Here is an 86,755-nt window from a genome sequence, read left to right as displayed (position 1 = left end):
CGCCGCTCCGCCTCCCGCCCCGCCGCCACGCGCCCTTCCAGCTCCCCTCGCCACGCGGCGATCCACTCCCGCTCGACCCGCCCGGCAAAGGGCTCCACTGCGGCAGCGGGCCGCGCCTCGTGGCGCCCGTCGCCGGCCCTCTCCCCCGGCGCTTCGGCGCCCTCCTCGGGCATCAGCTCCTTGCGCAGGGTGGTGGCGCGGGTGGTGAGGTCGTCGACCGTGCGGTCGAGGTGGCGGAGTTCGGTGAGGGCTTCCGTGTGTGCGCGGCCGGCCTGATCGGCTGCACTGCGTGCGGTTTCGAGGTGCTGCCCGGCGGCGTGCAGGTCCGCTGTGGCCGGGTGGTGGGGCAGGGTGGTGACGGTTTGCAGGCAGGTGGGGCAGGGGTCGCCGACGACGAGGCGGCGGGCCAGGTCGGCGCCCGCGTGGGCGTCGCGGAGGCGGTCGCGGGCCTGCTCGGCTTCGGTCGCCGCGGCGTCGAGCGTGCGGGAGCGGGCGGCCAGCGGTTCGAGGGCGGCGCGGGTCTCCGCGGCCTGCGCCTCGGCGGCGTCCAGGTCGGCGAGCAGGCGTTCGTACGTGTCCAGCGCCTGGAGGCGCTCCAGGAGCGCGGCGGGGTCGTCGTGGGCGGCGAGCTCGTCCTCGGCCCGCTGCTCGGCGGCCTCGGCGGCGGTCACGGTCTCGGTGAGCGCGGCGACCTCGCCGGCGGCGGCGCGGGCACTGGAGGCGAGGGTGGGGACGTCGGCGGGCAGGGCCAGCGCGGTCAGCGCGGCGAGCCGGTCGCGCAGCGCGTCGCGTTCGGCGGCGAGGCGGCGCAGCTCCTCGTCGTGGCCGCGCAGCGCCTCCAGGTCCGTCCTGATCCGCGCGTCGAGGGCATGCAGGGCGGCGAGCCGGTCGGCGGCGGCGCGTTCGGCCGGCTCGTCGGCGTCGGTGAGCCTGGCCAGCCGCTCGCGGGCGAAGCCGGCGGCCTGCGCGGCGGCCTGCTCCTCCTGGACGGCGCGCCGGCGGACGCGTTCGTAGACGTCGGCGTCGAGGAGCTGGACGAGCAGGTCCTGGCGCTCGCGCGGCTGGGCGTGCAGGAACTCGGCGAACCTGCCCTGCGGCAGCACCACGCACTGGGTGAAGAACCGGTACTCCAGCCCCGTGATGCGCTGCACCTCGCCGGTGACCGCGGCCCCCTCGGCGACCGGACGGACGACGGCGGCCAGCAGGTCCTCCAGCTCGGCCGACGCGGGCACGGACGGGTCGAGCTCGTCCAATCGGGCCTCGGCGGTGTGCACCCTGCCCTTGGCGTCGCGCCGGAGCGCCCGCACCACGGCGAGCCTGCGTCCCCCGCTCTCGAAGACGAGCGCGACCTTGGCGGAGACGGCGGACGGCGCGAGGGCGTGGGCGATGACGTTCTCCTTGCCCCAGCGCGGCACGGTGCCGTAGAGGGCGAAGCAGATGGCGTCGATGAGCGTGCTCTTGCCCGCACCGGTGGGACCGACCAGGACGAAGTAGTCGACACCGGAGAAGTCAACGGTGACGGGCTCGCGGAAGCTGCCGAAGTCGTCGAGGTGCAGCCGCAGCGGGCGCATCAGCCGGTCACCTCCTCGTGCAGGCGGTCGAACAGGGCGGCGACGCGGTCGTCGTGGCGGCCGGAGGCGGCGAGGTAGTCGCGGAAGAGGTCACGGGGGCTGCGGGCCGGGCCGTCCGCGGAGCTGCGGCGGGCGTCGCGTACGGGACGGAAGCGCTCGTGGACGGTCACCTCCAGCGCGGTGGGCAGGATCTCGCGCACGGTCTCGGCCAGCCCCGGCCTGGGCGGCTCGGTGACGACGACCCGCAGCCACGTCTCCGCCAGGTCGGGCGCCATGGCCGCCAGCTCCTCCAGCGTGCCCGTCCTGGTGGCCAGCGCGCGTGCCGAGGTGATGGGCGCCTCGCGCACCTGGGCGGGCCGCCCCGGCTCGACGGTGACCAGCAGCGCGCCGGGCGTGTTGTCCTCCTCGCCGAAGTCGACGGCGAGGGGCGAGCCGCTGTACCAGATGGGGCAGGGGCCGGGGATCTGCTGGCGGCGGTGCAGATGGCCGAGCGCGGCGTACTGGGTGGCGGGCGGGAACGCGGTGGGCTCGAAGTAGTAGGAGAAGATCGACTGGGCGCGCCGCTCGCCGCCGCCGAACCGGCCGCTCGGCAGCGTGCCGTGGGTGGTGACGAGGTTGACGGTGTCGGCGGCGAAGCCGTCGGTGAGCGCCCCGACCAGCTCGGCGATGCGGGCGGCGTAGTCGCGGTTGTGCTGGGCGGGCGTGCCGGCGAGCACTTCGGCGGCGCGTACGACGTACCGATGCGACAGGAACGGCAGCACGGCCAGCCGCACGGGCTCTCCCGAGCGGGCGGTGAAGGCCAGGGTGCCGCCCTCGTCGGGACGCCGGAACGCGCCGACGACGTGGATGCCGAGCTTGCCGAGCACCGGCCGGTAGACCTCCAGCAGGTGCGGGTTGTCGTGGTTGCCGGCCAGGACCACCACGTCACGCCCGCCCTCGTGCAGCGCCATCAGGGCGTTGAGCACCAGGGCCTGCGCCTCGGGGGTGGGGGCGCTGGTGTCGAAGAGGTCGCCTGCCACGAGCACCGCGTCGACGTCCTCGTTGCGGGCCAGGCGGACGAGGTCGCCCAGGACGGCGCGGTGCTCGTCCATGCGGTGGCGGCCCTTGAGTACCTTGCCGACGTGCCAGTCGGCGGTGTGCAGGATCTTCATGCGCTCGCCTGACCTAGAAGGGCGGGATGTCGTCGTCGGCGCCCGGCAGCCCGGCGAACGGATCGGCTTCCCGGCGCGGCGCGGGCCGCTGGGCCGCCTCGGCGGGGCGGGTGGCCCAGGCGGGGAAGGGGAAGGTGACGGCGAGCGGCACGGGGATCTCGGGCTGGGTGACGAACATGGTGCCGGGCCTCGCGATCGTGGCGCGGTCGCGGGTGGTGGCGGGCAGCCAGCCGTACTCGGGGCGGGTGGCCTCGGCCGGGTCGAGGCGGCCCGCGACGCGGACCGAGCAGTTGGCCACGATGCGCCGCTCGACCTCGGAGGCGGTCTGCTGCGCGCCGATGAGGATCACGCCGAGCGACCGGCCGCGCTCGGCGACGTCGAGCAGGATCTCCTTGATGGGCGACTCGCCCTCGCGGGGCGCGTACTTGTTGAACTCGTCCAGCACCACGAACAGCAGGGGCTTCGCGGTGCCGGCGCTCTCCTTGCGGGCGAACTCGCCGCGCAGCGTCACGCCGACCACGAACCGCTGTGCCCGCTCGGGCAGGTTGTGCAGGTCGACGATGGAGACCTGGGCGTCGGAGGTGCCGATCGCATGCGGCCGGCCGCCGGCCAGGTCGCCGCGGACGATCGGCGACAGCGCCCTGACCGCGCCGCGCAGCCTGCGCAGGAACGCGTTGACGGTGCCCAGCGGGGTGGGCGCGCCGGTCCAGGCGGCGCGGGTGCCCTCGTCGGCGAGCTGCGCGCCGACGACGTCCACCAGGTCGCCGAACGTGCGGCAGATCGGGCCGCTCTCCTCGCCCGGGCGGCGGATCCGTACGGCGCCGCCCTCGCCCACCGGCTCGGCCCACGCCTGCAGCCTGGCCGCGACCTGGCCGACGAGCAGCGAGTACTGGGCCCGCTCGTCGTCGGCGTCGCTGAAGACGAACCGCAGCAGCTCATCGGCGCAGAACTCGGCCAGCGTCCAGTAGTAGGCGCTGACGTCGCGGGTCCTGGCCGAGACGTCGGGCACGCCGTTGGGGTCGCGGGGGCGCGGGGGCGCGAACACGTGGACGCTGCCGAACGGCCCGGCGGGCAGGCCGAGCCGGGCGTACTGAGCCGTGGCGGGGGCGTCGAGGCGGGTGTTGGCGTGGTCGAGGAAGAGCAGGTCCTCGCCTTTCACGGAGAAGATCAGGGCTTTGGTGTTGGCGGCCTCCGCGCCGAGCACGCCGGAATTGAAAATCGAATAGATGAGGAATGTGGCGAATGACGTCTTCGTCGCCACGCCGGAAACGCCGGAGATCGACACGTGGGCGCCGCGCGTGCCGTCGAGGAAATCGAAATTGACGTACATCGGTTGCCCGTCGCGGCCCAGCCCCATGGGGACGCGCCGGTCCATGACGTCGAAGTAGAGCGCCTGGTCGCGGTCGCCGCTCTCGGCGCGGTAGACGGGCGCGCCGGGCAGCGGCGGGACGAAGATCTCCGGCTCGACCCGGGTGACGCGCACCTCGGCGCACTCGACCACGGCCGCAGGGAGCGCGCCGTCGGCGATGAGGAAGACGTCGGAGTCGAAGCCGGCGCCCTCGTGACGCGCCTCGACGGCCGACACCACGCCCGCGACCAGCACCGGGCCGTAGTCGGGCGTGTCGCGCCTGGTCACCACCACGTCGTCGAGCTGCACGACGCGGCCGGGCTCCAGCCCGACCCAGAACGACAGCGGGGAGGCGGCATGCGTGCCGAGCACCCTGCCGACCGCGTCACCCGACCCGGCGGTCCCGCCCGTTGGACGGTCAGCAGGCGCGTTGGCGACTGCGATGCTGTGAGCCGCGGGGCCGCCGGCTCCTCCGGTGTGGCCGGCGGGGCCGTGGGCGCCTTCTGTGGCGGGGCCGTTGGTGAGGCCGTTGGCGGCGCTCGCCTCCGTCTTCTCACTCACCGATGCTCTCCCGCCCCGGACGTTCACGTTCTCCCCGCAGAATCCTAACGACCGCTCTGCCATCTCTTGGCACGGTCGCGGGGGAAATGCGGCACGTATCAACCGGCGACCTGGCCTTTGCCCTCTTTCGTCAAATGACGGTAAAGGAAATGCGATCAGCGGGCGTGCGGGCGGTGCTCGCCGTAGCGACCCGCTCGGCGAGCCGGCCGAGCGTCGTGACGGCGTCACCGGACGCCACGGTGTGCACGTGACAGTCCACCCTCCTCGGGAGCCACCCGCGACAGAGCCCGCTCGCCGGGGTCGTGCGGCGCCGGTTGTCCCGGCTCGCTCATGGGAACGTGACGAGCGACCGGATCACGTCCCCCGAGCCCATGGCGGTGAATGCCTCGGCCACGCCGTCGAGCGTGATGCGCCTGCTGATCAGCCCGTCCAGGTCGAGCCGCCCGGCCCGCCACAGCCGCAGCAGGCGGGCGAAGTCGGTGCGCACGTCGCCGGAGCCGTACAGGCAGCCCAGCAGCCGGCGCTCGGTGGCGAACAGCTCGGCGGCGCTGAAGGTGACGGGGTCGTCGGCGCTGCCGGCGCCGACCACGACGGTGGTGCCGCCGCGCCGGGTCGATTTGTACGCCTGCCTGATGGTCTGGGAGCGGCCGACGACCTCGAAGGCGTAGTCGAAGCCGAGCCCGCCGGTCAGCTCGCCGGCGCCGGCCCGCAACTCGTCGGGGGTGAAGGTGTGGGTGGCGCCGAAGGCGCGGGCGGCGGCCAGCTTCTCCGGCACGCGGTCCACCGCCACGATGGGTGCCGCGGCGGCCAGCACGGCCCCTTGGATGACGTTGATCCCGACGCCGCCGCAGCCGATCACCAGCACCGACGAGCCGGGCCGCACCTGGGCGGTGTTGACCACGGCGCCGACGCCGGTGAGCACCGCGCAGCCGACCACGGCGGCCACGTCGAACGGCACGTCCGAGGGGATGGGGACGGCGGCGCGGGCGTCCACGACCGTCTCCTCGGCGAAGCAGCCGACGCCGAGCCCGGCGTGCGCGGGCTCGCCGGCGATGCTCAGCGTGGGCTCGGCGGGCGGGCGGACGGAGGTGCACAGGTTGGGCTGCCCGCCCAGGCAGTACGCGCACCCGCCGCACGGCGGGATCCACGACAGGATGACGTGGCTGCCGACGGGCGGCCCCGACACGCCGGGGCCGAGCTCGACCACCTCGCCCGCGCCCTCGTGACCGGGCACCAGCGGCAGCCGGGCGGGCAGCCGCCCCTCACACATCGACAGGTCGGAGTGGCAGACGCCGGCGGCCCGCAGCCGCACGCGCACCTCCCCGGGGCCGGGCGGCCGGATCGTCAGGTCGTCGCTGACCTCGACCGGCTTGCCGGTTTCGCGCAGGATGACGCCTCGCATCGGTTTCGTTCTCCCCCGGGGCTTCAGAGCTGGATGGACGTGGTGGTGAGGAACTCCTCCAAGCCGAAGCGGCCGTACTCGCGGCCGTACCCGGACTGCTTGTAGCCGCCGAAGGGGGCCAGGCCGTTGTGGGCGCCGTCGTTGACGCGGATCTGCCCGGCGCGCAGCCGCCGGGCGACGCGGTAGGCGCGCTCGGGGTCGGCGCCGCGCACGCCGGCGGCCAGCCCGTACGCGGTGCCGTTGGCGATCCCCACCGCCTGGTCCTCCCCGTCGTAGGGCAGGATGACCAGGACCGGCCCGAAGATCTCCTCCTGGGCGACGCGCGAGTCGGGTGCGACGCCGGTGAGCACGGTCGGCCGCACGTAGAAGCCGCGTTCCAGGCCGCCGGGCGCGCCGGGGCCGCCGGTGAGCACGGCCGCGCCGTCCTCGATGGCGGAGCGCAGGTGGTCGCGTACGCGCTCGCGCTGCAGCCCCGACACCAGCGGGCCGAGCCTGGTGGCGGGGTCGCGCGGGTCGCCCACGGTGTACGTGGCCGCCTCGTCGGCGGCGATCCGCTCGGCCTCGGCCAGCCGGTCGCGCGGGACGAGCAGCCGGGTCAGCGCCGAGCAGGTCTGTCCTGAGTTGAGGTAGCAGGCGGCGACGCCCTTGCGTACGGCGTCCTCGAAGGCGGCGTCGTCGAGGTCGTCGAGCAGCACGTTGGCGGACTTGCCGCCGAGCTCCAGCGCGGTGCGCTTGACCCCGGCGGCGGCGAGCTCGGCGACCCGCCGCCCTGCCCTGGTGGAGCCGGTGAAGGAGACCATGTCGATCTGCGGATGCCCGGCCAGCGCCTCACCCGCCTCAGGCCCGGTGCCGGAGACCAGGTTGAACACGCCCGCCGGGAACCCGGCCTCGTGCAGCACGTCCGCGAGCACGAACGCGTTCAGCGGCGTGACCTCGCTGGGCTTGAGCACCACCGTGCAGCCGGCCGTCAGGGCGGGGGCGACCTTCGCGGCGATCTGGTGCAGCGGGTAGTTCCACGGGGTGATGGCGCCGACGACCCCGATGGGGTCGCGGTGCACGACCGAGCCGCCGAGCCGTTCCTCCACCGCGATCTCCCCGGCGACCTGCGGCATCGAGGCGAACGTGCGGATCGGGGCACCCACCTGGATGGCCTTGGTGAGCTTCAGCGGCATGCCCAGCTCGTCCACGATCATCTCGGTCAGCTCGCCGGCGCGTTCCTGCAGGGCGGCGGCCACCCTCGCGCACAGGGCGGCCCGCTCCTCCATCGGCCTGGCCGACCAGGAGGGCAGGGCGGCGGCAGCGGCCTCCACCGCGCGGGCCACGTCCTTGACGCCGCCGCGCGGCACCTCGTCGAAGACCTCCTCGGTCGCGGGGTTCACCACCGGTATCGCGGTGCCGCCGCTCGCCTGTACCCACTCGCCGTCGACATAGATCCGATGCGGCATGACCCCACCTCAAAGAACGGACGCTTAATTCTAGATTCGGATTCTAGATTCGCTCTCCGTCCCCGTCCAGGGCGTCGGGCGGTCAGCCGACGCGTACCGGCACCGTGCGCGGGCCGCGTACCTGGCTGGCCGCCCACGTCACCGCCGCAGGATCGGCCAGCTCGAACACCGGGATCCGCTCCAGCCACACCTCCAGCGCCACCCGCAGCTCCATCCGCGCGAGATGCGAGCCCACGCACCGGTGGATGCCCAGCCCGAACGCCGCGTGCCGGTTCTCCTCGCGGTCGATCATCACCTCACCGGCCCGCTCGAACTGCGCCGGGTCCCGGTTGGCCGCGGGAAACGACAGCAGCACCCAGTCGTCGGCCTTCATCTCCACGCCGTTCCAGGCCATGTCCTCCTTGACCAGGCGAGCCATCGTCACCGGCGCGTACGCCCGCAGGAACTCCTCCATCGCCGTCGGCAGCAGCCCGGGCTCGGCCACCAGCCGCTCCCGGTCGGCCGGCGTCTTGGCCAGATGCCACAGCGACGCCCCGATCGCGCTCCATGTCGTGTCGATGCCCGCGATGAGCAGCAACGTCATCGTGCCCACCACGTGGATCGGGTCGAGCTTCCTGCCGTACAGCTCCGCGTTCATCAGGTACGTGGTCAGGTCGTCGCGCGGATGCTCGATGTGGTCGTGGATCTGCGCCACCAGGTAGTCCGTCAGCCGGGTGAATCCCTCGATGCGCTCGTCCTGCGGCCGGTTGATGCTCTCCAGCGCGCTCTCCACGAACTCGGCGAACTTCGGCCCGTCCTCCGGCGGGAAACCCAGCATGTCGGCGATCACCCGCATCGGGATGTGCTGGGCGTAGTCGCCGGCCGCGTCCACCACCTCTTTGCCCTCCATCGCGTCGATGAGCGCGTGGCAGTACGCCCTGGTCGCCGCCTCCCGCTTGGCCACCGCCGACTTGGTGAACGCGGGCAGCAGCAGCTTGCGGGCGTCGTGGTGGAACGGCGGATCGGAGGAGATCGGCGGCACCGCCCCCACCGGCGCCAGCTCCTTCGGCGGGCGGACGTTGCTGACGATGATGGCCCGTGAGGAGAAACGGTCGGTGTCGTACGCGATCGACGCGACGTCCTCGTACCGGGTGGGCAGCCAGACCCCGCCGAACCGTTCGGTGCGCGCGATCGGGCAGCGCCGGCGCAGGTCGTCCTGGATGGGGTAGGGGTCGGCGGCCCACACGGGATCGACGTGGGAGAAGTCGGTCGCCCAGTCGCCGACCGGGTCGGTGACCGGGTCGGTGACCGTGCCGATGGGCCGGTTCTTGCGCGCCTGCTCAAGCTCCTCGCCGAAGCGATCGTCGACGGTCATCGTCCGGCTCCGCTCTGTACCTGCATGGCCTCGTTCCCGTCTGTGCTGGGGATCTCGGTTCCGGTTACGTCCTTGAGCGAATTAAAAAATCGTTCATTTGCCCCGTCAAGCCCCTGGCCCAGCCGAAGAGGTTGTCTGAGGGCCTCGCAGATGTCAGTACGGCACGGGAACCGATGGGCCACAATGACCCGCATGTCCGCGATGCCCGAGGAGCACATCGAGGCCTCATCGTCGTCCCGCTGCAACGACTACGACCGGATCGCCGAGGGGTACACGGCCGAGAACGAGACCAGCCTCATGCACGCGTACTACGCGCGGCCCGCGATGCTGGAGCTCGCCGGGGATGTGACCGGAAGGCGCATCCTCGACGCCGGCTGCGGCTCGGGTCCGCTGTTCTCCGCGTTGCGCGATCGAGGCGCTCTCGCAACCGGCGTCGACGCGAGCGCCGGGATGCTGGAGATGCCCCGACAGCGGCTGGGCGCCGACGCAGACCTGAGGGTCGTCGACCTGGCCGGCCCCCTGCCTTTCCCCGACGACGCGTTCGACGACGTCATCGCGTCTCTGGTGCTGCACTACCTGGAAGACTGGGGACCGCCACTGGCCGAACTGCGACGCGTCCTCACGCCCGGCGGCCGGCTCCTCATCTCGGTCTACCATCCGCTCGTGGGCGCCCTCCTGCAGTACATGGCCGGGGAGAAGCCCACGTACTTCGAGATCCGTAGCCGGACCCAAGAATGGGCCATGGGAGGGCGGACCGCCCAGATGAGTTTCTGGGACCGGCCGCTGCACGCGATGACCGATGCCTTCAGCGCGGCCGGCTTTCGCATCCGCGTCATCAGCGAACCGCCGTTTGTGCCGGAAGCCCGCGAACTGTTCCCCGAGGAGCTTCGCGAGATCACCGGCACGAGATTCCTGAGCTTCTTGTTCTTCGTTCTTGAAGCCGGCTGAAGACACCGTCGAGCCCTGCTGTCAGTCCCAGGTGGGGAGCAGGGGGCCGGGGTAGCGGGCGCCGAAGCCGCCGGTCGGGAGGATCTCGGCGATGCGCTTCAGGTCGGTGTCGTCGAGGGCGAGGGGGGCGGCGGCCACGTTCTCCTCCAGCCGCTGGGGGCTGCGGGTGCCGGGGATGGGGACGATGTCGTCGCCCTGGGCCAGGAGCCAGGCCAGGGCGAGCTGGGCGACGGTGGCGTCCTTGGCCGCGGCCAGGTCGGCGAGCCGCTGGGTGGCCTCCAGGTTCTTCTCGTAGTTGCCGGGCTGGAAGCGGGCGTCCCAGCTGCGCATGTCGGTGGGGTCGTACTCGGCGCCGGGCTTGGCCTGGCCGGTGAGGAAGCCCCGGCCGAGCGGCGAGTAGGCGACGAACCCGATCCCGAGCTCGCGCAGGACGGGGAAGAGGCTCTCGACGTCCCGCTCGAACAGGGAGTATTCGGTCTGCAGGACCGAGACGGGCTGTACGGCGTGCGCGCGGCGGATGGTGTTGGCCCCCGCCTCGCTCAGCCCGAAGTAGCGGACCTTGCCGGCGTCGACGAACTCCTTGACCGTCCCCGCCACGTCCTCGATGGGCACGTTGGGGTCGACGCGGTGCTGGTACAGCACGTCGATGACGTCGACGCCGAGGCGGCGCAGGCCGGCGTCGACGACCTCGCGGATGTGCTCGGGACGGCTGTCGACACCGCCCTCTCTGGTGCCGGTGAAGTCGAAGCCGAACTTGGTCGCGATGACGACCTCGTCGCGTATCGGGGCGAGCGCGGCGCCGACGATCCGCTCGTTCTCGCCCTGCCCGTACAGCTCGGCCGTGTCGAAGAACGTCACGCCCAGCTCGTGTGCCCGGCGGATCGTCGCGATCCCCGCGTTCTCGTCCGACGGGCCATAGGCCAGGGAGATGCCCATCGCGCCGTATCCCAGCGCCGACACCGTCAGCCCCTGCCGTCCGAGTGTCCGTTGCTCCATGATGCGTTCTCATCTCCATCGATGTAAGAGGTCTCTAACATTAAGTAAGAGTACTCTAACATCGGAAAGGGAGGAGAATCGTTCGCCGTGAGCAGACCCACGCCGAAGAAACGCGGCTACCACCACGGCGACCTGCGTCAAGAGCTGATCCGCGAGAGTCTCGCGCTCCTGGCCGAATCGGGCGTCAGCGGTTTCTCCGTGGCGAAGGTCGCCGCCCGCGCCGGCGTGTCATCGGCCGCGCCGTACCGCCACTTCCCCGACCGGGAGGCGCTGCTCGCCGCCTGCGCGGCCGCCATCATCGGCGACATCACCGGCGTTCTCGTCGAGGCGGCCGAGCGGGCGGGGCCCGATCCCGTGGACCGGCTCGCCGCCACCGCGGGCGCCTACACCCGCTTCGTCCTGGGGCACCGCACCGGCCTCGACCTCGTCTACTCCTACGACTTCGCCGAGCCCCACCGTCCGACCGTCCAGGAGCAGAGCCGCCGGCTCACGGCCGCCCTCATGCGCCTGGCCGCGGACGTGCTGCCCGCCGACACCTCCTGGGCCGACACCGCCGAGTTCGTGTACGTGCACCTGTCCACCACGCACGGCTACGCCACGCTGCTGTTCAAGGGCACCCGCCCGCCGCAGGGCATCGACGATCACGCGGCTCGCGCCGTCACCGCGGCCCGTGACCACATCACCGGGCACCTCCTGCGCCTGCGCGACGCCCGCTGACGAACTGCTCGTTGCCGGGGTGCGGAGCCGCCGTTATCGTGATCGAACTGCTCTCACCCCGCGGAGGCCACGTGAACGTGCAGCAGGTCCACACCATGCCCGGCACGGTGCGAGCGGCCCGGGTGCTCATGTGCGTGCAGGTGCTCATGGAGGTCGTGCTGAGCGCCCTCGTCCTGCTTCCGCTCGCCCTCAACGGGTTCCTGGTGCTCAACTTCGTGCTCGGCGTCGCCGTGGCGGTGCTCGCCGGGGCGATGGTCGTCCTCATGCGGACCCGCCGCAGGTGGGTGCAGTGGGTGGGCCTGGCGATCGAGGGACTGCTGGCGGCCAACGCGCTCGTGGGGCTGATGGGCACCGGCAGCGTCGGCGCGGTCGCCGGGCTCGCGCTGGCCGTGGGCGTCATCGCGCTCCTGCTGACCCCGTCGAGCAACGGCTGGTTCACCGCCTGAACTCATTCCGAAGGGTGGGCCAGGATCAGGACGAGCGCGTCGAGCGGGCGTTGCCAGTCGTCCTCGCGCAGGTCCCGCTGGAGTGTGGCGGCGACGGCCGCCAGCATGCCGACGAGCTTGGCGCGTACCGTCCGCTGATCCTCCCCGATGACGGCGGCCAGCCGCCCTGCCTCCCGAGTGCAGCGGCGGCTCTTCGAGAAGTCCACCAGTGACGGCGGCGGCGCCTCGGTCGCCGGTTCCGCCGACGGGACGCGCCACGCCCAAAGAGCTGCTCGGCCGGGTCAGCTCGGCCTTCGTCACCGTCGAAGCCGCCGCGAACATGGCCGGAGCCCTCGCAGGCCCGGCGCTGAGCACCCTGACCGGCCTCATCCCGGCGCTCAACGCGGCCTGCGCCCTCACTTTCGTCTCCGCCCTCATCACGCTCGCGCTGATCCCAGGGATGTCACACCCGGGGAGTAGCTTGCGACCATGACCGCCGACTTCACCCCGCACCGCGTGCCCTACCTCAAGCACCGTCCCGACACCTTCCGCATCCGGGAGTGGGCGGCGGCCAACGGCCACCCGGTCAGCGAGCGGGGCCGGCTCGCCCGGCATCTTGTCGAGGCCTTCTTCGCCGCACACCCGGAGGTCTACGAGCAGGCGGAGAAGGTCGAGATGGTCCACGCCACCGCGCGCACGCCCGGCCCCTCACCGGAGGATTACGGCTGGGTGGAGGGCAGCCGCCTGCGCGACATCTACACCGTCGCGTTCGTCCGGGGCCTCGACGAACGCGAGGTCTTACGCCGCATCGGGGCCGCCGACGCGGACATCCGTATGATCACGGATGACGACTGCTCGCAGCCGGAAAGCCTGGAGATCGTCACCGTGCGGCGGGTGGGCGAGTGGACGGTCGCCGTCGAGCACTGCGGGTGGCGGGCCTCCCACTTGGAGGGTCTGTGCCCCCTGTCGAGGGACGGCGGTGAGGCGGTGGCGGTGATGCGTCACGACTACGCCGCCCGGCATCGCCTCGCCTACGCCCTCGACGGCGCGTACGTCACCGACATCGATCCGAGCTTCCCCCTCGACAGGCACGGCACGGATCCCGACCGGCTCAACCGCCACCTACGCGAGCTGGGCATCGACCCGGCCGCCGCCGACCACCTCGACAACCCCGTCCCGGCCGCCCTCGCCGTCACCGGCCGCATCACCGGCGTCGTCCTCAGGCCGGAGCACCTCCGCCGCCCCGTCTTGGGCGCCGCCATCCCCGGCGCCTACTGACAGCGAAGGGCCCGGGTGAGCGCGCCCCCCGCTTCCAGGCCGGTGCCGCACCAGGCCACGAACCTGTCCGGCCTGACCAGCACCGCGCCGCCGGGGCCGAGGCCGCGGGCGGTGCCGATCCGCGTGGAATTCGCCCGCGCCGTCACCAGACTCCGCCTGGACGACCAGCAGTACGGCGCCATCGGCAACGGCCTCACCCGGACAACGGCCGACGACGCCGGGCCGGCCTACGACCTGATCGTGGCAGGCGCCACCGACACCGTCACGGTGACCACCACGTGACGCCGCCGGGCTCGCGTCCGAATCGCGCGGGCCGTTGCACGACGCCGAGCCGGCCGCCCTTCATCTCCCGCCACGAACGCCGCCCGGCCCGACGCCCTTAGGGCCGGGCCGACGCTTCTTGGCCTTCCGCCCTCCTTGCGACGCGTCGATGATGTTGTTGTCGCCGTTGATGACCATTCCGCAACCGATCATGGTGACCGATGGCCGCGCGGGCTCCTGGGACGGGGACGTCGCCGTGCTCTCAGGTGCGGATCTCCTTGACGTCCACGCACCGATTGCGGCTCCCACCATGCCGACGACCCCCACGATGAAACCACCGACGCTCGCGATCTGATCGGCGCTCTGCAACGTGTGGTCGTACAGGAAAACGCCCACCCCCGCCAGAGCTCCGGACGCGATCAGAATGGCCACACAAACGGCGATGCGGCGGACTTCCGTCATGCCCTTCCTCCTCGGCTATCGTCAGGGGCCGTCGAAGGGCCCGTCCATTCTGCCGATGTCTCTTCGTATTCCGTGGATCTCGCGAGTGCGGTCAGCGAGCTCTTCAGCCGGTCCGACGGTCTTTCCCACAGTCAGGCTCGACCTGTCGATGATCTTGTTATCGCGCCCGTGGACGGCCGTCGCGCGCGACTTGGCGTGCGCGGCCACCATCCCTTCTGACCGGTCGACGCGCGTAGGAGTATCGCCGTAATCCGCGACGCGCAGCACCATGTCCGGGTGGATGGCCCGCAGGGCTTCGTCTGCCTCCCGGTTGAACCGTTGTGCGTTGTCGCGATCAGCGGGATTCCGCAGCAGGTGGGCGAGGCTCTCGACCAGATGCGGATTATCCCGCAGCAGCACCGACAGAGGCATCCGGCCGCGCTCGATGGTATGGCGATGTTGCGTCCGGACGGTGTTCCGATTTCCGTGCACGACGGTGTCACCGTCGATCACCTCCGTCCTGGCATCGGCGGCCGCCTCGAAGGTCACCCTGCTTCTGAGGCGCTCCTCCGGCTCGCCGGCCGTCGTGAGCAAGCGACGGAACCGCTTGTTGGCCTGGTGGTCGCCCGGTTCGCCGACCACGCGGATCAACGCCTTGCGGATGTCACCACGCTCGAGTTTCCTCGCCAGCTCTTCGGTGTCGAACGTCATCTTCCTGATGCGGTAGCCGGTCTTCCTCTCGACCCTGTTGTGGTCACCGATGGCCACGGCGGAGAAGTTGTGGAAGGTCATCTTGCGAACGGGCACGGACCCCTTGCCGCGCTGGTCAAGGCGGGCATGTGGCTCCACGGCGATCGTGACCACGATCTTCCGGCGCGGGCCGGGCCGTTCAGGCTCGGAACGATCGGCCGGCGCATCGATGCGCACCGCAGGTCCCGTCCGCGCCTGGCGGTCGGACCGCCGGAAGACCTCTTCAGCAGGCGGCTTCACAGCGTCGCCCGCCGGCGCCTGCCACAATTCCCTCCTACGCCTGGCCGCTCCAGAAAGGTCCTCGAAGGAAGGGACCTCCGCACTTCCCGAGAGCCGCCCTGCTGATCCCTCCTGGCCGGCCGACGGCCTTCCTGCCGCCGAGAACCCGGAAGCGGCAGGTGAGCGCTCGGCAGGGGAAGGCCGACCCCGCATGCCGCTCTCCGGTTTTTCAGATCGATACTCGTTATCCCTTCTCTCGAAGGAGACGGGCACCGATGAGGGCGCCGGGCGCGAGGGCGTCGGGGTCCGCCTTGTCAGCGGCGGCGGTTCGGGCTCTGCCGGGAGGACCGGCTCGGCGAGATCCCGCCGCCGGTTGCGTTCCAGTCGGTACGCGAGGCCGAGCAGTACGCCGGCGGAAAGGAAACAGCTGAGGGAGACCAGCGTGCTCATGACACCTGCCTGGGTCTACCGCCGGAGGAAAGCCCGCCGGTCCGTGGTGAACCCATAGTGGCCGGGCGAGCCCTGACCTGGGTGTAGCGGTGCCGATCGAGTATGGTTTCCCGGCCCTGTCACGTACGGGCGTTCTTGCGGGAGCGGTAGTTCGCCACCTCGGCCACCTGGCCGGCGCGCTGACGCACTGCCGGGGTCCCGGAGGACACCATCGCGACGATCGCCGGCGCCCTCGCCCCACTCCGCGACCAGGTGGTGAACGGGGCGGTGTCCGTGGCCTGACCACCACGGGGACCGCGCCGTTCGCGCTCGTGGCGCCGTTCGCCGGCTGGAGCGTCTGGGCGTCGATGGCCGACGCGGAGTGTCCTGTGCCGTACTCCCGTCCGGTTCAGCCCGCTGCACCGCGAGCGCCGGCCCTGGGCGCGAATCGACACGGCTTCCACCATAGTGCTATGAATATAGATAAATGGAGGAAGTTGTGATCGAGTTCTATCTGGACGGCCGCTCGGGGCTGTCGCCGTACCTGCAGCTCGTCCAGCAGGTACGTCATGCGCTGCGCCTCGGCCTGCTCCGCGAGGGCGACCAGTTGCCCACGGTCAAGGACGTGGTGGCGCGCCTGGCGATCAACCCCAACACCGTGCTCAAGGCCTACCGCGAGCTCGAACACGACGGGCTGGTCACCGCCCGTCCCGGTGTGGGGACGTTCGTGACCAGGACGCTGGCCGACACCACGCTGGCCGCGCACGGCCCCCTGCGGCAGGAGTTGCGGCGCTGGCTGGCCCGCGCCAGGAAGGCCGGGCTGGACGACGAGAGCATCGAGGCGCTGTTCATGACCACCTTTCGCAGCGTCGCTCAGGAGGACATAGCGTGAGCGCGCCACATGTGACGGCGCCGAGGCGGCCCACATGAGCGCGAGCGTGCGGGCGCGGGCGCTGACCAAGAGGTTCGGACGTCGGACGGCGCTGACCGGCTGCACTCTCGACATCCCGGCCGGGCACGTGACCGGCCTCGTCGGCCCCAACGGCGCGGGCAAGTCGACCCTGCTGAGCCTGGCCGCCGGGATGCTGACCCCCACCTCGGGCACGATCGAGGTGTGCGGCGGCCGTCCGGGCAGCGGCCCCGAGCAGCTCACCAAGGTCGGGTACGTCGCGCAGGACGCCCCCGTCTACGCCGGCCTCACCGTGGCCGACCATCTCGAGCTGGGCGCCCGGCTCAACACCGGCTGGGACGACGCCTTCGCCCGCGCCCGGGTCGAGCGGCTCGGGCTCGACCCACGGCAGCGGGCCGGGAAGCTGTCGGGCGGCGAGCGCGCCCAGCTCGCCCTGACGATGGGCCTGGCCAAGCGGCCCGAGCTGCTGCTGCTCGACGAGCCGGTGGCGACGCTCGATCCGCTCGCCCGCCGCGAGTTCCTCCAGGACCTCATGGAGGCGGTCGTCGAGCAGGGGCTCGGCGTCGTGCTCTCCTCCCATCTGGTCGCCGACCTGGAACGCGTCTGCGACCGGGTGGTCGTCCTGGCCCGCGGCGAGCTCAGGCTCGACGGGGACGTCGATGAGCTGCTGGCGGTGCACCACCGGCTCAGCGGGCCCCGCCGCGACAGCCTTCCTGCCGACCAGCACGTGGTCACCGCCGCGCACACCGAGCGGCAGAGCACGCTGATCGTCCGTACGGAGGCGCCGATCCTCGACCCCGCCTGGGCCGTCGGCGCCCTCACCCTGGAGGACCTCGTCCTCGCCTACATGAGCCCGCCCACCGAACCCCCCGGATCCGGCAGGCACGGGCCCGGCGCGGAAGGGCCCGGGGAGCGGCCGGCGCTGGAGATCGTCCGATGATCTGGTTGACCTGGCGTCAGTTCCGTTCCCATGCCCTGATCGCGGTCGCCCTCCTGGTCGCCGTCGCCGTCACCCTGGCGGTCACCGGCCCGCCGCTGCGGCACCTCTCCCGGGTGGCCCCCACCGACGAGACCCTGTTCTACGCCGGCGCGACGCTCGTCCACCTCCTGCCCGCCCTCATCGGCGCCTTCTGGGGCGCGCCGCTGATCGCCCGCGAGCTGGAGACGGGCACCCACCGCCTGGCGTGGAACCAGGGCGTCACCCGCACCCGCTGGCTGGCCGTCAAGCTGGCGGTCGTCGGATCGGCGGCCGTGGCCGCGTCGGGGCTGCTCAGCCTGGCGGTCACCTGGTGGGCCGGCCCGCTCGACACGGTCGCCGGCACGGCCGTGCCCACCACCTGGTGGGCCGACGTCACCGTGCTCCCCGTCGGCGTGGAGGGCCCTGGCCTCCTCCCGCGGGTCGATCCCCGGCTGTTCGGCGCTCGCGGCGTGGCGCCGATCGGGTACGCCGCGTTCGCCTTCATGCTCGGCGTCGCCGCGGGAGCGGTCATCCGCAGGACCGTGCCGGCGATGGCGGTCACGCTCGCCGTCTTCGCGCTGGTCCAGCTCGCCGTGCCCCTGGCGGTCCGTCCGCACCTGCTGCCGGCCGAGCGGCGCACGGCCCCGATCACGGCGACGAACGTCCGCTCGTTCGACCCCACCGTCCCCCGCCTGACCGTCGCGGGACCGCCGGGAGCGTGGCTGCTGGCCAACGACACCCTGGACGCCCGCGGCCGCACGGTCACCGCCCTGCCCGCATGGACCCGTGAGTGCTCGCCACCGCCGCCCACGTCGGGACAGCCCGCGCCCTCGCGGATCGGCCTGCCGGCCGTGCAGGCGTGCTTCGCCAAGCTCACTGATCTCGGCTACCGGCAGCGGTTCGCGTACCACCCGCTCGGCTCCTTCTGGCCGCTCCAATGGGTGGAGACCGCGCTGTTCCTGGCCCTGTCGGCGCTGCTCGCCGGCTTCTGCCTCTGGTGGACCCGCCACCGCCTGCCCTAGGGCACTGACGCTCACCCCGGCCACGGGGTCACTCAACCCTGCCAGAAAACAAGAAGGGACACTGTCATGAGTCATGCCCGCACACGGTTCAAGCGCGGAATGGCCGTCGCCGCGAGCCTGCTCGCCCTGGCTACGCCGGCCGTGACCGCGACGCCCGCATCAGCGGCGGCGCCCCCCGTGCCCGCCCTGCCCAGGCCGACCGGCTCCAGCCCGGTCGGCGTCACGTCCCTGCACCTGAAGGACACCTCACGCGCCGACCCGTGGGTGCCCTCGGTGACGTTCAGGGAGCTCATGGTGTCGGTGTGGTACCCGGCGAAGTCGCCGGGCCGCGAGCGGGCGCAGTACATGACGCCCAAGGAGTCCGAGCTGCTCCTGAAGGACGGGAAGATCACCACCGTCCCCGCCGACATCCTCAGCAAGACCAGGACCAACGCCTTCACCGACGCCGAGCCGGCCGGGCGCAAGCGCGGCCTGCCGCTCGTCGTGCTCTCCCCCGGCCACGGCAAGCCCCGCTCGGAGCTCACCGGGCTGGCGGAGGAGCTGGCGAGCAGGGGGTACGTGGTGGCCGCGATCGAGCACACCTATGAGAGCGTCGCGACGACCTTCCCCGGCGGGCGCGTCACCGAGTGCGTCACCTGCGAGATCGACAAGAACCCCGGCTGGTGGGTGGGGCTGGTCAAGAGCCGGGCGCGCGACGTGTCCTTCGTCCTCGACCGGCTGACCGGGCCGCGACCGGCGTGGAACGGCTCCCGCCTCATCGACCCGTCCAAGATCGCGATGGCGGGGCACTCCGTCGGAGGCGCCAGCACCATCCCGACCCTGTTGAGCGACTCCCGCGTCCGCGCCGGCATCGACATCGACGGCACCACCGACATGGCGATCCCGGACAGCGGGCTGAAGCGGCCGTTCCTGTTCCTGGGCAAGCCGGCCACCTACACCCCCGGCCAGGGTGAGGCCGCCGCCACCTGGGAGCGCGACTGGAAGCGGCTCACCGGATGGAAGCGCTGGCTGCTGCTGACCGGGGCCGAGCACCTGTCGTTCACCGACCTCGGCCTGCTGGTCGACCAGCTCGGCATCGACGCCGGCGCCGACATCGCCGGGGCCCGCGCCATGACGATCACCCGCAGCTACGTGACGGCCTTCCTCGACCAGCACCTGCGCAAGAGGCACCGCCCGCAGCTGGACAAGCCGTCCCCCCGCTTCCCCGAGATCAAGCACTGCGCCCCTGAGAGCAAGACCTGCAGGTAGGAGCACGGCGGCGCGCGCATTTCCAAGATCCAGTAGAGGTCTTGAGCATTTCCGCGCGCCGCCCCTAGCGTCGTGGTCATGCGACAGATCGACGACCTGGACATGCTCAGGGTGCTGACGAACCGGTTCAGGATGAAGATGTTCGGGCTGCTGTTCCGGATCGGTCCCGTCACGGTGAGCGAGCTGGCCAGGCGGATGGACGCCGACCCCGGCCAGGTGAGCTACCACCTGCGGCAGCTGCAGCGCTACGACATGATCGAGGACGTGCCCGAGCTGGCCAGGGACAGCAGGGAGCGCTGGGTGCGGACGGCCATGCGCGGCTGGCGGTTCGACACCGACCTCGAAGGTCCTGACGCCGAGGCCGTGATCAGAGCATGATCCCGCCCCGCCCGGACGGGTGCGCGCCCGGCTCGCGGACGTCTTACGCCGCGTGGCCGACCGCCTCGAACCCGTCCTGCCGCCCGTCCTGCCGCCCGTCCGCGCCGGTCAGGACTGGCGCGGGTCGTAGCCTCTGAAGCTGCTCAGCACCACGGCGCTGTCCGGCAGGAGGGGCACCCCGCTGCTGGAGTCGAGCACAGCTCGGCCGGGCCTTGGTCGTACATCCTGACCTCCTGGACATCGTCGGCGACCGGCCGGGGCGGCCCTCCCATGGCGGCCGGGTCCACCGCGACCCGCCGGAACCGCCCGGGGACGCCGTGCACGGTGAAGTCCCACGTGGGCACCCGGAGATCGGGAAAGGCCCGCCCCCTGAAGCGACCCTCCCGCCATGAGCGACACCCCCCGGACAACCCCCGCGCTCCTCGTCATCGGCGCGACCGGCCGCACCGGAGAGCACGTCCCGGCCTACCATCCGGGCACTTCCCCCACACTCCACCCAGGCGGTGACATCGTTAGTTATGCGAATATAATCGTTGTATGCCTATAACCGATCAGTCCACCGCCGCCGCGGCGGCTCCCCCCGCGCTCGGCCGGCGGCGGCGGATGCTCGTCCTGGCCATCTGCTGCATGAGCCTGTTCATCGTCGGCCTGGACAACACGATCGTGAACATCGCGCTGCCCGCCATCCGGCGCGACCTGAACGCCTCCGTCTCCGGCCTGCAGTGGATCATCGACGCCTACACGGTGGTGCTGGCCAGCCTGCTCATGCTGGCCGGCTCCACCGGCGACAGGATCGGCCGGCGCCGCACGTTCCAGACCGGCCTGACGCTGTTCACGCTGGGCTCGCTCATGTGCTCACTGGCACCGAGCCTCGGCTGGCTGATCGGGGCGCGGGCGCTGCAGGCGGTCGGCGGTTCGATGCTGAACCCGGTCGCCATGTCGATCATCACGAACACCTTCACCGAGCCGCGCGAGCGGGCCAGGGCGATCGGCGTGTGGGGCGGGGTGAGCGGCGTCAGCATGGCGCTGGGCCCGCTGGTGGGCGGCGCGCTGGTGGGCGCGGTCGGCTGGCAGTCGATCTTCTGGATCAACATCCCGGTGGGGGTGGCCGCGTTCGTGCTGTGCGCGCTGTTCGTGCCCGAGTCGCGCGCGCCGCGCCCGCGCAGGGTGGACCCGGTGGGTCAGGTGCTGGTCATCGTGGCGCTGGCGACGCTGACGTTCGGGCTGATCGAGGCGCCGGCCGCCGGATGGGGGTCGCCGCGTACGCTGGCCTGCTTCGCGGTGGCGGCGCTGGCGCTGGCCGGGCTGATCCGTTACGAGCTGCGCACCGAGGAGCCGCTGATCGAGCTGCGCTTCTTCCGCAGCGTGCCGTTCGCGGGCGCGACCGTGACGGCGGTGTGCGGGTTCGCCGCGCTCGGCGGCTTCCTGTTCGTCAACACCCTCTACCTGCAGGACGTGCTGGGCCTGTCCGCGCTGCACGCCGGCCTCTACACGCTGCCCATGGCGGGGCTGACCGTGCTGTGCTCGCCGCTGGCGGGCCGGATCGTGGCCAACGCGGGCACCCGCGTGCCGCTGCTGCTGGCCGGCGCCTCGATCGGGGCGAGCGGCCTGATCATGACGGGGCTGGCGACGGACACGCCGATCTGGCGGCTGATGGCCGCGTACGTGCTGTTCGGCCTCGGCTTCGGCATGCTGAACGCGCCGATCACCAACACCGCCGTGTCCGGCATGCCGCGCGCGCAGGCCGGGGTGGCGGCGGCGGTGACCTCGACCAGCCGGCAGATCGGGCAGACGCTCGGCGTCGCGGTCATCGGCGCGCTGGTCACCTCGGCGGTGGCGGGCCCGTTCGCCACCGGGTTCCCGGCGGCCAGCCACGTCGGCTACTGGATCGTGACCGGCTGCGGCGTGGCGATCGTGCTGCTCGCTATCCTGACCACCACCGGCTGGGCCCGCCGCAGCGCCGCGCGCACCGCCGAACGGCTGGCCCACCCGCAGGAGACGACATGAGCGAGACCCACGAGCAGGAGGCGGTGGCCCGGGTGTGGGCCGCCATGTACGACTTGGTCCTGCGCCAGGAGAACCGCCGCAAGGAGGTGGCCGACGCGCTGGGCATGAGCTTCTTCCGCGTCAAGGCGCTGCGCTACCTGCTGGCCGGGCCGATGACCATGCGGGAGCTGACGGCCGAGCTGGCCACCGACAAGCCGTACACCTCGCTGATGGTGGACGACCTGGAGCGGCGCGGCTACGTCACCCGCAGCGTCTCCCCCGGCGACCGCCGCAGCAAGATCGTCACGCTGACGCCGTCGGGCACGGCGGTCGCCGAGGAGGCCCAGCGCATCCTGGCCAGGCCGCCGCGCTCCCTGCTGGCCCTCGGCCCCGACGACCTGGCCGCGCTCGACCGCATCATGACCAAGCTGCGCACCCCTGAGGCGCAGGCCGCGCGTTAGAGGGCGGCGTCGGCGTCGAGCGGGAAGATGGGCCGCTTGAGGTTGCGGTAGGGCAGCCGGTGCAGGTCCTGGTCCACGCCGCCGGGCGTGAGCGCCAGCATCCAGCCGGCGGCGGCCTCGAACAGCTCGGGCTCCAGGTACCCGATCTTCACGGTGACGACGTCCACCTCGGCGACCTCCACTCCCAGCCGCCGGTACGACTCCAGCAGCCGGTACTGCATGCGCCGCGAGGTGAGGAAGACGCTCAGCCCGCCGATGCGCACGCTGACCACCCGGCCACCGTCGGGGTCGTCGGCCACGGCCTCCAGCGTGCCCTCCAGCAGGAGCGGCCCCGGTGCGCGGGTGTCGATCCGGCCGCCGGCGCGCACGCTGACGGGCGAGCCGACCGGCAGGTGCCCGACGCGCGCCACCGCCTCGGGGTCGACGAGGGAGGCGAAGACGGCGCGTACGGAGCCGTCGCGGATCTGGGGCCTGGCCAGCAGCCGCTCCAGGGCGTAGGTGACGTCGTCGGCTCCGCCCGCGCCCGGGTTGTCGCCGGAGTCGCTGATGAAGTACGGCCGGGCCGCGCCCTCCTTCAGCGCCGCGTCGAGGCATTCGTCCATGGTGCCGGTGGGGGCGACGAAGGCGAAGTCGTCGCGGGCGTCCCAGAACGCCTGGCCCAGCTCGCGGGCGGCCTGCTCGGTGGCGTCCCGGTCGGTGCCGGTGGCCACGACGGCGCCGGTGCAGCGCGGCTCGTCGGCCCAGGCGAAGCCGATCCAGATGGCCGCGTCGATCACGCCGGGCCTGGACTCGACCTCGGGGATGCGGGCGTACAGGCCGCGGGCGGGCTCGACGCGGGTGCTGGTCATCTCGCCGGGCAGCAGGATCGGCACGTGCACGAGCGCCTTGTGCGGCCGGCCGCCGGCGTGGAGCGCCTCGACGAGGTTGCGGGCGGCGCGCTCGCGGGTCTCCCAGACGTCCACGTGAGGCGCGGTGCGGTAGCAGGTCAGCAGGTCGCAGCCGTCGAACAGGACGTGGGAGACGTTGCCGTGCAGGTCCATCGCGGCCGACACGAGCGGCTCGGGCCCCGTCACGGAGCGGATCGCGGTGATGAGGTCGCCTTCGGCGTCCTCGCGGCCGACGACGCTCATGGCGCCGTGGATGTCGAGCAGCACCCCGTCGAAGCCTCCCTGGCCGAGGCCCTGGACGATCTCCGCGCGCCAGGCGTCGTACGCGGCGGGCTCGACGGCGCCGCCGGGCAGGGCGCGGGCGTGCACGAGCGGCACCCACTCGACCCCGGCCGCCCACGGGCTGCCCAGCCAGTCGTAGCGGTCGAGCAAGGCTTGGCCGCGGGTGACGTCGAAATCGGCGGTGCCGCTCAGGTGCGGCGAGAAGGTGCTGGACTCGATGTGGATGCCGCAGACGGCGATGCGCAGAGGCGCGGTGCTGGACTCGGTGGTGGACTCGGTGGGTGACACGGCGGTGGACTCGGTGGGTGACACGGTGGTGCTTCCTAGGTGGTGGCGTCGGTGGCGGAGTGCAGGTCGGTCGTCTCGCGCAGCAGCCGGCCGAGCCCGATGAGGGCGGCGTCGGGGCCTGCCGCGCTCGCCTCGATGGACAGTGACTGGGTCAGGGGCGGCAGGCAGCGCTCGTACAGCATGCCTTTGACGGCCGCGACGTAGACGTCGAGGCTGGACAGCGCGCCGCCGATGACGACGCTGTCGGGGTTGAGGAAGTTGACCAGGCCCGACAGGGCGACGCCGAGCAGCCGGCCGGCCTGGCGCACGAGCGTCACGACGGCGGGGTCGGCGTCCACGGTGGCGGCGACGACGTCGCGCAGCCCGGTGACGGGCCGGCCGCGGCGGGCCAGCTCGCGCACGAGCGCGGCGCCGCTGGCGACGGTCTCCAGGCAGCCGCGGCTGCCGCAGGAGCATTCGCGCTCGCCGCTGTCGGCCACCCGCACGTGGGTGAGGTCGCCGGACAGGCCGCGCCCGCCACGGTAGATGCGGCCGCCGGTGACCAGGCAGCCGCCGATGCCGCTGCCGGCCTTGACGTAGATCATGTCGCCGGTGGCGCGGCGGGTGACGTACTCGCCGATGGCGGCGGCCTTGGCGTCGTTGTCGGCGAGGGCGCCGGCCTGGAAGCGCTCGCGCAGGTCGGCCTGGACGTCGTAGCCGCTCCAGCCGGGCATGCGGGCCGGGCCGACGAGCCGGCCGTGCGGGAAGTCGACGGGCCCGGGCAGCGCCATGCCGACGGCCAGCAGGCGGCGGCCGGGCGCGTGGGCGGTCCTGACGCGGTCGAAGGCCTCGCTGATCTCGTCGAAGATCGCCTGCGGGCCTGCGCTTATGTCGACGGCGAGCTCCTCGGCGACCTGGAGTGCTCCTGAGGGGGCGCACAGGCCGACGCGGGCGTGCCGGCCGCCGAGCTCGGCCACGGCGAGCACGCCGCCGTCCTCGCGCAGCCGCAGGATCCTGGGCCGGCGGCCGCCGGTCGAGGCGCCGACGCCCTCCTCCAGAATCGTGCCCTCCTCCAGCAGGCGGCGTACCACGCTGGAGACCGTCGAGGGAGCCACCTCCAGGAGCTCCACCAGGTCCGCACGGGAGGTGGCCTTGCCGCTGGCCAGCAGGTTCAGCGCCTGCTCGCGCAGCTTGGCGGGCGGCTCCGGCATGTCTCTCCTCCCCCCTGGCGCAGCGCAGGCGAGCACGGGGGCCCGCGAGCGAGCCCGACCCCTGGGCCCAGGCGGGCCATCACAGCAGACGCCCATCATCGGGCACGAAGACGATCACCGAAAGATGTCGCATGCGTTCCACGCGGATCTCGCCCGGCGGATCTCCTCGCGGCGGACTCTATCCCGAAATAAGTGGTCCGAACAAAGCGGATTTTTCACATTGACTTAGTACTTGTACCTCTATACATTCTCCGGACTGAAGGCCCCCTGGAGGGCCCGCGCACGTCTCGACGAGGAGAAACATGGGGACGAGAACCCGCATCGTGAGCGGCGTGGTGGCCATCGGGCTCGGTTTGACCGCCTGCAGCGCGGGCGCCGGCGGCGGTACGCCGCAAGGCGGAGCGGCGCAGAGCAAGGACACCGTGACCGTGGCCCTCCGCACGCCGAACTGGATCCTGCCGATCTCGGCCCCCGGATTCACCCAGGGCGAGAACGACATCTTCTCCACCGCCCTGTACCGCAAGCTCTACAGCTTCCAGCTCGACGGCACGACCGAGGACAACGTCAACCCGACGCGGTCGCTCGCCGAGCCGCCCGTGGTCAGCGACAAGGGCAGGACGCTGACCATCACACTCAAGGACAACACCTGGTCCGACGGCAAGCCGATCACCACCAAGGACGTCGAGTTCTGGTGGGACCTGGTGACCACCAACAAGGACAAGTGGGCCTCCTACCGGCCCGGCGGCTTCCCCGACAACGTCGCCGACTTCAAGGTCAAGGACGACAAGACCTTCTCGATCACCACCAAGAAGGCCTACAACGCCGCCTGGTTCGTCGGCAACCAGCTCAACCGCATCGTCCCGCTCCCTCAGCACGCCTGGGACAAGGGCGACCCCAAGAAGACGTTCGAAGAGCTGACCGCCGCCTCCAAGGACCCCAAGACCTACGCCACCAACCCGCTGTGGAAGACCACCAGCGGCCCCTGGAAGCTGGAGAGCTACGTCCCCAGCGGCGAGGTGGTCCTGGCCAAGCAGGACGCCTACTCCGGCCCCGACAAGCCGAAGATCGGCAAGATCGTGCTGCGCCCGTTCACCGGCGACGACGCCGAGTTCAACGTGCTGCGCGCCGGCGACATCGACTACGGCTACATCCCGCCGGCCAACCTGTCGCAGAAGTCGTACCTGGAGTCCAAGGGCTACAAGGTCGCCCCCTGGTACGGGTGGTCGATCACGTACCTGCAGCTGAACTTCAACAACCCCAAGACCGGGGCGCTGTTCAAGCAGCCGTACCTGCGCCAGGCGCTGCAGCACCTCATCGACCAGCCCACGATCAGCAAGGTCATCTGGGCCGGCATGGCCGCCCCCACCTGCGGCCCCGTCCCCGCCAAGCAGGGCTCGCCGGCCGGCGAGGGCTGCGTCTACCCGTTCGACCCGGCCAAGGCCAAGCAGCTGCTGGAGAGCCACGGCTGGAAGGTCACCCCCGACGGGACCACCACCTGCGCCGACCCCGCGCTGTGCGGTGCGGGCATCGCCAAGGACACCCCGCTGAACTTCACCGTCACCAGCCAGTCCGGCTTCGCCGCGACCACCAAGATGTTCGCCGAGATCAAGTCCCAGATGGCCAAGCTCGGCGTGCAGCTGACCATCAAGGAGGTGCCCGACTCCGTCGCGGTCACCCCCGCCTGCAAGCCGGAGGAGTCCAAGTGCGACTGGGACATGTCGTTCTTCGGCTCCCAGGGCAGCTGGTACTACCCCGCCTTCGCCTCCGGTGAGCGGCTCTTCCAGACCGACGCCCCCGTCAACCTCGGCAGCTACAGCAGCCCTGAGGCCGACGAGCTGATCGAGAAGGCGCAGTTCTCCGACGACGCCGGCGCCCTTCAGGAGTACAACGACTTCCTGGCCAAGGACCTGCCGGTGCTGTGGATGCCCAACCCCGTCTACCAGATCTCGGCGTACAGGTCGGGCCTGCAGGGCGTCGAGCCGCAGGACCCGATGAACCTCATGTACTTCCAAGACTGGTCCTGGAAGAGCTGACCCTTGCCCCGGTACCTCCTCACCCGTCTGGGCCAGGCCCTGGTCATCGTGATCCTGGTGACGCTGATCACCTTCGTGATCCTGCACCTGCTGCCGGGAGGCGCGGCCAGGGCCATCCTGGGCAAGGAAGCGACGCTCGAGCAGATCGCCGCCTTCAACCACGAGATGGGGTACGACCGGCCGCTGTGGCAGCAGTACGCGATGTACCTGCAGCGGCTGGTCACCGGCGACCTGGGCTACTCCTTCCAGCTCAACCAGTCGGTGTCGGAGGCCATCACGCAGCGGCTGCCCAAGACCATGCTGCTGTCGCTGGCCTCGACCCTGCTGGCGGTCGTGGTGGCCGTCCCGCTCGGCGTGGTGCAGGCCGTACGGCGTAACCGCTGGCCCGACTACACCATCAACGGGCTGTCGCTGCTGGCCTACGCCACCCCGATCTTCTTCATGGGCCTCATGATGATCATCCTGTTCTCGCAGGTGTGGCCGCTGCTGCCGCCCGAGGCGCCGCAGGGCTTCACGCTGGCCGAGGTGCTGGCCGACCCGGCCGGGCTGGTGCTGCCCACGGTCACGCTGGCCATCCTCACCGTCGCCGTCTACTCCCGCTACGTACGCTCGTCCATGGTCGACAACCTCAACGAGAACTACGTGCGCACGGCCCGCGGCAAGGGCCTGTCGGAGAGCCGCGTGATCGTCGGCCACACCCTGCGCAACGGCCTGTTCCCCGTCATCACGCTGCTCGGCATGTACCTGCCGGCGCTGTTCAGCGGCGCCCTGGTGGTCGAGCGGCTGTTCAACTACCCCGGCATGGGGCTGCTGTTCTGGCAGGCGGCGCTCAAGCGGGACTACCCGATCCTGCTCGGCGTCACCCTGCTGATCTCCGTGGCCACCGTGCTGGGCGCGCTGGTCGCCGACGTGCTCTACGCCGCCGTCGACCCGCGCGTACGACTCAAGGCAGGCCGCTCATGACCGCGACCCCGCACGAGGACGAGGCGCCCGTCCGCGGCATGTGGCGCCAGGGCCTGGAGGTGTTCTGCGAGAACCGGCTGGCCCTGGTGGGCGTCGGCCTGTTCGTGCTGCTGGCCGCCTTCAGCTTCCTCGGGCCGCTGTTCTACCAGACCGACCAGGTGCACACCGACCTGACGAAGGTGTTCCTCACCCCCGGCGACGGGCATCCGCTCGGCACCGACGGCGTCGGCTACGACCAGCTCGGCCGGCTCATGCTGGGCGGGCAGACCTCCATCGTGGTCGGCCTGGCGGCCGGCCTGCTGGCCACGGTCGTCGGCACCGTCTGGGGCGCCGTCGCGGGCTTCGCCGGCGGCTGGCTGGATGCGGTGATGATGCGCGTGGTCGACGCGTTCATGTCGATCCCGGCGCTGTTCCTGTTCATGCTCATGGCCTCGATCGTCACGCCGACGGTGCCGATGCTCATCGTCATCATCGGCGCCTTCGCCTGGCTCGGCCCCGCCCGGCTGGTCCGCGGCGAGGCGCTGACGCTGCGCACCCGCGAGTACGTCATGGCGATGCGCGGCATGGGCGGCACCGGCGGGCGCGCGGTACGCCGGCACATCATCCCCAACGCCATCGGCACGGTGATCGTCAACGCCACCTTCCAGGTGGCCGACGCCATCCTGTACGTGGCCTACCTGTCCTTCCTCGGGCTGGGCGTGCCGCCACCCGCCGCGAACTGGGGCGGCATGCTGTCGGACGGCCTGTCGGACACCTTCAGCGGCCACTGGTGGCTGCTCTACCCGCCGGGCATCGCCATCATCCTCATCGTCCTCGCCTTCAACTTCATCGGCGACGGGCTGAGGGACGTCTTCGAGGTCCGCCTCCGGCGGCGTTGACAGGAGTTTTTCGCACCATGGGGAACCCCACCAGCGAGCCGCTGCTGCGGCTGCGCGACCTCAGCACCGACATCGCGCTGCGGCGCGGCACCGTGCACGCGCTCGACCGCGTCACCCTCGACGTCCACCAGGGCGAGACGCTCGGCATCGTCGGCGAGTCGGGCAGCGGCAAGACCATGACCGTGCTGTCGATCATGGGGCTGCTGCCTGCCGGCGGGTCCGTCGTCGGCGGGGAGATCCTCTTCGACGGCCGCGACCTGCGCACCATGCAGGCCCCCGAGCTGCGCCGGGTGCGCGGCGTCGAGATGGGCATGGTCTTCCAGGACCCGCTCACCTCGCTCAACCCCACCATGCGCATCGGCGCCCAGGTGGCCGAGCCGCTGCGGGTGCACCAGAAGGTCGGCAAGTCCGAGGCGCGCGAGCGGGCGATCGAGATCCTGCGCAGGGTCGGCATGCCCCGCCCCGACAAGATCGTCGACGACCATCCGCACCAGCTCTCGGGCGGCATGCGCCAGCGCGTCGTCATCGCCATGGCGCTCATCCGCTCCCCGCGCCTGCTCATCGCCGACGAGCCCACCACGGCCCTGGACGTCACCACCCAGCGCCAGATCCTGGAGCTCATCGACGACCTGCGCGAAGAGTTCAAGATGGCGGTCATCCTGGTCACCCACGACCTCGGCGTGATCGCCGGCCGCGCCGACCGCGTCGCCGTCATGTACGCCGGCCGCGTCGTCGAGACCGCCACCACCCCCGAGCTGTTCCGCGCGCCCCGGCACCGCTACACCGAGGCGCTCATGCGCGCCCTGCCCGAGTCGGCCACCGACGGCGACGGCCGCCTCTACAGCATCCCCGGCCTGCCGCCCGACCTGTCGCGCCCGCTGACCGGCTGCCGCTTCGCGCCGCGCTGCCGCTTCGCCACCGACGAGTGCCGCACCGGCGACATCGCGCTCACTCCGGCTGGGAACGGGGCCGGGAACGGGCACGCCTTCGCCTGCCTGCACCCCGTCACCGAGCCCGTCGTGCTCGCCCCGCCCACCGGCCGCGAGCAGGCCGCCACGGCCGCCGCCGAGCCGATCCTGAGCGTGCGCGACCTGGTGAAGGAGTACGACGCGGGCGGCGCCGGGCTCAAGCGCTCCAGCGGCAGGGTCAGCGCCGTGGCCGGGGTGTCGTTCGAGGTCGCGCCCGGTGAGACGCTCGGCATCGTGGGCGAGTCGGGCTGCGGCAAGTCCACCGTCGGCCGGCTCGTGGCCGGGCTCGAGCCCGCCACCGGCGGCAGCATCGTCGTGGACGGCACCGACATCGCCGGCCTCGACCGGCGCGCCCGCCACCGCATGCACCGGCAGGTGCAGCTGATGTTCCAGGACAGCTACGCGGCGATGAACCCGCGCATGCGCATCGACTCCATCCTCACCGAGCCGCTGGAGATCCAGCAGGTCGGCGACGCGGCGCAGCGGCGCGCCCGGGTCACCGAGCTGCTCGACCAGGTCGGCCTGCCCAGGACGGCGCTGGAGCGCTACCCGCACGAGTTCTCCGGCGGCCAGCTGCAGCGCATCGGCCTGGCCAGGTCGCTGGCGCTGCGGCCCCGGCTCATCGTCGCCGACGAGCCGGTCAGCGCGCTGGACGTCTCGGTGCAGGCCCAGGTGCTCAACCTGATGCGGGACCTGCAGGGCGAGCTGGGCCTGTCGTACGTGTTCATCAGCCACGACCTGTCCGTGGTCGACTACATGGCCGACAGGATCGGCGTGATGTACCTCGGCAAGATGGTCGAGATCGGGCCCGCCCACGAGGTCGTCCGCGCCCCGCGCCACCCCTACACGCAGGCGCTGCTGGACGCCGTCCCCTCGCCGGACCCCGATCACGTGCCCAGCCCGGACACCACGATCAAGGGCGAGCTGCCCAGCGCGCTCAACCCGCCGACCGGCTGCCGCTTCCGTACCCGCTGCCCGCTCGCGCAGGACATATGCGCTGCCGAGCCGCCCCTTCAGGGCGGGGCGCACCAGGTGGCCTGCCACTTCCCGCTGCGTCAGGAGGAGCCGGCCGCGCCCCTGGCGTAGCCCTGATCAGCCGTCCACGATGAAGGTGAACCGGTGCGCGCCCGACGCCACCCTGGCCGACAGGCGCACCCGGTGCACGGTTTCCTGCTCGCCGTCGTGGCCGCGTACCGCCAGCTCGTCGGCCTCGGCCCGCCACCCGGCCGGAACCGCCAGCGCGACCGGGCCCCACGCGACCCGGCCATCGCCCAGCACCGGGCGGCGGCGCGACACGAACACCTCGGTCACCCGCGCGTCCCGCGTGGTGAAGCCGAAGGCGTCGGTCAGCTCCAGCCCGCCGGGCCGCCACCGGAACGTCCGGGTGAGCCGCTCCAGGCAGGGCACCGCGTAGGCGGCGGTGAGGTCGAGCGCGAACGTCACCGCGTCCCCGTCGACGGCGTGCTCCAGCACCTCGGCCCGCCGCTCGGGCCCCGGCACCTGCCCTCGCCCCTCGACCAGCGGGATCGAGTGCCACTCCGCCGACGCCTGCGGCACCAGGTAGCGGCCCTCGCGGAAGTAGTCACGGGTGTACTCCGGCGCGCCCAGATCGTCCAGCACCGTCTCACCCCGCACGTGCAGCACGAACGTTCCGACGTCGAGGTGGTTGTGCGGCTCGTCGTTGTGCCCGCCCTTGGCCGCGAACGCCGCCCCGCCGGACCGCGCCACCACGATGCCCGCGTCCGGCAGGTACGCATGCGGCTCCGGCTCCGGCACCGGAATCTCCCGCGCCCACCACAACGTCCGCGACAGATGCCCCCACCGGTAACAGGCGTCGTCATGGAACGACGGCTCCCCCGCGGCCACCGGCACCGGAACGCCCAGCCGCTCCGACAGCCGCGACAGCAGCCCCGCCGGATAGACGCCGCGCGCCTGCGCGTCCGCGAAGGCCGGCCTGGTGCCGTCACCCAGATCCACCCGCGCCGGGTAGGCGGCCATCTCCCGCACGTGCGGATCGTCCAGCAGGTCCTCGCCGGTGTGCTCGCGCAGCGCCTCGGCGAAGTACACGAAGTACCCGAACCCGTACGCCCAATAGTCAGGCCCCTCCAGGCAGGCGCCGTCGGCGCCCGTACCCGACAGGAACGCCTCCATCGCGCCCTTCAGCCGCGCCACCACCCGATCGGCGCCCAGAGCCAGCGCCGCCGCGCCCACCGCGCCCGCGCACACCGCCGACCAGTTGTGCCGGGCCGACTCCCACCACATCGTCCCCGTCCCCAGCGGGGCGAAGACCCGCCGCTCCACCTCCGCGCGCACCCGAGCCCGCACCCGCGCGTCCACGTGCCCGCCCAGCAACCGCACGCCCTCCGCCAGCGTCTGCGCCGTCTCGGCGGCGAACAGGTCCACGAACGCGTTGGGGTCACCGCCCTCCGGCTCGTGCGCCGGCAGCACCCAGGAGTACTCGTCGCACACCGACCACAGCAGGTCGTCCAGCGCCGGATCGGGCCGGTCGTCCAGGTGCGCGGCCAGCAGCAGCGCGGCCAGCCTGCGGCGGCGCTCGAAGTAGGCGCCCTCGTACGCCAGCCGGTCCCCGCCGTCGGCGAAACGCCGCCACAGGGAGAACGTCAGCTCGGGAGCCGGCGACGTACGGGCGCGCTCCGCCTCCTCGTGAATCTCGCGGACCAGACGGGTCAAGACATCGGCGGACATACGGTCCTTCCACCTCCAGCGGGGTCACGTGATTCTTCCAGCCCCCGGCCCGCGGAATATCGCCTCGCGGCACGACCACCCGCCCGGCTAGATTCATGAACGTGGCGCAACCCCTCGAAATCGCGTGCGACGAATCCGGCGCGGAGGGCGAGAAGCTCGTCGGCGGCAACAGCGACGTCTTCGCCCACGCCAGCGTGCTCATGGACGCCGAGGCGGCCGCCGCCGTCATCGACGAGCTGCGCGTGCGGGCGCCCACCCCCGCCGACGAATACCGCGCCAACCACGTCCTGCGCGAGAAGCACCGCGCCGCCCTGCTCTGGCTGCTCGGCCCCAGCGGCCCCGTGCTCGGCCACGTCCGCGTCTTCGTCGCCGACAAGACCTTCTGGCTCACCGGCAAGGTCACCGGCCTGCTCCAGGACGACCACACCCCGCGCCTCGGCCTCGACCCGCTCGCCAGAGCCGACGCCCTGGCCCTCTACCGCGAGGGCCGCCGCACCTTCGGCCCCGGCCGCTGGGCCGCCTTCCTCGACTCCTTCAACTACCTGCTGCGCGCCAAGAACGGCCAGGGCATCACCACCTCCGTCGCCGACACGTACCTGCTGATCGGCGAGCTGCGCACGGCGAAAGGCCCGGCCGGCGACGTCATGCGCGCGCTGTGGGAGGTCCGCGACCGCGTCGAGGAGTTCCGCGAGCGCCTGCTGAGCGACCCCCACGTCTTCCCCGCGCTCGACCCGCTCATCCCCGCCATCGTCCAGGCCGTCACCTCCTGGGGCGACGGCCGCGGCCCCGTCTCCGTCGTGCACGACCGCCAGACCACGCTGACCGACGAGCGCATCGCCCAGATGCGGCAGGCACTCGGCGGCCGGATGGCCGGGCTCCGGCTCGTCGTCTCCGAGCTGGACGAGCGCGTGCAGGTCGCCGACGTGCTGGCCGGCATCGCCCGCAAGGCCGCCTCCGACGAGCTCAACGGCCGCCCCGACCCCGAGCTGACCCCCCTCCTGCGGCCCTACGTCGATCCCGCCTCCATCTGGGCCGACGAACGCGGCCCTTTCGCATAAGCCCAGGTCATGCCCCGGTAAACACCGCCACCCCCACACGATCGCCACCAAACGTAACGTTAGAGTGACGTAGTGTGAACGAGACGAAGCAACTGGAAATCTCCTGGCCCGGCCTCGGCATCACCGTGGCCGCCGAACTCGACCAGCGCAACCCCTCACTGGCCCAGGCCCTGTGGGACGCGCTGCCCTACCGCAGCCTCCAAGGGCACGCCCTGGTCGCCGGGTACCACCTGTACCACCTCGCCCCGGTCCACGCCCTGCTGCACACCGCCGCCGAATACAAGGTGGACCGCCGCACCGTGCCCGACGGCACCCTGTTCTGCTCCCGCCTGCAACACCTCGGCATCAAGTACGGCGAACTCACCGAACCCATGACCGCCACCCCGATCGGCCAGGTCGCCGAAGAGGACCTCGACGCCCTCATCCACGCCGGCCGCGAAGTGTGGAACTCCGTCTACACCACCAAGGAACCGGTCATCGCCGAAGTCCGCCGCGCCGGCCAGACCGGCGGCCACGTGCTGCCCCGCCTGCCCGTCGGCGACCCCGAGCTCAACCAGCTCGCCAAAGAGGTGCACGCCGAGACCGAGCGCATCTGGCTCGACCCGCCCAGAGAGCTGCTCGACCTGCACGAAGGCCGCATCCCGTCCGGCGCGGGCAGCTACGAGACCGTCCTGACCACCCTGCTGTTCGTCAACGGCGAGACCCGCCCGCTCGGCTACAGCTGCTACGGCGGCCTCGTCCGCGCCGCACTCGACGGCATGCCCATGCCCTGGCTGCGCCAGATGACCCGCCAGCTCGCCCACACACCCGCCGAGTTCCTCGGCTACTGCGGCCTCGACCGCCTCTGGGACTTCACCCAGCGCCTCCTGGACGGCCTCGAACGCCTCGACAGCCACGAGGACTACATCGCGATCATGGCCCACATGGCCCTCTACTGCAACTGCCTCGGCGGCTGGAACCTGCACCTGTTCCCCTGGGAGGCCGGAGCCCACCTGCGCAGACTGCAGGTCCAGGCATGAGCGCCGGATCCCGCGTGGTGGTGATCGGCGGCGGCGTCATCGGGCTGTCGATCGCCTACCACCTCGCCGAAGCAGGAACCGACGTCGTCCTGCTCGAACGCGGCACGCTCGGCTCCGGCGCCTCCCGCGCCACCGCCGACGTCGTGCGCTCCTACTTCGCCGGCAACCCGGTCAGCTCCGCGCTCGCCGTCCGCAGCCTCGCCGCCTACCACGCCTTCCCCGAAAGGCCCGGCATCGACCTGCCGCTACGCCAGGTCGGCTACCTCGTGCTGTTCACCGAAGCCGAGCAGGTCACCGCCTTCGAAGCCGACCTGCCCGCCCAGCACGCCGCCGGCGTCGACGTCGGCCTCATCGGCGCCAAGGAGGCCAGGCGCCGCAACCCGCTCATCGGCGACCTGCCGCTGCTGGCCGCCGCCTACTCGCCCGACGCCTACATCTCCGACACCACCGCCATCGTCACCGCCTACGCCATGGCCGCCGAGAAAGCCGGCGCCACCCTGCGCACCGGCTGCCCGGTCACCGCCATCGACGCCGAAGCAGGCCGCGTCCAGACCGCCGACGGCGAACTGTCCGCCGACGCCATCGTCTGCGCCGCCGGCGCCTGGTCGGCCTCGCTCGTCCGCTGCGCCGGCGTGGACCTGCCGCTCACCGAGCCCATCGAGCAGGAACTGCTCACCACCGACCCGCTCCCGCCCGGCACGCCCGACATCCCGGTCACCCTGCACGCCGCCAGCGGCCTGCTGATGCGGCGGCGCGACGACCGCATGCTCATCGGCATGGGCTACCCGGGACCCGACCGCGAGTCCTGGCGCCGCGACGTCGCCGCCCGGCTCGCCGAGACGTACCCGAGCCTGGCCGGCCTCGCCCTGCACACCGCCGTCACCGGACTGCGCGACGCCAGCCCCGACAAGACCGCCTTCATCGGCCACCAGCCAGGCCCACCGGCCTTCCTGTACGCGACCGGCTTCTCCGGCCACGGCCTGTGCAACGCGCCCGCCGCCGGCGAACTCGTCCGCGACCTCTACCTCGACCAGGACCCCGGCATGGACGTGACCGCCCTGGCGGTCAGCCCACGACGGACGGGATGACCATGACCGACGACCGCTTCATCCTCGACCCGGCCACCCGCGACATCCACGCCGACAACGAACGCCTGCGCGCCGCGGGACCGCTCGTGCCGGTGACCGCGGAAGGCGTACCGGCCTGGGCCGCCACCCGGTACGCCACGCTCATGACCGTCCTCACCCACCCCGACCTGTCCAGGGAGCTGCGCCACTGGTCAGGCCGCGACACCCTGCCACCGGGCACCGCCATCGACCGCATCGTCACCGACACCTCCATGCTCAACGCCGAAGGCGAACGCCACCGGCGGCTGCGCATGCCGCTCACCGCCGCGTTCTCCCAACGCCGCCTCAACGGCCTGCGCCCGCGCATCGAGGAACTCACCGCCCGGCTCATCGACCACCTCGCGGAGCAGCCGCCCGACCAGCCCGTGGACCTGCGGCTCGAATTCGCCTACCCGCTGCCGCGCGAGGTCATCTCCGAGCTCATCGGCATCCCGCCCGAGCACCAGGACGAGCTGCACCGCCTCACCGACGCCGTCGCCCAGGTCGGCGACCTCGAAGACTCGCCCGGCCTGCGCAAAGAGCTGCACGAACTGCTCGACCAGATCATCGACGAGCGCCGCGGCACACCGGGCGAAGACCTCATCACCGACCTGTTCCGGCTGCACGAGAAGGACGGCGGGCGGCTGTCGGAGGACGAGCTGTTCGCCACCATCGAGCTGCTGTTCATCGCCGGGCACGTCACCACCGTCAACCTCATCACCAACGCCATCGGCGCCCTGCTCGGCCAGCCAGGCCAGCTGGGGATGCTGCTGTCCGGGCAGTGCCCGTACAGCGCGGCCGTCGAGGAGACCCTGCGGTGGGACTCGCCCATCGCGTACTTCCCGATGCGCTACGCCGTACGCGACGTCGAACTCGACGGCGTCCGCGTACGCGCGGGCGAGCCCGTCCTGGCCTGCTTCGCCTCCACCGGACGCGACCCCGACCAGTACGGACCCGACGCCGACCGCTTCGACATCACCCGCACGCAGACCCAGCACCTCGCCTTCGGCCACGGCCCGCACTTCTGCCTGGGCGCGCCACTGGCCAGGCTGGAAGGCGAGATCGCGCTGCGCGCGCTGTTCACCGCCTTCCCCGGCATGCGGCTCGCCACGCCCGCCGAGGACCTGCCGCCGCTGGACACCCTGCTCGGCAACAGCACCCGCGCCATGCCCGTCCTGCTGGGCCTGCGCACCCGCTGACCACATGGGCCGCCCCGCGCGGCCCATCCCGGGTACGCACTCCCCCCGCACGCGTTCTACGCTCCATGAACGACGATTGGAGCCAACGCCGTGCCACACCCCGACCTGCCACCGGCCACCGCCCCCATGCGCCTGGCCACCACCATCCGCCCCTACGACTGGGGCTCGGTCACCGCCCTGCCGCGCCTGTTCGGCACGGAGCCGACCGGCGAACCGCAGGCCGAACTCTGGATGGGCGCCCACCCCGGCGCACCCTCGACCGTGGGCGGCGTCCCGCTGAACGAGCTCATCGCCCACGACCCCGCCGCCACCCTCGGCGCCTCCGCCGCCGACCGCTTCGGCCCCGAGCTGCCCTACCTGCTCAAGGTCCTCGCCATCGAACGCCCGCTCTCCCTCCAGGTCCACCCCACCACCGAGCAGGCCAAGGCCGGCTACGCCGCCGAGAACGCCCGCGGCATCCCGCTCGGCGACCGCACCCGCACGTACAAGGACGCCTCCCACAAGCCCGAGATGGTGTGCGCCCTCACCCCCTTCCACGGCCTGTGCGGCTTCCGCGCCCCCGCCGCCACCGCCGCCCTCCTCGGCCGGCTCGGCCTGCCCGGCCTGCGCCCCTGGATCGGCGCCCTCACCACCGGCGAGCCGGGAGCCGCGCTGCGCCGGGTGTTCGCCGAGATGCTGGACGACGCCGCCCGCCCGTTGCGCGCCGACGTCGAGCGCGCCCTGCTGGAAGCCACGGAGGACGACGAGCTGGCCGTCCACGCCGGCATCGCCCGCGCCTACCCCGGCGACCCGGGCATCGCCGCCGCCCTCCTGCTCAACCACGTCGACCTGGCCCCCGGCGAGGCCCTCTACCTCGGAGCCGGAGTCCCCCACGCCTACCTCGGCGGCATCGGCGTCGAGATCATGGCCAACTCCGACAACGTGCTGCGCTGCGGGCTCACCTCCAAGCACGTGGACGTGCCCGAGCTGATGCGTGTCGTGGACTTCACCCCGACCGCCCCGCACCGGGTCGAGCCGGCCGAGGACCCTCGGGGGGCGTACGCCTACCGGCCGCCCGCCCCCGAGTTCGCCCTCACCCGCCACGAGCTGACCGGCGAGCACACCCATCGGCTGCCCGGCGGGGTGCCGCAGATCGTGCTGTGCGTGGAGGGCGAGGCCCGCCTCGGCGACGATCTGACGCTGCGTCCCGGCGAGTCGGCATTCGTCCCGGCCGCAGTCCCGTCGGTGAGGCTGGTAGGCAAGGGGACGGTCTATCGTGCCGAGCCCGGCGCCTTTACAACGTAGATCACAGACGGCGGAGCGTCAGGACGTTGTCCTTGCGGATGGTGGGGGAGCCGTCGGGGGCGGTCTGGGGGCGTTCGAACTCGGCGTCCTTCAGCACCTCCCACTCCCCCTCTGCCAGGTCCAGCGACTCGTACACCTCGCGGGGCGTCGGGAGGTGCACGTCGGGGTGGGGGTTCTGCTCCCAGGACGGCCCGGCGGCATGCCCGGCCACCAGCAGCACCCCGCCGGGCGCGACGGCCGCGGCGGCGGCCCGCAGGATCTTCTCACGGGGCAGGTCGTGCGGTGAGTGCAGGTAGCAGGCGGTGACCAGGTCGTACGTGCCCTCGGGGAAGGACCGGCCGAGGTCGTGCTGCTGCCAGTCGATCCGATCGGCCACGCCCATGCGCTCGGCGAGTTCGGCCGCCCGGCGCAGCGCCACCCCCGACACATCGGCCGCGGTGACCCGCCAGCCCCGCTTCGCCAGCCACACCGCGTCGCCGCCCTCGCCGCTGCCCAGGTCGAGCGCCCGGCCCGGCGGCAGGTCGCTCAGCTCGCGGACGAGCACCACGTTCGGCTCGCCGGTCCAGAGCCGCTCGCGCTCGGAGTAGCGGCCGTCCCACAGCTCCTCAGGAGAGACCTCGGCCTGGGTGGCCCGGCGGGCGGTGACGGCGGCTCTGGTCTCCTCCTCGATCAGGTCGGCGTTGATGGCGGCGCCGGCCTTGACGCCCGCCGCCGCCGAGCCGATGACCTGCTCGAACAGGCTGGAGACGTTCCCCGCCACCCACACGCCTGGCACGGGCGTGCGGCCCGTGGGGTCGGCGGGGATGTGGGTGCCCACCACGTGGCCGCCCATCTCCATCTCGGCGGTCTCCAGGCCGAGCCGCGCCAGCGGTCCGACCCGCGCGGTCAGCCGCGTGCCCAGGGCCAGCGCCTGGCGGGCGTGCTCGCGGCCGTCGGCCGTCCGCACGCCGTGGAGCCGCCCGTCCTTGAGGACCAGCTCCGTCACCTCGCCCTCGACCACCGCGACGCCCCGGGCGTCGAGCTGCTCGCGCTGCTCGCCGGACGGCTTGTCCATGGTGTGCAGGAACAGGGTCACGTCGTCGCTCCACTGCCGCCACAGCAGCGCCTGGTGCACGGCGAGCGGGCCGGTGCCGAGCACGCCGATGGCCTGATCGCGGACCTCCCAGCCGTGGCAGTACGGGCAGTGCAGCACGTCCTTGCCCCACAGCTCGGCCAGTCCCGGCAGCGGGGGCAGCTCGTCGGTCAGGCCGGTGGCGACCAGCAGCCTGGCCGCCTCGGCGGCGGTGCCGTCGTCCAGCGTGAGGCGGAAGCGCCCGTCCCCGAGCCGCTCCGCTCCCGTCACGGCGGCGTTCTCGACGCGCACGCCGTACGCGGCCACCTCCTCGCGCCCGGCGGCCAGCAGCTCCGCCGGCGGGGTGCCCTCGCGGCCGAGGTAGACGTGCACCCCCTCGGCGGGGGCGTTGCGCGGCCGGCCCGAGTCGACCACCAGCACGCTGCGGCGGGCCCGGCCCAGCGTGAGCGCCCCGCTCAGCCCGGCCGCGCCGCCGCCGATCACTACCACGTCGTACGTCTTCATGTCGCGGTCTCCCTTCCGTATGCCAGGCAACTGTGCGCGAGCCGCTGACGAGTTGACAAACTTCGTTGCTGAAATGGCAAGGTAGGATCCATGGAACTCGACGAGGTGCTCCAGGCGGTGGGTCCCCGGCTGCGGGCCCTGCGCCTGGAGCGCGGCATCACGCTCACGCAGCTCGGCAAGAGCACCGGCATCTCGGTCAGCACCCTGTCCCGGCTGGAGTCCGGCGGCCGCAAGCCGACGCTGGAGCTCCTGCTGCTCCTGGCCAGGGCCTACCAGGTGCAGCTCGACGAGCTGATCGACGCGCCGGTGACGGGCGACCCGCGCGTGCACATGCGGCCGGTCAAGCGGCACGGCATGACCTACATCCCGCTCACCCGGCGGCCCGGCGGGCTGCAGGCGTTCAAGCAGATCTATCCGCCGCACTACCCCGGCTACCTGCCCGAGCAGCAGGTGCACGAAGGCTACGAATGGCTGTACGTGCTGTCGGGCCGGCTGCGCCTGCTGCTCGGGCCGCACGACACGACGCTGGTGGCCGGGGAGGTGGCCGAGTTCGACACGCGGACGCCGCACGCGTTCATCAACCCGGGCGACGAGCCGTGCGAGGTGCTGGCGCTGTTCGGCAAGCAGGGCGAGCGCATGCACGTACGCGCTCGTCCCGCCGCCCGCAAGCAGGACTGAACTCCGAGGTCAGCGTCCTTTTAGAGAGGGATGTCGGAGTTCGTCATCACGCTGACGTTCAGGGCGGCGGGGCGGGATCGCGGACTCCCGGCGAGGTGGCGGCGAAGGGCTTAAAGTCCGTGCTGGGGGGTGCTCGATGAAGCTGGTGATCGACGGCGTGAGGCGGCTCGTACGGCGCTACCGCCCTGACGGCAACCCGCTGCGCCGGCGTACCGACCGGTGGGAGAGCGCGGGGCTGGTGGTGGCGGTGCTGCTGATCCTGCTCTCCCTGTGGCCGGCGACGGCCGCCGCCCGGCAGGCGTACGCGGGCGCGCTGGCCACCGGCGCGGGCCGCCAGCAGGTCCGGGCGACGCTGCTGGCCGACACGCCGGTGACGACGCTGTCGTTCGGCGAGGTGGGCGGCGGCGGGCTGGTCCCGGCGGGCTGGACGACGGCGTCCGGCCGCCGGCACACCGGGAAGGTGTCCGTGCTCTCCCCCGCCAAGGCCGGCGCGCAGCTCACCATCTGGGTCGACTGGTCAGGCCGCCCGGCTCCGCCGCCGCCCAGCGAGGCCGAGCTGCGCATCACGGCGGCGGCGACGGCCCTCATGATCCTCGGCGTGGCCGCCTGCCTCGTGCTGACCCTGTTCGCCGCCTTCCGCCACGCCCTCGACCGCGTCCGCTACCGCGACTGGACCGTCGCCTGGGCGCTCGCCGACGACCACTGGCGCCAAAGCCCCTCGTGACCGTCACGAGCACCGTTCCATGACCACGCCGACGTCACCGCAGGGCCGAGTGGCGGCGGCTGTAGGTGAAGTAGATGATCAGGCCGATGACGAACCAGACGGCGAAGCGCAGCCAGGTCTGCGGGTCCAGGAACGTGATGAGCCAGATCGAGAAGACCACCCCGATCGCGGGCACCACCGGCATCCACGGCGTGCGGAAGGTGCGCGGCAGGTCGGGCTGCCGGTAACGCAGCACGATCACGGCCGCGCACACCACCACGAACGCCAGCAGGATCCCGATGTTGGTCAGCTCGGCCGCCTCCCTGATGGGCAGGAACCCGGCGATCACCGCGGAGGCCGCCCCGACGATCCAGGTGACGCGGGTGGGCACCCGCCGTACGGGGTGCAGCTTGGCGAACCAGGCCGGCAGCAGCCCGTCGCGGCTCATCGCGAACCACACCCGCGTCACGCCCAGCATGAACGTGAACATCACGGTCAGGATGCCGATGATCGCGCCGGCCGCGATGAGCGAGGCCAGCCCGGACAGCCCGACGGAGGCGAACGCCGAGGAGAAGCCGCTCTCCGGGTCGATCTCGCGGTAGTTCTGCATGCCGGTGAGCACGAGCGTGGCCAGCACGTACAGGACCATCGCGATGATCAGCGAGTAGATGATCGCCTTGGGCATGTGGCGCTGGGCGTCGCGCGACTCCTCGGCGGCGGTGCTCATGGCGTCGTAGCCGAACACCGCGAAGAACACGGTCGCCGCGCCGGTGATGGCGCCGCCGATGCCGAACGGGAAGAACGGCGAGTAGTTGGCGGTGTTGATGTGGAAGAACCCGACGACGATGACGAGCAGCACGACGGCGACCTTGATGGCCACCACGAACGTCTCGAACCTGGCGGCGGCGCGGATGCCGAGGTTCAGCAGGTAGGCGATGAGCAGGCACAGCAGGGCCGCGAACAGGTCGACCACGCGCCCCTCGCCGGTGCCGGGCGCGCCCAGCATCCAGGGCGGCAGCGTGAGGCCGAGGTTCTGGACGAGGAAGCCGAAGTAGCCGGAGATGCCGATGGCGACGACCGCGACGATGGCGGTGTACTCCAGCAGCAGGTCCCAGCCGATGAACCAGCCGACGATCTCGCCGAGCACCGCGTAGCCGTAGGTGTAGGCGGAGCCGGCCTTCGGGATGAGGCCGGCGAACTCGGCGTACGAGAGCGCGGCGGCGGCGCTGGCCACCCCCGCGATGAGGAACGACACCAGCACCGCGGGCCCGGCCGTCTCGTGGGCGACGGCGCCGGCCAGCGCGAAGATGCCGGCCCCGATGATGCCGCCCACGCCGATGGCGGTGAGCTGCCACAGGCCGAGGGTCCTGGCCAGCTCCCCCTCGTGCTCGGTGGCGATCTGCTCCACCGGCTTGCGCCGGAAGACGCCACGGGAATCGACCATGACACCCCCACTGCCGATCGTCGCATCCGTGGGGGCGACCTTCCCCGCTGGTAGCGGCCTAACCTGCGGCGCGCCGCCTCAGCACGGTCTTCTGAATCTTGCCGGTGGAGGTCTTGGGGAGATCGCAGAAGTGGACGGACCTGGGGGCCTTGAAGGGGGGCGAGGCGGGCGCGCACGTGCTCGATCAACTCGCTCTCGGTGGCGGCGGCGCCGGGGGCGAGCGTGACGAAGGCGACGGGGACCTCACCGGCGGCTGTGGTGGCTGCACGACAACGGCGGCGTCCCGCTGCTGGCCGCCCACAGCCAGGGCTCGGTCATCGCCGCCGCCGAGCTCGCCCAGCCCTGCTCCAGGCCGCGCGACGACCGGGTGACGCTGGTGACGTTCGGCTCGCCGCTGTGCACCCTGTACGCCTGGGGCTTTCCCGCCTACTTCGACACGGCCGGCCGCCGCCCGCCGTCGGCGCCCACACCGGCTTCTGGGAGGACCCGCGGCTGCACCGCCGCATCGCCGAGCTAGCCTCCGGTTTCCCCTCCCCACCAGGGGCAGGGAACGGCTCATGAACGACACCTACGACAAAGTCGCGATTGTGACGGGTGCCGACTCCGGCATCGGCAAGGCCACCGCGGTGGCGCTGGCGGAGCAGGGCTTCGAGGTGGGCATCACCTATCACCGTGACAAGGACGGCGCGGAGGAGACGGCCCGCCTCGTGCGCGCGACCGGCCGCGCCCCCGCCGTCCGTCAGCACGACCTGACCGATCCCGAACGCGCGGCGGCGGTGGTGGACGAGCTGGCCGACGAGCTGGGCGGGCTCGGCGTGCTGGTGAACAACGCGGGCACCGGCAGCCACGAGCCGCTGCTGGAGATGGGCTACGACCGCTGGCGGTCGGTGCTGGCGGTCGACCTGGACGGGCCGTTCCTGTGCGCGCAGCGGGCGGCCCGCCGCATGGTCGCCTCGGGGCGGGGCGGCCGGGTGGTGAACATCACCAGCGTGCACGAGGAGTATCCGAAGATGGGCTCGGGGCCGTACTGCGCGGCCAAGGGCGGGCTGCGCATGCTGAGCCGGGTGCTCGCGCTGGAGCTGGCCGAGCACGGCATCACGGTCAACGCCGTCGCGCCCGGCGAGATCGCGACGCCGATGACCGGGCAGGAGGACATGCCGCCGCAGACCGGCAGCAGGCCCGGCAACCCGATCCCGCGGCCGGGCGACGCCCGCGAGGTGGCGGCCGTGGTGGCGTTCCTGGCGGGGCCCGCGGCGTCGTACGTGACGGGGGCGACGGTGTTCGTGGACGGCGGGATGACGATGATGGGCCCTCAGGGCGCGTCGGCGCTGGGATCGAGTGACTGGCGATCCCTTCAGTCCTTCGCCTAGCCCTTCGCCTAGTCCTTCGCCTAGTCCTTCGCCGCGAGGCGGGGTTTCACACCAGGTCGGACGGTTCCCATCACGGGCTCGTCCAAGGGTGGCGGGCCCGTGACATCGACCTTCCGCGATCGCCAGCATTCCTGTCCGCGCAGAGACTCCTACGCTCCGTATCAATATCACTACTTTTAGTGGCGACTGCCCTGCCGACCCCGCCCGGAGGAAAGATGCCCACGGAGCCGACGGAGACGCGGCTGAGCCTCGACACGAGGGCCGCGCGCAACCTGGCCACCACCACCAAGACCGTCCCGCAGATGCAGGCGATCAGCTCCCGCTGGCTGCTGCGCATGTTGCCCTGGGTGGACGTGCGCGGCGGTACGTACCGGGTGAACCGCCGGCTGACCCATCGCATCGGGCGCGGGCGGGTGGCGGTGACCAACAACGGGGCCGACGACGTCCGCGTCGTGCCCGAGACGCTGACGGAGATCCCGGCCCTGCGCGGCTTCGGCGACAGCGCGGTGCTGGCGGAGATCGCCTCCACGTTCACCGCCCGCGAGGTGCGGCCGGGCGAGATCGTCGCCGAGGCGGGCCGCCCGGTGAACCAGACCTGCGTGATCGCCCACGGCCGGCTGGAGCGCCTGGGCACCGGCCCCTATGGCGACCGCCAGTTCCTCGGCATCATCGCCGGCGGCGACCAGTTCGGCGACGAGGCGCTGACCGAGGACGACCCGCACTGGCCGTGCACCTACCGCGCGGCGACGGCCTGCACGGTGCTGGTGGCGCCGCGCTGGGAGCTGCGCCGCATCGCCGACCGCTCCCCCGAGCTGCGCGACCACCTGGCCCGCTACCTGGAGGTGCTGGGCCGGCCCGCCAACCGCCGCGGTGAGGCGGCGGTGGAGGTCGCGGCCGGGCACAGCGGCGAGCCGGCCATCGGCGGCACGTTCGTCGACTACGACCTGCACCCCCGCGAATACGAGCTGAGCGTCGCCCAGACCATCCTGCGCGTGCACACCCGGGTGGCCGACCTCTTCAACCAGCCGATGAACCAGATCGAGCAGCAGCTCCGCCTGACCATCCACGAGCTGCGGGAGCGCGAGGAGTGGGAGCTGCTCAACAACCGCGAGTTCGGGCTGCTCCACAACACCGACTACGACCAGCGCATCTACACCTGGTCGGGCCCGCCCACCCCCGACGACCTCGACGAGCTGATCAGCATGCGCCGCAAGACGAAGCTGCTGCTCGCCCATCCGAAGGCGATCGCGGCGTTCTTCCGCGAGTGCAACAAGCGGGGGCTGGTGGTCGGCAGCACCGACGTGGGCGGTCACGAGGTGCCGGCCTGGCGGGGCATCCCCATCTTCCCCTGCGGCAAGATCCCGATCTCCGGCGCGCGGACGACGTCGATCCTGGCGCTGCGGACGGGCGAGGAGGACCAGGGTGTGGTGGGCCTCTACCAGACGGGCATCCCCGAGGAGTACGAGCCGGGGCTGAACGTGCGCTTCATGGGGATCAACGAGCGGGCCGTGATGTCGTACCTGGTCAGTGCCTACTTCTCGGTGGCGATCCTGGTGCCGGACGCGATCGGGATCTTGGAGGACGTCGACATCGCCGCCCCGCGCTCGTGACCGGCCGACCCCAGGAAGAGGCATGACATGCCGGACATCTCCCCCCATGGCGCTCCGGTGGCGCGGCTCCTGGCCGGGCCCGCCGGGCTGGGCTCGTCCTCGCTGAGCCTTCGGGCCGCGCTGCTGCCGCACCGGCGCGCGTACGAGGAGGGGGACGGGCACGAGCCCCCCGGGTCGCCGGCGGGGCCCGAGCCCGGGTCCGACCTGACGCCCCTCCCCTACCGCGAGCGTGAGTGGGGCGACGGCACGTACCCGCCGCTGCTCTGCCCCGAGACCGTCCGCGTGGACGACGCGCTCGCCGCGGAGGTGGACCGGCGGCTGACGGCCTGGGCCGCGCGCATCGGCCTGCATGAGGGGCGGATGGAGGAGTTCGCCGCCACCGGGTTCGGCCGGCTGGCCACGCTCGCCCACCCCGACACCGGCGACCCCGACCGGCTGCTGATCGCCGCCCAGATGAACGCCGCCTGGTGGGCCGCCGACGACTACTACGCCGACGAGACCGACCTCGGCGCCACCCCGACCGAGCTGCCGCCCCGGCTGGCGCTGGTGACCTCCGCCATGGACCCGCCGCCCGACGCCGGCCACTACACCGGGCAGCTCGAGGCGGCCATCGCCGCCGACCCCGTGCTCGTGGCGCTGCGCTCGGCGCTCAGCCACGTCGCCCGCCACGCCACCGACTCGCAGATCCTGCGGGTCCGCAACATCACGAGCCAGATGTACGTCAGCTGGGCCGCCTACGCCGCCTGGCGCTACCTGGAGACGCCGCCGCCCGTCTGGCGCTACCTGGCCGCCCGCCAGCACGACAGCTTCTACACCTCGATGACGCTCATCGACGTCGTGGGCGGCTACCGGCTGCCCGCCGAGCTGTTCGCCGAGCCGCGCTTCCACACCGCGCTCATGCAGGCGGGCACCGCGAGCGTGCTGGTCAACGACCTGTACTCGGCGGCCAAGGAGGCGGCCGACGAGCTGCCGGACTCCAACGTCGTCCTGCTCATGGCCGCCGAGGACGGCTGCTCGGCCCGCGAGGCCACCGAGCGCGCCGTGCACCTGCACAACGACTTCGTCCGCGGCTTCGAGCAGAGCAGGCAGGCGCTGTCGGCCGTCCCCTCGCCCGAGCTCAAGCGGTTCCTGCGCGGCGCGCAGGCGTGGATGGCCGGGTGCCTCGAATGGCACGGCAGCAGCAGCCGCTACCAGTCCTGACCGTCACCCCCGTCCCGTAACTGAGAAGGAGCCGTTGATGACCATGACGCCGCATGCCCCCGTGCTGAACAGCCTCTACCAGCAGTCGGTCGCCGACTACTGGAACACCGAGGAGAACCCGGTCAACCTGCGCCTCGGCGAGGTGGACGGCCTCTACCACCACCACTACGGGGTGGGCGAGGTGGACTGGTCGGTGCTGGAGGGCCCCGCCTCGACGCGGGAGAGCCGGGTGGTCAAGGAGCTGCACCGGCTGGAGACCGCGCAGGCCGAGATGCTCATGGCGCACCTCGGGCCGCCGCGCCCCGACTACCGCGTGTTCGACGCCGGGTGCGGCCGTGGCGGCTCCAGCCTGCTCGCCCACCTGCGCTTCGGCTGCGAGGCCGACGGCGTGTCCATCTCGGAGTCGCAGGTGGCCTTCGCCAACCGGCAGGCCGAGGAGCGCGGCGTCGGCGACAAGGTGCGCTTCCACTTCCGCAACATGCTCGACACCGGCTTTCCCACCGGCGCGTTCCACGCCTCGTGGAACAACGAGAGCACCATGTACGTCGAACTGTCCCTGCTGTTCGCCGAGCACGCCAGGCTGCTGGCCCGGGGCGGCCGGTACGTCTGCATCACCGGCTGCTACAACGACGCCTACGGCCTGCCGTCCCGGGCCATCAGCCAGATCAACGCCCACTACATCTGCGACATCCACTCCCGCAGCACGTACTTCAAGGAGATGGCGGCCAACCGGCTCGTCCCGGTCAGCGTCATCGACCTCACCGCGGCCACCATCCCCTACTGGGAGTTGCGGGCCAGGACGCACCTCGCCACGGGGATCGAGGACGCGTTCCTGGAGGCGTACAAGAGCGGCAGCTTCCAGTACCTGCTGATCGCCGCCGACCGCGTCTGATCACGCGCGTGCTGCGCGCCGGTCGGCTCCGGCGCGCAGCACGCGCGTCCAGGACAGGAGCGGCGCCGCGACCGGACCGCCAGGTGGACTGGGGTGAGGACGCCTCACCTCAGCGGGTCGGAGTCACCCGGTCGATCTTGCAGGCCAGGCCGCCAGGCGAAGGCCCCGCCTCGCCGCTCGATGCGTCCCAGCCCGGGGAACGGCAGGTGGTAGGCGTGCACCGGCACCCTCTCGTCGGCGGCCCACGCGAGCAGCCTGCGGCGCGCTGCCACCGACCGCACCTGGTCGTGGTCCCACGGCGTGCGCCAGTCGGGGTGGGCGAGCTGGAGCGGGTCGTAGAAGGTGTCGCCGAGGCAGAGCAGCCGCTCGCCGCGCGAGCGCAGCAGGATCGCGGTGTGTCCGGGGGTGTGGCCGGAGGCGTCCACGGTGTGCACGCCGGGCAGCAGCTCGGCGCCGTAGCTCGCCGGACGCAGCCGCTCGCCGAAGAGCCTGATCGCCTCCAGCGCGGGCCCGCGCTGGACGTCGGGGATCCGCTGGGCGCGGTCGGACCAGTAGGCCACCTCGGCGGCGTGCGCGTACGCCACCGCGCCGGGGAAGGCCGGCTCGCCGTCGGCCCCGGCGCCTCTGACGTGGTCCTCGTGCAGGTGGGTGAAGACGACGGCGGACACGTCGGACGTCGTCAGTCCGGCCTCGCCCAGGCCGGCGCCGAGCTTGCCGACGTAGGGCGTGAAGGCGGGCCCGTAGCCGAGGAAGCCGGGCCCGAGCCCGGTGTCCACGATCGCGATCCCGTCGGGGGTGCGCACGCACAGGCAGTTGTACGCGCACGTCAGCGTGGTGCGGCCGCTGCCCTCTTCGGCCACCGCGTCCCGGAGCTCGGACTCGGGCACGCCGGTCGCGGGCTGGTAGAAGGAGCTCAGCGGCGGCTCCAGCGGCGGCTCTGACTGACCGTCACTGACGACGGCGCACTCGAGATCACCGACCGTGAACCGATGGAACATGCGCGGCCCCCTGCCCTGCGGACGTCCGGGCCACCTTATCGAGGGCGCCGCCCCAAGAACGTCTCGATCGTCCGCACGAAGCGGGGCGGGTCGTCGCGCCAGGGGAAGTGGGCGGCGGCGGGCTGGACGACCGTCTCGGCGGACGGCAGCAGCGCGGCCAGCTTCTCCGCGGCCGACGGCGGGGTGTTGAGGTCCACCTCGCCGGCCAGCACCAGCGCGGGCACGTCGAGGGCGGCCAGCGCCTTTCTGGTGGCGTCGGGGTCGAAGGCGGAGCCGAAGACGGCGGCGGCGTCGGTGTTGCGGGCGGGGGCCTGGGCGGCGTGGTAGCGGCGGGTCTCGTCGTCCCAGCGGCCGTAGAGGAAGGGGTCGAGGGCGTCCCAGTCGGCGCCGGTGCCCGCGACGACGGCTTCGAGCGCGGCGTACGCCCGCGGGTACCAGGGCTCGGCGGCGCGCAGCCGGGCGACGTCGAGCCGGTCGTGGCCGGTGACCTCGATGCCGGCGCCCATGGGGCTGGGGGTGACGAGGACGAGGGCGGCCACGCGGCCGGGGTGGCTGATGGCGTACTGGAGGGCGAGGTTCGTGCCGGCGGAGTGGCCGAGCAGGGTCATGCGGTCGAGCCCGAGGTGGGTGCGCAGGGCTTCGACGTCGTCCACCTGCCGGTCGCACCGGTACGTCTCGGGGTCCGCAGGCGTGGCCGAGCCGCCCGTGCCGCGCGGGTCGAGCTTGACCAGCCGCCGGTGCGCGTCGAGGCCGCCGAGGTCTGCGAGGTAGGCGGAGTCCTGCATCGGCCCGCCGGGCAGGCAGATGAGCGGGCTGCCTGAGCCGGACTCGTGATAGGCGATGGTGGTGCCGTCGAAGGCGGTGAAGGCGGGCATGGCGAAGAGCCTTTCAGCGCCGTGATGTGCAGGCAACGGGATATTTCGCGCCGCCTTCTTGCGCCGTACGCAAGACAGCCGGTCGCCAGACGCAAGGCAGCTTAGAGTCGAGCCATGGCATACCACCACGCGCACGATTCCGAACATCAGGCCGCCCACGGCTCCGACGAGCACGACCACCGGCATGGCGCCGAGCACACCTCAGGGCACGGGCACGGGCACGGGCACGGGCACGGGCACGGGCACGGGCACCACGACCCGCGCGCGTCGGCGGCGATGGCCGAGTTGCTCGATCTCGACGCCGAGGTGCTGCGACCGCACCTGGCCGAGGTGACCGCCTGGATCGGCGAGCTGACCGCCGACCGGCCGCCCCTCCGCCTGCTCGACCTGGGCAGCGGCACGGGCGCGGGCACGTTCGCGCTGCTGGGGCGGTTCGCGGACGCGGAGGTGACGGCCGTGGACATGTCGGAGGACATGCTGCGCCACCTGGAGGCCAAGGCCCGCGAGCGCGGCGTGGACAAGCGCGTCCGTACGCTCCAGGCGGACCTCGACAGCGCATGGCCCGAGGTCGGCACCCTCGATCTGGTGTGGGCGGCGGCGTCGCTGCACCACCTGGCCGACCCCGATCGCGTCCTCGGCGACGTGCTCGCCGCGCTGCGTCCCGGCGGGCTGCTGGTGGCGGTCGAGATGGACTCCTTCCCCCGCTTCCTCCCCGAAGACCTCGGCTTCGGCCGGCCAGGGCTGGAGGGGCGCGGTCACGCGGTGCTGGACGAGCGCCGGGCCGCCGCGTTGCCGACGTTCGGCTCCGACTGGGGGCCGCGGCTCGCGGCGAACGGCTTCACGGTCGAGGCGGAGCGGGAGTTCGTCGTCGACCTGCGGCCCCCGCTCCCGCCGGCCGCCACCCGCTACGCGGAGGTGGCGCTGCGCCGGATGCGCGGCAGCCTGGAGGGCGTGCTGGCCGCCGACGACCTGGCCGCGCTCGACGACCTGCTGGCCCCGGACGGCCCGCGCAGCCTGTCGCGCCGCGACGACCTGTCCGTACGCACCCGCCGGACGATCTGGATCGCCCGCCGCCCCCACACCGGCTTTTGACCACTTTTTGCCAGCCGCTGATACGGGCTGGAGCTCCTTTTGCGGACACACGGGAAGGTTCGAGGACGGACCGGCTCAATAACCGCTCGGGAGATGATCGTGCCCGCCAAAGGCAGCAGCAAAGCGTCCAGGAAAACGAGCAGCCAGCCATGGCTGCACGTGGACGGCACCGAGATCCAGGAATACGGCACAGTGCGGACGTGGCCGCTGGCCCTGTCCGATGAGGCCCGCAACTACTCCTGCGGCCGGCTGAACCAGATCCTGGCCGACACGCAGATCCTCTACGCCCTGTACAAGAAGCATCACTGGCTGATGCGCGGCCCGACGTTCTACCAGCTCCACCTGCTGCTCGACAAGCACGCCAAGGAGCAGCTCGAACTGGTGGACGAGATCGCGGAGCGGGTGCAGACGCTGGGCGGCATCGCGGTCGGCGACCCGCGGCACGTCGCCGAGATCACCGTGGTCCCGCGCCCGCCGAACGGCGCCGAGGAGGTGCCGGCCATGCTCTCGCGCCTGGTCGAGGCGCACGAGACCATCCTGCTCGCCTCGCGGGACGCGGCGTCACGGGCCGCCGAGCTGGGCGACGACGGCACCAACGACCTGCTGGTCTCCCAGGTGATCAGGACCGGTGAACTGCAGGTCTGGTTCCTGGTCGAGCACCTCGTGGACACGCCGCTGGTCGAGACGCCGAGCGACGGGGAGACCAGGGCGCCGCGCAAGACGACGACCCGCTCCGGCAAGTGACGGTCCGCACGGGCGGATGAGGCGCCCGGCTCGCTCCTGCGGGCCGGGCGTCCGCCGCCCTAGCCGCGCCCGTAGCGGTCCTCGGCCCGCCAGAAGTACCAGGATCCGAGGACGAGCGCGAGGACCGCCCACACCAGGCACGCCAGCCAGACCATCGGCGGCGGGCTGTGGCTGCCGATGAGGATGTCGCGCATCCACTCGATGTACGACGCCGCCGGGTTCAGGTACATCACGGTCGCCACCCATTCGGGCAGCCCTGCCCTGTTGACCACCTTGTCGTGGATGGCGAAGAACACGCCGGAGGCGTACAGCCAGGTCCGCATGATGAACGGCAGCAGCTGCCCGAGGTCGCGCAGCTGGGAGCCGAGCCTGGCGAGGATCAGCCCCGCCCCGATGTTGAACGTCGTCTGCAGCACCAGCACGACCGGGATCATCAGCCAGAACCAGTTGGGCAGCTCGCCGGTGAGCACCACGATGAGCAGCAGCACGCCCATGGAGATGGCGAGCTGCTGCAGCTCCTGGATCGTGTACGCCAGCGGCAGCGAGGCGCGCGGGAAGTGCAGGGCGCGGATGAGGGAGAGGTTGCCCGAGATGGACTTGGCTCCCGCGGTGGCCGTGCGCTGGGTGTAGGTGAAGACGAACATGCCGGTCAGCAGGAACGCGGGATAGTTCGGCACCCGGTCGCTGCCGCCCAGGATGAGGCCGAACATCACGTAGTAGATGGCGGCGTTGAGCAGCGGGGTGATGACCTGCCAGAGCTGCCCGAGCGCCGAGCCCGAGTATCTGGAGACGTTGCGTGAGGTGGCGTAGGTCAGCACGAAGTGCCGCCGCTCCCACAGCCGGCGCAGGTAGACGGGGAACCGGGGACGCGCGATGGCGGGGCGCAGGCCGTGGCGGCGGGCCAGCTCGGCCAGCGAGCCCGGCGCCGGTTCTGCGGTCTCTTCCACGTGACTCATGAGCACCTCGCGCTGGTGACCGGAGTGTCGTGCCACGATCATCCCTCGCGACAGGGCCGGCGGTCCCGTTATCCGCCGGTGCGTCGCGAGTGCTTTCGCTCGGCGGTCCTTCAGCCGGACAGGTAGGGCCGCAGGGTCCGGTCGACGGCTTCGGTCAGGCACCAGAGCCGCGCGCAGCGCCGCCAGCGGCGTGGCGTGCTCCTTCCCGGCCCGCTCGAACGGCCGCCCTGCGGTCTCGGCGCTGTGCGCGGCGAGCGCCAGCAGCAGCCCCCGCTTGGACCCGAACCGCTGCACGAGCGTGGCGGGCGCGAGCCCGGCCTCGCCGGCCACGGCCGCCAGCGTGAGGCCCGCGGGGCCGTGCCGGCCGAGCGCGCGGGCGGTGGCCTGGAGGATCGCCTCGTCGCTGGTGGTGCGGGGCCTGCCCATGCGTCGTGCCTCCGGGAACGCGTTACCGAATGTGCGTTCACCTGCTGTCGCAGTCACAGGGGCGGGGTCACGCCCGTCACGGCGAAGCGCTCGACCTCGGCGACGTGGCCGCCGGTCGAGGCGACGACGGTCAGCGTACGGCCGTCGCGTGGGGTGAAGGAGAGCTTGCCGGACCACGGCGACCTGCGGCCGCCGGCGCTCACGCAGCAGCGCTCGCCGAGCGGCTTGTCCGAGCCGGGGTGCAGGACCTGGATCCTGATGCTCTCGTCCACACCGGTGATGCGGCCGCCGACGGTCAGCGGCGAGGTGACGGAGGCGCCGTACGCCGGCTCGGTCAGGGAGAGCGTGGTGTCGTCGGTGCCGACGACCTCCCAGGGCGCGTGCTCGCCCGAGCCGTACCGCATGAGGTGCACCACCGCCGCCACCATCGGCTTCGGCCCCTCCTCCGCCTGCAGGCCGACGTGCACGCGGGCGTGCTCGCCGTCCACGACCGTCTTGACGGCCTGGTCGATCTCGGTGAAGCCGAGGTAGTCGCGGGAGAAGCCGATCGCGGTCGCGGCGGGGTCGAGATGCCACGGCTGGTGGCCGTTCGCCTGGTAGGCGCGCTGCCAGGCGGCCACCTCGTCGGGCCCGGAGAACGGCCACAGCGGCTGGTAGCGGCCGGCGATGAGCAGCCGCGCGGGCGCGGAGGCGCCGGACGTGCGCGGGGCGGGCGCGGGCGTGCCGGACGTAGGCACCTCGCCAGGGCCGGGCGTGACGGTGGAATCAGGCTCAGGTGCGGTAGTGGCGGGGGTGAGCGTGGCGGGGGTGAGTGTGGTGGTGGTCCCGCCGCCAGGGGCGCCGCCGCAGCCCGCCGCGCCCAGGGCGAGCGCGGCCAGCAGAGGCAGCACGCGTACGGTCATCGCTCTCATGCGGTACCTCCTGCCGGCAGGGCCGTCTGTTGAGGTAGACGTACCCAGGACGGCCTTGGTTCGCGTGCTTCCCGGAGGTCCCGGCGGGCGAGGTCTTCGGTCCATGGCTGAGCCGGGCCTGCGCGGGTAGCGTCCGGGCATGACCACCTTCGATCTCACCGCCCTGCGGGCCGTCGTCTTCGACACCGACGGCGTGGTCACCGACACGGCCCGGGTGCACGCGGCGGCGTGGAAGCACGTGTTCGACGGCTTCCTGCGCGGCCGTTCCGCGCCGTTCGACGTACGCGCCGACTACCTGACCTACGTGGACGGGCGCCCGCGGCTCGACGGCGTGCGCACGTTCCTGGCCTCGCGCGGCGTCTCGCTGCCCGAGGGCGGGCCGGACGACGAGCCGGGCGCGCCGACCGTCCACGGGCTGGGCCGGGCCAAGGACGAGCTGTTCGTCCAGGAGATCGCGCAGCACGGCGTGGCCGCGTTCCCCTCGACGGTCGAGCTGCTGCACGAGCTGCGCAGGCGGGGCTGCCGCACCGCGGTGGTCTCGGCCAGCAGGCACTGCCGCTCGATGGTGGCGTCGGCGGGCGTGCTGCACCTGTTCGACGTGCTGGTGGACGGCACGGACGCGGCCAGGCTGGGCCTGCCGGGCAAGCCGGACCCCGCGCTGTTCCTGGAGGCCGCGCGGCGGCTCGACACGCCCGCCGGGCCGGTGGGCGTGGTGGAGGACGCCGTGCCCGGCGTCGAGGCGGCCCGCAGGGGCGGTTTCGGGCGGATCGTCGCCGTGGACAGGAGCGGCACGCGGGCCGCCGCGATGCTGGCCGCGGGCGCCGACGCGGTGGTGTCCGACCTGGCGGAGGCCGACGTCACGGGACGGGTGCCGGTGGGGCGGCGATGAGCGCGTGGACGCTCACGTACAACGGGTTCGATCCGGAGGGTGAGGGGCTGCGCGAGGCGCTGTGCACGCTGGGCAACGGCCGGTTCGCGACGCGGGGGGCGACGCCGGACGGGGAACCGCGGACGCCGGGAACATACCTGGCGGGGTGTTACGACCGGCTCGACTCGGTCGTGGCCGGGCACACCGTCACCAACGAGGACATCGTCACCCTGCCCGACTGGCTGCCGCTGTGGTTCGCCACGCCCGGCACGGACTGGTTCCGTCCGCAGGCGGCCGACCTGCTGCTCTACCGGCACGAGCTGGACCTGCGGCACGGCGTGCTCGTGCGGCTGCTGCGCTGGCGCGACGCGGAGGGCCGCGTCACCCGGGTACGCCAGCGCCGCCTGGTGTCGATGGCGGATCCGTACCTCGCGGCGCAGGAGTGCACGTTCACCGCCGAGAACTGGTCGGGCCCGCTGCGGGTGCGGGCCGCCCTGGAGGGGCGGGTCGCCAACGAGGGTGTGGCCCGCTACCGCGACCTGCGCGGCGACCACCTGACCTGCCACGAGACCGGCTCCGAGGACGATCTGGCCTGGCTGACGGCCCTCACCCGCTCCGCCCACGTCGTCGTGGCGCTGGCCGCCAGGATCGACGCGGAGACCGGCACGAGAGCACGTCCGGTCCTGGCGGGCGACCACATCACCTCCGACCACGTGCTCGACCTCGCGGAGGGACGCCCGTCCCGGCTCGTCAAGACCGTGGCGCTGACGTCGTCGCGCGACCCCGCCAGTCACGACCCGCGCTCGTCGGCGCTGCGGCACGTACGCGGGGCGCCGCCCTTCCCCGAGCTGCTGGCCCGGCACATGGCGGCATGGGAGCGGCTGTGGCGCAGGGCCAGGATGGACGTGGACGGCTCCGAGCTGTCGCAGCTCGTCCACGTGAACATCTTCCACCTGCTGCAGACGCTCTCCCCGCACACCGCCGGCCTCGACGCGGGGGTACCCGCGCGGGGGCTGCACGGCGAGGCGTACCGGGGGCACGTGTTCTGGGACGAGCTGTTCGTCCTGCCGTGGCTCGCGCTGCGCTTCCCCGAGATCTCCGAGGGGCTGCTGCGGTATCGGTGGCGGCGGCTGCCCGAGGCCATGGACGCGGCCCGGCGAACCGGGCACGACGGCGCCATGTTCCCCTGGCAGAGCGGCAGCGACGGCCGCGAGGAGACCCAGGTCCTGCACCTCAACCCCACGTCGGGCCGCTGGCTGCCGGACAACTCCCGGCTGCAGCGGCACGTCGGCCTGGCGGTCGCGTACGACGTGTGGCGGCACTTCCTCGCCACCGGCTCGATGCCGGCGTGGTGCGCCGAGATGCTGCTGGAGATCGCCCGCTTCTTCGCCTCGCTCGCCGTCGAGATCGACGGCCGGTACGAGATCCGCGGCGTCATGGGCCCCGACGAGTACCACGACGCCTACCCCGGCGCGGACTCCCCCGGCCTGGACAACAACGCCTACACCAACGTGATGACCGCCTGGCTGATGCGCCGCGCCCGCGAGGCCGCCGCGCTCTGCCCCGACGTCACGCCGCGGCCCGGCGAGCTCGACCGCTGGGACGACGTGGGCCGCCGCCTGCGGGTCGACTTCCACGACGGCGTCATCAGCCAGTTCACCGGGTACGCCGGGCTGGAGGAGCTCGCCTGGGGCCGCTACCGCGGCGTGCGCCGGCTGGACCGGGCGCTGGAGGCCGACGGCGACGACGTCAACCGCTACAAAGCGTCCAAGCAGGCCGACACGCTGATGCTCTGCTACCTGCTGACCGGCGACGAGCTGGCCGGGCTGCTCGAACACCTGGGCTACGAGGTGGACGACGGCCTCATCCCCCGGACGATCGCGTACTACCTGCGGCGCACCAGCCACGGCTCCACGCTCAGCGCCGTCGTGCACGCCTGGGCGCTGGCCAGGCTCGATCGGGAACGGTCGTGGGAGTTCTTCATCGAGGCGCTGCAGAGCGACCTGAAGGACGTCCAGGGCGGGACCACCGCGGAAGGCATCCATCTGGGCGCCATGGGCGGCACGCTCGACCTGCTGCAACGCTGCTACCTCGGGGTGGAGCCGCGGCGCGACGGGCTGTGGCTCGACCCGCTGCTGCCCGACCGGCTCGGCGAGGCGTCGATGCCGATCTGCTACCGGGGGCGGCGGCTGTTCATCGACGCCGATGACCACGAGGCGCGCGTCAACGGGGTCGCGTGCCGCACCTTCAAGCTAGGAGAGGCCATCATGCCCGGCACCGGCGACCTCGGACGACGCATCATCCACCACCGCGAGCGCCGCGGCCTGACCCGCGAGCAGGTGGCCGAGCACGCGGGCATGTCGGCGGGCTATCTCAAATACCTGGAGGAGCACGCCGACACGCCTGACGGCGGCACGCTCTACCGGCTCGCCGACGCGCTGGGGACCACGGTGGACGAGCTGCTCGGCGGCGGCCACGACCGGCCGCCCGGCCATGGCCCCGCCGCCGCGCACCCGAGTCTGGAGACGCTGGACGAGGCCGAGTCGCTGCGGCTGATCGCGCCGGGCGGCATCGGGCGGGTCGCGTTCAGCGGCTCGCACGGGCCGACCGTGCTGCCGGTCAACTACAAGCTGCACGACGGGAACATCATCTTCCGTACGGCGGCGGGCGGGCCGATGGACAAGGACCTGCGTACCGGGCTGGAAGGCGTGGACATCGTCATCGCCTTCCAGATCGACCACTTCGACGAGGCCACCAGGGAGGGGTGGAGCGTGCTGGTGCAGGGGCCCGCGCACCACATGCCGCCCGAGGACACGGCCGATCTCGCCCGTTCCGGGGTCACGCCGTGGGCGGGCGGCGACCGGCCGCTCTACATCCGGATCACGCCGCAGCGCGTCACCGGCCGCCGCATCCACGGCATCTGACGGGGACTATTCGCAGCCCGTGGCGGCGAAGGCCATGAAGCGGGTCGTCTCGCGTTCGTCGAAGTTGTCGTCCGAGCCGATCACCAGCGTGCACTCGCCGCCGGCCAGGCGCGGGCCCCACGACAGGCTCTCCAGGTTCTGCACCGGAGGCCGGAAGGTGCCGAGGTCGTAGACCAGGCGCTTGGCGACCGGGCGGTAGCCGCCGCGGGCCAGCGAGTCGCGGCCGAGCACGTCGGAGGCGCCGCGCAGGTCGATCTCGTACAGCTTGACGCGGTAGTTCACGCCCTGGATCCAGGAACGTTCCAGCGCCAGGTAGCGGTGGTCGTCGATGGCCAGGATCTCCGACACGCCGGTGTCGGCGTCGCCGGTGGGCGGGTTCGGGGGCTCGGGCAGGTGGTCGAGGCGGTAGGCGTACTGGCCGCGCGGCCTGCCCTGGCGGTCCCAGACGGTGATCCTGGCGACCGAGCCGCGCTCGGCCGTGGGCAGGGGGCCGTCCTCGTAGCGCGGGCCCTCGGTGACGGCGGTGACGGAACGGGCGGTGACCGCCAATCCCTCGAATCCGAAATTACGCCTTGGGCCGCGTTCCGTATTCGTCAGCCGCAAATTACGCGGGAGTGTGAATTCACCCACCTGGCGGCCGTTCAGGTCTGTTCTGCGAATGGCCGGTTGTGAAAGGGGAATGTCGGGATCTCTGGTGTCGGGCCGGTCACCCTCGTCGCCCCACACCAGCCGGCCCGTCCACCGGTCGAACCTGATCGTCTCCGGGTCCGCCGCGCCCGGCCTGCCGTACCCGGGGTAGGGCGTGCCGTCCGGGCGGGTCAGCGTGCGGACGCCGGTCAGACGGACGCCGGTGAAGTCGCCGGTCCTGCGGTTGATGTCGAGGTGGCCGGTGTAGAAGCGGGCCGGGCCGTAGCGGTCGCGGTCGTCGGAGATGAGGTACCAGGTGCCGGTGCGCGGGTCGCGGTCCACGCCGGACAGGCCGCCCACGGTGGTGCCCTGGAACGTCATCATGTACGGGATGCGCTGCTCGCCGAGGAAGCGCGTGATGCGTACCGGCGCCCGCCGCTCCGCCGCCTCCGCCGCCGGCGCGGTGGCCAGCACCGTGGCGAATGCCATGGCTATTCCGGTTATTCTCCGAGCACGACCCATGTGAGCCTCCGTCCTGGAAATCGACGGAGGCCATGAAAGCGCGAATCAAAAGCGAAGTCCACGAACCGCCCAACGGCATGCCGCCCTCCAAAAGCCGCAATCTTCCTCAGGGCCGGCTCAGGAGGCGGGGTGGATGAAGGTGCCTATGACGGTTGTCGCGTCGTACTCCGGTGAGGTGGCGATGCGGGGGAGGAGGCCGGCCGAGCTCACTGCTTCGGCGGTGGTCGCCGCCTGGTTCTGGCTGGTCTCCACCAGGAGGCGGCCGCCGGGGGTCAGCCAGATGGGGGCGGCGGCGATCACGCGGCGGACGACGTCCAGGCCGTCCTCGCCGCCGTCCAGGGCGAAGCGGGGCTCGTGGAGGCGGGCTTCCGGGGGCAGGAGCGCGACCGATTCGGAGGGGACGTAGGGCGGGCTGGTGATGAGGACGTCGACCCGGCCTCGGAGCGACGGCGGCAGGGGGTCGTACAGGTCGCCCCGGTAGACGTGCGCGCCGGGCAGGTTGCGGCGGGCGCACCGCACGGCGGCCGGGTCGAGGTCGGCCGCGTGCAGTTCCACCCGCCCGGCCAGCCCCGCCGCGACGGCGGCGCCCATGGCGCCGGTGCCGCAGCACATGTCGAGGACCACCGGCCGCCCCGGCACCTCGCGGGCGAGGGCGACGGCGCGGTCGATGAGGAACTCCGTACGCGGCCTGGGCACGAACACGCCGGGCTCGACGTGGACGCGCAGCCCGCAGAACGACGCCCACCCGAGGACGTGCTCCAGGGGCTCGCCGGCGACCCGGCGTTCGAGCATGGCGGCGAGGGCGTCGGCGGTGGCGGCGGTCGAGACGAGCAACTCGGCTTCGTCCTCGGCGAAGACGCAGCCGGCGGCACGCAGCCTGGCGACGATCTCAGCGGAAGGAAGCGACGAGGAGGAGACAGACATGGGAACCTTTCGGGATGCCGTCGGGCGCTCCCGCGGTCACCTAGTCCTGGTGGGCCGCACGGTTACGGGAAGGGAGCACCCGGCCTGACACAGCGGCGATGGGTCTCACCTCCCTGGGACGAGCACGGACGATCACTTCTGCGAGCGCCACGGTACCAGAGCGCGTGACGCCGCCCGTGACGGGGTGCGAGCGGAAGCCGGGCGGCTGGTCAGATGCGGCGGGCGAGGGCGAGCTCGGTGGTGAAGGTCAGGTCGAGGCCGTCGCCCACCAGCTCGCCGACCTCGCCCAGCACCCGCTCCCGCACGCCGGGAGGAAGGATCCGGTACGCGGACAGCGTGCCGGTGAGGGTGACGAAGCGGTCGGCGTCGTAGCGCTCGGTCCTGGTGTAGCGGCGCCGGTCGAGGTCGGTGAAGCGGGGGTCGCCGTCCAGCAGGTGGCGGGACTCCTCGGCGCGGTCGCCCTCGTTCTGGTGCAGGCTCTGGCTGGCCAGGCCGTACCGTTCGGCCAGCCGGCCGAGTGCGGCGCGCACCCCGTCGTCGGCGGGGATGTAGTGGTTCCAGAACAGCGCCAGCGCCCCCGACGGGGCCAGCGCGGCATGGGCCAGGTCCCAGCGCCGGTCAGGGTCCACCCAGTGCCAGGCCTGCGCGGAGTAGAGCAGCGCGAAGCTGCGGTCGGGGACGTAGTCCTCGAAGATCCCGCTCACCACCCGCACGCCGGGACACTTGTCCGTGAGCGTCGCCGCCATCCTGGGGTCGGGCTCGACGCAGGTCAGGTCGCTCACGCGGGCGGCGAAGCCGGCGGTGGCCTTGCCCGTGCCGGCGCCGACCTCCAGCACCGGGCCGTCGGGCGCGTAGGCGAGCACCTCGGTGACGAGCCGCTCGGGGTAGCCGGGCCGCGCGGCCTCGTACTGCTCGACCGCCTCGCCGAACACCACGCTCCGCCGCCGGTCCACTCCCATGGCGCTGTCCCTTCGTCCGTACGCGGGTGCCGATTCAATCACGCCCGGCGCGGGCGGGCGGAAGGGAGTAGGGTCCGGTGACTGTGAGGGATGAGCGCGACGAGCCGGTCGAATACCGGCAGAGCCGGTTCCGTACGCCGCCGGGCGCGACCGAGGTGCTGCTGGTGCGGCACGGCGAGTCCGAACCGGCCCGCCCGGACCGGCCGTTCCCGCTGGTCCGCGGGCAGGGTGACCCGGCGCTCGCGCCCGAGGGCCGCGAGCAGGCCGAGCGGGTGGCGCTGCGACTGGCCGCCGAGCGGATCGACGCGATCTACGTCAGCACGTTGCGCCGCACCTCCGAGACGGCGGCGCCGCTGGCCGCCCGGCTGGACGTGACGCCGGTGCCAGAGGCCGAGCTGCGCGAGGTGCACCTGGGCGAGTGGGAGGGCGGGCTGTTCCGCCGCATGGTGGCGGAGGGCCATCCGGTCGCCCGCCGCATGGCGCAGGAGGAGCGCTGGGACGTCATCCCCGGCGCCGAGCCGGCCGCGGCGTTCTCCGAGCGGGTCAGGAAGGTGCTGGAGAAGCTCGCGGCCGCCCACCCCGACCAGCGGATCGTGGTGGTGACCCACGCCGGCGTGATCGCGGAGGCGCTGGCGGCGGCCACCGGGTCGCGGCCGTTCGCGTTCCTGGGGGTCGACAACGCCTCGGTCTCGCACCTGGTGCTGACCGAGGCGCGGTGGATCCTGCGCAGGTTCAACGACACCGCGCACCTCGCCCCCTTCTTCACCACCACCGCCGCGCTGCCCACCTGACCGGGGCCGTGTGGTGAAGAGGCTGATCGCCCGGCTGTGGCGGAGCCTGCGCGGGTCGGTGAAGTGGCGGCTGCTCTACCTGACGCAGGACAAGTTCATGGTCGGGGTGACCGGGGTGGTGCGCGACCGCGACGGGCGGGTGCTGCTGCTGCGGCACCGGTTCTGGTCCGAGGAGCGCCCATGGGGGCTGCCCACGGGTGGCGCGAAGCGCGGCGAGACGTTCGAGCAGACGGTCGTGCGCGAGGTGCGCGAGGAGACCGGGCTGGAGGTGCGGGTGGGCGAGCTGGTGCTGCTCAAGAGCGGGTTCCGGCTCAGGATGGAGGTCGCGTACGCGGCCGAGTACGCCGGTGGCGGCGCCCTGCGGCTGAACGCGATGGAGATCCTGGAGGCCCGCTGGTGCGCCCCCGACGACCTGCCCGACGGCCTGATCCCGTCGCACCGGGCCCTGATCGAGGCGGCCCGCTGACCGTGTCCAGTTGACCGTGCCCAGTTGACCGTGCCCAGGCTGGTCGGGCCCAGGCCGGCCGGGCCCAGGCCGGCCGGGCCCAGGCCGGCCGTGCTCAGCGGGTGTCGAGCGTCCAGTCGGCGCCGAAGGCGCCTTCGAGCCGGTGGCGCGAGCCCGGGTGGAGCAGCCGGGCCACGCTGACCAGCACGTCGCGCGACCAGGTGCGGCGGCGCACGAGCAGGCACGGCTCGTGGCGGCCGATGCGCAGCAGCCTGCGCTGGGCGGCGTCGCCGAGCACCGCCTCCACGATGTGCTCGCCGCGGGAGAGCGGGGCGACCTCGTTGAGGTAGGCGTGAGGGGTCTGCCGGGTGAAGTCGCGGTCGAGGTAGCGGGGCGCGGCGGCCGGGTTGACCAGGCGGTCTTCGAGCTGGATCGGGGTGTCGTCCTCGAAGTGCACGATGAGCGAGCGGTAGACGACCGGCCCCGCGGCGGCGCGCAGCTCGGGGTCGGCGGCGTCGGACGGCTCCGCGCGGACGAAGACGACCTCGGTGTGGTGGCGGTGGCCGTGCCGGCGGATGTCGTCGGCGATGTTCCTGACCTGGAGCAGCGCGGAGGCGGCCTTGGGCGCGGCGACGAACGTGCCGACGCCGGCCCGCCGCTCGATGAGCCCCTCGTGGGTGAGCTCGCGCAGCGCCCTGTTGATGGTCATGCGGGACAGGCCGAGCGCGCTGACGAGCTGATGTTCCGACGGCAGCTGCTGGCCGTGGGCCCACCGGCCGGAGCGCACGCCCGCGCTGATGACCTTCTTGACCCGCTCGTACGCGGGCGCCGAGGCGGGCCCGAGCTGCTGGAACTGGGCGGCGAGCTCGGACTCGACCACCGTGATGGGCACCATGGCTCGGCGGATCCTCCGGTCGGGGGACGGCGGGCGGAGCGATCTCCGGACTCGATGGCCCGAAGTTTATCTTCCCCCAAGGGTGGCGAGCTGTATATACAGGACTGTACATTTCCCCTCGAACCCCCGTTTCCCCCAGGGCGCGTGACGCGCGAGAGGCGGACCGCCATGACCGACCATCAATCCCTGGGCGCGGGTCCTGCCGTGGAGCGCCGGACGATCGACGTGATCCCCGACGCCGAGCGGCACGGCACGCCGCGCAGCCAGTTCACTCTCTGGTTCGGCGCCAACATGCAGATCACCGCGATCGTGGACGGCGCGCTCGCCGTCGTGTTCGGCGCCGACGCCCTCTGGGCGATCATCGCCCTGCTCATCGGCAACGTGCTCGGCGGCGTGGTGATGGCGCTGCACTCCGCGCAGGGGCCACGGCTCGGACTGCCCCAGATGATCTCCAGCCGGGCGCAGTTCGGCGTGCTCGGCGCCGTGCTGCCGCTGCTCCTGGTCGTGCTGATGTACCTCGGCTTCGCCGCCACCGGCAGCGTGCTGGCCGGGCAGGCGCTCGGCCGGATCCTGCACGTGCCGGCGACCGCCGGGATCCTGCTGTTCGGCCTGCTGACGGTGATCGTCGCGGTGACCGGCTACCGGCTCATCCACACCGTCGGCAGGATCGCGACCGTGATCGGCGTGTGCGGGCTCGGCTACCTGCTGATCAAGGTGTTCACCACGTACGACGTGGGCGCCTTCGTCGGCGTCAAGGGCTTCGAGGCGCCGACGTTCCTGCTGGCCGTGGGGCTCGGCGCGGCCTGGCAGCTGACCTTCGGCCCGTACGTCGCCGACTACTCGCGCTACCTGCCGCGCAGCACCAGTGAGCGCTCCACGTTCTGGGGTACGTTCCTCGGCAGTGTCATCGGCTCGCAGTGGGCGATGTCGCTGGGCGCGCTGATCGCCGCCGTCTCAGGCGCGGTGTTCGTCGGCGACCAGGTCGGCTTCGTCGGTGAGCTGGCCGGTCCCGCGGCCGTCGCGCTGCTGATCTACATCGTGATCGTGGTGGGCAAGCTGACGGTGAACACGCTCAACGCCTATGGCGGCTTCATGTGCCTGCTGACGACCGTGACCGCGTTCAACGGCCGCTCGCGGGTCTCGCCGGTGGTGCGCGCGCTCTACATCGTCGGCTTCACCGCCGTGTCGGTCCTGGTGGCGATCATGGCCAGCGCGGACTTCCTGGACAACTTCAAGAACTTCGTGCTGGTGCTGCTCATGGTGTTCACGCCGTGGAGCGCGATCAACCTCACCGACTACTACCTGATCTCCAAGGAGCGGGTGGACATCCCCGCCCTGTACGACCCGGCGGGCCGCTACGGCCGCTGGAACGTCACCGCGCTGGTCAGCTACGCCTTCGGCGTCGTCGTCCAGATCCCGTTCCTCGCGCAGAAGCTCTACACGGGGCCGGTCACCGAGCTGCTCGGCGGCGCCGACATCTCGTGGATCGTCGGCCTGCTGGCCACCGCCGCGCTGTACTACCCGTGGGCGAAGCGGACGTCGAACCCGCCCGCGGAGATGATCTATCCGTCCACCGAGCCGGTCGCAGAAAGGACCCGGTCGTGACTCCTCCGCTCCCTGAAGGGAGCGGCTTCTCGCTAGGCCGCTTCCGCAGCCCGGCGAAGGGCAAGCCCTGCCCTGAGAATGTTGACGGCCGCGTTCACGTCGGCGTGCGCGGCATGCCCGCACGCCGTGCACGCGAACGCGGCCTGGGTGACGCGGTTGTCCTTCGCGCGGTGCCCGCATCGGGCGCATGTGCGGGAGGTGCCGGCGGGGTTCACCGCGATCAGCTCCCGACGGGCGCTTTCAGCCTTGTACGCGAGGATCTGCAGGAACACCCCCCAGCCCGCGTCCAGCATGCTCCGGTTGAGGCCCGCCTTTTGCGCGACGTTGCGGCCGGGAGCCTCGATCGTGCCGGACGCGCTGCGGGTCATGTTCGTGATCCGCAGGTCCTCGTGCACGATCACGTCATAGTCGCGGACCAGCACCAGCGCGGCCTTGTGCGCGTGGTCCAGGCGCTGGCGTCGGACCTTGCCGTGCAGCGCCGCGACGCGGGCCACCGCCTTGCGCCGCCGCTTGGAGCCGCGCTTCTTGCGGGCCAGGTCGCGCTGAGCGGCGGCGAGACGATCGGCGGTCGCGGCCAGGTGGCGCGGGTTGGCCAGATGCTCACCACCGGAGGTGGTGACCAGCCAGGCGACGCCCAGGTCGATCCCCGTTACGGCGCCTGTGGCGGGCAGCGGCTCAGCGGGCACGTCGTCGCACGACAGGACCACATACCAGCGCGAGCCCTCCCGCTTCACGCTGATCGTCTTGACCCAGCCCCGGATCGGGCGGTGCCGGTGGACGCGGACGTGCCCGACACCCTGAAGTCGCACGAACGTGGCCGAGGGGTGCTCGGGCTGGGAGTCCCACCGGCAGCCATCGCCGTCCTTCGGCCATTCCACGCTGTCGAACCGGCCACGTCCCTTGAAACGCGGAAAGCCCGGCGTACGCCCGGCCTTGACGCGGTCGAAGAACGCGCGAAACGCCCTGTCCAGACGGCGCAGCGTGGCCTGCTGCGAGGAGAACGACCACCGGCCCTGCCCACCGGCATCGTCGGCGCGGATGTGCTTCAACTCGGCCGACTGGTCGCCGTACCGGACGCTCACCCCGGCTTTGGCGTAGGCCGTACGGCGGTGCTCAAGGGCTGCGTTGTACAACGTGCGATGATCCTCCAGGCACGCCCCCAGCGCGGCGGCCTGCTTGACCGTTGGGCGCAGCAGGAACGTGAACGACCTACGCACCGCCACCTCCCTTGCACGGCCGCTCATCCTGCGTCCCGATACAGCGCCGCACCGTCTCACCCGACACCGCGCCCGGCACCGCGCCGGCCGGGGCCACGAAGCAGGACCGCGACCACAGCGCGGGCAACCGGGAACCCAGGTGCGGGAACGTCACACGATCATTACAGCAGCGTTATCCATGTCATGCGCGATGAACGGAGATCTCTGATGCACGGACCTGACAGGTCACTTCACACTCGGGCCTTGACGGCCCTCCCGCTCCCGATTCCCCCGTCGTCCAAAGGCGACGGTCCCCTTAGGAGAGCCTGATGGAAGGCGCACGCCCGGTCAGGGCCGCCCGTGGCACCGAGCTGACGGCCCTCGGCTGGCAGCAGGAGGCCGCCCTGCGGATGCTGCAGAACAACCTCGACCCCGAGGTGGCCGAGCACCCCGACGACCTCGTCGTCTACGGCGGGACGGGCCGCGCCGCCCGTGACTGGCGCTCCTTCGACGCGATCGTCCGCACGCTGCGCACGCTCAAGGCCGACGAGACGATGCTGGTGCAGTCGGGCCGGCCGGTCGGCGTGATGACGACCCACGAGTGGGCGCCGCGCGTGCTGATCGCCAACTCCAACCTGGTCGGCGACTGGGCGACGTGGGAGGAGTTCCGGCGCCTGGAGGCGGCGGGCCTGACCATGTACGGGCAGATGACGGCCGGTTCGTGGATCTACATCGGCACCCAGGGCATCCTGCAGGGCACGTACGAGACGTTCGCCGCGGTCGCGGCCAAGCGGTTCGGCGGCTCGCTGGCCGGTACGATCACGCTGACCGCCGGGCTCGGCGGCATGGGTGGCGCCCAGCCGCTGGCCGTCACCATGAACGGCGGCGTCGCGATCTGCGTGGAGTGCGACCCGTCGCGCATCCAGCGCCGCCTCGACCACGGCTACCTCGACGTCGAGGCCGACGACCTGGCGCACGCCCTGCGGCTGGCCACCGAGGCCAGGGACGCCCGCAGGCCGCTGTCGATCGGGCTGCTCGGCAACGCCGCCGACGTGCTGCCGCGCATGCTGGCCGAGGGCGCGCCGATCGACGTGGTGACCGACCAGACCAGCGCGCACGACCCGCTGGCGTACCTGCCGCTCGGGGTGGCCTTCGAGGACATGGCGGCCGAGCGGGACAAGGACCCGGCCGGCTTCACCGAGCGGGCGCGGGCGTCGATGGCGCGGCACGTCGAGGCGATGGTCGGCTTCCAGGACGCCGGGGCCGAGGTGTTCGACTACGGCAACTCGATCAGGGGCGAGGCGAAGCTGGCCGGCTACGCCAGGGCCTTCGACTTCCCCGGCTTTGTGCCCGCCTACATCAGGCCGCTGTTCTGCGAGGGCAAGGGGCCGTTCCGGTGGGCGGCGCTGTCGGGCGACCCGGCCGACATCGCGGCGACCGACCGGGCGATACTCGACCTGTTCCCCGACAACGAGCCGCTGGCCCGGTGGATCCGGATGGCCGGGGAGAAGGTGCACTTCCAGGGGCTGCCGGCGCGCATCTGCTGGCTCGGGTACGGCGAGCGTGACCGGGCGGGCGAGCGGTTCAACGACATGGTGGCCTCGGGCGAGCTGCGGGCGCCGGTCGTGATCGGCCGCGACCACCTCGACTGCGGGTCGGTGGCCTCGCCGTACCGCGAGACCGAGGGCATGCGCGACGGGTCCGACGCGATCGCGGACTGGCCGCTGCTCAACGCCATGGTGAACGTGGCCTCCGGCGCCTCCTGGGTGTCGATCCACCACGGCGGCGGCGTCGGCATCGGCCGGTCGATCCACGCCGGGCAGGTGACGGTGGCCGACGGCACGGCGCCGGCCGGGGAGAAGATCAGGCGGGTGCTCACGAACGACCCCGGCATGGGGGTGATCCGGCACGTGGACGCCGGGTACGAGGAGGCCGAGGAGGTCGCCGGCCGCACCGGCGTGCGCGTGCCGATGAGGGAGTCGTGATGCCGTCGTCGTCGTTCCAGCCGTTCCTGTCGTGGGAGGGCCGCTGATGCCGCCGTCGTTCCAGGAGATGTGGGCGGAGCTGCTGCCCGTCGGCCGGCACGCCGGGTCCGGCGGTTACCGGCGCTTCGCGTGGACCTCGGCGGACGCCGAGTGCCGCGGCTGGTTCCGCGAGCAGGCGGCGGCGCGCGGGCTGGACGTCGAGACCGACCGCAACGGCAACCAGTGGGCCTGGCTCGGTGACCCTTCTGCGGGCGACGCCGTGGTGACCGGGTCACATCTGGACTCGGTGCCGGACGGCGGCGCGTTCGACGGGCCGCTCGGCGTGGTGTCGGCGTTCGCGGCGCTGGACGAGCTGGCGGCGCGGGGCGTGCGGCCGTCCCGCCCGGTCGCGGTGGTGAACTTCGGCGACGAGGAGGGCGCCCGCTTCGGGCTGGCCTGTGCGGGTTCGCGGCTCACGGCCGGGCAGCTCACGCCGGAGCGGGCCGCCGCGCTGCGCGACGCCGACGGCGTCACGCTGACGCAGGCGATGGAGCGGGCCGGTCACGATCCTGAGGCGATCGGCCCCGACGACGAGCGGCTGGCCCGCATCGGCGTGTTCGTGGAGCTGCACGTCGAGCAGGGCCGCCACCTCGCCGACACCGGATCGCCGGTGGGCGTGGCGTCGGCGATCTGGCCGCACGGGCGATGGCGCTTCGACTTCAGGGGCGAGGCCAACCACGCCGGCACCACCCGCATGCAGGACCGGCACGACCCGATGCCCGCCTACGCGGCGACCGTGCTGGCCGCGCGGGAGCGGGCGGCGGCGGCGGGCGCGCGGGCCACGTTCGGCAAACTGCTCGTCGAGCCGAACGGCGTCAACGCGGTGCCGAGCCTGGTGCGGGCCTGGCTGGACGCGCGGGCGGCCGACGAGGAGACGCTGGCGCTGCTGCTCGGCACGATCGAGGGCGCGGCCCGCGAGCACGCGGCCCGCGAGGGGGTGGAGGTCGGCCTGGAACGCGAGTCGTTCACGCCGGTCGTGGACTTCGCGCCCGCGCTGCGCGACGAGCTGGTGCGGCTGCTGGCGGCGCGGCGGCCGTACGAGGTGCCGGTGCTGCCGACGGGCGCCGGGCACGACGCCGGCATCCTGGCCGCGAAGGTGCCGACGGCGATGTTGTTCGTCCGCAATCCCACCGGGGTGTCCCACTCCCCCGCCGAGCACGCCCGCGAGGACGACTGCGTGGCAGGGGTGGAGGCGCTGGCCGACGTGCTGGAGGGGCTGGCATGCCGGTGACGTACCACGCCGAGCACGCCTGGATCGGCGGCGCGGTCGTGCCGGGGGTGGTGATCGAGGTGGCCGGCGGGCGCGTCTCCGGCGTCCGGACGGGCGTCGCCACTCCCCCGCCCGGCGCCTCGGTGCTGCGCGGCCTGACCCTGCCCGGCCTGGCGAACGCGCACTCACACGCCTTCCACCGGGCCCTGCGCGGCATCGCGCAGCGCGGCTCGGGCACGTTCTGGACCTGGCGCGACACCATGTACGACGTGGCAGGCCGGCTCGACCCCGGCACGTACCTGGACCTGGCCACCGCCGTCTACGCCGAGATGGCGCTGGCCGGGATCACCTGCGTGGGCGAGTTCCACTACCTGCACCACGCGCCGGGCGGCGCCCCGTACGCCGACCAGAACGCCATGGGCGAGGCACTGATCGAGGCGGCGGCGCGGGCCGGGATCAGGATCACGCTGCTCGACACCTGCTACCTGTCGGCCGGGTTCGGCGCGCCGCCCGAGCGGCACCAGCTCCGCTTCAGCGACGGCGACGCCGAGTCCTGGGCGGCCCGGGCGGGCGAGCTGAAGGAGCGGCCGCACGCCCGGATCGGGGCGGCGGTGCACTCGGTGCGCGCGGTCCCCGCGGACCAGATCGCGACCGTCGCGGAGTGGGCCGCGGGGCGGGCGGCGCCGTTGCACGCCCACCTGTCGGAGCAGCCCGCCGAGAACGAGGCGTGCCTGGCCGCCCACGGCCGCACGCCCGCCGCGCTGCTGGCCGAGCGGGGCGCGCTCGGCCCGCGTACGTCCGCCGTGCACGCCACCCACCTGACCGGCGACGACATCGCGCTGCTCGGCGGCTCGGCCACCACCGTCTGCATGTGCCCCACCACCGAACGGGACCTCGCCGACGGCATCGGCCCGGCCGCGGACCTGGCCGCCGCCGGGTCACCGATCAGCCTGGGCAGCGACAGCCACGCCGTGATCGACCTGTTCGAGGAGGCGCGGGCGGTGGAGCTGGACGAGCGGCTGCGCACGCTGCGGCGCGGCCACTGGAGCGCCGCCGCGCTGCTGCGCGCCGCCACCGAGGACGGCCACGCCTCGCTGGGCTGGCCGGAGGCGGGCAGGATCGAGGCGGGCGCGCCGGCCGACTTCGTCACGGTCGCGCTCGGCTCCGTCCGCACGGCGGGGCCGCCGCCGTCGCTCGGCGCGGAGACCGCGGTGTTCGCCGCGTCCGCCGCCGACGTCCGGCACGTCGTGGTGAACGGCCGCCCGATCGTCCGCGACGGCACGCACCTGCTGGTCCAGGACGTGCCCGGCGCGCTGTCCCGCACGATCGCCCACCTCACCACCCAGCTGTGACGCAGAAAGGAGCCGCGCCGTGTCCGTCGCCATCACCGGGATAGGCAGCCTGCTCACCAACGACCCCGAGCTGGGCACGATCACCGGCGCCGCCGTCGTGTTCGACGCGGGCCGGGTCGTCTGGGCCGGGCCGCAGGCGCGGGTGCCCGACGCCGACGAGCGGGTGGACGCGGGCGGGCGGGCCGCGATCCCCGGGTTCGTGGACTCGCACGCGCACCTGGTGTTCGCCGGTGACCGCACGGCCGAGTTCGACGCCCGCATGTCGGGCCAGCGCTACACGGCGGGCGGCATCCGCACGACGGTGACGGCGACCCGCGCGGCGAGCGACGCGGAGCTGGACGCGAACGTCGCCAGGTACGTCGCCGAGGCGCTGCGCCAGGGCACCACGACGATCGAGTGCAAGTCGGGCTACGGCCTGACGGTCGAGGACGAGGCCCGCGCGCTGCGCATCGCGGCAGGTCACACCGACGAGGTGACGTACCTGGGCGCCCATGTGGTGCCGCCGGAGTACGCCGGCGACCCGGACGCGTACGTGGACCTGGTGGCGGGACCGATGCTGGACGCCTGCGCCCCGCACGCCCGCTGGGTGGACGTCTTCTGCGAGCGGGGCGCGTTCGACGGCGACCAGTCCCGCAAGGTGCTCACGGCCGGGCAGCGGGCGGGACTGACGCCTCGGGTGCACGCCAACCAGCTCGGCCCGGGGCCGGGCGTGCGGCTGGCGGTGGAGCTGGGCGCGGCGTCGGCCGACCACTGCACGCACCTCGACGACGAAGACGTGGACGCGCTGGCGAGCGGCTCGACGGTGGCGACGCTGCTGCCCGGCGCGGAGTTCTCCACCCGCTCGCCGTACCCGGACGCGCGCCGCCTGCTGGACGCGGGCGTGACGGTGGCGCTGTCCACCGACTGCAACCCGGGGTCCAGCTTCACCAGCTCGATGCCGTTCTGCGTGGCGCTGGCCGTGCGCGAGATGGGCATGACGCCGGACGAGGCCGTGGCCGCCGCGACGCTGGGCGGCGCGCGGGCGCTGCGCCGCGACGACGTGGGCCGCCTGTCCCCCGGCGCCCGCGCCGACCTGGTGCTGCTGGACGCGCCGAGCCACGTCCATCTGGCCTACCGGCCGGGGGTCCCGCTGGTGGCGGGGGTCTGGCGGGGCGGCGTACGCGAGGTCTGACGGCGCTCACATGCGCTCGGCGCCGGCCCTGATCGCCTGCCGGATGCGGGGGTAGGTGCCGCAGCGGCAGATGGTGCGGATGCCGTCGAGGTCGTCGTCGGTGATGGCGCGGCCCTCGGCGGCGACCCCGCGCACGAGGTCCACGGCGGCCTCGCCGTGCCGAGCGTGGTCGTCGACCTCGACGACGAGCAGCCGGCCGGCATCGCGCGGCGGTTCCTCGTGCCGATGCTGGAGCCGCGCTGGTCAGCCCAGGGCGACCGGCAGGGCCGCCAGGCGCAGCGTCCCCGGATCGGGCAGGTACGCCGGCTCGCCCTTGAGCTCCATGCCGGGGAAGCGGCGCAGCAGGGCGCCGAGCGCGACGCCGGTCTCCACGCGGGCCAGCCCCGCGCCCACGCAGAAGTGCGGCCCGTGGCCGAACCCGAGGTGCGGCACGGGCTCCCTGGTGATGTCGAACCTGTCCGGCTCGTCGAACACGCGCGGGTCCCGGTTCGCCGCGGCCACCGAGACGGTGACCGGCTCGCCCTTGGGGATGCGCACGCCGCCGATCTCGACGTCCTGCGCGGCGAAGCGCGGCACGGTCATGATCTGCGGGGTGCACCAGCGGGCCAGCTCCTCCACCGCGCGCGGCATGAGCGCGGGGTCGGCGCGCAGCGCGGCCAGCTGATCCGGGTGGGCGAAGAGGGTGACCAGGGCGTTGGCGATGAGGTTGGCCGGGGTCTGGCCGGCCAGGACCAGCAGCCACACCATGGTGACCAGCTCGTCGTCGGAGAGCCTGTCGCCGTCCTCGCCGGCGAGGCGGGCCAGGTCGGAGACCACGTTCGCGGACGGCGTCGCGCGTGCCTCGGCGATCGCCTTCTTCGCGCCCTCGATGATGGCCGGCAGCGCCTCCTTGAACGCCTCGCCGTGGCCGCTCGCGACGGCGACGCCGTACTCGCGCCAGGCGGGGCGGTCGGCGGCGGGGATGCCGACCAGCTCGCAGATCACCTCCATGGGCAGCGGCCTGGCGAAGTGCGCGAGCAGGTCGGCCTCCTGGCCCGGCAGCTCGGCGAGCAGGCGGTCCACGACGGCCTCGATGCGCGGGGCGAACTCCAGTGCCTTGCGCGGCGTGAACGCGGGCGCGACGAGGCGGCGCAGGCGGGTGTGCTCGGGGCCGTTCATCTCGGACATCGTGCGCATGTAGCGGACGCAGTGCTCGGGGACGTCGGGGCGCAGGAAGCTGCCTGAGTTGATCTCGAGGCGGGGGTCGGCCAGCGCCGCCCTGGCCTCCTCGTAGCGGGTGACCGCCCACAGGTGGCCGAGCCCCGGCACCAGCAGCCGTACCACGGGGGACTTCTCCCTGGCCGGGGCGTACGCGGCGGCCAGGTCGCGCAGCACCGCGAGGTCGGACAGGTCTATCTCCGGCACGTCGGTCATGACGCCGCCTCTCATTTCGAAAGATGCCATCATCTGAATGTTGACGGTATCTTGCTTTTCGGGCGCACGGCAACGGAGGAGGGCGGTTGGTCAGGCTCACCAGGGCACAGACGCAGGAGCGCAACCGGGCGAAGGTGCTGGCGGCGGCCAAGGAGGAGTTCGCCGAACGCGGCTACCGCGACGCCAAGATCGACGACATCGCCGACCGGGCCGAGCTGACCCGCGGCGCGGTCTACTCCAACTTCCCCGGCAAGCGGGCCCTCTACTTCGCGGTGCTGGCCGACCTGGCCGAGCACGCGCCCGTACGACCTCCCGACGAGCCCGCGCTGACCGTGCGCGAGGCGCTCGGCGAGGTCGCGCGGGCCTGGGTGACCCGGCTGCCGCTGGTCACCGACGGCGAGCACGAGCCGAGCCGGCTGGGCATGCACCTGCTGCCCGAGATCCTCGCCGACGAGGCCACGCGCAAGCCGTACGCACAGCTCATGCGGCTCAACGCGATCCTGCTCGGGCTCGCCATGGAACGCCTGCGGCCGCCCCGCGAGCCGGACGGGCGGCTGGTGCGGCTCGCCGAGTCCGCGCTCACCGTCCTGCAGGGGGCCGCGCAGCTGTCGGCGGCGGCGCCCGGGTTCGTCGATCCGTTCGACGTGATCAGGACGTGCGAGCAGCTCGCCGGCCTCGACCTCGACGATCGCTGGTTCCAGGCCCCCACGACCCCCTCGGTCCTGTCCCCTGCCTCTCCCTGGGCACCGCCGTCCGGGACCGTCGACGCGGTCTGCGGCGAGCCCGCCCGCCCCGAGCGCGACGGGGTGGTGGCGGTGCTCGGCCTGCACCGGCTCTCGGCCGCCGAGGAGCTCGTCCGCGCCGCGCCCCCCGGCGCCGAACTGACCGTCGTCATCGTCACCGGCGCCCCCAAGGAGCTGCTCCCCCTGGCCCGCCTCGTCCTCGCCGAGGTGGTCACCTGCCTCCGCCAGGCCTTCCCCCGCGCCGCCTGGCCCCGTCTGCGCGTCCTGTACGACGACACGGGCGCGCTGGCTTCGGCCGCGGGCGTAGCGGACCCGGACGACCGCACGGAGGTGGCGCTGCGGGTGCGCCAGGGCCACGTGGAGCTGAGAGCCGAAGGCTTCGGCGCCTGCCACGCCGCCGCCCTCCACCCCTGACCTGCGGATGGGATGGGGTTCGCGTTCCGGTGGAACCGGGGTGGGTGGGTGCGCGGTCCAAGGTAAGGGCGACGCTCACGCCGGCGTCCAGAGCGGGCTCGACACCGCCGGGAGACCGGCCGACGCCGCCAGACGGCCCTTCCCGTCCGGCGGGTGCCGGGCGTCGCCCCCCGCCGGCTCCACCGCCCGCTTGCGGTGGCACGCCGTTCATAATGGGGACCGTGGTGGAGCAGGAGGCCGGGGCGGTCGTCGGGCGGCGTGAACGCAAGAAGCAGGCCACCAGGGCGGCGCTCAGCGCGGCCGCGCTCCGCCTCTCCCTGCGTCACGGCGTCGAGAACGTCACCGTCGAGCAGATCGCCGGTGAGGCCGACATCGCGCTGCGCACCTTCTTCAACTACTTCTCCAGCAAGGAGGAGGCGGTCGTGGCGACCCTCTCGGCCGCCGCCGAGCAGCTCATCGCCGAGTTCCGCGCCCGGCCGCCGGAGGAGACGGTGCTGGCGGCGTTCAGGGAGGCGGTGCTCACGGTCATGGACGCGAGCGACGCCGGCGGCCGGGACCACATCCGGGCGCTGCGGCTGGTCAGGACCACGCCGTCGCTGGTGCCGTACGAGCTGGCCGTCCTCGCCGCCCAGGAGCAGGCCCTGGCCGAGGCGATCACCGAACGCATCGCCCCGCCCTCTTCCGGGGCGGCCTCCTGCGACGCCGGCCTGGACGAGGGTGAGGGCGTCTATCCGATCGTGTGCGCCGGCGCCGTGCTGAGCGCGCTGCGCGTGGTGCTGGATCGGTGGTCGCGCCAGGCGGGCGAGACCGGCCTGGCGCCCGACATCGCGGTGCTGCGGCGCCGGTTCGACGCCGCCATCGCCGAGCTGGCGGCCGGCCTCGACCGCCCCGGCAGGGCGCCCGCCGGCCCAGACCCCGCCCCCGCCTGAACGCGCCTGCGACCGAGCCAGGCCCCACCCCCGGCGAGCGAGCATGCGGCCCTCCAGGCAGGTTAGGCCCCGCTCCTGCCTGAGCGAGCGTGCGAGCCTCCGGGCGGGCCGGCCTCGGTGGGCGCCCCCTCGGCCCCGTCCAAGGGCGCGTTCTGGCGGAAATCGCGTTGCGGGTGGTCGTCCCGGGTGACAGCATCGAAGACTTCTTACGGTGATGACTGTGCTGGTGGTGGCGGGATGCGGTGGGCGGGGGCGGTGCTGGCGGTCGGGTCGGCCTGTGGGTTCGCGTTCTCGGGGCCGATGGCGAAGTACCTCGTGGCGGGCGGGATGACGCCGGTCGAGGCGGTGTGGGTACGGCTGGCCGGGTCGGGGGTGCTCATGGTGCTCGTCCTCGGCCTGTTCCGGCCTGGGGCGTTGCGGATCGCCCGGTCGCGGTGGACGTTCGTCGGCCTGTACGCGCTGACGGCCGTGGCGGCCGTCCAGACCCTGTTCTTCGTGGCGGTGACCAGGCTGCCGGTCGGGATCGCGCTGCTGCTGGTGTCGATGGCGCCGGTGCTCGTGGTGGCCTGGGTCCGGCTGGTACGCCGCCTGCGCCTGCCCAGGTCCGCGTACGCGGGCGCGGTCGTCGCGGTCGCCGGCCTGGCGATCGTCGTGGAGGCGTGGCGGGAGATCCGCCTCGACGGGCTGGGCCTGGCGACGGGCCTGCTGGCGGCGGCCTGCTCGGCCGGCTACTTCCTGATGAACGAGAGCTTCGGCGACGAGGTGGACCCGCTCGCGCTCATCGCCTGGGGCACGGTGGGCGCGACCGTGGTGCTGGCGCCGCCGGCGTCGCCGTGGGACCTGCCCTGGGAGGCGTTCAGGACGTCGGTGGCGCCGGGCGGGGTCGAGCTGCCGGTGCTCGTGGCGTACCTGCTGATGGTGGTCGCGGGCACGGTGCTGCCGTACGTGTGGGGCGTGCACGCCGTGCGGCGGCTGTCGGCGGCGGTGGCCGCCACGATGGGCACGATCGAGGTCATCGCGGGGGCGGTGATGGCGTGGGGGTTCCTCGGGGAGACGCTGGGCGCGTTCCAGATCGCGGGCGGCGTGGTCGTGTTGTGCGGCGCGGTGCTCGCCCGCCGTTCGCAGCACGCTCCCGACCGCGTACTCGCGTGATCAGTCGCCGCCTCTGGGCGGCAGGTCGGCTCGGAGAAGCCAGCCGCCGTCGCCGTCGGGGCCCGAGCCGAGGGTGCCGCCCAGGGCGCGGACGCGTTTGCGCATCCCGGCCAGGCCGTGGCCGGAGGAGGGCAGGGGTTCCGACGTGGCCGGCGCGGGGCCGTTGTGCAGCCTGACCGACAGCCCGCCACCGGAGGCTACGACCGTGACCCGGACGCGGGTGCCGGGGCCGGCGTGTTTGAGCACGTTCGTCAGCCCTTCCTGGACGATGCTGGCGGCGCACGTGCGCAGCACCGGCGAGACCGTCGCCATACCGGGGTCGAGGCCGAGGTCCACGACGAGACCGGCGGCGGACATGCGGCGGGCCGCCGCGCGGATCAGCTCGGCCGCGTCGAGGTGGAGGCCGGCGCCGTGCAGCAGGTTGCCGAGGTCGCGCAGCACCTGGTTGCCCGTCTCGCGGATGTCGGTGAGCGCGTGGCCGACCGGCCCGTCGGGAGCGGCGTCGCAGGCGGCGCCGGCCCGCAGCACCATCGCGCCGACGTGGCCCGCCACCAGGGTCTGGACGTCGCGGGCGATGTGCTCGCGCTCGGCCAGCAGGTCGGCGCGGGCGCGGGCGAGCGTCAGGCGTACGGCCTCCTCGGCCCGCAGCCGCTCGGCCGCGGTGACGGCGCGGCGCATGCCGAGGTAACGGCCGACCGCGATCGGCATCGCCACCAGCGTCATCAGGAAGAGCACGCGCAGGGTGGTGATCCTGCTCAGCGGCTCGAACACGGCCACCGCGACCGCCACGCAGCCCGCCGCGTACGCCACGGCCGTCCGCGGCCACGACGCCACCCGTATCGCGAACACCCCCATCGCCACCATCAGGAGCAGCATGCCGGTGTCGGCGGCGCGGTGCAGGTGGGCGTCCGCGGCGAGCAGCAGCACCCCTTCGACGGCCACGACCAGGCCGGGCAGCCTCCTGGCCACCCCGAGCGCCAGCCCGGAGACGACCGCGGCGACCTGGACGATCGCGACCGGATGGCCGCCCGAGTGCCAGACGTCCCACGTGCTCAGCACGGCCAGCAGCACGCCGCCGGCCGCCAGCAGCACGTCGGGGGTGACGTCGCGGGTGCTGCGGTGCAGGTGGCCGCCGATGACGGCGGGCGCGGCGGGCAGCAGGAAGGCGAGCGCCATCGTGCCGGGGGTGACGCCGGGGGCCGCCACGGTGAGCGCCGTGGCCAGCATGGCGGCGGCCATCGGGCCGCGCGCCGCCCTGAGCCCGGAACGGTGGCCGGTCAGGCACAGCGCCACGCACAGCAGGATCTGCGCGCTGTCCGTGCCCGGCGCCAACCGGCCGGCGATCACGACGAGGGCGGCGAGGTAGACGGTGACGTGGCCTGGGCGCTGGCGTACGACGCCCATGGGCAGGCCGGCCAGCAGCGCCGCGGCGAACTCGGGCGGCGTCGGCGACGCGTTGCCCTCACCCGCGTACCCGTTGATCACCAGTTCCAGGGCGACGGCCGAAGCGGCGAACAGCCCATCCAGCGACACACCGCGCGAACGCATGCGCTAACGCTACCGATTGATCACCTCACCCGGGCACATCCTCGCGCCGAACGCGTTCGCGGCCCGGTCAGAGCGTGGTGGGCAGGACGGGGAGGCCGTGGATGCCGGGGTCGGCGGCGAAGAGGGCGCCTGCCTCGGGTTGTTCCGTGCGGTCCACGTCCAGGGCCGAGGTGGTGATGTAGAGGCGGTTGAGATCTGCGCCGCCGAAGGCGACGGCGGTGACCTTGCGGACCGGGAGGGTGACCACCGCGTCGAGCCGGCCGTCGGGAGCGTAGCGGTGGACGGCGCCGCCGTCCCACAGGGCCACCCAGACGCCGCCCTCGGCGTCCACCGTCAGGCCGTCGGGGGCACCCTGCGACGGGTCCACGACGGCGAAGGGGCGCCGGCCGCTCAGCCCGGTCTCCGGGTCGTAGTCGAGGACGTCCACGCGGCCGGTCCCGGTGTCGGCGTAGTAAGCCAGCCGGCCGTCCGGGCTGAAGCCGAAGCCGTTGGAGATCGTCACCTCCGGCAGCACCACGCGCAGCTCGCCGCCGGGCCCTGCCGCGTAGAACGAGCCGCGGCCGGGGGCGGAGTCGTAGGCCATGCTGCCGATGTAGAAGCGGCCGTCGGGGTCGCAGCCGCCCTCGTTCATGCGGACGCCGGGGTCGGTCCACGCCTCGCCGAGCGAGCGCAGCGGGGCGTCGAGGTCGTCGGAGTCGGCCAGCAGCAGCTCGCGCTCGGCGGCGACGACGTACCCGCCGGAGACGCGGGGGCGCACGACGGCGGCGACCTCGGCGACGTGACGGCGGCGCACCTCGCCGGCGGGCGTGAGCGCGAGGACGTCGCCGGCCAGCATGTCCACCCACCGCAGCCCGCCCCACCGGCCGGACCACACGGGCCCCTCGCCGTGCTGGGCGACGGGGCCGGTGACGGTGTACGCGGTGATGGTCATGCCGCTTCTCCTCCGTGATCGCCGGGGTAGGCCAGCCTAGTACGAGACGGGGTCAGGTCCGGCGGGTGGCCGTGACCAGCAGCAGGGCGAGCACCGCCAGCGCCGCGCCAGCCGCGTAGGTCACCGCCACCCCGTACGCCAGCGTCAGCCCGCCGGCGAGCGTGCCGGCGCCGATGCCCGCGTAGATGGCCGACGCGTTGAGCGAGACGACCAGGGACGCCTCCCCGGGGGCGACGCCGATGAGCCGGTGCTGCTGGGGCGGCGTCTGGCACCAGGTGCCCGCGCCCCACCCGGCGGCCAGCAGCCCGACGAGGACGACGGGCACGTCCTGTGAGCCCGCCAGCCGGCCCAGCCCGGCCAGACTGACAGCCATCACGACATATCCGGTCATGAGCACTCGGCCGGCGCCCCACCGGTCCGTGGCGTACCCGGCGGCCAGGTTGCCGAGGACGGCGCCCAGCCCGTACAGGAAGAGCATCGACGCCGTGGACTCCACGCCGACGGCGCGCATCGCGGGGGCGCTGTAGGCGTAGACGGTGTAGGTGGCGGCCATGCCGAGCACGGTCAGCGCCAGCACGGCGGGGACGGCGGGCCGCCGCAGCACCCTGAGCCGTACCCGCAGCGGCACCGGGGACCCGCCGGGCAGCGCCGGCAAGATCACGTACACGGCGGCGGCCACCACCACGCAGGCTCCCGCCACCAGGCCGAGCGCCGCCCGCCAGCCGAGCCACTGCCCGGCCAGCCCGCCCAGCGGCACCCCGGCCGCCGTCGCCACCGTGAGCCCGCCGACGACCGTGGCGAGCGCCCGGCCCCGCGCCTCGGGCCGCGACAGCGCCGCCGCCACCGCCCCGGCGTTCGGAGTGAACGCCGCCGCTCCCGCCGCCGCCACGACCCGCGTCACCAGCAGCACCGCGAACGTCGGCGCGAGCGCCGACCCCAGGTTGGCCAGCGCGAGCAGCAGCAGCGCGCCGACCAGCAGCGCCCGCCGCGACAGGCGGGCGGTCACGGTGGCGAGGACGGGCGACAGGATCGCGTACGCCACCGCGAACGCGGTCACCGACTGCCCTGCCGCCGTCTCGCTCACCTCTAAGGACGCGGCGAGCGGCGGCAGGAACCCCGCCACCACGAACGCGTCCGTCCCCACGGCGAACGCCCCCGCGGCCAGCACCGTCACGGGTGCGAACGTGCTCTTAACGGGGACATTCAGCATCCCGTTTTACCTCCTGGGTGTGTCATGACCCGGGCCGGGCCCGGTCAGTTGGCGAGGCGGGCGTAGTGGCGGCGGAAGCGGCCGGGCGCGGACGGGGCCGCCTCCCGCATGAGGTCGGCGACGGTCTGCGCCGCCAGCTCCCTGCGCCAGGCCAGCTCGGCGCGCCGCATCGCGATCACCACGCCGCACGGCTTCGCGAACGCGGTGGGCGGCTCCTCGGCGCCTGCCCCCTTCTGGCGGATCTCGGTGCACCTGAACGCTTCGTCCCGGCCTTCGATGGCGGCGACGACCTCCAGGAGCGTGATCCGTTCCGGCGCCCTGGCCAGCCGGAACCCGCCCTTCACCCCGGGCACCGAGGCGAGGATGCCGGCGCGTACCAGGTCCTGGAGCCGTTTCTTGAGGTAGACGGGTGGCAGCTCGAACAGCTCGGCCAGCTTCCCCGTCGGGATCGGCGCCTCGTCCTCCAGCCAGGCCAGGGCCAGGCAGCAGTGCAGGCCCCACTCGACCCCTTCACCCATCCGCATAAAAGGGGATATTACATGTCCTGTTTCGGACAAGGGGCTCCTAGGCGGGGCGGGGTTGGCGGCGGGTCCCACCCTTATAGACGGGGGGCCTGAGGTGAGTCCCGCCCATAAGGGCGGAGCGAGGCCCTTGGCGGCTTTCCGCCCTTCAGAGGTGTTCTTCGATCCTTAGTAGCGGACCTGCCCGATCCGGATGCCGCCCCACCATTCCGAGATATTCCTTGACACGAATATTCGTTGCGGTGAATACTTTTCGGCATGGACGCACTCCTCACCGCACTGGCCGACCCGGCCCGCTGGCGGCTTGTGGGCCTGCTGGCCGAGCGGCCTCGCCCGGTCGGTGTTCTCGCGCAGCTCGCCGAGGCGCGCCAGCCGCAGACGACCAAGCACCTGCAGGCCCTTGAGCGTGCCGGCGTCGTCACCTCCCAGCGCTCCGGCCAGCGCCGCGTCTACGCGCTCCAGCCCGCACCCCTACGGGAACTGGCGGCTGCGCTCACTCGGCTGGCCGACACCGCGGACCGAACCGGCGGCTCGCGCGAGACCTACGATCGCTACGAGCTCAGCCTCCGGACAGAGCGGCTCGCCGCCAAGGAGCCGGGGTGGGCCGACGGCCGCTCGTTCACTTTCCACCGGTCGCTGACAGCGGGTCCGGAAGAGGTCTGGCACCACCTGACCGAGGCCTCCCTGCTCGCCCGCTGGTGGACGCCGGCCGACCTGCGCGTCTCCGAGCTCGTCTTCGAGGCGCGACCGGGTGGGCGGATCGTCCATGAATACCGCGACGCCGAGGACACCGACGGCTCCGACCTGGTCGCCGGGCGCGCGCTGGGAGTCGTCGAGGACGTACGCCCCGGCGAGCGCCTCGCCTACCGGCTCTCCCCCCAGCTTCCCGACGGCAGCCTCGCCTTCACCGCCCACCTCGATCTCGGCCTCCGGCCCACCGGCACGGGAACAGAACTCGACGTCCACTTCCGCGTCACCGACAGCACGGTCGACTCAGCCGACTTCATCGCAGGCATCGAGATCGGCTACGGCCAAAGCCTTGACAAGCTCGCCGCGATCCTCGCTGCGGACACGCACGACACCGATACAAGGAGCACCAAATGACGAACTCGACCGGCCGCAGGGTGACCGCGAACCTGAGCCTGACCCTCGACGGGCGTTACAACGGTCCAGGCGGGCCCAACGACTTCGCCGCGTTCGCCCCCTATGTGACCAGCGAGGTCGCGCGGAACCACATGTGCGGCATCTGGGAGGGTGCGACGACGGCGCTGCTCGGCCGACTCAACGCCGAAGGATTCATGGGCTACTGGCCGGCGGTCGCCGAAGACGAGAACGCCGACCCGCGTGATCGCGGATACGCCAAGTGGCTGGTCGACACGGAGAAGGTCGTCTTCTCGACCACCTTGACCGAAGCGCCGTGGGAACGCACCCGCGTGGTGAACGCCCCCGCCGCCGATGTCGTTGCCGACCTCAAGGCCACTGGTGAGGGCGACATCCTCGTCAACAGCAGCGCGAGCATCATCAAGCCGCTCCTGTCGGCAGACCTGCTCGACCGGCTGCACCTCATGATCTTCCCTGAGATCGTGGGAGGTGGGCAGCGACTGTTCGACGATGGCCTGCCGGCTTCCAAGTGGATGCTCACCCGCCAGCAAAGCGGCGCACTGGGCGAGATCGCCATGGTTTACGACCGAATCCGCTAAGAAGGCAAGGCCCTCCATTTCGCCGCGTCGTCGGTGATGTACCTGATCGCATCGAACACGTCGCGGCGGTGATGCTTCTCCGGGCGACCACCCGTTCGGGCCTGGCAGGCGGGTGTCGGAAGAAGTGGCCTGTTAACTGAACTAAAGAGGGCATCGTTGCAGCTCAGAGGAGGTCGTGCTACGTTCCTCCGCCATGCGTCATCCGAACGATCAGCGGGACATTGCAGCGCTTGTCGTACCCGACATCGGTCAGCTCGTAGAGACCAGGGAGAAATGGGAGCCGTATCGGCTCGTAGACAGGGCCGGTGTGGTGATCGAGCCGGTCGCAGCCTTCTTCGCGGACCTGCAGGCGGCTGACCGATCGGTCTCGACGATCCGTTCCTATGGCCACGACCTATTGCGTTGGTGGCGCTTCTTGGTCGCGATCGGAGTCGCGTGGGACAAGGCGGTGCAGATCGATGCTCGGGACTTCGCGCGGTGGATGCAGATCGCGGACAAGCCGTCACGAAGCCGGCGCCGTTCCACACCCGACAGGGTGAACCCTGTGACAGGGAAGCCGCCACTGGGCCGGAAGTTCGCCTCGTCGACCAGAGCGCATGCCGAGACGGTGCTACGGGCCTTCTACGACTTCCACCTTGAGGCCGGGCGCGGCCCGATCATCAACCCGCTTCCACTCAACCGGTCGCGAAGGGCGAACAGGGCGAACGCTCACCACAACTTCTTGGACCCGTTCCGGGACGAGCGGCAGGGCCGCTATCGGCCGAAGGTTCCCAAACGGGTCCCACGGCGGATCCCCATGAGCAGTTCAACAACCTGTTCGCAGGACTGAATCACCACCGAGATCGGGCGTTGCTGGCGTTCTGGGTCTCGACCGCCGCGCGGGCGGAAGAGCTGCTGACAGCGCGACAGGGCCATGCGGATCCTGGGCAGCAACTCGTGGCGGTGGTCCGCAAGGGCAGCCGGGCTGTTCAGCAACTGCCGGCCTCTCCGGATGCCTTCGTCTGGCTCCGGCTCTACCAGGAAGAACTCTGGCGCAAGGGCGCCCCTCGCGGCGGCAGCGAACCGTTGTGGTTCACGCTTCGCCGTCCTTGGCGGCAGCTCGCCTATCCGGCCGCTCGCGCCATGTTCGCCCGCGCCCAAGTTCTACTCGGCTCGAACTGGACACTCCATGATCTCCGCCACACCGCGGCCTACCGGATGGCCCAGGACCCCGCGATGCCGTTAACCGACGTCCAGGGGATCCTCGGGCACGCACACCTGAGTACGACGCAGATCTACACCACGCCGACCCAGGAGGACGTCGTGGCCAGCGCGCTGGCCCATTACCGGCGGCAGGCCGAACGCCGGACGGTATCCGGCCCGCCGCCGAGCATCGGCTATAACCCCGACCCCCTGCAGGTCCTCTTCGGAGGCCGCTTGTGACGGCCGCGGCCAGGTCCACCATCCAGCCGGCGTGGTTGGGAGCCGACCCCACGCAGTTCCAGGGAGAGGCGGCTCGCAGACTGCTCACGCAGTTCCCGCCCAGGACACGGCCTTCCACCTGGCCGGCGACCGAGGAGACTCGGCAAGCGGTTCTCGCCAGGATCGACCGGCCCCCGATGCGGGCACGAGTTAAGACCACGCACGAGGGCCGCCGCTATGGCGCACGCTGGATCCTGAGCTGGCTGGAGACCTTCCCCGGGACGACCTGGCAGGATCGGTGGCAGGTCAGCCCGGCAAACGCCCTCGGCTTCCGCTGGGTGGACCAGGTGATGGCCTGGATGAGCGAGCACGGCGAGAAGCCGCGCGAGGAGGGCCTGCGGTCGGGGCTGCTCTGCCTGCTGGTCGCCGACGTGATCAGGCCAGATCTTGAGTTCCTGCTGAAGATCGTCCGCAGCAAGTACTGGCGAGAAGCGGTGGTCCAGCATCGGGACCCGGCAGGTTTCGCCCGCATCGAGGAATCCGCTGACCCGGTGCTGCTCGCCTCCAGGCTTGGCCTGTTGGCCTGTTCCCAGATCGCGACGATTGTGGTGGCCAAGGGAGGCGGGGTTGCCGACGTCACGGTTGGCGACTGCCTGGAACTGCGGCACGTCGAGCTTCAGATTCTCGGGCGTGGTGGTGACAGCCGATCCCTGTTCTACTCGCTGCTCAAGGACATGGGTCAGTTCCCGGACGACGCGCCGACCACTCTTCGGGCGGTTACGTTGTTCTCCGGGCAGCTCACCGTCGATCAGCTCGTCGACCGCTACCGGCTGCAATGCCAGCCGGTCCGTGACCTCATCGTGGACTATCTCGCCGAACGGCAGCCGGCCCTGGACTACGCCACCTTCGAGGATCTCGCCCGGGTCCTGGCCCTGCACTTCTGGAAGAACCTGGAGGACCTGCAGCCGGGCATCGACTCACTGCACCTGGACCGAGGGCTTATCGCGGCATGGAAGGACCGAGTGCGAAAATCACTCGTCGCCGGCTTCCAGACGGCCGGATGGTCGAGGGGAGCAGTCCCAGGGCCAGCTATGCCGCGCTGTTGGGGTGGGTCAGGGCCTTCTACCTCGACATCGCCCAGTGGGCTCTGGAAGATCCGGCTCGCTGGGGTCCCTGGGCGGCGCCCAGTCCGATCAGCTCCACCGAGATCACCTACAAGAAGGACAACACGCGGCGCAAAGCGCGGATGGACCAGCGCACCAGGGAGCGGCTGCCGATGCTGCCCGCCCTGATACGGACAGCCGAGGAGCGGCTCCACGCGGCGCGGATCCGGCTCGCGGCCCTCCGCGCGGCCAAGGCCGGCGATTCCTTCGCCGTCCTCGGCGAGACGTTCGTCAAAGCCAGCCGCGACAACCGGCTCGACAGTAGCGGCTCCTCCTGCGCCTACGACGAGTCCGGATCCCGCCGAAACCTCGTCCAGGACGAGCATCGCGCGTTCTGGGGCTGGGCCGCGATCGAATTCCTTCGCCACACCGGGGTCCGGATCGAGGAGATGCTCGAGACCAGCCACCACAGCATCACCCAATACACCCTGCCGGCCACCGGCGAACTCATCCCTCTGCTGCAGATCGCGCCGTCCAAAACCGACGAAGAACGACTTTTGGTCATCAGCCCCGAGCTTGCCGACGTCCTCAGCGCGATCGTCAGCCGGATCCGCGGCACGGACGGAGCAGTTCCGCTGATCCCCTTCTACGACAGCCTGGAGAAGGTCTGGAACACCCCTGCTCCACTGCTCTTCCAATGGACCAGCGGCGGGCAGCGCCGAGCCGTCTCCGGGAACACGATCCGCAAGGCGATCAACGAAACCCTGCTGGCCTCAGGCCTGACCGACGCCTCAGGGCGACCTCTGACCCACACACCCCACGACTTTCGAAGGCTCTTCACCACCGAAGCCATGCAAAACGGGATGCCACCCCACATCGCCCAGCTGCTCCTCGGCCACAAGGACATCAACACCACGATGGGCTGCAAGGCGGTCTATCCCGAGGAGGCGATCACCGGCCACCGCGCCTTCATCACTCGCCGCCGGGCCCTGCGGCCCAGCGAGGAATACCGCACCCCCACCGACGAGGAATGGTCGGAGTTCCTCGGTCATTTTGAACGCCGCAAGGTCGCGCTCGGGGACTGTGGACGAGCTTATGGCACCAGCTGCCAGCATGAACATTCTTGTGTTCGCTGCCCCGTCCTTCGCCTGGGCTCTGGGCAGCGGCCCCGGTTGGAGGAGATCCGCGACAACCTGAACGCCCGTATCGCCGAGGCCGAACGTGAAGGCTGGCTCGGCGAAGCCGAAGGACTGCGTGTCAGCCTTGCCGCCGCCGAAGCCAAGCTCGCCCTGCTCGACGACCGGACACGTCGGGCTACCACCATCAACCTCGGCATACCGTCGTTCCCGGACATCGTCGGCCGCACCGTCCCCCTTCCCGGCGCTCCCTCAGAAGCCCATACATAACTACCCTCGCACGGCCGCTAGTTGCAGGATTGACTTTAGTGTTGCTGCCCGTGGACGAAGAGGACCTCGCGAGCTGGCCAAGGAGCATGACGATCGTCATCTTCGCACACGACCCATAAAAGGGCGCGATGGCCGGATGAGGTCACCTCGCCTCCGTTGACAGGTAGATCACCGGGCGTAGCGTCGCTATCAAAGGCCAGGGGCTTCATACCATCTCCGGGAGGTCCCGTGGGTATGGCAACATCATCGCCCCACACACTGTCGGCCCGATTGGGCCGTTGTCTCACTTGTATGCGCCTGACCGCCTTGGGAGCCGCGTTGAGCTGGGCTGGTCTGGCCGCGGTCGTACTGTTCTTTCCGCTTGCGACGCTCCTGGCTGTCCTCGCCGTGGCGGTCAGCGTCGCTTCCGCGGCCGTGTTCACCATCCTGGGCTTGCTGCACCTTGTCGTCTGGTGGGTCAGGCACTCACCCGATTCGCCAAGGGCGACAGGAGGATGTGGTCCCTGCGGTCAGGCCTGACCGCAGGGACCACATGACCGAAGGACGAGGTAGCTCAATGGCCTGCAACATAGTGATCTACTCGATCAGCGGTATGGGACCACAGGCTGCGTTGACCGGCCTGCGTGTCACGGGCCGAGCGTTCAACTGCCCATCGGTCCAGGTCACCTCGAGCCTCACCGCTCCGGCCGCCGTGCTGGTCAACAACGACAGCTTCGACGTCACCGTCCCAATACCGGGACCGGTTGCCTGCGGCCAACTGGTCGACTTCGTCAAGGTCAAGTGTCTTTCCGGGGACCCGGCGCAGCAATGCGAGGACGAAGAGACCGATTTCAACCTTGAGTGCTGCAGGATCACCGTCAAATTCGTTCGCGGAGAGGTCGCTCCTGGGTCACTCACACCAAACGCCGTTGTGGTGACCGGGACGGCCTACGGTTGCACCGGAGATCAGGTCGAGGTCGTTACGTCAGCCAGTTCGGGACCGCCCGTGGCCGCTCAGGTCGACGCGGCTACCGGCACGTATATAGCTGTAGTCCCGTTGTCTGTCGCGATCACCTGTGACCAGGAGATCGATATCACTGTGGCGTGTAAGGCAGACCCGAACTGCCCGCCGGCCAAACAACGTGTACGAGTCGACTGCCCGCAATGTCTGCGTGCGACGCTGACATCGGCCTCCTC

The 86,755-nt window shown here is 72.2% G+C and carries 80 protein-coding genes (1 of these 80 only partly in view); 47 read left to right on the top strand and 33 right to left on the bottom strand.

The window, feature by feature from the left end; all coding sequences use genetic code 11:
- From ABZW11_RS21420 to ABZW11_RS21395, 6 genes are all read right to left on the bottom strand, one after another.
- A partial coding sequence (locus tag ABZW11_RS21420; RefSeq protein ID WP_355419602.1) for an SMC family ATPase occupies positions 1-1,571 on the bottom strand: 1,571 nt, incomplete at its 3' end.
- A complete protein-coding gene (locus ABZW11_RS21415; protein ID WP_355419600.1) occupies positions 1,571-2,722 on the bottom strand; it encodes an exonuclease SbcCD subunit D in 1,152 nt (383 codons plus the stop codon). The genes ABZW11_RS21415 and ABZW11_RS21420, both read right to left, overlap by 1 nt.
- Before the next feature lie 13 nt (positions 2,723-2,735).
- The gene (locus ABZW11_RS21410) at positions 2,736-4,631 is read right to left on the bottom strand and encodes an ATP-binding protein (RefSeq protein ID WP_355419598.1); all 1,896 of its coding nucleotides are present in this window, start codon (positions 4,629-4,631) and stop codon (positions 2,736-2,738) included.
- Between the two features lie 328 nt (positions 4,632-4,959).
- Positions 4,960-6,033 carry a Zn-dependent alcohol dehydrogenase gene (locus ABZW11_RS21405; RefSeq protein ID WP_355419596.1) on the bottom strand — a complete coding sequence of 358 codons (1,074 nt, stop codon included), beginning with the start codon at positions 6,031-6,033 and terminating at the stop codon, positions 4,960-4,962.
- 23 nt (positions 6,034-6,056) lie between these two features.
- Complete coding sequence (locus ABZW11_RS21400; protein ID WP_355419594.1) at positions 6,057-7,478, bottom strand: aldehyde dehydrogenase family protein; 1,422 nt, start codon at positions 7,476-7,478, stop codon at positions 6,057-6,059.
- An 82-nt stretch (positions 7,479-7,560) separates the two neighbouring features.
- A complete protein-coding gene (locus ABZW11_RS21395; protein WP_355419592.1) occupies positions 7,561-8,832 on the bottom strand; it encodes a cytochrome P450 in 1,272 nt (423 codons plus the stop codon).
- A 183-nt stretch (positions 8,833-9,015) separates the two neighbouring features.
- Between ABZW11_RS21395 and ABZW11_RS21390 the strand changes: the two genes are divergently transcribed.
- Positions 9,016-9,780 carry a class I SAM-dependent methyltransferase gene (locus ABZW11_RS21390; protein ID WP_355419590.1) on the top strand — a complete coding sequence of 255 codons (765 nt, stop codon included), beginning with the start codon at positions 9,016-9,018 and terminating at the stop codon, positions 9,778-9,780.
- Positions 9,781-9,801: 21 nt separating this feature from the next.
- Here the strand turns inward: ABZW11_RS21390 and ABZW11_RS21385 are convergent, their stop codons facing one another.
- Positions 9,802-10,776, bottom strand: coding sequence for an aldo/keto reductase (locus tag ABZW11_RS21385; protein ID WP_355419588.1), 975 nt, complete (start codon positions 10,774-10,776; stop codon positions 9,802-9,804).
- Between the two features lie 87 nt (positions 10,777-10,863).
- Here ABZW11_RS21385 and ABZW11_RS21380 point away from each other — a divergent pair, with 87 nt between their 5' ends.
- Together ABZW11_RS21380 and ABZW11_RS21375 are read left to right on the top strand one after the other, a co-directional pair.
- A complete protein-coding gene (locus tag ABZW11_RS21380; protein ID WP_355419586.1) occupies positions 10,864-11,493 on the top strand; it encodes a TetR/AcrR family transcriptional regulator in 630 nt (209 codons plus the stop codon).
- A gap of 71 nt (positions 11,494-11,564) precedes the next feature.
- Positions 11,565-11,939 (top strand): hypothetical protein, encoded by a 375-nt coding sequence (locus ABZW11_RS21375; protein ID WP_355419584.1) that lies wholly within the window; start codon positions 11,565-11,567, stop codon positions 11,937-11,939.
- A gap of 2 nt (positions 11,940-11,941) precedes the next feature.
- On the opposite strand, the gene ABZW11_RS21370 is transcribed toward ABZW11_RS21375, so the two are convergent.
- On the bottom strand, positions 11,942-12,145 hold the full coding sequence (locus ABZW11_RS21370; protein ID WP_355419582.1) for a hypothetical protein: 204 nt from the start codon (positions 12,143-12,145) through the stop codon (positions 11,942-11,944).
- A 262-nt stretch (positions 12,146-12,407) separates the two neighbouring features.
- On the opposite strand from ABZW11_RS21370, the gene ABZW11_RS21365 reads away from it, so the two are divergent.
- Positions 12,408-13,196 (top strand): histone-like nucleoid-structuring protein Lsr2, encoded by a 789-nt coding sequence (locus ABZW11_RS21365; protein ID WP_355419580.1) that lies wholly within the window; start codon positions 12,408-12,410, stop codon positions 13,194-13,196.
- Here ABZW11_RS21365 and ABZW11_RS21360 read toward each other — a convergent pair.
- From ABZW11_RS21360 to ABZW11_RS21350, 3 genes are all read right to left on the bottom strand, one after another.
- On the bottom strand, positions 13,190-13,378 hold the full coding sequence (locus tag ABZW11_RS21360; protein WP_355419608.1) for a hypothetical protein: 189 nt from the start codon (positions 13,376-13,378) through the stop codon (positions 13,190-13,192). The two genes, ABZW11_RS21365 and ABZW11_RS21360, sit on opposite strands and share 7 nt — an antisense overlap.
- A gap of 160 nt (positions 13,379-13,538) precedes the next feature.
- Positions 13,539-13,919 carry a hypothetical protein gene (locus tag ABZW11_RS21355; protein ID WP_355419578.1) on the bottom strand — a complete coding sequence of 127 codons (381 nt, stop codon included), beginning with the start codon at positions 13,917-13,919 and terminating at the stop codon, positions 13,539-13,541.
- A 21-nt stretch (positions 13,920-13,940) separates the two neighbouring features.
- Positions 13,941-15,317, bottom strand: a complete 1,377-nt coding sequence (locus ABZW11_RS21350; RefSeq protein ID WP_355419576.1) for a hypothetical protein — start codon at positions 15,315-15,317, stop codon at positions 13,941-13,943.
- Between the two features lie 478 nt (positions 15,318-15,795).
- Here ABZW11_RS21350 and ABZW11_RS21345 point away from each other — a divergent pair, with 478 nt between their 5' ends.
- The 7 genes from ABZW11_RS21345 to ABZW11_RS21315 all read left to right on the top strand — a co-directional run bounded on the left by ABZW11_RS21345 (position 15,796) and on the right by ABZW11_RS21315 (position 22,259).
- Positions 15,796-16,188, top strand: coding sequence for a GntR family transcriptional regulator (locus ABZW11_RS21345; protein WP_345404214.1), 393 nt, complete (start codon positions 15,796-15,798; stop codon positions 16,186-16,188).
- A gap of 34 nt (positions 16,189-16,222) precedes the next feature.
- Positions 16,223-17,146: an ABC transporter ATP-binding protein gene (locus ABZW11_RS21340; RefSeq protein ID WP_355419575.1), complete on the top strand. Its 924-nt coding sequence runs from the start codon at positions 16,223-16,225 to the stop codon at positions 17,144-17,146.
- On the top strand, positions 17,143-18,186 hold the full coding sequence (locus ABZW11_RS21335) for an ABC transporter permease (RefSeq protein ID WP_355419573.1): 1,044 nt from the start codon (positions 17,143-17,145) through the stop codon (positions 18,184-18,186). Before ABZW11_RS21340 ends, ABZW11_RS21335 begins: the two co-directional genes overlap by 4 nt.
- A 66-nt stretch (positions 18,187-18,252) precedes the next feature.
- Positions 18,253-19,434 carry an alpha/beta hydrolase gene (locus tag ABZW11_RS21330; RefSeq protein ID WP_355419571.1) on the top strand — a complete coding sequence of 394 codons (1,182 nt, stop codon included), beginning with the start codon at positions 18,253-18,255 and terminating at the stop codon, positions 19,432-19,434.
- A gap of 78 nt (positions 19,435-19,512) precedes the next feature.
- Positions 19,513-19,812, top strand: a complete 300-nt coding sequence (locus ABZW11_RS21325) for a helix-turn-helix domain-containing protein (protein WP_355419569.1) — start codon at positions 19,513-19,515, stop codon at positions 19,810-19,812.
- A 537-nt stretch (positions 19,813-20,349) separates the two neighbouring features.
- Positions 20,350-21,819, top strand: coding sequence for an MFS transporter (locus tag ABZW11_RS21320; RefSeq protein WP_355419567.1), 1,470 nt, complete (start codon positions 20,350-20,352; stop codon positions 21,817-21,819).
- The gene (locus tag ABZW11_RS21315) at positions 21,816-22,259 is read left to right on the top strand and encodes a MarR family transcriptional regulator (protein ID WP_355419565.1); all 444 of its coding nucleotides are present in this window, start codon (positions 21,816-21,818) and stop codon (positions 22,257-22,259) included. The genes ABZW11_RS21320 and ABZW11_RS21315 overlap by 4 nt, the downstream gene beginning before the upstream one ends.
- On the opposite strand, the gene ABZW11_RS21310 is transcribed toward ABZW11_RS21315, so the two are convergent.
- Together ABZW11_RS21310 and ABZW11_RS21305 are read right to left on the bottom strand one after the other, a co-directional pair.
- On the bottom strand, positions 22,256-23,740 hold the full coding sequence (locus tag ABZW11_RS21310) for a M81 family metallopeptidase (RefSeq protein WP_355419563.1): 1,485 nt from the start codon (positions 23,738-23,740) through the stop codon (positions 22,256-22,258). The two genes, ABZW11_RS21315 and ABZW11_RS21310, sit on opposite strands and share 4 nt — an antisense overlap.
- Before the next feature lie 11 nt (positions 23,741-23,751).
- Positions 23,752-24,906 (bottom strand): ROK family transcriptional regulator, encoded by a 1,155-nt coding sequence (locus ABZW11_RS21305; protein ID WP_355419561.1) that lies wholly within the window; start codon positions 24,904-24,906, stop codon positions 23,752-23,754.
- Between the two features lie 302 nt (positions 24,907-25,208).
- Here ABZW11_RS21305 and ABZW11_RS21300 point away from each other — a divergent pair, with 302 nt between their 5' ends.
- From ABZW11_RS21300 to ABZW11_RS21285, 4 genes are read left to right on the top strand one after another with little or no spacing between them, the layout of a single operon-like run.
- Positions 25,209-26,939, top strand: a complete 1,731-nt coding sequence (locus ABZW11_RS21300; protein WP_355419559.1) for a peptide ABC transporter substrate-binding protein — start codon at positions 25,209-25,211, stop codon at positions 26,937-26,939.
- A 3-nt stretch (positions 26,940-26,942) separates the two neighbouring features.
- Entirely contained in the window at positions 26,943-27,902 is a 960-nt protein-coding gene (locus ABZW11_RS21295; RefSeq protein WP_355419557.1) for an ABC transporter permease, read from the top strand.
- On the top strand, positions 27,899-28,780 hold the full coding sequence (locus ABZW11_RS21290; RefSeq protein ID WP_355419555.1) for an ABC transporter permease: 882 nt from the start codon (positions 27,899-27,901) through the stop codon (positions 28,778-28,780). Before ABZW11_RS21295 ends, ABZW11_RS21290 begins: the two co-directional genes overlap by 4 nt.
- Positions 28,781-28,797: 17 nt before the next feature.
- Complete coding sequence (locus ABZW11_RS21285) at positions 28,798-30,834, top strand: ABC transporter ATP-binding protein (RefSeq protein WP_355419553.1); 2,037 nt, start codon at positions 28,798-28,800, stop codon at positions 30,832-30,834.
- A 6-nt stretch (positions 30,835-30,840) separates the two neighbouring features.
- Here ABZW11_RS21285 and ABZW11_RS21280 read toward each other — a convergent pair whose 3' ends face one another.
- Entirely contained in the window at positions 30,841-32,454 is a 1,614-nt protein-coding gene (locus ABZW11_RS21280; RefSeq protein WP_355419551.1) for a heparinase II/III family protein, read from the bottom strand.
- 101 nt (positions 32,455-32,555) lie between these two features.
- Here ABZW11_RS21280 and ABZW11_RS21275 point away from each other — a divergent pair, with 101 nt between their 5' ends.
- The 5 genes from ABZW11_RS21275 (at position 32,556) to manA (ending at position 38,120) form a co-directional block, all read left to right on the top strand.
- Positions 32,556-33,512, top strand: a complete 957-nt coding sequence (locus ABZW11_RS21275) for a hypothetical protein (RefSeq protein WP_355419549.1) — start codon at positions 32,556-32,558, stop codon at positions 33,510-33,512.
- A gap of 74 nt (positions 33,513-33,586) precedes the next feature.
- Positions 33,587-34,531 (top strand): hypothetical protein, encoded by a 945-nt coding sequence (locus ABZW11_RS21270; RefSeq protein ID WP_345404155.1) that lies wholly within the window; start codon positions 33,587-33,589, stop codon positions 34,529-34,531.
- Positions 34,528-35,619 (top strand): FAD-dependent oxidoreductase, encoded by a 1,092-nt coding sequence (locus ABZW11_RS21265; RefSeq protein ID WP_355419547.1) that lies wholly within the window; start codon positions 34,528-34,530, stop codon positions 35,617-35,619. Before ABZW11_RS21270 ends, ABZW11_RS21265 begins: the two co-directional genes overlap by 4 nt.
- Positions 35,616-36,836: a cytochrome P450 gene (locus ABZW11_RS21260; RefSeq protein ID WP_355419545.1), complete on the top strand. Its 1,221-nt coding sequence runs from the start codon at positions 35,616-35,618 to the stop codon at positions 36,834-36,836. Before ABZW11_RS21265 ends, ABZW11_RS21260 begins: the two co-directional genes overlap by 4 nt.
- A 90-nt stretch (positions 36,837-36,926) precedes the next feature.
- Positions 36,927-38,120 carry a mannose-6-phosphate isomerase, class I gene (manA, locus tag ABZW11_RS21255; RefSeq protein WP_355419543.1) on the top strand — a complete coding sequence of 398 codons (1,194 nt, stop codon included), beginning with the start codon at positions 36,927-36,929 and terminating at the stop codon, positions 38,118-38,120.
- Between the two features lies 1 nt (position 38,121).
- Here the strand turns inward: manA and ABZW11_RS21250 are convergent, their stop codons facing one another.
- Positions 38,122-39,696, bottom strand: coding sequence for an FAD-dependent oxidoreductase (locus tag ABZW11_RS21250; protein ID WP_355419541.1), 1,575 nt, complete (start codon positions 39,694-39,696; stop codon positions 38,122-38,124).
- 90 nt (positions 39,697-39,786) lie between these two features.
- Between ABZW11_RS21250 and ABZW11_RS21245 the strand changes: the two genes are divergently transcribed.
- Both ABZW11_RS21245 and ABZW11_RS21240 read left to right on the top strand, forming a co-directional pair.
- Positions 39,787-40,374 carry a helix-turn-helix domain-containing protein gene (locus tag ABZW11_RS21245; protein ID WP_355419539.1) on the top strand — a complete coding sequence of 196 codons (588 nt, stop codon included), beginning with the start codon at positions 39,787-39,789 and terminating at the stop codon, positions 40,372-40,374.
- Positions 40,375-40,510: 136 nt separating this feature from the next.
- Positions 40,511-41,098: a hypothetical protein gene (locus tag ABZW11_RS21240; RefSeq protein WP_355419537.1), complete on the top strand. Its 588-nt coding sequence runs from the start codon at positions 40,511-40,513 to the stop codon at positions 41,096-41,098.
- Positions 41,099-41,132: 34 nt separating this feature from the next.
- On the opposite strand, the gene ABZW11_RS21235 is transcribed toward ABZW11_RS21240, so the two are convergent.
- On the bottom strand, positions 41,133-42,521 hold the full coding sequence (locus ABZW11_RS21235) for an amino acid permease (RefSeq protein WP_355419535.1): 1,389 nt from the start codon (positions 42,519-42,521) through the stop codon (positions 41,133-41,135).
- A gap of 243 nt (positions 42,522-42,764) precedes the next feature.
- A complete protein-coding gene (locus tag ABZW11_RS21230) occupies positions 42,765-42,923 on the bottom strand; it encodes a hypothetical protein (protein WP_355419533.1) in 159 nt (52 codons plus the stop codon).
- A gap of 155 nt (positions 42,924-43,078) precedes the next feature.
- On the opposite strand from ABZW11_RS21230, the gene ABZW11_RS21225 reads away from it, so the two are divergent.
- The 4 genes from ABZW11_RS21225 to ABZW11_RS21210 all read left to right on the top strand — a co-directional run bounded on the left by ABZW11_RS21225 (position 43,079) and on the right by ABZW11_RS21210 (position 47,593).
- Positions 43,079-43,891, top strand: a complete 813-nt coding sequence (locus tag ABZW11_RS21225) for an SDR family oxidoreductase (protein ID WP_355419531.1) — start codon at positions 43,079-43,081, stop codon at positions 43,889-43,891.
- A gap of 215 nt (positions 43,892-44,106) precedes the next feature.
- Positions 44,107-45,501, top strand: coding sequence for a family 2B encapsulin nanocompartment shell protein (locus ABZW11_RS21220; protein ID WP_355419529.1), 1,395 nt, complete (start codon positions 44,107-44,109; stop codon positions 45,499-45,501).
- Between the two features lie 27 nt (positions 45,502-45,528).
- Positions 45,529-46,701, top strand: coding sequence for a family 2 encapsulin nanocompartment cargo protein terpene cyclase (locus tag ABZW11_RS21215; protein WP_355419527.1), 1,173 nt, complete (start codon positions 45,529-45,531; stop codon positions 46,699-46,701).
- Between the two features lie 37 nt (positions 46,702-46,738).
- Positions 46,739-47,593, top strand: coding sequence for a geranyl diphosphate 2-C-methyltransferase (locus ABZW11_RS21210; RefSeq protein ID WP_355419525.1), 855 nt, complete (start codon positions 46,739-46,741; stop codon positions 47,591-47,593).
- 104 nt (positions 47,594-47,697) lie between these two features.
- Here ABZW11_RS21210 and ABZW11_RS21205 read toward each other — a convergent pair whose 3' ends face one another.
- Both ABZW11_RS21205 and ABZW11_RS21200 read right to left on the bottom strand, forming a co-directional pair.
- On the bottom strand, positions 47,698-48,591 hold the full coding sequence (locus tag ABZW11_RS21205; RefSeq protein ID WP_355419523.1) for an MBL fold metallo-hydrolase: 894 nt from the start codon (positions 48,589-48,591) through the stop codon (positions 47,698-47,700).
- A 35-nt stretch (positions 48,592-48,626) separates the two neighbouring features.
- Positions 48,627-49,466: an alpha/beta hydrolase gene (locus tag ABZW11_RS21200; protein WP_355419522.1), complete on the bottom strand. Its 840-nt coding sequence runs from the start codon at positions 49,464-49,466 to the stop codon at positions 48,627-48,629.
- Between the two features lie 114 nt (positions 49,467-49,580).
- On the opposite strand from ABZW11_RS21200, the gene ABZW11_RS21195 reads away from it, so the two are divergent.
- On the top strand, positions 49,581-50,558 hold the full coding sequence (locus tag ABZW11_RS21195; RefSeq protein WP_355419520.1) for a class I SAM-dependent methyltransferase: 978 nt from the start codon (positions 49,581-49,583) through the stop codon (positions 50,556-50,558).
- A gap of 99 nt (positions 50,559-50,657) precedes the next feature.
- Positions 50,658-51,302 carry a DNA starvation/stationary phase protection protein gene (locus tag ABZW11_RS21190; RefSeq protein WP_355419518.1) on the top strand — a complete coding sequence of 215 codons (645 nt, stop codon included), beginning with the start codon at positions 50,658-50,660 and terminating at the stop codon, positions 51,300-51,302.
- A gap of 59 nt (positions 51,303-51,361) precedes the next feature.
- Here ABZW11_RS21190 and ABZW11_RS21185 read toward each other — a convergent pair whose 3' ends face one another.
- On the bottom strand, positions 51,362-52,684 hold the full coding sequence (locus tag ABZW11_RS21185; RefSeq protein WP_355419516.1) for an ABC transporter permease: 1,323 nt from the start codon (positions 52,682-52,684) through the stop codon (positions 51,362-51,364).
- 53 nt (positions 52,685-52,737) lie between these two features.
- Positions 52,738-53,595: a hypothetical protein gene (locus ABZW11_RS21180; RefSeq protein WP_355419514.1), complete on the bottom strand. Its 858-nt coding sequence runs from the start codon at positions 53,593-53,595 to the stop codon at positions 52,738-52,740.
- Between the two features lie 139 nt (positions 53,596-53,734).
- Between ABZW11_RS21180 and ABZW11_RS21175 the strand changes: the two genes are divergently transcribed.
- On the top strand, positions 53,735-54,484 hold the full coding sequence (locus ABZW11_RS21175; protein WP_355419512.1) for an HAD-IA family hydrolase: 750 nt from the start codon (positions 53,735-53,737) through the stop codon (positions 54,482-54,484).
- On the top strand, positions 54,481-57,387 hold the full coding sequence (locus ABZW11_RS21170) for a pyridoxamine 5'-phosphate oxidase family protein (RefSeq protein WP_355419510.1): 2,907 nt from the start codon (positions 54,481-54,483) through the stop codon (positions 57,385-57,387). The genes ABZW11_RS21175 and ABZW11_RS21170 overlap by 4 nt, the downstream gene beginning before the upstream one ends.
- Before the next feature lie 6 nt (positions 57,388-57,393).
- On the opposite strand, the gene ABZW11_RS21165 is transcribed toward ABZW11_RS21170, so the two are convergent.
- From ABZW11_RS21165 to ABZW11_RS21155, 3 genes are all read right to left on the bottom strand, one after another.
- Complete coding sequence (locus ABZW11_RS21165; RefSeq protein WP_355419509.1) at positions 57,394-58,503, bottom strand: esterase-like activity of phytase family protein; 1,110 nt, start codon at positions 58,501-58,503, stop codon at positions 57,394-57,396.
- A 150-nt stretch (positions 58,504-58,653) separates the two neighbouring features.
- Positions 58,654-59,460: a putative protein N(5)-glutamine methyltransferase gene (locus ABZW11_RS21160; RefSeq protein WP_355419507.1), complete on the bottom strand. Its 807-nt coding sequence runs from the start codon at positions 59,458-59,460 to the stop codon at positions 58,654-58,656.
- A gap of 209 nt (positions 59,461-59,669) precedes the next feature.
- Positions 59,670-60,419: a class I SAM-dependent methyltransferase gene (locus tag ABZW11_RS21155; RefSeq protein WP_355419505.1), complete on the bottom strand. Its 750-nt coding sequence runs from the start codon at positions 60,417-60,419 to the stop codon at positions 59,670-59,672.
- A gap of 77 nt (positions 60,420-60,496) precedes the next feature.
- Here ABZW11_RS21155 and ABZW11_RS21150 point away from each other — a divergent pair, with 77 nt between their 5' ends.
- Positions 60,497-61,210 (top strand): histidine phosphatase family protein, encoded by a 714-nt coding sequence (locus tag ABZW11_RS21150; protein ID WP_355419503.1) that lies wholly within the window; start codon positions 60,497-60,499, stop codon positions 61,208-61,210.
- A gap of 13 nt (positions 61,211-61,223) precedes the next feature.
- Entirely contained in the window at positions 61,224-61,676 is a 453-nt protein-coding gene (locus ABZW11_RS21145) for an NUDIX domain-containing protein (protein WP_355419501.1), read from the top strand.
- Positions 61,677-61,770: 94 nt separating this feature from the next.
- On the opposite strand, the gene hutC is transcribed toward ABZW11_RS21145, so the two are convergent.
- Complete coding sequence (hutC, locus tag ABZW11_RS21140) at positions 61,771-62,550, bottom strand: histidine utilization repressor (protein ID WP_355419499.1); 780 nt, start codon at positions 62,548-62,550, stop codon at positions 61,771-61,773.
- 168 nt (positions 62,551-62,718) lie between these two features.
- Here hutC and ABZW11_RS21135 point away from each other — a divergent pair, with 168 nt between their 5' ends.
- Positions 62,719-64,155, top strand: coding sequence for a cytosine permease (locus tag ABZW11_RS21135; protein WP_355419497.1), 1,437 nt, complete (start codon positions 62,719-62,721; stop codon positions 64,153-64,155).
- Positions 64,156-64,187: 32 nt separating this feature from the next.
- Here the strand turns inward: ABZW11_RS21135 and ABZW11_RS21130 are convergent, their stop codons facing one another.
- Complete coding sequence (locus ABZW11_RS21130) at positions 64,188-65,372, bottom strand: transposase (protein WP_355419495.1); 1,185 nt, start codon at positions 65,370-65,372, stop codon at positions 64,188-64,190.
- A gap of 308 nt (positions 65,373-65,680) precedes the next feature.
- On the opposite strand from ABZW11_RS21130, the gene hutU reads away from it, so the two are divergent.
- From hutU to hutI, 4 genes are read left to right on the top strand one after another with little or no spacing between them, the layout of a single operon-like run.
- Positions 65,681-67,336 carry a urocanate hydratase gene (gene hutU / locus ABZW11_RS21125; protein WP_355419493.1) on the top strand — a complete coding sequence of 552 codons (1,656 nt, stop codon included), beginning with the start codon at positions 65,681-65,683 and terminating at the stop codon, positions 67,334-67,336.
- Positions 67,337-67,382: 46 nt separating this feature from the next.
- Positions 67,383-68,606, top strand: a complete 1,224-nt coding sequence (locus ABZW11_RS21120; RefSeq protein ID WP_355419491.1) for an allantoate amidohydrolase — start codon at positions 67,383-67,385, stop codon at positions 68,604-68,606.
- Positions 68,597-69,937 (top strand): formimidoylglutamate deiminase, encoded by a 1,341-nt coding sequence (locus ABZW11_RS21115; protein WP_355419489.1) that lies wholly within the window; start codon positions 68,597-68,599, stop codon positions 69,935-69,937. Before ABZW11_RS21120 ends, ABZW11_RS21115 begins: the two co-directional genes overlap by 10 nt.
- A gap of 19 nt (positions 69,938-69,956) precedes the next feature.
- Positions 69,957-71,108 (top strand): imidazolonepropionase, encoded by a 1,152-nt coding sequence (gene hutI, locus ABZW11_RS21110; protein WP_355419487.1) that lies wholly within the window; start codon positions 69,957-69,959, stop codon positions 71,106-71,108.
- Positions 71,109-71,114: 6 nt separating this feature from the next.
- Here the strand turns inward: hutI and ABZW11_RS21105 are convergent, their stop codons facing one another.
- The gene (locus tag ABZW11_RS21105) at positions 71,115-71,252 is read right to left on the bottom strand and encodes a hypothetical protein (protein ID WP_355419485.1); all 138 of its coding nucleotides are present in this window, start codon (positions 71,250-71,252) and stop codon (positions 71,115-71,117) included.
- Positions 71,253-71,351: 99 nt separating this feature from the next.
- Positions 71,352-72,521 carry a cytochrome P450 gene (locus tag ABZW11_RS21100; protein WP_355419483.1) on the bottom strand — a complete coding sequence of 390 codons (1,170 nt, stop codon included), beginning with the start codon at positions 72,519-72,521 and terminating at the stop codon, positions 71,352-71,354.
- An 86-nt stretch (positions 72,522-72,607) separates the two neighbouring features.
- On the opposite strand from ABZW11_RS21100, the gene ABZW11_RS21095 reads away from it, so the two are divergent.
- The 3 genes from ABZW11_RS21095 (at position 72,608) to ABZW11_RS21085 (ending at position 75,759) form a co-directional block, all read left to right on the top strand.
- The gene (locus tag ABZW11_RS21095) at positions 72,608-73,678 is read left to right on the top strand and encodes a TetR/AcrR family transcriptional regulator (protein WP_355419481.1); all 1,071 of its coding nucleotides are present in this window, start codon (positions 72,608-72,610) and stop codon (positions 73,676-73,678) included.
- 221 nt (positions 73,679-73,899) lie between these two features.
- Positions 73,900-74,607 carry a TetR/AcrR family transcriptional regulator gene (locus tag ABZW11_RS21090; RefSeq protein WP_355419479.1) on the top strand — a complete coding sequence of 236 codons (708 nt, stop codon included), beginning with the start codon at positions 73,900-73,902 and terminating at the stop codon, positions 74,605-74,607.
- A gap of 237 nt (positions 74,608-74,844) precedes the next feature.
- On the top strand, positions 74,845-75,759 hold the full coding sequence (locus ABZW11_RS21085) for a DMT family transporter (RefSeq protein ID WP_355419477.1): 915 nt from the start codon (positions 74,845-74,847) through the stop codon (positions 75,757-75,759).
- On the opposite strand, the gene ABZW11_RS21080 is transcribed toward ABZW11_RS21085, so the two are convergent.
- The 4 genes from ABZW11_RS21080 to ABZW11_RS21065 all read right to left on the bottom strand — a co-directional run bounded on the left by ABZW11_RS21080 (position 75,760) and on the right by ABZW11_RS21065 (position 79,972).
- A complete protein-coding gene (locus ABZW11_RS21080; protein ID WP_355419475.1) occupies positions 75,760-77,307 on the bottom strand; it encodes a two-component sensor histidine kinase in 1,548 nt (515 codons plus the stop codon).
- A 67-nt stretch (positions 77,308-77,374) separates the two neighbouring features.
- Entirely contained in the window at positions 77,375-78,238 is an 864-nt protein-coding gene (locus ABZW11_RS21075; RefSeq protein ID WP_355419473.1) for an SMP-30/gluconolactonase/LRE family protein, read from the bottom strand.
- A gap of 52 nt (positions 78,239-78,290) precedes the next feature.
- Positions 78,291-79,412: an MFS transporter gene (locus ABZW11_RS21070; RefSeq protein ID WP_355419471.1), complete on the bottom strand. Its 1,122-nt coding sequence runs from the start codon at positions 79,410-79,412 to the stop codon at positions 78,291-78,293.
- 80 nt (positions 79,413-79,492) lie between these two features.
- The gene (locus ABZW11_RS21065) at positions 79,493-79,972 is read right to left on the bottom strand and encodes an Rrf2 family transcriptional regulator (protein ID WP_355419469.1); all 480 of its coding nucleotides are present in this window, start codon (positions 79,970-79,972) and stop codon (positions 79,493-79,495) included.
- 255 nt (positions 79,973-80,227) lie between these two features.
- Here ABZW11_RS21065 and ABZW11_RS21060 point away from each other — a divergent pair, with 255 nt between their 5' ends.
- Positions 80,228-81,073: a metalloregulator ArsR/SmtB family transcription factor gene (locus ABZW11_RS21060; RefSeq protein WP_355419467.1), complete on the top strand. Its 846-nt coding sequence runs from the start codon at positions 80,228-80,230 to the stop codon at positions 81,071-81,073.
- The gene (locus ABZW11_RS21055) at positions 81,070-81,669 is read left to right on the top strand and encodes a dihydrofolate reductase family protein (RefSeq protein WP_355419465.1); all 600 of its coding nucleotides are present in this window, start codon (positions 81,070-81,072) and stop codon (positions 81,667-81,669) included. The genes ABZW11_RS21060 and ABZW11_RS21055 overlap by 4 nt, the downstream gene beginning before the upstream one ends.
- Here the strand turns inward: ABZW11_RS21055 and ABZW11_RS21050 are convergent.
- A complete protein-coding gene (locus ABZW11_RS21050; RefSeq protein WP_355419606.1) occupies positions 81,666-81,836 on the bottom strand; it encodes a transposase in 171 nt (56 codons plus the stop codon). The two genes, ABZW11_RS21055 and ABZW11_RS21050, sit on opposite strands and share 4 nt — an antisense overlap.
- Positions 81,837-81,862: 26 nt before the next feature.
- Here ABZW11_RS21050 and ABZW11_RS21045 point away from each other — a divergent pair, with 26 nt between their 5' ends.
- The 5 genes from ABZW11_RS21045 to ABZW11_RS21025 all read left to right on the top strand — a co-directional run.
- Positions 81,863-82,498, top strand: coding sequence for a site-specific integrase (locus ABZW11_RS21045; RefSeq protein ID WP_355419463.1), 636 nt, complete (start codon positions 81,863-81,865; stop codon positions 82,496-82,498).
- 20 nt (positions 82,499-82,518) lie between these two features.
- Positions 82,519-83,091: a site-specific integrase gene (locus ABZW11_RS21040; protein ID WP_355419461.1), complete on the top strand. Its 573-nt coding sequence runs from the start codon at positions 82,519-82,521 to the stop codon at positions 83,089-83,091.
- 176 nt (positions 83,092-83,267) lie between these two features.
- On the top strand, positions 83,268-84,362 hold the full coding sequence (locus ABZW11_RS21035) for a hypothetical protein (RefSeq protein WP_355419459.1): 1,095 nt from the start codon (positions 83,268-83,270) through the stop codon (positions 84,360-84,362).
- Positions 84,347-85,579, top strand: a complete 1,233-nt coding sequence (locus ABZW11_RS21030) for a site-specific integrase (RefSeq protein ID WP_355419457.1) — start codon at positions 84,347-84,349, stop codon at positions 85,577-85,579. Before ABZW11_RS21035 ends, ABZW11_RS21030 begins: the two co-directional genes overlap by 16 nt.
- Before the next feature lie 571 nt (positions 85,580-86,150).
- Positions 86,151-86,755 carry the beginning of a PKD domain-containing protein gene (locus ABZW11_RS21025; RefSeq protein ID WP_355419455.1) on the top strand. It continues 2,026 nt past the right edge of the window, so the window shows 605 of its 2,631 coding nt (coding positions 1-605); it begins with the start codon at positions 86,151-86,153; the stop codon falls past the right edge of the window.

This window comes from Nonomuraea sp. NPDC004580 (genome assembly GCF_040609855.1).
Taxonomy (GTDB): Bacteria; Actinomycetota; Actinomycetes; order Streptosporangiales; family Streptosporangiaceae; genus Nonomuraea; species Nonomuraea salmonea.
This window is presented reverse-complemented; position numbering and strand designations above follow the sequence as displayed.

Coding starts and splice junctions, on each gene's coding strand:
- ABZW11_RS21085 (WP_355419477.1), top strand. CDS start 74,845: ATGCGGTGGGCGGGGGCGGTGCTGGCGGTCGGGTCGGCCTGTGGGTTC.
- ABZW11_RS21405 (WP_355419596.1), bottom strand. CDS start 6,033: ATGCGAGGCGTCATCCTGCGCGAAACCGGCAAGCCGGTCGAGGTCAGC.
- ABZW11_RS21280 (WP_355419551.1), bottom strand. CDS start 32,454: ATGTCCGCCGATGTCTTGACCCGTCTGGTCCGCGAGATTCACGAGGAG.
- ABZW11_RS21305 (WP_355419561.1), bottom strand. CDS start 24,906: ATGCCGGAGCCGCCCGCCAAGCTGCGCGAGCAGGCGCTGAACCTGCTG.
- ABZW11_RS21320 (WP_355419567.1), top strand. CDS start 20,350: ATGCCTATAACCGATCAGTCCACCGCCGCCGCGGCGGCTCCCCCCGCG.
- ABZW11_RS21200 (WP_355419522.1), bottom strand. CDS start 49,466: ATGCCCGCCTTCACCGCCTTCGACGGCACCACCATCGCCTATCACGAG.
- ABZW11_RS21030 (WP_355419457.1), top strand. CDS start 84,347: ATGCTGCCCGCCCTGATACGGACAGCCGAGGAGCGGCTCCACGCGGCG.
- ABZW11_RS21060 (WP_355419467.1), top strand. CDS start 80,228: ATGGACGCACTCCTCACCGCACTGGCCGACCCGGCCCGCTGGCGGCTT.
- ABZW11_RS21215 (WP_355419527.1), top strand. CDS start 45,529: ATGCCGGACATCTCCCCCCATGGCGCTCCGGTGGCGCGGCTCCTGGCC.
- ABZW11_RS21385 (WP_355419588.1), bottom strand. CDS start 10,776: ATGGAGCAACGGACACTCGGACGGCAGGGGCTGACGGTGTCGGCGCTG.
- ABZW11_RS21045 (WP_355419463.1), top strand. CDS start 81,863: ATGCGTCATCCGAACGATCAGCGGGACATTGCAGCGCTTGTCGTACCC.
- ABZW11_RS21115 (WP_355419489.1), top strand. CDS start 68,597: ATGCCGGTGACGTACCACGCCGAGCACGCCTGGATCGGCGGCGCGGTC.
- ABZW11_RS21260 (WP_355419545.1), top strand. CDS start 35,616: ATGACCATGACCGACGACCGCTTCATCCTCGACCCGGCCACCCGCGAC.
- ABZW11_RS21065 (WP_355419469.1), bottom strand. CDS start 79,972: ATGCGGATGGGTGAAGGGGTCGAGTGGGGCCTGCACTGCTGCCTGGCC.
- ABZW11_RS21290 (WP_355419555.1), top strand. CDS start 27,899: ATGACCGCGACCCCGCACGAGGACGAGGCGCCCGTCCGCGGCATGTGG.
- ABZW11_RS21100 (WP_355419483.1), bottom strand. CDS start 72,521: ATGACCGACGTGCCGGAGATAGACCTGTCCGACCTCGCGGTGCTGCGC.
- ABZW11_RS21055 (WP_355419465.1), top strand. CDS start 81,070: ATGACGAACTCGACCGGCCGCAGGGTGACCGCGAACCTGAGCCTGACC.
- ABZW11_RS21335 (WP_355419573.1), top strand. CDS start 17,143: ATGATCTGGTTGACCTGGCGTCAGTTCCGTTCCCATGCCCTGATCGCG.
- ABZW11_RS21220 (WP_355419529.1), top strand. CDS start 44,107: ATGCCCACGGAGCCGACGGAGACGCGGCTGAGCCTCGACACGAGGGCC.
- ABZW11_RS21195 (WP_355419520.1), top strand. CDS start 49,581: ATGGCATACCACCACGCGCACGATTCCGAACATCAGGCCGCCCACGGC.
- ABZW11_RS21355 (WP_355419578.1), bottom strand. CDS start 13,919: ATGACGGAAGTCCGCCGCATCGCCGTTTGTGTGGCCATTCTGATCGCG.
- ABZW11_RS21160 (WP_355419507.1), bottom strand. CDS start 59,460: ATGTCTGTCTCCTCCTCGTCGCTTCCTTCCGCTGAGATCGTCGCCAGG.
- ABZW11_RS21245 (WP_355419539.1), top strand. CDS start 39,787: ATGGAACTCGACGAGGTGCTCCAGGCGGTGGGTCCCCGGCTGCGGGCC.
- ABZW11_RS21170 (WP_355419510.1), top strand. CDS start 54,481: ATGAGCGCGTGGACGCTCACGTACAACGGGTTCGATCCGGAGGGTGAG.
- ABZW11_RS21340 (WP_355419575.1), top strand. CDS start 16,223: ATGAGCGCGAGCGTGCGGGCGCGGGCGCTGACCAAGAGGTTCGGACGT.
- ABZW11_RS21400 (WP_355419594.1), bottom strand. CDS start 7,478: ATGCCGCATCGGATCTATGTCGACGGCGAGTGGGTACAGGCGAGCGGC.
- hutU (WP_355419493.1), top strand. CDS start 65,681: ATGGAAGGCGCACGCCCGGTCAGGGCCGCCCGTGGCACCGAGCTGACG.
- ABZW11_RS21120 (WP_355419491.1), top strand. CDS start 67,383: ATGCCGCCGTCGTTCCAGGAGATGTGGGCGGAGCTGCTGCCCGTCGGC.
- ABZW11_RS21250 (WP_355419541.1), bottom strand. CDS start 39,696: ATGAAGACGTACGACGTGGTAGTGATCGGCGGCGGCGCGGCCGGGCTG.
- ABZW11_RS21350 (WP_355419576.1), bottom strand. CDS start 15,317: ATGAGCACGCTGGTCTCCCTCAGCTGTTTCCTTTCCGCCGGCGTACTG.
- ABZW11_RS21035 (WP_355419459.1), top strand. CDS start 83,268: ATGCGGGCACGAGTTAAGACCACGCACGAGGGCCGCCGCTATGGCGCA.
- ABZW11_RS21240 (WP_355419537.1), top strand. CDS start 40,511: ATGAAGCTGGTGATCGACGGCGTGAGGCGGCTCGTACGGCGCTACCGC.
- ABZW11_RS21330 (WP_355419571.1), top strand. CDS start 18,253: ATGAGTCATGCCCGCACACGGTTCAAGCGCGGAATGGCCGTCGCCGCG.
- ABZW11_RS21365 (WP_355419580.1), top strand. CDS start 12,408: ATGACCGCCGACTTCACCCCGCACCGCGTGCCCTACCTCAAGCACCGT.
- ABZW11_RS21205 (WP_355419523.1), bottom strand. CDS start 48,591: ATGTTCCATCGGTTCACGGTCGGTGATCTCGAGTGCGCCGTCGTCAGT.
- ABZW11_RS21210 (WP_355419525.1), top strand. CDS start 46,739: ATGACCATGACGCCGCATGCCCCCGTGCTGAACAGCCTCTACCAGCAG.
- ABZW11_RS21185 (WP_355419516.1), bottom strand. CDS start 52,684: ATGGGCAGGCCCCGCACCACCAGCGACGAGGCGATCCTCCAGGCCACC.
- ABZW11_RS21180 (WP_355419514.1), bottom strand. CDS start 53,595: ATGAGAGCGATGACCGTACGCGTGCTGCCTCTGCTGGCCGCGCTCGCC.
- ABZW11_RS21175 (WP_355419512.1), top strand. CDS start 53,735: ATGACCACCTTCGATCTCACCGCCCTGCGGGCCGTCGTCTTCGACACC.
- ABZW11_RS21325 (WP_355419569.1), top strand. CDS start 19,513: ATGCGACAGATCGACGACCTGGACATGCTCAGGGTGCTGACGAACCGG.
- ABZW11_RS21315 (WP_355419565.1), top strand. CDS start 21,816: ATGAGCGAGACCCACGAGCAGGAGGCGGTGGCCCGGGTGTGGGCCGCC.
- ABZW11_RS21415 (WP_355419600.1), bottom strand. CDS start 2,722: ATGAAGATCCTGCACACCGCCGACTGGCACGTCGGCAAGGTACTCAAG.
- ABZW11_RS21395 (WP_355419592.1), bottom strand. CDS start 8,832: ATGACCGTCGACGATCGCTTCGGCGAGGAGCTTGAGCAGGCGCGCAAG.
- ABZW11_RS21360 (WP_355419608.1), bottom strand. CDS start 13,378: ATGGCGCCGTACTGCTGGTCGTCCAGGCGGAGTCTGGTGACGGCGCGG.
- ABZW11_RS21300 (WP_355419559.1), top strand. CDS start 25,209: ATGGGGACGAGAACCCGCATCGTGAGCGGCGTGGTGGCCATCGGGCTC.
- ABZW11_RS21225 (WP_355419531.1), top strand. CDS start 43,079: ATGAACGACACCTACGACAAAGTCGCGATTGTGACGGGTGCCGACTCC.
- ABZW11_RS21265 (WP_355419547.1), top strand. CDS start 34,528: ATGAGCGCCGGATCCCGCGTGGTGGTGATCGGCGGCGGCGTCATCGGG.
- ABZW11_RS21390 (WP_355419590.1), top strand. CDS start 9,016: ATGACCCGCATGTCCGCGATGCCCGAGGAGCACATCGAGGCCTCATCG.
- ABZW11_RS21135 (WP_355419497.1), top strand. CDS start 62,719: ATGACCGACCATCAATCCCTGGGCGCGGGTCCTGCCGTGGAGCGCCGG.
- ABZW11_RS21080 (WP_355419475.1), bottom strand. CDS start 77,307: ATGCGTTCGCGCGGTGTGTCGCTGGATGGGCTGTTCGCCGCTTCGGCC.
- hutC (WP_355419499.1), bottom strand. CDS start 62,550: ATGGTGCCCATCACGGTGGTCGAGTCCGAGCTCGCCGCCCAGTTCCAG.
- ABZW11_RS21235 (WP_355419535.1), bottom strand. CDS start 42,521: ATGGTCGATTCCCGTGGCGTCTTCCGGCGCAAGCCGGTGGAGCAGATC.
- ABZW11_RS21285 (WP_355419553.1), top strand. CDS start 28,798: ATGGGGAACCCCACCAGCGAGCCGCTGCTGCGGCTGCGCGACCTCAGC.
- ABZW11_RS21155 (WP_355419505.1), bottom strand. CDS start 60,419: ATGGGAGTGGACCGGCGGCGGAGCGTGGTGTTCGGCGAGGCGGTCGAG.
- ABZW11_RS21075 (WP_355419473.1), bottom strand. CDS start 78,238: ATGACCATCACCGCGTACACCGTCACCGGCCCCGTCGCCCAGCACGGC.
- ABZW11_RS21165 (WP_355419509.1), bottom strand. CDS start 58,503: ATGGCATTCGCCACGGTGCTGGCCACCGCGCCGGCGGCGGAGGCGGCG.